General features: G+C 43.1%; 77 protein-coding genes, 2 tRNA genes, 10 pseudogenes and 2 other annotated features. Of the genes and pseudogenes, 7 read left to right on the top strand and 82 right to left on the bottom strand.

All coding sequences use genetic code 11. The annotated features are described in order from the left end of the window. Positions 1-387: 387 nt before the first annotated feature. The 53 genes and pseudogenes from JCM16418_RS23960 to JCM16418_RS18745 form a co-directional block, all read right to left on the bottom strand. The gene (locus JCM16418_RS23960) at positions 388-1995 is read right to left on the bottom strand and encodes a LysM peptidoglycan-binding domain-containing protein (protein ID WP_052020543.1); all 1608 of its coding nucleotides are present in this window, start codon (positions 1993-1995) and stop codon (positions 388-390) included. 167 nt (positions 1996-2162) lie between these two features. Further along, positions 2163-3047 (bottom strand): branched-chain-amino-acid transaminase, encoded by an 885-nt coding sequence (gene ilvE, locus JCM16418_RS19000; RefSeq protein ID WP_036652159.1) that lies wholly within the window; start codon positions 3045-3047, stop codon positions 2163-2165. Positions 3048-3050: 3 nt separating this feature from the next. After that, positions 3051-3956, bottom strand: a complete 906-nt coding sequence (gene pheA / locus JCM16418_RS18995; RefSeq protein ID WP_036652158.1) for a prephenate dehydratase — start codon at positions 3954-3956, stop codon at positions 3051-3053. Further along, positions 3953-4921, bottom strand: coding sequence for a homoserine kinase (gene thrB / locus JCM16418_RS18990; protein WP_036652155.1), 969 nt, complete (start codon positions 4919-4921; stop codon positions 3953-3955). Before thrB ends, pheA begins: the two co-directional genes overlap by 4 nt. Further along, positions 4918-5987, bottom strand: a pseudogene (gene thrC, locus JCM16418_RS18985) (threonine synthase). The gene thrB and the pseudogene thrC overlap by 4 nt, the downstream one beginning before the upstream one ends. A gap of 54 nt (positions 5988-6041) precedes the next feature. Further along, the gene (locus tag JCM16418_RS18980; RefSeq protein WP_036652153.1) at positions 6042-7328 is read right to left on the bottom strand and encodes a homoserine dehydrogenase; all 1287 of its coding nucleotides are present in this window, start codon (positions 7326-7328) and stop codon (positions 6042-6044) included. 87 nt (positions 7329-7415) lie between these two features. Beyond that, positions 7416-7853, bottom strand: coding sequence for an ACT domain-containing protein (locus tag JCM16418_RS18975; RefSeq protein WP_036652151.1), 438 nt, complete (start codon positions 7851-7853; stop codon positions 7416-7418). A 161-nt stretch (positions 7854-8014) separates the two neighbouring features. Then, positions 8015-9323: pseudogene (obgE, locus tag JCM16418_RS18970) on the bottom strand (GTPase ObgE). A gap of 149 nt (positions 9324-9472) precedes the next feature. Continuing rightward, a complete protein-coding gene (locus JCM16418_RS24415) occupies positions 9473-10075 on the bottom strand; it encodes a Spo0B domain-containing protein (RefSeq protein WP_081765505.1) in 603 nt (200 codons plus the stop codon). Between the two features lie 151 nt (positions 10076-10226). Further along, positions 10227-10538, bottom strand: a complete 312-nt coding sequence (gene rpmA, locus JCM16418_RS18960) for a 50S ribosomal protein L27 (protein WP_036652149.1) — start codon at positions 10536-10538, stop codon at positions 10227-10229. Positions 10539-10555: 17 nt separating this feature from the next. Then, the gene (locus JCM16418_RS18955; protein ID WP_036652146.1) at positions 10556-10888 is read right to left on the bottom strand and encodes a ribosomal-processing cysteine protease Prp; all 333 of its coding nucleotides are present in this window, start codon (positions 10886-10888) and stop codon (positions 10556-10558) included. Positions 10889-10903: 15 nt separating this feature from the next. Further along, entirely contained in the window at positions 10904-11215 is a 312-nt protein-coding gene (gene rplU, locus JCM16418_RS18950) for a 50S ribosomal protein L21 (RefSeq protein WP_036652144.1), read from the bottom strand. A gap of 13 nt (positions 11216-11228) precedes the next feature. Then, positions 11229-11313, bottom strand: a sequence feature (ribosomal protein L21 leader region). A gap of 58 nt (positions 11314-11371) precedes the next feature. After that, a complete protein-coding gene (locus JCM16418_RS18945) occupies positions 11372-12616 on the bottom strand; it encodes an Rne/Rng family ribonuclease (RefSeq protein WP_036652141.1) in 1245 nt (414 codons plus the stop codon). A 122-nt stretch (positions 12617-12738) separates the two neighbouring features. Next, complete coding sequence (locus JCM16418_RS18940) at positions 12739-13596, bottom strand: M50 family metallopeptidase (RefSeq protein WP_036652138.1); 858 nt, start codon at positions 13594-13596, stop codon at positions 12739-12741. After that, complete coding sequence (locus JCM16418_RS18935) at positions 13589-14419, bottom strand: M23 family metallopeptidase (protein WP_242403906.1); 831 nt, start codon at positions 14417-14419, stop codon at positions 13589-13591. The genes JCM16418_RS18940 and JCM16418_RS18935 overlap by 8 nt, the downstream gene beginning before the upstream one ends. A 156-nt stretch (positions 14420-14575) precedes the next feature. Continuing rightward, positions 14576-15262 carry an ABC transporter permease gene (locus JCM16418_RS18930; RefSeq protein ID WP_052020541.1) on the bottom strand — a complete coding sequence of 229 codons (687 nt, stop codon included), beginning with the start codon at positions 15260-15262 and terminating at the stop codon, positions 14576-14578. 13 nt (positions 15263-15275) lie between these two features. After that, positions 15276-16172, bottom strand: a complete 897-nt coding sequence (locus JCM16418_RS18925; protein ID WP_036652182.1) for a glycine betaine ABC transporter substrate-binding protein — start codon at positions 16170-16172, stop codon at positions 15276-15278. Positions 16173-16242: 70 nt separating this feature from the next. After that, positions 16243-16902, bottom strand: coding sequence for an ABC transporter permease (locus JCM16418_RS18920; RefSeq protein WP_036652133.1), 660 nt, complete (start codon positions 16900-16902; stop codon positions 16243-16245). A 1-nt stretch (position 16903) separates the two neighbouring features. After that, positions 16904-18061, bottom strand: coding sequence for an ABC transporter ATP-binding protein (locus JCM16418_RS18915; RefSeq protein WP_036652130.1), 1158 nt, complete (start codon positions 18059-18061; stop codon positions 16904-16906). A 394-nt stretch (positions 18062-18455) separates the two neighbouring features. Further along, complete coding sequence (locus JCM16418_RS18910; protein WP_036652127.1) at positions 18456-18971, bottom strand: DUF2179 domain-containing protein; 516 nt, start codon at positions 18969-18971, stop codon at positions 18456-18458. Positions 18972-19145: 174 nt separating this feature from the next. After that, complete coding sequence (minD, locus tag JCM16418_RS18905) at positions 19146-19940, bottom strand: septum site-determining protein MinD (protein ID WP_036652124.1); 795 nt, start codon at positions 19938-19940, stop codon at positions 19146-19148. 3 nt (positions 19941-19943) lie between these two features. Then, positions 19944-20606: a septum site-determining protein MinC gene (minC, locus tag JCM16418_RS18900; RefSeq protein ID WP_036652123.1), complete on the bottom strand. Its 663-nt coding sequence runs from the start codon at positions 20604-20606 to the stop codon at positions 19944-19946. A gap of 78 nt (positions 20607-20684) precedes the next feature. Further along, on the bottom strand, positions 20685-21212 hold the full coding sequence (mreD, locus tag JCM16418_RS18895; protein ID WP_036652121.1) for a rod shape-determining protein MreD: 528 nt from the start codon (positions 21210-21212) through the stop codon (positions 20685-20687). 132 nt (positions 21213-21344) lie between these two features. Beyond that, positions 21345-22070, bottom strand: coding sequence for a rod shape-determining protein MreC (mreC, locus tag JCM16418_RS18890; RefSeq protein WP_306304810.1), 726 nt, complete (start codon positions 22068-22070; stop codon positions 21345-21347). Between the two features lie 76 nt (positions 22071-22146). Continuing rightward, positions 22147-23180: pseudogene (locus JCM16418_RS18885) on the bottom strand (rod shape-determining protein). Between the two features lie 39 nt (positions 23181-23219). Then, complete coding sequence (gene radC, locus JCM16418_RS18880) at positions 23220-23891, bottom strand: RadC family protein (RefSeq protein ID WP_172679250.1); 672 nt, start codon at positions 23889-23891, stop codon at positions 23220-23222. Positions 23892-23950: 59 nt separating this feature from the next. After that, positions 23951-24553, bottom strand: a complete 603-nt coding sequence (locus tag JCM16418_RS18875; RefSeq protein WP_036652119.1) for a Maf family protein — start codon at positions 24551-24553, stop codon at positions 23951-23953. A 23-nt stretch (positions 24554-24576) separates the two neighbouring features. Beyond that, complete coding sequence (locus JCM16418_RS18870) at positions 24577-24819, bottom strand: DUF4321 domain-containing protein (RefSeq protein ID WP_036652117.1); 243 nt, start codon at positions 24817-24819, stop codon at positions 24577-24579. Positions 24820-24939: 120 nt separating this feature from the next. Continuing rightward, positions 24940-25860 carry an SPOR domain-containing protein gene (locus tag JCM16418_RS18865; RefSeq protein ID WP_052020539.1) on the bottom strand — a complete coding sequence of 307 codons (921 nt, stop codon included), beginning with the start codon at positions 25858-25860 and terminating at the stop codon, positions 24940-24942. 80 nt (positions 25861-25940) lie between these two features. Next, entirely contained in the window at positions 25941-26201 is a 261-nt protein-coding gene (locus tag JCM16418_RS18860; protein ID WP_148298863.1) for a hypothetical protein, read from the bottom strand. A 157-nt stretch (positions 26202-26358) separates the two neighbouring features. Beyond that, positions 26359-27741 carry a UDP-N-acetylmuramate--L-alanine ligase gene (gene murC / locus JCM16418_RS18855; protein ID WP_506329603.1) on the bottom strand — a complete coding sequence of 461 codons (1383 nt, stop codon included), beginning with the start codon at positions 27739-27741 and terminating at the stop codon, positions 26359-26361. A gap of 4 nt (positions 27742-27745) precedes the next feature. Then, complete coding sequence (locus JCM16418_RS18850; protein ID WP_036652108.1) at positions 27746-29122, bottom strand: bifunctional folylpolyglutamate synthase/dihydrofolate synthase; 1377 nt, start codon at positions 29120-29122, stop codon at positions 27746-27748. Between the two features lie 33 nt (positions 29123-29155). Continuing rightward, the gene (locus tag JCM16418_RS18845) at positions 29156-31822 is read right to left on the bottom strand and encodes a valine--tRNA ligase (protein ID WP_036652106.1); all 2667 of its coding nucleotides are present in this window, start codon (positions 31820-31822) and stop codon (positions 29156-29158) included. 59 nt (positions 31823-31881) lie between these two features. Beyond that, positions 31882-32164, bottom strand: a binding site (T-box leader). A gap of 159 nt (positions 32165-32323) precedes the next feature. Then, positions 32324-33553 (bottom strand): LysM peptidoglycan-binding domain-containing protein, encoded by a 1230-nt coding sequence (locus tag JCM16418_RS18840; protein ID WP_036652104.1) that lies wholly within the window; start codon positions 33551-33553, stop codon positions 32324-32326. 128 nt (positions 33554-33681) lie between these two features. Beyond that, a pseudogene (locus JCM16418_RS18835) lies at positions 33682-34580 on the bottom strand (RluA family pseudouridine synthase). Then, positions 34577-35842: pseudogene (gene hemL, locus JCM16418_RS18830) on the bottom strand (glutamate-1-semialdehyde 2,1-aminomutase); the annotation flags it as partial. The pseudogenes hemL and JCM16418_RS18835, both read right to left, overlap by 4 nt. A gap of 70 nt (positions 35843-35912) precedes the next feature. Next, complete coding sequence (gene hemB, locus JCM16418_RS18825; RefSeq protein WP_036652103.1) at positions 35913-36914, bottom strand: porphobilinogen synthase; 1002 nt, start codon at positions 36912-36914, stop codon at positions 35913-35915. Between the two features lie 97 nt (positions 36915-37011). Beyond that, positions 37012-38568, bottom strand: coding sequence for a uroporphyrinogen-III C-methyltransferase (gene cobA, locus JCM16418_RS18820; RefSeq protein ID WP_036652100.1), 1557 nt, complete (start codon positions 38566-38568; stop codon positions 37012-37014). A gap of 13 nt (positions 38569-38581) precedes the next feature. Beyond that, positions 38582-39538 carry a hydroxymethylbilane synthase gene (hemC, locus tag JCM16418_RS18815; RefSeq protein WP_036652098.1) on the bottom strand — a complete coding sequence of 319 codons (957 nt, stop codon included), beginning with the start codon at positions 39536-39538 and terminating at the stop codon, positions 38582-38584. 3 nt (positions 39539-39541) lie between these two features. Beyond that, positions 39542-40189, bottom strand: a complete 648-nt coding sequence (locus JCM16418_RS18810; RefSeq protein WP_373280733.1) for a precorrin-2 dehydrogenase/sirohydrochlorin ferrochelatase family protein — start codon at positions 40187-40189, stop codon at positions 39542-39544. Positions 40190-40194: 5 nt separating this feature from the next. Then, the gene (locus JCM16418_RS18805; protein ID WP_036652169.1) at positions 40195-41019 is read right to left on the bottom strand and encodes a cytochrome C assembly family protein; all 825 of its coding nucleotides are present in this window, start codon (positions 41017-41019) and stop codon (positions 40195-40197) included. 18 nt (positions 41020-41037) lie between these two features. Continuing rightward, positions 41038-42432 carry a glutamyl-tRNA reductase gene (hemA, locus tag JCM16418_RS18800; protein WP_036652096.1) on the bottom strand — a complete coding sequence of 465 codons (1395 nt, stop codon included), beginning with the start codon at positions 42430-42432 and terminating at the stop codon, positions 41038-41040. 215 nt (positions 42433-42647) lie between these two features. Beyond that, complete coding sequence (locus tag JCM16418_RS18795; RefSeq protein ID WP_036652094.1) at positions 42648-43172, bottom strand: hypothetical protein; 525 nt, start codon at positions 43170-43172, stop codon at positions 42648-42650. A gap of 120 nt (positions 43173-43292) precedes the next feature. Continuing rightward, positions 43293-43691: an adenosylmethionine decarboxylase gene (gene speD, locus JCM16418_RS18790; protein WP_036652092.1), complete on the bottom strand. Its 399-nt coding sequence runs from the start codon at positions 43689-43691 to the stop codon at positions 43293-43295. Between the two features lie 325 nt (positions 43692-44016). Continuing rightward, positions 44017-44604: a hypothetical protein gene (locus tag JCM16418_RS18785; RefSeq protein WP_036652091.1), complete on the bottom strand. Its 588-nt coding sequence runs from the start codon at positions 44602-44604 to the stop codon at positions 44017-44019. Positions 44605-44817: 213 nt separating this feature from the next. After that, complete coding sequence (gene yihA, locus JCM16418_RS18780; protein WP_036652088.1) at positions 44818-45456, bottom strand: ribosome biogenesis GTP-binding protein YihA/YsxC; 639 nt, start codon at positions 45454-45456, stop codon at positions 44818-44820. Positions 45457-45473: 17 nt separating this feature from the next. Beyond that, positions 45474-47809: pseudogene (gene lon, locus JCM16418_RS18775) on the bottom strand (endopeptidase La). Positions 47810-47894: 85 nt separating this feature from the next. Beyond that, a complete protein-coding gene (gene lonB / locus JCM16418_RS18770; protein WP_036652087.1) occupies positions 47895-49658 on the bottom strand; it encodes an ATP-dependent protease LonB in 1764 nt (587 codons plus the stop codon). A gap of 175 nt (positions 49659-49833) precedes the next feature. Further along, complete coding sequence (ispG, locus tag JCM16418_RS18765) at positions 49834-50931, bottom strand: flavodoxin-dependent (E)-4-hydroxy-3-methylbut-2-enyl-diphosphate synthase (RefSeq protein WP_036652085.1); 1098 nt, start codon at positions 50929-50931, stop codon at positions 49834-49836. A 133-nt stretch (positions 50932-51064) separates the two neighbouring features. Further along, positions 51065-52317, bottom strand: a pseudogene (gene clpX, locus JCM16418_RS18760) (ATP-dependent protease ATP-binding subunit ClpX). Positions 52318-52328: 11 nt separating this feature from the next. Next, on the bottom strand, positions 52329-52919 hold the full coding sequence (gene clpP, locus JCM16418_RS18755) for an ATP-dependent Clp endopeptidase proteolytic subunit ClpP (RefSeq protein WP_036652083.1): 591 nt from the start codon (positions 52917-52919) through the stop codon (positions 52329-52331). Between the two features lie 328 nt (positions 52920-53247). Beyond that, complete coding sequence (gene tig, locus JCM16418_RS18750; protein ID WP_036652081.1) at positions 53248-54588, bottom strand: trigger factor; 1341 nt, start codon at positions 54586-54588, stop codon at positions 53248-53250. A gap of 132 nt (positions 54589-54720) precedes the next feature. Then, a pseudogene (locus JCM16418_RS18745) lies at positions 54721-55565 on the bottom strand (hypothetical protein). Between the two features lie 328 nt (positions 55566-55893). Here JCM16418_RS18745 and JCM16418_RS18740 point away from each other — a divergent pair. Then, positions 55894-55967: transfer RNA gene (locus JCM16418_RS18740), tRNA-Arg, on the top strand. Between the two features lie 127 nt (positions 55968-56094). Here JCM16418_RS18740 and JCM16418_RS18735 read toward each other — a convergent pair. From JCM16418_RS18735 to JCM16418_RS18675, 14 genes are all read right to left on the bottom strand, one after another. After that, positions 56095-57339 carry a CynX/NimT family MFS transporter gene (locus tag JCM16418_RS18735; RefSeq protein WP_036652079.1) on the bottom strand — a complete coding sequence of 415 codons (1245 nt, stop codon included), beginning with the start codon at positions 57337-57339 and terminating at the stop codon, positions 56095-56097. 1 nt (position 57340) lies between these two features. Further along, on the bottom strand, positions 57341-58045 hold the full coding sequence (locus tag JCM16418_RS18730) for a FadR/GntR family transcriptional regulator (protein WP_306304809.1): 705 nt from the start codon (positions 58043-58045) through the stop codon (positions 57341-57343). A 156-nt stretch (positions 58046-58201) separates the two neighbouring features. Further along, on the bottom strand, positions 58202-59083 hold the full coding sequence (gene pstA / locus JCM16418_RS18725) for a phosphate ABC transporter permease PstA (RefSeq protein ID WP_036652074.1): 882 nt from the start codon (positions 59081-59083) through the stop codon (positions 58202-58204). Continuing rightward, the gene (pstC, locus tag JCM16418_RS18720) at positions 59083-60030 is read right to left on the bottom strand and encodes a phosphate ABC transporter permease subunit PstC (protein ID WP_036652071.1); all 948 of its coding nucleotides are present in this window, start codon (positions 60028-60030) and stop codon (positions 59083-59085) included. The genes pstA and pstC overlap by 1 nt, the downstream gene beginning before the upstream one ends. Positions 60031-60120: 90 nt before the next feature. Continuing rightward, a complete protein-coding gene (locus JCM16418_RS18715; protein ID WP_036652068.1) occupies positions 60121-60978 on the bottom strand; it encodes a phosphate ABC transporter substrate-binding protein in 858 nt (285 codons plus the stop codon). Positions 60979-61017: 39 nt separating this feature from the next. Beyond that, positions 61018-62490: a stalk domain-containing protein gene (locus JCM16418_RS18710; RefSeq protein WP_036652063.1), complete on the bottom strand. Its 1473-nt coding sequence runs from the start codon at positions 62488-62490 to the stop codon at positions 61018-61020. A 403-nt stretch (positions 62491-62893) separates the two neighbouring features. Beyond that, positions 62894-63859 carry a LacI family DNA-binding transcriptional regulator gene (locus JCM16418_RS18705; protein ID WP_036652060.1) on the bottom strand — a complete coding sequence of 322 codons (966 nt, stop codon included), beginning with the start codon at positions 63857-63859 and terminating at the stop codon, positions 62894-62896. Positions 63860-63919: 60 nt separating this feature from the next. Beyond that, positions 63920-67279: a GH36-type glycosyl hydrolase domain-containing protein gene (locus JCM16418_RS18700; protein ID WP_036652058.1), complete on the bottom strand. Its 3360-nt coding sequence runs from the start codon at positions 67277-67279 to the stop codon at positions 63920-63922. Positions 67280-67401: 122 nt separating this feature from the next. Then, positions 67402-69576 carry a beta-glucosidase BglX gene (bglX, locus tag JCM16418_RS18695; RefSeq protein ID WP_036652054.1) on the bottom strand — a complete coding sequence of 725 codons (2175 nt, stop codon included), beginning with the start codon at positions 69574-69576 and terminating at the stop codon, positions 67402-67404. Positions 69577-69745: 169 nt separating this feature from the next. Continuing rightward, on the bottom strand, positions 69746-70861 hold the full coding sequence (locus tag JCM16418_RS18690) for a type 2 periplasmic-binding domain-containing protein (RefSeq protein WP_242403903.1): 1116 nt from the start codon (positions 70859-70861) through the stop codon (positions 69746-69748). Between the two features lie 17 nt (positions 70862-70878). Beyond that, positions 70879-71340 (bottom strand): extracellular solute-binding protein, encoded by a 462-nt coding sequence (locus JCM16418_RS26075; protein WP_242403902.1) that lies wholly within the window; start codon positions 71338-71340, stop codon positions 70879-70881. A gap of 51 nt (positions 71341-71391) precedes the next feature. Beyond that, a complete protein-coding gene (locus JCM16418_RS18685; RefSeq protein ID WP_036652051.1) occupies positions 71392-72294 on the bottom strand; it encodes a carbohydrate ABC transporter permease in 903 nt (300 codons plus the stop codon). Between the two features lie 17 nt (positions 72295-72311). Beyond that, positions 72312-73271, bottom strand: coding sequence for an ABC transporter permease (locus JCM16418_RS18680; protein WP_036652048.1), 960 nt, complete (start codon positions 73269-73271; stop codon positions 72312-72314). 16 nt (positions 73272-73287) lie between these two features. Then, on the bottom strand, positions 73288-74049 hold the full coding sequence (locus JCM16418_RS18675; protein ID WP_036652046.1) for an alpha/beta hydrolase: 762 nt from the start codon (positions 74047-74049) through the stop codon (positions 73288-73290). Between the two features lie 386 nt (positions 74050-74435). Here JCM16418_RS18675 and JCM16418_RS18670 point away from each other — a divergent pair, with 386 nt between their 5' ends. After that, complete coding sequence (locus JCM16418_RS18670) at positions 74436-75350, top strand: serine hydrolase domain-containing protein (RefSeq protein ID WP_036652043.1); 915 nt, start codon at positions 74436-74438, stop codon at positions 75348-75350. Positions 75351-75514: 164 nt separating this feature from the next. Here JCM16418_RS18670 and JCM16418_RS18665 read toward each other — a convergent pair. Further along, a tRNA-Arg gene (locus JCM16418_RS18665) sits at positions 75515-75588 on the bottom strand. Positions 75589-75738: 150 nt separating this feature from the next. On the opposite strand from JCM16418_RS18665, the gene JCM16418_RS18660 reads away from it, so the two are divergent. Then, positions 75739-76032 (top strand): magnetosome magnetite crystal formation protein family, encoded by a 294-nt coding sequence (locus JCM16418_RS18660; RefSeq protein WP_036652166.1) that lies wholly within the window; start codon positions 75739-75741, stop codon positions 76030-76032. Positions 76033-76100: 68 nt separating this feature from the next. Here JCM16418_RS18660 and JCM16418_RS26455 read toward each other — a convergent pair whose 3' ends face one another. After that, positions 76101-76232 carry a hypothetical protein gene (locus JCM16418_RS26455; protein ID WP_256203071.1) on the bottom strand — a complete coding sequence of 44 codons (132 nt, stop codon included), beginning with the start codon at positions 76230-76232 and terminating at the stop codon, positions 76101-76103. A gap of 87 nt (positions 76233-76319) precedes the next feature. Further along, complete coding sequence (locus tag JCM16418_RS18655; protein WP_036652040.1) at positions 76320-76667, bottom strand: hypothetical protein; 348 nt, start codon at positions 76665-76667, stop codon at positions 76320-76322. Between the two features lie 150 nt (positions 76668-76817). Between JCM16418_RS18655 and asnB the strand changes: the two genes are divergently transcribed. After that, a complete protein-coding gene (gene asnB / locus JCM16418_RS18650; RefSeq protein ID WP_036652037.1) occupies positions 76818-78662 on the top strand; it encodes an asparagine synthase (glutamine-hydrolyzing) in 1845 nt (614 codons plus the stop codon). A gap of 111 nt (positions 78663-78773) precedes the next feature. On the opposite strand, the gene JCM16418_RS18645 is transcribed toward asnB, so the two are convergent. From JCM16418_RS18645 to JCM16418_RS18635, 3 genes are all read right to left on the bottom strand, one after another. Continuing rightward, positions 78774-80060 carry a purine/pyrimidine permease gene (locus JCM16418_RS18645; RefSeq protein WP_036652034.1) on the bottom strand — a complete coding sequence of 429 codons (1287 nt, stop codon included), beginning with the start codon at positions 80058-80060 and terminating at the stop codon, positions 78774-78776. Between the two features lie 123 nt (positions 80061-80183). Then, a complete protein-coding gene (cynS, locus tag JCM16418_RS18640; protein ID WP_036652032.1) occupies positions 80184-80633 on the bottom strand; it encodes a cyanase in 450 nt (149 codons plus the stop codon). Between the two features lie 37 nt (positions 80634-80670). Then, complete coding sequence (locus JCM16418_RS18635) at positions 80671-81252, bottom strand: beta-class carbonic anhydrase (protein WP_036652029.1); 582 nt, start codon at positions 81250-81252, stop codon at positions 80671-80673. A 147-nt stretch (positions 81253-81399) separates the two neighbouring features. Between JCM16418_RS18635 and JCM16418_RS18630 the strand changes: the two genes are divergently transcribed. Beyond that, entirely contained in the window at positions 81400-81816 is a 417-nt protein-coding gene (locus tag JCM16418_RS18630; RefSeq protein WP_242403905.1) for an Lrp/AsnC family transcriptional regulator, read from the top strand. 278 nt (positions 81817-82094) lie between these two features. Then, positions 82095-83291 (top strand): SLC45 family MFS transporter, encoded by a 1197-nt coding sequence (locus tag JCM16418_RS18625; RefSeq protein ID WP_036652024.1) that lies wholly within the window; start codon positions 82095-82097, stop codon positions 83289-83291. Positions 83292-83382: 91 nt separating this feature from the next. Here the strand turns inward: JCM16418_RS18625 and JCM16418_RS18620 are convergent. The 3 genes and pseudogenes from JCM16418_RS18620 to JCM16418_RS18610 all read right to left on the bottom strand — a co-directional run bounded on the left by JCM16418_RS18620 (position 83383) and on the right by JCM16418_RS18610 (position 85920). Then, positions 83383-84011, bottom strand: a pseudogene (locus tag JCM16418_RS18620) (XTP/dITP diphosphatase). A 1-nt stretch (position 84012) separates the two neighbouring features. Next, a pseudogene (gene rph / locus JCM16418_RS18615) lies at positions 84013-84770 on the bottom strand (ribonuclease PH). A 91-nt stretch (positions 84771-84861) separates the two neighbouring features. Continuing rightward, a complete protein-coding gene (locus JCM16418_RS18610) occupies positions 84862-85920 on the bottom strand; it encodes a GerMN domain-containing protein (RefSeq protein WP_036652021.1) in 1059 nt (352 codons plus the stop codon). Positions 85921-86140: 220 nt separating this feature from the next. On the opposite strand from JCM16418_RS18610, the gene JCM16418_RS18605 reads away from it, so the two are divergent. Further along, positions 86141-86716, top strand: coding sequence for a phosphatidylglycerophosphatase A family protein (locus JCM16418_RS18605; RefSeq protein ID WP_036652019.1), 576 nt, complete (start codon positions 86141-86143; stop codon positions 86714-86716). A 39-nt stretch (positions 86717-86755) separates the two neighbouring features. Here the strand turns inward: JCM16418_RS18605 and JCM16418_RS18600 are convergent, their stop codons facing one another. The 6 genes from JCM16418_RS18600 to JCM16418_RS25070 form a co-directional block, all read right to left on the bottom strand. Further along, on the bottom strand, positions 86756-87742 hold the full coding sequence (locus JCM16418_RS18600; protein ID WP_036652164.1) for an MBL fold metallo-hydrolase: 987 nt from the start codon (positions 87740-87742) through the stop codon (positions 86756-86758). Between the two features lie 49 nt (positions 87743-87791). Further along, positions 87792-88535, bottom strand: a complete 744-nt coding sequence (locus JCM16418_RS18595) for a class I SAM-dependent methyltransferase (protein ID WP_036652017.1) — start codon at positions 88533-88535, stop codon at positions 87792-87794. A 194-nt stretch (positions 88536-88729) separates the two neighbouring features. Beyond that, complete coding sequence (gene cysK / locus JCM16418_RS18590; RefSeq protein WP_036652014.1) at positions 88730-89665, bottom strand: cysteine synthase A; 936 nt, start codon at positions 89663-89665, stop codon at positions 88730-88732. 678 nt (positions 89666-90343) lie between these two features. Next, on the bottom strand, positions 90344-90715 hold the full coding sequence (locus JCM16418_RS18585) for a hypothetical protein (protein ID WP_506329602.1): 372 nt from the start codon (positions 90713-90715) through the stop codon (positions 90344-90346). Between the two features lie 182 nt (positions 90716-90897). Next, on the bottom strand, positions 90898-91917 hold the full coding sequence (locus JCM16418_RS18580) for an N-acetylmuramoyl-L-alanine amidase (RefSeq protein WP_052020536.1): 1020 nt from the start codon (positions 91915-91917) through the stop codon (positions 90898-90900). A 6-nt stretch (positions 91918-91923) separates the two neighbouring features. Continuing rightward, positions 91924-92073 (bottom strand): hypothetical protein, encoded by a 150-nt coding sequence (locus JCM16418_RS25070; protein WP_156327235.1) that lies wholly within the window; start codon positions 92071-92073, stop codon positions 91924-91926. Positions 92074-92183 lie beyond the last annotated feature (110 nt).

Below are 92183 nucleotides of genomic sequence, written 5' to 3'. Positions count from 1 at the left end.
ATGGACCAAATGGTCTCGCTTTAGATTTTGCAAGCAAAATCTTTACTCACTCGTTGTTCAGTTTTCAAAGATCAATTTCTCTTTCGTTGCTACCAGTTTGTCTCAGAAGCAACTTTTATAATATATCATGTCCGGCAGTTTAATGCAAGCTTTTTTTTCGAGAAGTTTTAATTTCTTTCCAATCAGCTTGTCGAGAAAAGTCGTTGTTTGAACGTTTTTTTCTTGACCGGATTTATAATATATCATAATTGAAATTCATTTGGCAAGCATTTTTTTGAAACTTATATTATAGGTCTCTTATGTAGACATTCTAGTAATTCTTCATAACATCTAAATAAAAAGCAGGCCTACATTATATATCGTAGGTCTGCCTTTCAATTCATAAATTTAGTTCTTAATCCAAGGGTTATGGCGTTTGCTTCCTGAGCTTTTTTTTCTATCTTTCTTATTTGCAGAAGTTCTTGATCTTGTGGAATTGGCTTTTTCTTTATTATTACTTAGCGTCTTTATTTCTTTTTCAGATATATCGTTTGATGCCATGATGGGCTCTGGCTTAGGATCTCTATTTGCAACAGACACAGCATTTACACTTATATCCCCTGCTGTATTTTGCTCCACATAAGACTGTTGTTCTGTTAAAGGATTATAACGCTCCCAATGAAGATGTCCATTTTCATTAACAGATTGGAATAAAACATTCGGTTGCTCATTTGACCCTTGCATTGATGAAGGATACCAACCATTTTCTGATAAAACATGTTGTTGCGGAGCATACATATTATGTGGATAGGAATACATTGGGTCCGCACCAGCATAGTAGGTAGCAGCAGGTTGTGAACACCCACATGGATTATATGAATAAGCGCCTGTATTTAACGGTTCATAGCTAACAGGAAATTGCTGATTCGGTTCGTATTGCACTGGATATTGTTGGTTTGGTTCGTACTGCACTGGATATTGTTGGTTTGGTTCATACTGCACTGGATACTGTTGGTTTGGTTCATACTGCACTGGATACTGTTGGTTTGGTTCATAGTGCACAGGGAATTGTTGATTCGGTTCGTACTGCACTGGATACTGTTGGTTCTCACCGTGGTGGCCTTCATGCGCATAAGGGCTCACCCAAGAAAGGTTTGGCTGACAATTTTCGTAATGCGAATTTTCCACGATACCAGGATAATACGTTGTTTTCTCATATTGCATGGATGATATTGTTCCAGCTACCTGTGCAGGAACTGGATATGACACGTATGGGTGTTGCGAATTTTCATGTTGCCACGGCTCCCCACATCCATAAGGAGCTTCGACAGCAGGCATCATCATGTTCGGACTTATATTCTCTGGTATTTCCATGTTTGGTTTCACATTCTCCGGCATCATCATGTTTGGACCTATATTCTCCGGCATCACCATGTTCGGTTTTATATTCTCCGGCATCACCATGTTTGGCATTGGAGGCAGATTCGGCATTACTAAGTTCGGCATCACCATGTTAGGCATTACATTTGGCAATGGAGCCAAATTGGGGATTTCCGGAAGTTGTTTCGGGAGCGCCACGTTTGGCGCTGTCATTTCTTCCTTAGGTGCAGTATTTTCTTTAGGGCCCGTATAAGTCTTGTTGCCATGTATGTTTTTGTCATAGTTCTCGTTCGAAGAAGATCCTGTGTTTGGTATGTTCACCACTTCTCCAACGAGGAGAGCATTGGGATTCTTCAGCTGAGGATTCGCTTCAATCATATCCTTAAGCGTAACTCCCCATGCTTTCGACAACTTCCAAAGACTATCTCCTTGATTAACGACATGCTTATGAATTATGTTCTCATTATTACTAGGAACCTGAGTAGCTTCCGCAGGAATTTTGACTTTCTGACCGATGGTTAGTACGTTTGGATCTGAAAATTGCGGATTAGCATCAATAAGTGTTTGCAAAGGAACGTTATACTTTTTGGATAGCTCGTATAAGGTATCTCCCTTTTTTACGATGTGTATTTTCACGCGGCATAAACCTCCTAAACTCTTCTAAGCGGAACGATTTCCCGCTCTGGTTACTACATCTTATGCAGAGGATAGGCGGATGACATCCCTATAGACAAAAAAAATCCTTCCATGACGGAACATGAAAGGATCTGTTGATGTTTTTACTAAGCGTAAAAGGTATTTGCTTACTCTTCCCAAACTTTAAAACCGTCTTCTTTAACGATTCTACGGAATTCTTCTAATAATTGAAGCGTAATAGGACCTGCATGTCCCTCTCCAATTACACGGCCATCGATTTCACGAGCAGCAATAACCTCCGCAGCAGTTCCTGTGAAAAAGACTTCATCTGCGATATATACATCATGCATACTGAATGGCTCTTCTTTAAGTTTGAAGCCAAGTTTCTCACACAACTCAATGATAGCTAGACGGGTGATACCTTCAAGTGCGCCCAAGTAGCATGGAGGCGTATATACAACCCCTTTTTTGACAAGGAAGATATTATCGCCCGACCCCTCTGTTACATAACCTTGGGCATTCATCATGATAGCCTCATCAGCTTCTGCTAAATTAGACTGAATTTTAACGAGAATGTTATTTAAGTAATTAAGTGATTTGATCTTTGGATTCAGCGCATCTGGAAGATTACGGCGCTGAGACACTGATACGACTTTTAGACCCTTCTGGTATGCTTCTTCCGAGTAAATCGCAAGTTGTTCCACAATAATTAGTACCGTAGGATTCGGACAGCGTCTTGGATCAAGGCCAAGGTTACCCACTCCACGTGACACGATGAGACGAATGTAACCATCACGCATATCGTTACGACGGATCGTTTCGGCCATAGCTTCACGTAATTCTTCACTTGATAGTGGAATAACTAGATCAATCGATTTCGCTGAATCATACAGTCGATCCAAATGTTCGTCACACTTAAAAATGTTTCCCGCATAAATACGGATACCTTCAAAGATACCATCTCCATATAAAAAACCATGATCAAAAACAGAAATTTTGGCATTTTCTTTTGTTACATATTCCCCATCAAGATAAATCCATTGCTCTGACATATATTACTGCACCTCCGAATTAATCTCATTCTGTTCAGGATCTTTGTACGTAAAGCTAGGATACGAACCCAAAATACGTACTTGGCAACCCAATGCTTCAATCTCAGCAATTGCTGCCGGTAGGAGAACGGAGTCCACGGATTCCTGCACATCAACATAAAAATAATAACTGCCTAATTTCTTCTTCGTAGGTCTTGATTCAATGCGAGACAAGTTTAGCCTTCTCCAAGCAAAAGCAGCAAGCACCTGATGCAGTGCACCTGCAAAGTCTTCGGGAAGAGTCACGAGTATACTAGTCTTCATCACATTATCTTTCTCAAGTAGCTGTGGCATAGAATCTTTGCCAATCAGTACAAATCGAGTGAAATTATTGTTATGATCCGTTACCCGCTTCGCTAGCACATCTAGTTGATGTGTTGCTGCGCCTAGTAGCGTTCCAATAGCCGCCCATCCCTTACCTGGATTGCTTTTGACAATACTGACTGCTTCTGTCGTACTACCTGCGTTCTCCATTTCCGCTTGCGGAGCGTGCTCACGAATGAACTGCTGGCACTGGGCTGAGGCCACGGGATGTGAAATGATTTTACGGATCAAACTGAAATCCAGCTCACCGGTTTCCGTCTGGAATTCCGCGCGATCACCAATGAGGTTCTGAATAGATGGATACACCCACTCTACCTGCATTGGAATATCCACTTCATTTACTAGCCAGTCCATATGCAAGCTGACCGAGCCTTCAATTGTATTCTCGATAGGGATGACACTATAATCGCTCTTCCCCTGTACCGTCGAAAGAAACACATCCGATATCAACTTGTAATACAACAGTTCAACCGGTTCATCTCCAAACAGATATAGGAGCGCCTCGTGAGAAACCGATCCTTCCGGCAGTAATGCGATTCGTTTCATGATATAACTTCTCCTTTTATCATATCCAAGAATGACTCTGGCTGCGTTCCACCGATAACCTCAACGCCCTTAATTGACGGTTTGAGCCACTTCGTAGATGCTTCAATGCCATGTGTCTTCATCGTATTCAATAAATAGTGCTCCAGTTCATGCTTCTTTGCTTCATTGCGATTAACTAAAGCTAATAGGGTAGGCCCTGCTCCGCTTAAAGCGACCCCAAGCGCGCCATGATTAACTGCATCCTGAAGAATTTCGGACATTCCTGGTACAAGTGATGCCCGGTAAGGCTGATGAAGCCGATCAGACATAGCTGTTCGAAGATATTCCAACTTCCCAGAAGACAATGCTGCTACGAGCAAAGACGATCTGCTTATATTATATACGGCATCTTGGCGGCTAATTTGGTCTGGAAGCACTCTTCTGGCTGCAGATGTGGCCAATTGAAACTCTGGTATGACTACGAGCACTTCCAAATCAGAGTGAGGTTCGATTCGAATATGTTCAGTATGTGTACCATCCCAAGTCGCTGTAATAACCCCCCCAAACAGGGAGGCACCAACGTTGTCAGGATGATCCTCTAGACGGGCTGCCATATCGAAAAGCTTCTCGTTAGAGAGTGGAGACCCGATCAGTGCATTGGCTGCTGCAAGTCCACCTACTATTGCAGAAGCACTACTACCAAGGCCACGTGTCAGGGGAATATCCGAATACATTGAAATTTCTAATTCGGGAACCGATACACCCGCTTCAACAAATACTAACTGGGCTACTTTATATATCAAATTACTCTTATCTTCAGGAATACCACTCATCTGATCCCCATGGAGATGAAAGACCGTCTTCTCCGCTTGCTTCATTTCAATCCATGCATAAAGTGAAAGCGCCATTCCTAGTGTATCAAAGCCTGGGCCCAGATTGGCCGTGCTTGCTGGAATACGCACTCGTACGCCATCCTCTAGAATCATACTTGCTCCTCTTCCAGCTTCGCAATGGCCTCCATAACGGCTTTTTCATTATCTGCCACGACCAAAGGCTGTGCATTAACTGTACTGATCGCAATGTTTGGATCCTTCAGACCGTGCCCAGTCAAAACGCATACGACCGTTTCACCGCCCTTAAAATATCCTTCACGTTTCAATTTATATACACCGGCAATTGAAGCAGCGGATGCTGGTTCTGCAAAAATACCTTCACGTGACGCAATCGTGCGATAAGCACTCAGGATTTCTTCATCTGTCACATAGTTAATTTGTCCACCAGATTCCTCAGCAGCTTCAACTGCTGTCTTCCAGCTTGCTGGGTTACCAATGCGAATAGCAGTTGCAACCGTTTCTGGCTCAACAATAGGTTCTCCACGTACGATAGCCATGGCACCTTCAGCTTCAAAACCAACCATACGCGGAAGCGATGATATTTTACCAGCAGCGTGGTATTCTTTGAATCCTTTCCAATAGGCAGTAATGTTACCCGCATTTCCTACAGGAATAGCAAGTACATCCGGTGCTTTGCCCAGTTGTTCAATCACTTCAAAAGCTGCTGTCTTCTGTCCTTCAATACGGTAAGGATTTACCGAATTAACTAGTGTAATAGGATGTTTGGCTGTAATTTCACGAACAATTTCTAGAGCCCGGTCAAAGTTACCTTCAATCGCGATAACCTTTGCACCATAAATGATAGCCTGAGCTAGCTTACCCAGTGCAATATTATTATTAGGAATGATTACAATACAATTGAGTCCAGCACGCGCAGCGTAAGCTGCTGCCGCAGCCGAGGTATTACCTGTAGATGCACACATAATCGTACGGCTGCCTTCTTCAATTGCTTTGGCTACAGCCATAACCATACCCCGGTCTTTAAATGAACCGTTGGGTTTAGCCCTTCATATTTGAAGTAAAGATCAAGTCCAAGCTCCTCGGACAGGTTCTCAGCGCGGATTAAGGGTGTATTTCCTTCCTTAAGTGTAAGAAACGGTGTATTCTCGTTCACAGGTAAATAAGATTTGTACGTCTGAATTAATCCTTCGTATGCCATTATATATAACTCCTTCTCATTATAGGCTGGTATGATTGCACTGAATAAGGGTGGTTACCCTTCTACGCGATAGACACTTTTAATGCGACGAATAACTTCCAATCCTTCAAAATGCTGAAGCACCTTATCCATACTTGCCTTGTCAGCATCATGAGTAACGATAATAATTTCTGCTTCTGGATTATGTTCATTCGGCTGTTGAACAACAGATTCCAAACTTACGCCGAACTCAGCGAATACTTGAGTAATTCGGGCAAGTACGCCAGCTTTGTCATCTACATGCAAGAGGATAAAGTTCTTATAAACAATTTGCTCATCATTTTTCAGCTTCTTAGGCTTATAGGGCACAATCGCTTTCAGCCCGTTAACACCAAGCTTCAAGTTCTTGATTACAGCGATTAAATCCGCTACTACAGAGGTTGCTGTTGGCATTTCTCCAGCTCCTGCTCCATAGAACATCGTCTCACCTACAGCTTCACCATAAACATAAACTGCATTGAATACACCATTTACAGATGCGATTGGGTGACTCTTACGTACCATCGTTGGCTGAACGCTGATGCTGAAATGATCATCCGAACGATCTGCAATGCCCAATAGCTTCATTTCATACCCAAGACGTTTGGCATAAGCTATATCTTCTTTAGTTACTTGCGAAATACCGCGCACACTGACATCTTGCAGTTCAATATTTGAACGGAAACCGATGGTACTTAAGATTGCCATTTTACGAGCAGCATCCAGTCCCTCAACATCAGAAGTCGGATCGGATTCAGCATAGCCTAGTTCCTGAGCTTCTTGTAGTACATCACTATATGAAGCGCCTTCTTGGCTCATTTTCGTCAAAATAAAGTTGGTAGTACCGTTTACAATTCCCATGATTTTTAAAATTCGATCAGATGAGAATCCTTCAATTAATGTGCGGATAATTGGAATACCACCAGCTACACTCGCTTCATAGAAAACATCGCATTGCTTTTCCTGTGCCTTCGCTAGGATTTCTGATCCATATAAAGCCATTAGATCCTTATTAGCAGTAACAATATGCTTGCCCCGTTCCAGAGCTTCAAGAATATAAGCTTTAGTCTGGTCAACTCCGCCCATAACTTCGACAATGACATCAATTTCAGGATCGCGGATAACATCCCAAGGATTCTCAGTCAACCTATTGTGATCCACAGAAATATTGCGGACTTTCTCTATGTTTTGTACGGCAATACGTTCAATGACAATGGGAGAACCTACTTGACTGCTCAAATCCTCTTGATGCCCTTCAACAATCCGTACTACCCCTGTTCCCACGGTACCCAGACCAAGCAATCCAACTTTTATCGGTTTCATATACATTCCCTCCTGTATTTCATCCATATTACCGCTGTGCTTCTCTTCGTTACATAGTTCATCTTCGGTTAGTCGTCTTGATCGCCACTACCCTTGCCCAATTAAATGAGCTCGTTTGACGCCCGCACAATCCCTCATGCCTTCAAGCATATCACCCAAATCATCATCCATACGTGACACTTCTACCGAAATTACGACATTTGCAATCCCCTGCAGAGGAATACTTTGATTAATGGTCAGTACATTTCCACCTAAGCTCGCAACGAGACTCAGCACTTTGGATAGCATACCGGCACGGTGTTCCATATCTATGGATATCGTTACAATCCGTTCCCGTTCCAGTTGGTTAATGAGATGGATGCCATCCTTGTATTTATAAAATGCACTGCGACTCAGCCCAACTTGCTCTACAGCCTCATGTACCGTCTTGATGTCTCCTGCTGCAAGCAGCTGTTTGACCTGCATTGTTTTGACCACAGCCTCAGGTAAAATATCTTCCCGGACCAAATAATAGCGTTCTTTCACGAACGTCCTCTCCTCAAAGACTGATGTATTCATATAGTGGACATTATAAAGCATATGAACGATAGGGGCAATAGATTTCAGCCTTTTCTTCATCCATCTTAATATAAAAAAGCCGTACAAGGTATATATGAATATACCTTGTACGGCTTTTCGCTGCTTTTTTAATAATAACTACTGCTCTCAACAAACTCAAACTCAAAATCAGCAATTCGTACAATCGTACCTTCTACTGCTCCGCGTTTGCGTAGTTCTTCATCAATACCCATGTACCTCATTGTACGCGCCAGTTTGAGAATGGCTTCGTGAGAATTCATCTGTATTCTCTTCAACATGCGCTCAATTTTCACACTGTGAACGATATAGGCATCATTATCACGCGTAATGGTAAACGAGTTATCCTCGTCTTTACTTAGTTTGTAAACCTTCTTCTCTTTAATTACAGGCACTTCTTCGATCACAACTTCTTGCGAAATTTTATCTAGCATATCCGCTGCACGATATAGAAGTTCCTGAACACTGACGGGTTAGAGAGGAAATTGGCATAATTTCAATGTCTGGTTTAACTTCTTTTACACGCTCGATGAATGAAACAAGATTCTCTGCCGATTCAGGCATATCCATCTTATTTGCTGCAACAATTTGTGGACGATCCGACAAATCGATATTGTATAGCTTCAATTCATCATTGATTTTGACCCAATCTTCATAAGGATCTCTATCTTCAGAGCCCGCCATATCTACGACATGAATAATAATTCGTGTACGCTCAACATGTCGAAGGAACTCATGTCCAAGACCCACACCTTCATGAGCCCCCTCAATAAGACCAGGCAAATCAGCCATAACGAAACTGCGGCCGTCTCCAGCATCTACAACACCTAGGTTAGGAGTGATCGTTGTGAAATGGTATGCTCCAATTTTAGGCTTCGCTCCCGATACAACGGACAACAACGTTGATTTACCAACACTCGGAAAGCCAACTAATCCTACATCAGCCATGACCTTAAGTTCCATAACGATGTATCTTTCTTCGCCTTCTTCACCATTCTCCGCAATTTCTGGAGCCGTGTTGTTCGCTGTTGCGAAGCGTGTATTACCACGTCCGCCGCGCCCGCCCTTCGCCACGACCAGCTGTTGACCATGATGAGTTAAATCAGCAAGCATTTCCCCCGTATCATCATCGATGAGTACAGTACCCGGTGGAATCCGCACAATTAAATCCTCCGCATTTGCACCATGCTGAGTCTTATTTCTACCCTTAATGCCCCGTTTAGCTTTAAAATGGCGCTGGTAGCGGAAGTCCATTAACGTACGAAGACCTTCATCTACTTTGAAAATAACGTCACCGCCATTTCCTCCGTCACCGCCACCTGGACCGCCTTCCGGCACATACTTCTCACGTCGGAATGCGACGAGACCGTCGCCTCCGTCGCCACCTTTTACATATACTTTAGCTTTATCTACAAACATGACTTCACCTTCCTCATAACTCACACGGCACGCGCAATTGGAACGAAGCCTGAGAGGGATGAAGCTGCTCCGCTTTCATTCTTTTGCCCTGTACCACATTATAAATTTGTTGCCTTAGTAGCTCCGGATCTCCATGAGATCCTTCCCCCTCAAATCGAACAATTAAATCCTTTCCCTCCTGATGGAGGCTTAAGGTTAATTTTCGAGATTCTCCATACGGGAACGCCACAATATTGATATGCACGAATACTCTGCATGATAGTCATGGACAAATCAGCTTCCTGCTCTGGTGTAATCCGATCCGCAAGTTGCACGTGATCTTGAACATCGACCACAAGCTCTAGATTGCTGTTAAGCGTACGAAAGGACTGCAAATAGAAGATTAAAGACGGCACACCAAGCTTCGCTATCTTACTCTCCAGTGCCATCCGTTCCTTTATTCTGTCCACACACTGCACTGCTTTATCAATCTTACCAAGCTGCACGTATCCGTACAATATTTGTAAATCATTCATCCAATCATGTCGGTGATGATTCAGGGTGCGAACTGCAGTCTCCTCAAGACTTCGAATGACTGCTTGCTGTTCATTCTCACTTGTACGGCGTGTCCAATAAAAATTAGTAAAGAGGACTGCCAAAACCCATAACATAAGGATGAAACACCATAGCAGAGATCGGGTCGAGTAAACGAAATATAAAGGAATACCTAAGGATAGGACGGCTACCGCCCATATGCTCTTCCAGGATTTCATGGCTCATCCGCTCCTGTTCCACCAATTGGATACTTACACCATTTACCAGTATACCACAACTGAACGCACCCGTTCATCGTACGTTACAAAAAAAGCCCCCGGCACTCATTGCCGGAGGCTTCTTGTTCATCTAAACCGCTCGTGAAGGCAATTAAGCTTCCACTGCAGCCGCTACTGGAGCGACGTCAATAGGGTAGATGCTTACTTTCTTGCGATCGCGGCCCCAACGTTCAAACTTCACAACGCCGTCCACTTTTGCGAACAAAGTATCATCTTTACCAATGCCTACGTTCGTACCTGGGTGAATTTTAGTTCCGCGTTGGCGAACCAAAATGCTACCACCAGTAACGGTTTGACCGTCTGCACGTTTAACGCCAAGGCGTTTAGATTGGCTATCACGTCCGTTTCTTGTGGAACCTACACCTTTTTTCGAAGCGAACAATTGAAGATTCAGCTTTAACATGTTGTCGACCTCCTTCTTTAATTAGTCGTTACTTGTATTTGAATATACTTCCCGTATGATTCTGCAATAGAATTTAACATGACAACCATCGATTCCAGCAAAAGCTGCACTTGTTTCTGAACAACAGTGTCCTCAATTAAAGGAACATCTCCGCTCAAAAAACCATCATTCATGCGACTATCCATGACAGTACCAGTTAACGCTTCAATGGAATTCACAGTTCCGACGGTGACTACTGAAACAGCAGCACACACAATGTCTTCCCCATGCTTCGCATACTTAGCGTGCCCTTTAACTACAAAACCATGAATGCTGTGATCTTCGCGACGTAAAATGCGTACGTTTATCAACTAAACCGCACCTTCTTATGCTTGGATCTTTTCAATCGTTACTTTAGTGTATGGTTGACGATGACCTTGCTTCACATGGTAGTTCTTCTTAGGTTTGTATTTGTATACAACAACCTTGCTACCTCTGCCATGTTTCTCGACTTTAGCTGTTACAGTAGCACCAGAAATCATTGGTGTACCTGCTACTAATCCATCAGCGTTAGAAACTGCTAGTACACGATCGAAAGTCACGCTTTCGCCGTCGCCTGCATTTAGTTTCTCGATGTACAATACATCGCCCTCTTGAACTTTGTATTGTTTGCCACCTGTTTCGATAATTGCGTACATTTGCTTGCACCTCCTCATGTCTCAGACTCGCCTAATCCTAGGTGACAGGACTGTAAACAGCCTGTACTTTAACCCGATCGGAGCGGTTACAGCATGTGACAAGCATTAACTACCAGACACATACTCATAGATATTAGCATAATCCATATAAGGAAGTCAATGCATAGACAAAAGGTTTATCCTACCGTTGCCCCCGCACGTTTCACATGACCTAGAAAAAAGTACTGCAGTATCATCACGAACCTTTTTACGCGTCAGCTCGAGTAAACCCAGTTTGGTCCACCCAACTACATGACACTTGGTACGATCTTTGCGCATACAAGATTCAAGCAAGGCTACAACCTCTTGGCGATGTTCTTCCTGTTCCATATCGATGAAATCAACAATAATGATACCACCAATATCTCGTAATCTGATTAATCGAGCAATTTCCTCAGCAGCATGGAGGTTTGTACGGGTCACCGTATCTTCCAGTGAATCGCCTCCAGTGTATTTGCCTGTATTCACATCTACAACGGTGAAAGCCTCCGTCTGATCCAACACAATCGAACCGCCACTTTGAAGAATGACTTTTCGAGCAAAATCCTTCTCTAGTTGCTCAATTACACCGAATGCTTTGAAAATCGGCTCCGAACCTACATAATGATGGACAGGCAAGTGTGCACCAGACGTCATTTCTTCCAAGTACACTTCTGCTTCCTTCGCTTCCTTAAGACTGTTAATCCACAATTCATCATGCTGTAGATCACATACATCACGTATTAATCGCTGTACGATACTTAGATCACGGTGCAACAGACAAGGAGCTATACTTGTTTGCGCGCGATCCTGAATGCTTCTCCACTGAGACCGGAGAAGGTTTAGATCTCCTTCGATAGCTTCAGGATGCTCTTCTTCAGATACCGTTCTCAGGATCAATCCCTCTCCCTGATTACGTATCCGCTCGCCTAGCGACTTCAGACGGTTACGTTCCTGATCCTTGTTTACCTTCTTAGATACCGCTACATAATCTGCCTCTGGCATATACACAATCCATCTACCCGGAAGAGAATAATGTGTCGTCACTCTCGGACCTTTACTTCCCAGAGGCTCTTTCATCACCTGCACAACAACTTCTTGTCCAACACGCAGTAAATCCTCAATTAAAGGCTTCTCCCTTGGTTGTCTCTCCAGATGGGGATGTAGTACATCATCAACGTATAAGAACGCATTTTTCTTCTGACCAATATCAACAAAGGCAGCTTGCATGCCTGGTAGAACGTTCACGACGCGGCCTTTATAAAAGCTTCCCACTAAGCTTTGTCCCTGGCTACGCTCTGCAGCAAACTCTACCAGTTTTCCTTCTTCAATAAGTGCCATCTGTGTCAATTTCGGTTCGCAATGAACAATCATTTGTTTCATGGCCTCACCCCTACTAGAAGACATTTCCATATCATAGTACCATGAAATCTCCTTTTGTATTTGCACCTATTGGAGCAGCATCCATCCATTACCATAAAGCACTGTATGTAATTCTTTATATTTTAAGAAAAACGATCAACGGCAAAATAGGCTGAAATTAGACGCTGCTCCGGTAAAACAGCGACAATTTTATTATGTTCATCCATTACATAAATGAAATGATACTTATCTCTTTTGAATAGACGCAAAATACTGTCCAAATGTTTCGAAGGACTAGCTACAATCGGCTGCGCTAAACTAGCTGATGAACCCGACCCTTCATACCAGTGCTCACGATTCATTAAAAAACGAATAAAACGATAAGGCATATGTCGATGATCCATCCAATTTGAATAGAAAAGAAAAACACCAATTAGAAGCAAATTAAACTGAATGCTACTCTGTCCCATAACAAGAGGCCATAGCGCATATAGAATAAGCAGGATGCTTGAGCCAATGCTTATTCGTGAAGACCACTGAAGGGTCTGGTGGTAAGGAAACCATAAGCTTGCTGCAGCCTGCATAATTTTCCCTCCATCGAGAGGGAGAATAGGTAGCAGGTTGAACAAAGCGATCATAGCATTTCCATAAATTACATAGGACAAAAAAGCACTATCTCCTAGACCACTATGACGAAAAATTAACGCAAAACCTATCAATACAACATTTTGAAGTGGACCTGCTACAGCGATCACGATCTCTTTCCAAGCCGATAACTGACCCGTGTCCTCAATTTCTACTACTCCTCCAAAGGGAAGAAGCTGAATGGATCGAATGCGAACTCCATAAAGGAGCGCTGCACTCGTATGTCCCAATTCATGGATGAGGACAATAGCAAACAGTGTAATCAGTTCGAGAAAGTGCCCTGTCAGAACTGAGGCCATCATGAGTATGACGAAAAATGGGTGAAGTGACAGCGAAGTTCCCCGGATATTAATCAATCGATATCACTTCCGCCGGATCAACATAACGATTTCCTTCCTTAATTGCAAAAAATAACGTAGGTGTTTGTCCATCAGATAATTCTGTTAACTTCCCAATTGCATCCCCAGCCTGAACCCAGTCATTCTTCTGCAATATAGATTCACCTAAATGACCATATGTGGCTGTTATGCCGTTGACATGCTGAATAGTAACGGATAAGCCTGTATCTGAGTTTCCGGTAATATCCAGAACACGACCCGTTTCTACACTCTTCACCTGAAGTGCACCATTTGAAACCTGATCAGGTTCAATTTCCACACCTTTTAGGTTAACTGCGAAGGATTGAACAATTTTTCCCTGAATTGGAGAAATAGTCGATGCTGATGTATTCACTTTTAGTGGACTTGAAGGCGTTTGTTTAAAAATAGGAATAAACGAGGGTGCTTTCCCTAGATGAGATTCATACCAAGCTTCTGCAGCCTTGAAATCCATTTCATGATTTAATGACTGCATCACATATTGTTGAACTTGGAGAGACCATGGTTGGTTCATTCGAAAAACACCCCAGATCGAGACAAATAAGAGGCTACTAAATAATAATCTCCACATAAAACCGGAGATAAAATGATTACTTCTATGGTATATACCTTTGCCGTTTACTCGTTCCTGTTTCCATATCTTCTCTGGATCAGGTTCCGCCACATTAGGTTCAATCAATCTCTCTTTAGTCCAAAGCTGAGGTGTATCTTCGGGTATTGAGTGTCTCAGTTGCCCCATACTCTCTCTCTCAAGCAGATCTCGAATGCGTTCTTCCCTACGCTGTTTAATAGCTGATTTCATATCCAATACGTCCATCCCCTTTTTGCGAGGCTTGTTTATATCATGTTATGAAAGAGGAGAGAGTTTTTAGAACAAGCCCTTTAAAGGGAGACATGTTGTCTACATTAAAAAATGGATTCCCCACGAATGGAGAATCCATAATTCACAACCCATATACTAAACCTTTTGCACTCTAGAAGTTCGAGCCGACTTACGGCTAGTCAAATCTATTTTACGCTGCAAAATCCCGAGTCCGATATCCGCCACAATAGCGAGGAGTGCAGCTGGGATAGCGCCAGCAAATATACGCAGTGAGTTGTTACTATTCAGTCCTGCATAAATTTCCCTACCCAATCCGCCCCCACCTACAAGTGGTGCTATCGTTACTACACCAATAGCGATTACAGCAGCGACTCTAAGGCCAGAAACAATGTACGGCAATGATAATGGAAACCGCACTTTCACAAGCAGTTGCAGTGGACTCATACCAATCCCTCGGCCTGACTCTAAGTAACTAGGATCAACCTGTTGCAATCCGACATATGTATTACGCACGATCGGATTAAGTGAATAGAGAAACAAACCCACCATTACCGTTTGTGTACCCAGTCCAAGCCATAACATCAGGATGACAAGCATCGCAAGGCTAGGAACAACTTGTAATATGTTCGTAATAAACAAAATGATTTTAGCTACCCACTTGCTCTTGGAGCATAATATTCCTAGCGGAATACCTACAATTACAGCAAGTCCAAGGCCGATTAAAACCATTGTAATGTGTTGGATAAAATACTCCCACAACAATCCTTTGTTCCGTTCTACATATGACCAAAAATCCATAAATGTTAATGATTTCTCTTTCATGGTTCCCCCTCCTTTAGCTCTTTATTAAGCCCTTTTTCTTGAGATATTCCAGTGCAACCTCACGTTCGCTCCGTTTCTCAATATCCACCTGATAGTTCAGTGAGATCATTGTATCTGCGTCCAAAGCTCCAATGAGGGGAGAAATCAATTTTTGTACTTCTGGATGTTTTTCTAACAGATCCTTCCGAAGTACAGGGCTTGCATCATAAGGAGGGAAGAACTGTTTATCGTCCTCTAATGTTTGTAATTTATACGCCTTAAGTCGAGAATCTGTGGAGTACGCTAAAACGATATCCACTTGTTTATCAGCTACAGCACTATAGACAAGACTCACTTCCATAGGAAAAACTTGTCCGAATTTAATCCCATAAGCCTTGGAGAATGCAGGATACCCATCTGTACTTCGCTCAAGCCATGTCGTATCTACTCCCAGCTTCATCGAACCCATATCTTTTTGTACATCCGAAATTTTCTTGTATCCTTTCGATTCTGCAAGATCTTTACGAACGGTAAATGCATAGGTATTCTCAAAGCCAAGTGGCTTTAACCATGTAAACTGAAAATAACGATCAAATCCCTCTTGTGCTTGTTTCAAAACTTTCTCCCGATCTTTTGTCTCGTCAATTGGAAAGTGATTATTAAAAATCTCGCCAGTATACAATGTAGCCATCTGCAAATCATTACGTTTCATTGCATTGATAACTAGAGAACTAGATGCTAGATCAGGAATAATATTTACCTGGATATCCGTTTGGTCTTCAATAAGAGCTTTATACATTTCGGCTAGAATTTTCGTTTCCGTATACGTTTGCGTTCCAATCGTCAGCTGATTGTTCTTTCCACAGGCTGTAGTTAGCGCTGTTAACACTAATACACAGCACATCATCAATGTAAATTTAATTTTATGCATTCGTATGGTACGCAGTTTCATCATACCCTTTCTTATGAGTCTAGGATTCCCCGTGCTTTAAAAAGCACAATCATACGACGGATGTACGCGTCTGACGGTAACGCCGAGTGAGCCATCCTTCCAGAAGGCCAAGCAGCAAATCCGCAACCAACGCGAGTAGTACAGCGCCAATTCCGCCAATGAAAATCATCTCAGGCTTGTTCACGCCCAGACCTGATACAATGAGTTGTCCCAAGCCTCCAGCTCCAATTAATGAAGCCAATGTTGCCCAACTAATAATATATACGGTTGTTATTCGAATACCCGACATGATATATGGCAGAGATAAAGGTAATTGTATTTTCAGAATGACCTGAGCAGCGCTATACCCCATCCCTTTTGCAGAATCAAGCACATTCTTGTCAACCGACTGGAAACCATCATACGTATTTCGTAAAATCGGCATGAGTGAATAGAGCAGGAGTGCAAGAATAGCTGGTTTCATCCCAATACCAAGTAGCGGAATTAATATCGCTAGAAGCGCTAGGCTAGGAACAGTCTGGAATAGATTGACGATAAAGAACACAATGCTGTTCAGCCAACCAATTCGGTTATAGACCAGCAAAATACCAAGTGGAACTGCGATAATCGTTCCTAGCACCATCGCAGAGAGAGACAAGGTTAGATGCTGCTGCAAAGCTTTTAATATATCCGGGTACCTTTCCGTAATGAAATTCCAGAAATCATTCATGCTACTGCCCCTCTCCATCAGAAGCAGACCGAGATGCATTCGGATATACATCAGCCAAGTGTTTGACTACACTACCTCTTGTAATAAGTCCAAGAAAACGGTTGTTGCTATCAACAACAGGGAGATTACCCAATTGGTGATTATCCATGATTTCAACGGCATAAGATAACGAGCTACCCGATGCTACGGAATATTGGACAGGTACCATAACATCTGCCACCGTTTTTCCTTCTTCTCCATATTGATCAAGCACTCGATAGATGGAAACCGCACCTCTTAACATTTTCTCACGATCGACAATAAGTAGGGAATCCACTCGCTTGGCTTCCATCATTTTAATTGCCTCTGCAAGTCCACGACTTGGGAAAGCAGTAACTGGATTTGTAATCATCACTTCATCCACTAACGGTATTTCATACGTGCTTTCACTTTGCAAACGCTTCTGACCGATGAAATTACTTACAAACTCATTAGCAGGGTGTCGCAAAATGCTCTCTGGTTTACCCTGTTGAACCACTTTTCCATCTTTCATCAGTACAATGGTATCTGCAATCTTGATCGCTTCATCCATATCATGAGTCACAAAAATAATCGTCTTATTCAATTCAAGCTGTAACCGAATCAGCTCATCCTGCAACTGTTCACGACTAATCGGATCCAGTGCTGAGAAGGGTTCATCCATCAGAATAATATCTTGATCCGCTGCAAGCGCACGAATAACGCCAACCCGCTGCTGTTGTCCACCACTTAGTTCGGAAGGGAAACGTGTACGGTACACCTTATGATCAAGACCAACCATATCTAGTAATTCATCAACTTTTCGATCTGTCACGTCTTTATCTAGCTTCTTTAGATTAGGAACAATAGCTACATTTTTTCCAATGTTCATATGTGGAAACAATCCAACGCTCTGAATGACATATCCAATATCACGTCGTAATTCAACTGGATTCATATCAGCAATATTTTTACCATTGATAAGAACTTTGCCTGAGGAAGGTGTATTTAAAGCATTAATCAACTTCATCGTTGTCGATTTTCCGCAACCACTTGGTCCAATCAATACTGTAATTTCACCTTTTTTAAACTCCAAATTAATATCATGCAAAGCATGAAATCCGTCGTCATAAACCTTATTTACCTTGTCCAGCACAATCATCTAATCGCCCCTTTAAGTTCCATTATCTATATTATGTGGAGCATTCGGCATATCATCCATTTGAACTCAAGGCATTTTTACTAAGTCGTTCATTATGTACCGCGCAATATTGGTAAAGAAAGATATGTCAAAAAAGCGAATATCGCCACCTGAGCACCTAAACAGAAAGGAGCTGCAAAAGGGATATTCGCCGATATCTTGCGTTCATTTTATGATTACAACCACATTGCTCTCACTAGGCTCACAGCCACTAAATAGTGCTATACCTTGCGGTCTTTTTAGAAAACGAATATGTTGCCCCTTGATGTTAACAAATGGATATTACCTTCAGCTTAGAATATTTACCCAAACCTCTTGATAATGAAACATCCCATTGTCAGTTACACCAAGGTCATTATTTTCTTGTTCCTCTAGTCCAGAATCCACCATGAAGCTGACTAGGCTCACTAACAACGATAAAAGCTCTAGGATCTACATCAATAACCGATTGATATAATTTCTTCTGATTTTTTCGCTTGGATAGTACCTCAAGAACTAAACGATCTCCATCACGGCCACTTCCTAGCCATGACGTTACCCCATAACCAATATCACGTAGCTTGTTGGCTATATCACTTTGCGGGTCATTTACAATAACCTTCATCGTTATGTATCCCAGCGCAATTCTTCCTTCAATCCATGAGCCTACAAGTACACCCAAGCCATATCCTAAAGCGTAAACCATTAAGCTTACAGGCTGATTAACATATTTAAGAACAATGCTAAGCCCTAACACATAAATCGTGATTTCAAACATACTTAAAACGGCTGCCAGATACTTTTGACCTTTGAGGGTAAAAATCATCCGTAACGTAAAAAATGTAACGTACACAATTTGAATAAAGAAAATTGAAACTAAAATTTGAAGCATGCGGGTTCCCTCCCATGGTGTCCCAATTTGTGCAGATAAAAAGCCTATCCATTAAATTAACCTTAATCTACTCTTTTCTATACATCAATGCACATAATAAAAAGATTGCTTGTTCTCTTCGCCTTAGCAAGGATACAAGCAATCTTAATTTTCACTACATTTTAGAACTGAGCATTAGCCTATTCCAAAAATTTTCTTGAAGCGTGTAAACATTCCCTTTTTCTGATCCAAATGCATCAGGGGTACGGTATCACCCAATATACGGCGAGCAATATTGCGATAAGCAATAGCAGCCTTGGAATCCGGATTCATCACGGTTGGTTCACCACTATTGGCGGCTTTAATAACATATTCATCATCAGGAACGATACCAATTAAATCAATATTAAGCACTTGCAGCACATCTTCCAAATCTAACATATCCCCGGATTTAACCATATTCGGTCTAATTCGGTTCAAGATCAGCTTGGGCGATTGAATAGAAGCACCTTCCAAAAGTCCAATAACGCGATCCGCATCGCGGACAGCAGCATTTTCCGGCGTTGTGACTACAATGGCTTTATCCGCACCTGCAATGGCGTTCTTGAATCCCTGCTCAATTCCAGCCGGACAGTCAATAATGACATACTCATACTCTTTCTTAAGCTCTAGTATGATATCTCTAACTTGTTCCGGTGAAATCGCATTCTTATCTTTGGTCTGGGCAGCTGGCAACATGTACAATTCATCGAATCGTTTGTCTTTGACCAATGCCTGATTCAATCGGCAACGGCCTTCCGCCACATCGCATAAATCATAGATGATCCGATTCTCCAGTCCCATCACTACATCTAAATTACGCAGGCCAATGTCGGTATCTACCAGACACACCTTTTTCCCGAGTAGCGCAAGCGCGGTTCCAATATTCGCAGATGTGGTTGTCTTACCCACACCACCTTTACCAGAAGTAACGACGATAGCCTCTCCCATGTCTTACACCCCTTTAAACACGTTAAAATCACGTCGTAGCCGGACGATATTAGTGATTTTGTCAATTTGCATCGCATTGTCCTGCAAATAGGCAAACTCCATACTCGTCTCACGGGTTTCCCATTCATCTGGGGGACGACTGATCTGTTCAGCAATTCTCAGCTGAGTCGGTGCAAAATGGGAAGCGGCAATAATCGCCTCTACATTTCCACTGACTCCTGCATGAGCCATTCCCCGCAGTGCACCTAAAATATAAATATCCCCGGAACAGGTTATACATCCTCCTGGGTTTACATCACCTAAAAACATTAAATCACCTTCATGATGCAAAACCTGACCGGAACGTACCATTCCACTCATTATGGTTATTCCACTGTCCTTCACAGCTGCTTCCGGATCTTCCGGAATTTCGACTGATCGAATCAGCAGATTGCCCTTTTGCTTTAAAATATCCAGCATCTCTTGTTTCTGTTCTTCCGAAATATGCCTTGTACCAAGCTTAAGATCCACATGGATAATGGGTCCCGTTAAAATATTCTGATGACTATGCTCTAATTTATAGCGTAGCTCATCTAACAGTTTCTCGAAATTGCATTCGTCGTCAAGCAGGAATACCAGGCCATCTTTGATGCCCTTAATCGTGACGTGATTAGATTTAACAGCCATATGCCTGTCCCCCTATCTCCATACATTTCGAGCCTATACGCTCAAGTTCCTGCCTGGAACCTATAAATGCGGGGTAACCTAGGCAGCCTTCTCCCGTTTAACCCGCTTACTGAGCTGCTCGAGCTCTTTTCGAAGAGGAACATAAATCAATAATCCAAATACAAAATGCACAATAAGGTCTGGAAGGATGTGATGCAATAATGACCAATTATAGGATATTTGCGTTAACGAGAACACTCGATAAATACCAAACAGCATACTATCAAATAGTAGGCTGCCTAGAATAACCACAGTCATCATCAGTGGCATTGGCGCACGTGGCGTCTGAAAGATGAATCCCATAATATAAGCCGAGAAACCCATCACAAAAGAATAGGGACCAATCATATCTCCATAATATACAACATCATGGATTAAACCGAAAACAATACCAAGAATAAGTGCGGTATGCCTGTGATGATAAACGGATACGAACAGCAACACAATAAAGACAAGATTCGGTGAAATCGTAGACTGCCATGAACCTGGAAGTAACCAAGGCATGAGCGCCCCTTCTAGAATAAATAGCAGAAACAGCAGCAATATCAGAACCTGTTTGCGTACCATACTATTCCAAAACCTCCGGTGTAAAAACGACAAATAGCTGTTTCCAGTCTTCAAATTTGGCCTTAGGTGTAATAATAGCCTCTTTCGTTTTACCGAATTTCCCAGCTTGCACCTTGTCTACTGTTCCAATGATTAACCTTGTGGGAAACGATCCCCTGCGCCAGAAGACACGATTTCGTCTTTCTCAGCTATCGGATCATCCTCGGCAATTCGTGTCATTAGCAATTTCCCTGTTGTTGGATCATAGCTAGCAACCGTCCCGAACGTTTTATTTTCCTTACCAACCGCAGTAGCAGAAATCTCGTTAGACTTTGGACTTTTAGCATCCATATTCGTAATCAATTGCACTGTGGAAGAGAAATTACTCACATTACTGATTACGCCTACTAGGCCATCTACTGAAATGACGGATTGTCCTACTTTAACGCCGTCACGTGAACCTAAATCAATAACCAATGTTCGATTAATTGTATCCGGATTTACACTGACTACCTGCGCGATATGCAGTTGATAACTATTCTTGTTCATTTGATGTTGCTTAAACTGTAGATCCTTTTCGTACTGTGCATTCTTGGCTTGTATAAAATTATAGTTAGCCTTGTCACGCGTATACTGTGCGAGTGCAATTTTGAGTTCTTCATTTTCTTTGTAGATATCCTTCATATTACCGATATCTTTAAACAAGCCCGCTACAAAGCCAGCGGGCTTATAAAACACATTTTGTACAAATCCTACCGTATCTCGCATAAACCGTTCTGGCCAAGATAAAGACGCTCTGGGATTCAAGGTAAATCCCATAAGCGCAATAAACATAACGAGTCCGATTAGAATAACAAACAATCTTTTATTACCCAGCATCTTAAACAGTTCCAACACCCTCTAACATCTCTGATTTCTCTCCCATTATCAGGGGTTGATCCACGGGAAATGCAGCTTAACGTCTAGAACGAACTGCCGAACTGCTCCGGGATTTAAACAAATGAATATTCTCCAATGCCTTACCCGTACCGATGGCTACGCAATCCAATGGGTTCTCCGCTACGATTACAGGCATACCGGTTTCTTCAGCAAGAAGTCTATCCAAGTTACGAAGAAGGCTCCGCCGCCTGTAAGTACAATACCACGGTCCATAATATCTGCAGCAAGCTCAGGAGGACATTTCTCAAGCGTCACCTTACAAGCTTCTACAATGGCATTTACCGTATCTGAGAGAGCTTCACTGATCTCATCAGAAGTGATTGTAATCGTCTTAGGTAGACCTGTAACGAGGTCACGTCCACGAATTTCACTAGTCTCTACCTGCTCTAACGGGAGAGCAGAACCGACTTCCATCTTTAATGTTTCTGAAGTCCGTTCACCAATCATTAAATTATATTGGCGTTTCACATATTGAATAATGGACTCGTCCATCTCATCTCCGGCAACTCTTACCGAACGGCTTGTTACGATACCGCCAAGCGAAATAACTGCCACTTCTGTTGTACCGCCACCGATATCAACAACCATACTTCCTGTTGGTTCCCAAACTGGTAGATCTGCACCAATAGCTGCTGCAAACGGCTCTTCAATCGTATAAGCCTCACGTGCTCCAGCTTGCTTGGTTGCATCTTCAACAGCACGCTGCTCTACAGCAGTAATGCCTGAAGGTACGCACACCATCACGTTCGGATGACGCTGAAACATAGAACGTTGCTTCTGAGCTTGACGGATAAAATATTTAATCATTGTAGCCGTTGTATCAAAATCAGCAATAACTCCATCTTTCATCGGACGGATTGCCCGGATATTACCTGGAGTACGTCCAATCATTTTCTTAGCTGACTCACCTACAGCTTCAATAGTTTTCGTATCTGTTCTAAGTGCAACAACCGAAGGTTCTCTAACGACAATACCTTTACCACGGACATAGACAAGCGTATTCGCTGTCCCCAAGTCAATCCCTAAATCTTTCGTGAAACCACCTAACATGCTGTAATCTCCCTTTCCTTGTCAATCTAAACTATTATATTACATCAAGCCTTGCTCCTTCAAACTGACGAATCCCCCATCTCCGATAATCAGATGATCCAGTACATCAATACCCACGATACTACCAGCTTCCACTAAACGAGTTGTCAGTGAAATGTCTTCTGGACTTGGAGTAGGATCACCACTTGGATGGTTATGTGCACAGACAATGGATGCACTGCTGCACTTCATAGCTGCACGAAACACCTCGCGAGGATGAACAATGGAGGCGTTCAGACTGCCGATCGAAAGCGTTTCTTGAGCAATAATGTGATTTTTAGTATTCAAAAACAAACAGACAAAATGTTCTTTTTGCAAATATCGCAACTGCTCCGTAAGAACCTCTGCTGCATCATGTGGACTCCGGATTGTAACCGGCCCGTCCATTCTTGTAGCTCCCAGCCGTTGTCCAAGTTCAATCCCTGCTTTGAGCTGTATCGCCTTGGCGCTGCCAATGCCCTTGATGGCCACGAGCTCCTCGATACTAAGATCTACAAGATTTCGTATACTGCCTACCTGCGTCAGTATTCGCTGAGCTAGATGAACGACTGACTCCTGACGTGTGCCTGTACGTAGCAAAATAGCTAATAATTCTGCATGGCTCAAAGCACTTGCCCCATATTTCATCATGCGTTCTCTAGGTCGTTCTTCATGGGGGAGGTCACGCAACATATATGTTTGCGACTCCACAGATTCCCCTTCTTTCCCTTCACTCAAATCTCATCCACTACTTAAAGAATGTCGATTCCGAACTCAGATAACATATCGGATAACATCGAAACTGGCAGTCCCACTACGTTAAAATAACAACCTTCGATTCGATCCACTAAGGTGGCTCCAAGGCCTTGAATGCCATAAGCACCGGCTTTATCGCTAGGCTCACCGCTCTTCACATAGTTTCTTATTTTGGCATCAGACAGGGTCTTCATGGTAACGGAAGTCACCTGATGGCGCACAATCGTTTTGCCGTTCATCGCGTCAATACAAGCGACTCCCGTATATACATTATGGGTTCTGCCCTGCAACGATTTCAGCATGTCTATAGCATCCTGATCATTCGCCGGCTTACCAAGCACCCGATCCTCCAACACAACAATCGTATCGCTGCCAATAATGACAGCATTTTCTTCCCTTTCTGCAAATGCAGGATAGACTGCCTCAGCTTTGCGCAAAGCCAATCCTTCTACAACTTGTGCAGGTGACCAATCCTCAGATGTACTTTCATCTGCATGGCTAGGATAAATCTCATAAGGAAGACCCAGAGAGGCAATCAGTTCCTGCCGTCTTGGTGATGTGGATGCCAAAATAACTCGGCGTGAATGGTTTGATTTCAATGAAAGGATCTCCTTTTTCCGGTCTAGAGTCTGCGATACAGCCACACGGAGACGATGATGCCGATTAAACTCAACAGACTCAGTTTCATTTGAATAGTAAAATCGTAAACTAGAATATCCAAATTGGCATGTGGCGACCATTTGATCATAGTCGAAGTGGTTAGAAAAGAAAGAGCTTGTACAGGTTCAAGAGCCTTGGCAATCCACGCTCCCGTGAGCCAGCCAAGCAACAAAAACAATAAAAGTATCCCTATGTTCTTTTTCATTCTTCTCTTCCCTCGCCATAATTTGACACCCACATCATTATACGGTTATTTCATCATCAATACAAACAGAAATCCGATATGGGGAACTATTTCCATTTCCATACCGGACCCTGATTATAATTATTTTTCCAGTGAATTCATGAGTTGCTTCTGTTCCATAATGTATTTCATCATACTAGATTGCACTTCCCAAAGGTGACCTTTCGAACTATTTTTGTTATATTCTGTCAAGGCAGAGAGTGCACTATTCATGGATTTCTCTAACGTTTCGACACGATTAGCCTCTTGGCTGCCCAGACCTGTCTGCAATAATTTAACGGATTCTGTCCACTTCTGATGGAGATTTATTAATGCGGTTGTCTCTTTGTTGCTAAGCGCACCTGGGTTGTCCTGTCCCAGCAGTGAAGCCGAGGTCTGAGTAAGAGATGCAATTAATTCATCGCTTACAGCAAAATATTGATTAAGATCATCCGATGTTCCGTTAAATCTCAAAGCCGTTGGAGCAGGGGTAGTAACTTCTCTAACATAGAGTTCCATACCCTGGGTTTTGAGCTGACCACTGAGCAGCTTAGCTTGCTCCCGGTCGGGGGAGACGCCAGCATAAACACGATTTTCTTGGTCATTATCTCTACCAGCCGCTATACCATACTGTTGAAGTTCCTTTACCGCTTGTTCAGCCCTGTCCGCACTACTGAACACTCCATACTGTAGCATGTAATAAGACTGAGGCTGAATACTTACCGAAACCGGTGCTGCAAGCCCGGATGCATCAGGATTACTAGGCTCGTTACCCTCTTTATTTATACTTACAGTCTGCTGATTGGTATGAACGGGAATCTGCGTATCTGCTCCGGTTTTAAAGAATGAAAGAATTACAAAGCCAAACAACGCACCTGTAACAACAGCACCCGTAACTGTACCGGCTACCTTCCACCAGGAAGAGGGACTGCGTGGACGATAAGAATTCCCATGCTCTTCTACTCCGTCCAGTAACTCGGGACCTTCAAATTTATCTTCCCATTCCATTCGTCCTGAATCCATAGGGGTTATATCATAAGGACCGGCCTCATCAAAATGATTATAACCCGGTTCAATTTCATCATCTGAAGAGGGTGTATTTATTAGGATGCTGTCCCATTGTTCGTCACGAGAAAAAGGATCTTCCCATCCTTGTACTGGCTGGTAATCACGTTCAATTTGTCAGATTTCCTTGGATAAATATCATTTTTTATCTTTGTTCGCTGCGTCCGCTCTAACCGGGGGACATCCTGACGTTCTTCAAATGGAGATTGTATCCAGGTTGAATCCAGATCCTCTCCATCTACTTCTACTTCTCTCTTCTCGAGCTGCTGCCGCTGTCTCTCATCAAACCTAAATGTCATTCTCGACTTGTTCAACGCATCCACCTCACCCTTGTCCTTATCTACTATGATATATATGATAGATTCACAGTGGTTATGATTCGGATATGGACAAATAAAAAAACAGCCGCACTCCCATGTTGAGAAGAGTACAGCTGCTTTTTTGATGAAAGAATTATTATTGATGATCCTTGTTTAAGTTCTTTGCAAGTTCTGCGCCAACTTTCCAGATATCCCCCGCACCCATAGTGAGCACTACCACTCCAGGTTCAAGTCTTTCTCTGAGATCATTCAGCACATCTTCCTTGGTAGGTAAATATCTTGCACTTGCGTTGCTATTTTGTACAATCAAGTCCACGAGTTTAGAGGAGTGAACGCCCTCAATCTGTTTCTCCCCCGCTGGAGAGTAGATGTCCGTAATAATAACTTCATCTGCTTCACTAAAGGCACGGCTAAAGGCATCTAGCAAAAAGAATGTACGCGAATAGCGTTGAGGCTGGAACACAGCAACGATCCTTTTTCCTGTTGCTTTGGCCGCACTAATTGTTGCTTCAATCTCCGTTGGATGATGAGCATAATCATCGATCACCAGAATATCATTCACCTCTCCAAGCACTTGGAAACGGCGTTTTGCCCCATTAAACCGAACAATACCTTTAACAATCTCCTCGAATGGCACTCCAGCTTGTAAGCAGGAGATAACAGTAGCCATCGCGTTGTAGACATTATGACGCCCAGGAACAGATAGTTCCACTATACCCAGCGTTTGTCCTTTATGTTTCATCGTGAACGATACACAGCGATCTCCTAGAACAAGGTGGTCTGCTACATAATCCCAATCTCCCGTAATACCGTAAGTAATAACATTGCTCTGAACTTTAGGTAGAATTGACTGAATGTTGGAATCATCTCCGCAAACTACAGCCGTTCCTTCAGGTCTAATCTGATTCAGAAACTGAATGTAAGCTCCCTTCAGATTCTCAAAATCACCATCGTAATTTTCCAAGTGATCTGCTTCAAGGTTCGTTACAATGCCCATCCATGGATGGTATTGTAGGAACGAGCCATCGCTTTCATCCGCTTCAGCTACAACAAAATCACCTTTGCCCGCTTTAGCATTCGTTCCCATATTCATAATCTCGCCGCCGATAATATACGTAGGGTCAACACCACACTCCTCCATCACTAAAGCAATCATCGAGGAAGTCGTTGTCTTTCCATGTGCACCTGCGACAGCAATACCTTTACGTTCGTTAAGTAATCTAGCAAGCATTTGCGAACGGTGAAGAACTGGAATATTTAACTGTTCCGCCTCGACCCGCTCTACGTTGTCCTTAGATAGCGCTGTAGAATATACTACGATATCCGCACCATGTACCTGCGCTGCTGTATGCCCGATATAAATCTTAGCGCCCTTAGCAGTCAATTTTTCAATTAATTCCTGGGAAGCCACATCTGAACCCGTGACGGTATATCCCATCTCTAATAAAACACGTGCGATGGCGCTCATCCCGTAGCCACCAATACCTATAAAATGAACATGTTCCGAAGTATTCAACAGTTATTCACCAACCTTTTTCAGAATCGGTTTGACCAAGTAATGCAGCCCGCACATCTGCAATCAGGTACAGCGTGCCGGAGACTACAGCGAGATCATCCGCTTCTGTCTGTGACTTTAATAGTTCCAGCGCGTTGTTCCAATTCGGTTCCACCATTATTTGCAAACCTGGTTTGCCGTGAGAATGCTTCAGCCGCTCCACAATTTCTTGGAGCGCACTAGCGTCCATTTTTTTACGGAAGTCCGGCTCGGTCAGGATAAGCGTATCCACTATTGGAAGTATATGCTCCAAATAGGACTCATGATGCTTATTAGACAGCATTCCCATCATCAAATTTAAATGTTTATATTCATAATGCAGACTTAAGCTCTTACTTAACATCTGCGCGCCCTCTGGATTATGAGCTCCGTCTAGTATAATGCGGGGTGAAGTCGATATTTCTTCCATTCGTCCCGCCCAGAACGTTTCACGAAACCCTTTGAGCATGTCCTCTTTATCCATCACAAAAGCCATGTATTGTCTGAGTACTTCAAGCGCCATCATCGCACCAGCAGCATTGTCGATCTGATGCTCGCCCTTCATAGCAATCTCTATATCCATCTCGCGGAAAGGTCCTTTGAAATGGAAAGATTGATATGATTCTACATCACCGGTACGTTCATATGTAAACTGTTCGCCGGCTAAATACAAGGTAGTCCGACACTCCGCAGCTTTTTCACGGATCACCTGAATCACTTCCGGTTGGGTCACACAACTAACCACTGGAACGCCAGATTTAATAATTCCTGCCTTCTCCGTGGCGATTTGTGTAAGGGTATCCCCGAGCACATCCGTATGATCCATACCCACATTTGTAATGACCGAAAGAACCGGATGCACGATATTCGTTACATCCATCCTTCCCCCCATACCAGTCTCCCATACAACAATATCAGGTACACATTCTTCGGCAAAATAAAGGATAGCAAGTGCCGTGGACACTTCAAACATGGTTGGCGAACCAAGGTCTGTTGCGGCAATTTCCTTTACCAAAGGATGCAATCGATTGGATAGTTCAAGGAGCATTTCTTCCGGAATATCCTCATTATTGTACTGAAAACGATTCGTGAATTTCGTGATATACGGCGAAGTAAAGGTTCCAACTGTATACCCGCTTTGCATCAAAACCTGAGTCAGAAATGCACAAGTCGAGCCTTTACCATTGGTACCCGCTACATGAACAAACTTAAGACGACGATGTGGATGGCCTAGTTTCTCCATTAATGCTTCAATCCGGTCTAGTCCTGGACGTATGCCGAAAGGAATCAATCCATTAATCCAATCAGCAGCTTCTCTGTACGTGTGAAGAGGAGCTGTTGTAGCAGCTCCTACTCGTTCTCCCATGCTCATTCACCTTCTGATGTATATTATGTGTCCTTAACCCTTCAGCTCTTCGATACGAGCAAACACTTTACTGCGTTTATCGGAGTAATCAGCCAATTTCGCCTTTTCTTCATCGATTACTTTCGCAGGCGCTTTAGCCACAAAGCCTTGATTACCCAGCTTCTTCTCAATTCGCTCCACTTCATTGTTGAGATTCTGGATTTCTTTCTCTAAGCGAATGATCTCCTGACCAATGTCAATCAATCCAGCCAGTGGCAAGAACAACTCTGCACCCGTGACTACAGCAGTCATTGCTTTGTCTGGAGTTGGTAGATCGGTGCCTACCTCGAAACTAGAAGTGTTACAGAAACGCTGAACATATATTTCATTACGCTTCACAATTTGAAGAACCTGTTCATCACCAGCTTGAATCATCAGTTCGATCTTCTTGCTCATCGGTACATTCACTTCTGCACGGATATTCCGAACTGCGCGGATAACATCCATAAGAAGTGCCATTTCACGAGCAGCTTCAGCGTTCTCAAACTCAGCGTTATATTCAGGCCAAGCCGCAAGGGTAATCGTATCACCCTCATGCGGTAGATGCTGCCAAATCTCCTCGGAGATAAAAGGCATAAATGGATGAATTAGACGCATTGTACGATCCAGAACATAAGCCAGAACAGACTTCGTATTTTTCTTCGCTTGTTCATTCTCACCGTAAAGGGAGAGTTTAGCGAACTCAATATACCAGTCACAAAGGTCATCCCATATGAAATTGTATAACAGTCTACCTGTTTCTCCAAATTCATAGCTATCCATGAGACGTGTAATGTCACGTGATGTTTCATTTAGACGATGCAAAATCCAGCGGTCCGCTGTACCAAGATCACCACTGATATCGATATCAGCAAACGTAAAGCCTTCTAGATTCATTAGAGCAAAGCGCGAAGCATTCCAAATTTTATTAGCAAAATTACGGGCCTGCTCCACTCGTTCCCATCGGAAACGCAAATCTTGGCCTGGCGTACTGCTCGTAGAGATCATATAGCGCATAGCATCTGCACCATACTTCTCAATCACGTCTAGTGGATCTACGCCATTACCAAGAGATTTGGACATCTTACGTCCTTCAGGGTCACGAACTAAGCCATGCATCAGCACGTCTTTAAATGGTATTTCGTCGGTAAATTCAAGTGCTGTAAAAATCATACGAGCTACCCAGAAGTAGATAATATCGTAACCTGTGACAAGCACGCTAGTTGGATAGAATCGTTTCAAATCCTCCGTATCATCTGGCCATCCAAGTGTCGAGAAAGGCCATAAGGCAGAACTGAACCAAGTATCCAGTACATCATTATCTTGACGAATCTCAGTACTACCGCATTTCGAACATACCGTTACATCTTCTTTGGATACATGCAGCTCTCCACATGAATCGCAATAATACGCTGGAATCCGATGTCCCCACCACAACTGGCGTGAAATGCACCAATCGCGTACGTTTTCAATCCAGTTTAAATAGATTTTCTCAAAACGATCAGGTACAAAATTAACCCCTTTACCGTTTTTCTGTGCTTCAATAGCTTTTTCAGCTAGAGGTTGCATTTTAACGAACCATTGCGTAGACAAGTATGGCTCTACAACAGCGCCTGTACGCTCGCTATGACCTACCTGATGCACGTGATCCTCTATCTTGATCAGAACTCCTAGTTCTTTCAAATCCTGTACGATTTGTTTGCGGCAATCCGCACGGTCCATACCTTCATATTTTCCTGCCAGATCGTTCATGGTGCCAGTCTCATCCATCACATTCATTTGTGGAAGGTTATGACGCTGACCAACTTCAAAGTCATTCGGATCATGGGCTGGCGTAATCTTAACGGCACCACTACCAAATTCCTTCTCAACATACTCATCAGCGATAATAGGAATTTCGCGGCCAACGATAGGAAGAACCAGCATCTTGCCAATCATATCCTTGTATCGTTCATCCTTAGGATGAACCGCCACTGCTGTATCACCAAGCATCGTCTCTGGACGAGTGGTTGCAACAGTAATATGACCGCTTCCATCTTGAAGGGGGTAAGAAAGATGGTAGAGATGACCCTGTACTTCCTTATACTCAACCTCAATATCAGACAACGCTGTACGAGCTTCAGGGTCCCAGTTGATGATGTATTTACCACGGTAAATCAGGCCTTTATTATACAGCTTGATAAAAACCTCTTTAACCGCACTGTTCAGTCCTTCATCCAACGTAAAACGTTCTCTAGAATAATCGAGAGAAAGGCCCATGCTTGCCCACTGTTCACGAATGGTGTTCGCGTATTGATCTTTCCAATCCCATACCTTCTCTAGAAACTTCTCACGGCCCAAATCATATCGAGAAACTCCTTGCTCACGCAGTTTTTGCTCGACCTTAGTTTGAGTTGCAATACCTGCATGGTCTGAACCTGGCAGCCACAATGCATCATAACCCTGCATACGCTTTGTACGAATCAGGATATCTTGCAACGTAAAATCCAAAGCATGTCCGATATGAAGCATACCGGTTACGTTCGGAGGTGGTATTACAATGGTATACGGCTTCGCATCAGGGCGCTGTCCAGCCTTAAAAAACTGACCATCCATCCAGTATTTATACCACTTCTGTTCAGCTGCTTTTGGATCATACGTTGTTGGCATTTCTGCCGTTGTTTTATTCTCTTGTTCAGTCATAATTAGCATACCTCCATTACATGATCAGCATTGCCAAAAACACAAAAAACCTTTCGCCCTCAAAGGACGAAAGGTTATTCTCTCGCGGTACCACCTTTGTTTCGCGAATCGGTTAACTATACCTAATAACCCTGCAACAGGGAAATAGGCCGCACGACCTCACGCGACACTCATACAGATAACGGCTGCAACCGGTCATATTCTAAACCTTATCAACATAAGGTGCTCAAACAGACAACTCCGGGGTGACTTCGGCCAGCTGTATCCTGCGGAATCTCTCAGCGTAACAATTCCGCTCTCTGAAGGGCAATACCGCCTACTCTTCCCGTTCACAGTTATTCTCAAAATATATATTACATCATAACTTGCTTGATTCGGTTAGTCAACTTACCCTCTTTCCTTATGTATGTGCTATATCTAAAAAGAACCTGACGTTTCTATACGCCAGGTTCCAAGATCGAACTTCCTTTTGAACTACAGATCAAATGGAACTGCCGATTTTTATGGAATATAAAGAATTTGTCCTTCTTCAATGGTTTGTTCCGAAAGACGATTATATAGCAGAAGCTCACGAGTGCTCAGTTGATATCTGTCGGCAATCGTCTCAATCGTTTCCTCACGTTGCACGATACATAGCCGCATTTTACGGAAAGGAGTCTTCTCCGTTAGACCAAGAAAACGATTCTTCCATTTCACGTCTTCCTCCGAGGCTTCACGTTCGCGCTCTCGTTCTAACTCCACTGCTTGCAGCTCTTCTTGGGCAGCTTGGTCCTCCAGTTCCTTTATCGAACGGCTTGATGACAGGAGTGACGAAATACCAATGGCATCCTTTTCACTTTTGGCATCTTCCCGTTTACTACCTAGAGCAATACGAGGTTCACGTTCTTCTGGATGTTCCTCTGCTTGCAGTACATCTGGTTCGTTAAATGCATTAAAAGGTTGGGCGGGTTCGGCAATAGGATCACGACCATCCGTCCCAAAATGATTGACCCCGGTTAAGGAAATATGATGTTCCTCTTCAGGCTCAGCAGGAACAGCCGTGTGCTCAGGATGAAGAAGCTCCGTCTCATCCTCATGTTCAAAATGCCAAGTATCGCTTACATTCACTCCGCCTTTACGATCGAAGGATTCCTTGTCCGTATGTACAGCGGATATCCCTGACTCTGCGGAAACGTCCACTGCAGGAGAAAGGATCGGTTCGGCGAAATCTTGCCTTGGTTCAACCGGTGCCTTTTGATCACGCTCTACAGATAAGATAAAGCTGTCTTCAGGATCTGTTAAACTTGTTGTAGACAGATCTTCAAGCGGACTCGGAGAATGAACCACCGTAAATTCATCATCAACCCAGACTGCCTGTTCGCTAGCAATAGATTCGATGCCACGTAAAGACAGTACTCCGGTAATGTTCAGGCTTCGCTCAGACAGAAGATCAACATCAAAATTTTCAATCTCGACTGCAATTTCATCCAGCGAAGTCACGCGGTTTAGCGGAACTGTAATTTCGACCGGAATCCAATGTTCCAATCGTAATGTACCGTCCTCCTCTCCATCGCCTCTGTACAATCCGGTTAGTAATAGATGACCACGGAGCGCAGCTTGTTCGTCCTTGCTAATCACTTGAATATGCGGAAGCAGTTCAATTTCCTCAAGCTCAGCAATGCCTGCAGCATCCTCAGAAAGTTGAATACGTTCATAGATATCAAAACGCAAACCGTAGGACTGGTCAAACACAGGTAATGTCCTCCTTTCGGCATATTTCTAACCATGAGCGTGCTCATGGCATGAGCCCAAAATCATTACTCATTTGATGTATATGCTTTAAAAAGGAGTGCATGCCAGTTTTACCATTATCGTTTCATTTACGAGTTTAAAAGTTGTTCTAGTTCAATCATATCGTTAGGCCATGGGTCCACAACATCTATCATTTCACCTGTAAAAGGATGTTCAAAAGACAATTGTTCTCCATGTAGTGCCTGCCGAGAAATAAGGGCATCATAGCTCCATACAGTGTATCTCCAAGCAAAGGATATCCTGCATGACTGAGATGTACACGAATTTGATGAGTGCGACCTGTTTCTAGCTTCAAGCGAAGCAAACTAGCATGCTTATATATTTCCCTATCGATAATATGAGTAACAGCCGTTTGACCTGCAGCGGAAACCCGTCTCCGCTGATTGTGATGACGATCTTTACCAATCGGCTGATCCATGACTGTTAGCTCAGGCGGTATCCGTCCTTCTACAAAAGCCACATACCTACGATCAATTTCTTTAGCACGCATAGCTTCGTCTAAACGTAGCTGCGCCCATTCATTCTTCGCATACAGCACAGGACCGGACGTGTACAAATCAAGTCTGTGTATGTGGCGAACAGCCATCTGTTCCCCTTGGCTCTCATAGTATGCAGCTACCGCATGATCTAACGTAATTTCACCATTGCGACCGTCAGGATGAATATTCATTCCTGCTGGCTTATGAACGACAAGACAAAAATCATCCTCATATAACACGTTAAGCTCATACCATATTGGATCAATGCCTGCGGGACGAACAGGAAAAAGCGCCAGCCTAAGCCGGTCGCCTCTCCATTCGATCCCTTTATCTGTTTGCAGCTTTCGCAGTAGCTTCTCTGGTAAGCCTAGAACATTCAATAAAAAGTCCTCAACCGCACCCTCGCGGTCAGGAGCCCCCGCTATCTTCTTCCCGGGAACAAGTTCAAGCCACTGTCCACGACGTGTCCAATCCTTTGGCCGACTCACAGATTCTTCAAGGCGTTGTAGTTAGCTGCAATCGTAGCATCAATATCCTCAATGCTGTGAGCAGCCGATACAAACATGCCTTCGAATTGGGAAGGGGCTACGCTAACACCTTCTTCAATCATATTGCCGAAGTAGCGAACAAAACGCTGAAGATCACTTGTCTTAGCCGTATCATAATTGACGACAGGTCCCTCTGTGAAGAAAGGACATACCATTGAACCTACACGGTTAATCGTTACTGGAACGCCTAACTCTTTAGCATTTTTCTCCAATCCGGCTTGAAGACGTGCAGCGCGACTCTCAAGTTGTGCGTATACTTCTGGAGTCAACAATTGAAGTGTTGTATAACCTGCAATCATCGCAAGCGGATTTCCGCTAAGCGTTCCTGCCTGATAGATCGGACCCGAAGGAGCGACTTGCTCCATAATCTCTCTTTTACCGCCATACGCTCCAACGGGAAGTCCACCACCAATTACTTTTCCAAGGCAAGTCAGATCTGGTGTGATCCCGAACAAACCTTGAGCACAGTGAATATCTACACGGAAACCCGTCATTACTTCATCAAAAATGAGCAAGCTACCATATTGGGTCGTTAGATCACGAAGTCCTTGCAAAAATCCGGGCTGAGGTGGAACAACTCCCATATTTCCGGCGATAGGCTCTACGATTACACAAGCAAGCTCTTCTCCAAAGTGTTCAAAGGCAACTTTTACAGATTCCAAGTCGTTATAAGGTACCGTAATGGTATTCGCTGCAACTCCTTCAGGAACCCCCGGACTATCGGGCAATCCCAATGTCGCTACACCGGAACCTGCTTTAATGAGCAAGCTATCCGCATGTCCATGGTATGAGCCTTCAAATTTCAAAATCTTACTACGTCCCGTATAGCCTCGCGCAAGACGGATGGCGCTCATTGTCGCTTCGGTGCCTGAGTTAACCATACGAACGATATCCATGGATGGCACGCGTTCACATACGAGCTTCGCCATTTCCGTTTCAATAAGTGTCGGTGCACCAAAGCTAGTTCCTTTGGATGCTGTTTCCTGAATCGCTGCGATTACCTCTGGATGTGCATGTCCCATAATCAAAGGACCCCATGAACCGATGTAATCGATAAATTCATTACTATCAATATCATAAATGCGAGAGCCCACACCGCGTTCAACATAAATGGGTGTTAGTCCTACTGATTTAAAAGCACGAACAGGGCTGTTCACCCCACCTGGAATATAGTGCTTCGCTTCATCGAAAGCCGCACGTGATTTCTGTTCTGTAGGTCGTTTAGAGTGTTGCTCATATTTATTTCACTCCGCTTCTGTGGGGTTAGTTGGATTAACGCTCCTGCAACCAGCGAGCTGCGTCTTTAGCAAAATACGTAATAATAATGTCAGCTCCCGCACGCTTCATGCCAGTCAGCATTTCTTGTACGATCGCTTTTTCATTAATCCATCCCTGCATTGCAGCTGCCTTAACCATCGAATATTCACCGCTGACATTGTACGCTACGAGCGGTAGATCAAACTGATCTTTAATGGTCCGCATAATATCCATGTAAGCCAACGCTGGCTTGACCATCAGCATATCAGCTCCTTCGAGCACATCGGATTCTGCTTCGCGTAAAGCTTCGCGTGCATTGGCAGGGTCCATTTGATAGGTTTTACGATCTCCAAATTGAGGTGCAGAATCTGCCGCTTCACGGAAAGGTCCGTAAAATGCTGAAGCGTATTTCACCGCATAAGACATGATAGGCACATGTTCAAAGCCTGCATCATCAAGTCCGATACGGATGGCTTGTACAAATCCGTCCATCATATTGGATGGCGCAATGATATCAGCACCCGCTTTTGCCTGAGAAACAGCTGTCTGGACAAGCAGTTCGAGCGAAGCATCGTTGATAACATCGCCATGCATCTGGCCGTCTCTCTCAAATGTGTGCACCATTCCACAGTGCCCATGATCGGTAAACTCGCATAAGCAAGTATCAGCAATCACAAGTAGATCAGGGTACCATTGCTTAATCAAGCGGGTAGCCTCCTGCACGATACCATCTTCTGCAAAAGCGGAGGATCCGATGCTATCTTTTGTTTCAGGAATCCCGAATAAAAGAACGGCAGGGATACCTAAAGCTACAATCTCATCTACTTCTGGCTTCAACGTATCAAGTGAGAAATGATATACGCCGGGCATCGAAGAAATCTCATTGTGTACTCCCTCACCATAAGCTACAAAAATCGGTTGTACCAAATCATTTACATGTAGAACCGTTTCACGAACCATATTGCGAATACCTACCGATTGGCGCAAACGCCGATGCCGTACTAGTGGAAAACTCATGATTCATAACCTCCCAGGTTGTTCATTCATCTAATTGCTGTTGATGCTATGAAAACAATGAAATCTTATAATTTAAAAAATATCGAATAATGTCCTGTTAATGATTAGACAAAGCAACCCCAGTATTCCATTGGCACAGGGCTTGTACCATACTTTCGATCGTGGCTTCCTCAGCGACAATGCCGACTCTCAGTCCAGCCTTGCGCGCAGTCTCAGCCGTCACTTCACCAATACATACAATCTCTGAATTCGCGAGAAGTTGAAGCGGTTCTTCCGCACCCATTCGTTTTAGAATAGTAAGCAGATTCATCACAGTCGATGAACTGGTGAAGGTCACGGCATGAATACCGCCTTCTTCAAGCAACGTCATTAGATCCTGATCATCTTCACCTGTGACGACCGTTTGATACGTATCGGCCTCTGTAACGTGAAGTCCCATTTCTCGTAGTTTCTGAGGTAACCATGTGCGTGCTAGATCTCCTCGAGGAAGCAATACATGCTGACCGGGAAGAAGCTTCTCGCCTAGCGTCTCAATAAGCCCTTCGGCCTGAAAACGCCCAGGTAACTCGACGGGAATGATCCCGCGTTCCTGAAGGGCATGCGCAGTCGCTGGCCCTACAGCAGCAATCTGTGCTTGGTAGAGAGAACGTACATCTTGCCCCTGTTCTTGTAAATGGCGGAAGAAATACTCCACGCCGTTTACACTGGTGAAGAATACCCACTCATACGTATTGAGGTGGGACAGTGCTTTCGTAATTCCCTTGGCAGCATCCGAACCTGCAGGTGGCATAATCGTTTCGATGACTGGGAACTCGTAAGGCTCTCCGCCCAGCTCGTCAATTCGATCCGCAAGATCACTAGCCTGTGAACGTGCACGCGTCACCAAAATTCTCCGCCCAAATAAAGGTAAGTATTCGGCCCACTTTAACAATTCACGCTGCAGCACGACCTCACCGACAACGATCACTGCGGGCGGTTGGAAACCAGCATCTTTGACCTTCTGCTCGATATCAGCAAGTGTACCTATCAATGTCTCTTGCTCAGCACGTGTTCCCCATCGTACAAGCGCCACCGGTGTATCAGATCGACGGCCGTGCCGTAGGAGCTGTTCACTGATATATCCAATATTAGATACGCCCATCATAAAGATCAGCGTACCCGTTGCGTTCGTAACTTTGTCCCACTGAATCATATGATCTAGCTTATCGGGACTCTCGTGCCCCGTAATGATGGAGAGGGATGAGGCATGCTCCCGATGGGTCACCGGGATACCCGCATATGCAGGAACTCCGATGGCGGAAGTAATACCCGGCACCATTTCATAAGGAATGCCATTCTTTTTCAGTAGACCAGCTTCCTCACCTACACGACCAAATATTGTAGGATCGCCACCTTTTAATCTAACAACGATATTACCCTGAAGAGCCAAATCGACAAGCAACTGATTAATATCTTCTTGCTTCATCGTATGCCTGTCAGGCAGTTTGCCTACATATATTTTCTCCGCACCAGGTTTCATAGCTTTCAATAACTGCGGTCCCGCCAAACGGTCGTATACTACCACATCCGCTTTACGAAGACATTCCAGTCCCTTTACCGTTATTAATTTAGCGTGTCCTGGACCCGCACCCACCAGATAAACTTTCCCCGCCATCTGCCTCTTCCCCTTACTCTAGGACTTGTTCTAGAATTTTCTCCGCTCCTTGCTCAATTAACTTGGCTGCCACTTCTTCGCCAAGTTTTACTGGATCACTGCCCACAAGCGTCTCCTTGAGGATGATATCCCCATCAGGCGACCCTACCATTCCTGTTAATTCTATAATGTTCTGGCCTTCATGAGAATGTCCTACTGGAGCTTTAATCAGCACGGCATGCGCACCAATAGGTACCTGACATCCCCCGTTTAGCACAGCTAGAAATCTTCTTTCTGCTGCCACAGTTTCCGCGGTATCCGTATCATTGTAAAGAGCCAGAAGTTTACGAAGCTCTTCATCATCTTCACGGCATTCAATTCCAAGTGCGCCTTGCCCTACAGCAGGTAAACAAGTTTCCACGGGAATATAAGAGCTAATCCGATCTTCCCAACCCATACGATAGAGTCCAGCTGCAGCAAGTAATATTGCATCGAACTCGCCTGTCTCTAGTTTCTTCAGACGGGAATCGATATTTCCACGCACAGGCTCTAATTGAAGATCAGGACGATAAGCCTTCAATTGACTAGAACGTCGCAAGCTGCTAGTGCCGACCTTAGCCCCTTGCGGTAAATCTTCCACACGGTTGCCTTCTCTTGAAATAAGACAATCACGGGCATCTACACGGCGTGGTACTGCACCGTTCATTAATCCTTCAGGAAGAACCGAAGGCATGTCTTTCATGCTATGTACTGCCATATCAATTTCGCCTTCGATCAAGGCCTGTTCAATCTCCTTAACAAACAGCCCTTTACCTCCGACTTTGGATAACGTTACATCCAGAATACGATCACCTTTAGTCACAATTTTCTTCACTTCAAACGTAAAATTAATTGCATTCTGGGCACAAAGCTGTTCTAGTTGCTTAATGACCTGACCCGTCTGAGTTAAAGCGAGTACACTCTGTCTGCTACCTACGATAATTTTCCGCATGTATTATTCCTCCTGATTGTTCGCAATCCAGCTATGAATTCGCTCGGTATCCCACTCTTGAAATGTTCCATTTCGCAGCTGATCCAGTACATCCAAGCGCTGTAATCTCTTTAATAATCTTTGCCGAATATCCGGCTGGGTAACCTGTTCCTTAATCGTCTTGCGAATTCTCCACAAAAACTCCAGATAGAGCTCATATTCCTCTCCGAACTCGTCTTCAAGTCTACTACAAATTTCCGCAGCTACTAGGGGTCCCGCTCCTGACGTCGAAACAGTAAGGGTCAATCTCCCCCTGCGCAGAACACTCGGACTTATAAAGTTACCAGCATCCGAATCATTGACCACATTCACAAGAATCCCTTGGCTATGTGCTTCATGACAAATAGCTTCATTCACTACTTGTCGATCCGTTGCAGCATATGCCAGAAATCCACCATATAAATCTCCATGGCTATAATCACGTTGTATCCATTCGATCTGAGCCTCATGGTGAAGTTCTTCCAAACCTTCTGTAAGCTTAGGACTGATTACTCTTACACATGCCGATGATTTAAGGAGGCTATGCACTTTACGTTCAGCGACGTTGCCGCCACCTATGACGATGCATAAACGATCTTCACAATTCAGCATAACTGGCAAATAGTCCGCCAAGCACTTCACTCTCCTGTCCAGCGGTGAAAATCAGACCAAGCATTCAGCATAAATATAATGATAATAAAAACGTAACCGATCAAAATCCATTTCGCCATCACCGTTCCGGAACGTTGCTGCAGCCTCTTTTGGATCAAATAAAAATAGTAAATACCTAATCCCACTAATGTGGAGAGCACCTTCAGATCTAGCAGTAAATCCATACGTCCCTCAGAGATAACTGACAAGGTCGCAACGATAAATGATACAGTTAACAGCGGTGTACCGATGAAAACTAGAATATATGAATATTTATCCATCCACTCAAGACTTGGTAGACGACGCACAGTATCTGTCCACTTTTTACCTTTGAGCCTGTGATGAAGAAAAAGATACATAACTGCGAACACAGCAGCAATGGTTAGGACAGCAAAACTTAAATTAGCAAGGGTAATATGAAGTATAAGCAAACCATGTACTGCCTTCCAATGATAGAGAGGATTATTGCCTGCAGTAAACCATAATCTATTCAATACAAGTACACTAAACCCGATCATTGTGAGTAAAAGCACAGCAAAATCGACTCGCTGTAAGTAACTTATAATCACGGAGGCAGCTACGATACTAAAAGCAAATAATAATAAGAAGTCAAAGGGGGTAAAGATCGGTAGTGCGCTTTCCTGCCATGCTCGAACCACAAGAACGGACGCCTGTAGCACTCCAACGACAACAAGAAGCCCTGTTCCCATCCGCTTCGCGCTCGAATTGCGACGTATGCAATCCGAGATAAAAAACAGAAGGCTCAGGGCGTAGATATAAATGCCAGCATCATAAACATCGGTGAGTGATATCAATTCATCTCACCAGCCTTACAGGCTTGCTGGAGACAGCGAAACCCTATACGTAGATGACTTGTTCCCAGAAGTTTGATCACTGTTACCCGCCTGTGTGGGTTTCGATGTTTCCCGGGTATTGTGATCCGGGTCAGGCTCATTCATTTCATCTTCCAAAGCAAATATTTTAGTGAAAAAGTCGAGCGCCTCAGCACCCTGCTGTCCGCCTGTCATTTCCTTGATCCGATGAATTGGATCATGCATCATTTGATTCACAATGCTCTTGGTCAATCGTCGTATTACCTTACGTTGATGCTCGTCCAATTCGGGAAGCTTATTAAAGAGGCTTGAAAGTGTCTCTTCATGAATGGCAACGGACTTGTCCTGAAGCGCGCGAATAGCAGGGCGGACACCTAATGTCTTAAGCCACTGATAGAATGTATCCATTTCTTCCTGGATCATCACTTCAATTTTGGCTGCTTCCGAACGGCGCATCTCCAGATTACTTTCGACAATGCCTTCTAAATCATCAATATCATACAAGAACACGTTTTGGAGTTCAGCAATAGTAGGATCGATATCCCGCGGAACCGCAATATCTATAATAAACATAGGACGTGCTTGGCGCTTCTTCATACTGTGGCCGACTTGCTCTGGAGAAAGTACATATTCTTTAGCTCCCGTTGAACTGATCAGAATATCTACTTCATTCAAACGTTCAATCGCTTGCTCCATCGTACATGGTGTACCGTTGAACTTACTAGCGAGTTCCTCTGCACGGGAAAGCGTCCGATTCGCGACAATGACTTCTTCCGCTCCATTAGCATATAAATGCTTAACCGTCAGCTCGCTCATTTTACCAGCACCAAGGATGAGAACCTTTTTATTTGTAAACATACCAAAAATCCGTTTGCCCAGCTCCACGGCTGCGTAGCTGACCGAAACAGCACTTTCTCCAATGGACGTCTCGGAATGGGCACGTTTACCTAGCGTAACAGCCTGTTTGAACAGCATATTAAACCAAGTTCCCGTGGCTTTTTCTTGTTGTGCCTGTAGAAAAGCTTGGCGAACCTGCCCCAAAATTTGCGTCTCACCAATGACCATAGAATCCAGTCCACAAGTTACACGAAATAAATGCGAAATAGCCTGTTCATCTTCATATATATACAGATGTTTTGTAAATTCCTCTCGAGGAATATCAAACCATTGTTCGATAAAACTACGGATAAAATAACCGCACATATGCAGTCGATCCACAACCACATAGATTTCTGTCCGGTTGCAAGTAGCTACAATCGTACCTTCCATCACGCTCTTTGTAAGTAAAAGCTGACTTAATGCTTCCGGCAAATCCTTTTCCGCAAACGTAAATCGCTCCCTTACTTCTACAGGCGCCGTGCGATAATTTAATCCGACAACGACGATGTGCATTACGTATTCACCTGCCTTGTATCTATTCAAAAAAAAAGATCCGTTGAAGGATATTTTTTTGTCTACATTCAATTACAATGTCATAATTATACCACAGAAAGACAAATTCCCTTATCTATTTTATGAAATGTTTATGAAATCGAGTGCTTTACTCGGAGACTGTACAAGTGTTCATAGTTTGTCTTAAATACTACAGACTTATACGGTTCATTTGTCTATTTATTCTTAACGATAAGTGAAAGCTCCTTGTTAATCCGCTCCAAATCATCATCTTGAGAAGAAATCACATGACCGCTGGCACTCATCAGCTGCTGGTAGACAGGCAGCACGCCCCCAAATTTTTCACTGTATTGTCGAATGATTTTTCGATCCTGTTCAGACAATGGTCGATCCCCACCAATTTGCCATTCCGATATGAGGTTAACCAAATCAGCAATAGCGGAGAGCTGATTAAGTGAACTCGCCCCAAATACACTAGCGAGCCGCTGATGACTGTAAGCGGCAGAATATGCAGCTAGCTTTAGTCCATTCAACTGATCTGTATGCGTACTGTTAGTAGCATCAAGTAGCGAGGTGCTTAGTATCTGCATTTGAAAATGAGCGACCTCAAATAACATTTGTCCCGCATCTGCGCGGTCACTCTGTGGCCTCATCAATCGGTACCCTTCAAATACAATAAACCCAATAAGGACAATCATTAAACCTAAAAATATAAAATCTTTTCCCCTTCTTCTTCTCATCGGTACACGCTCCTCCATACAAGCTCTACTACTTATTATATGGGCGTGTAAAAAACAAATGACCATGGAAGATGTCCCATGGTCATAATCTTTCGTTATATCAACTGCAGAGCCGTTTCATTAAACGAGTTCAGCCTGTTTCATTTCTGGTGTTTCCACCGTCATTTCACCCAAACCACGAACAAGTTTCTTGGCATAAGTTTTTTCAGGTTTCAGTACGGATACCAGGTAATCGATAGCCAACTGAGGATCAACCGTCTCCCCGCAAGTGTAGCAGTCAATGGCTGCAAACCCTCTCTCAGGGTACGTATGAATCGAGAGGTGACTTTCTGAGAGTAATACAAGTACCGTAGCGCCTTGCGGCTCAAACTGCTTGGATTGTACTGACATCACTGTAGCTCCGCATGCTTCTGCAGCATCAACCATTTGTGCTTGCAAAAATTCCGCATTATTCAGCTTGTCAAAATCGACTCCCCAAGTATCAACAGCAACATGTCTTCCGAAAGTTGAATATTCCATCTTTCGGTTTCCCCCTTCCTAGGAATAAAATGTTTGAAAATTTCATCCGCTAGGACCTACGTCATTCACTTCTCGAGGGAATAATCTCTCGCAACATTAATGTCCTGAGTGAATCCTGGTTCCTAATATTCTTTTCAACGAGATTAAAAATAACATCTATACGAGGTAAAAGCAATAGTTTTTTAAAAATATTCCAAATATTCTTACTTCGCGTTTGCTCCTTGTAAAATGAAGTTGAAAATGAAATTTATAACAACATGATCATGAAAATTCATTAAAAAAGGATCCTCATAAATAAGGATCCTTTAGTGTATTGTATTCAAGTTTATGCCTCAAGTGCGAACCATTTAACAGTGCTCAAATGAAGTTTATGATCAATCATAGCAATTTGCTCTTTCGTCATCGCCTTGTTCCGTTCATCAAGCCAGAAATTAATATCCTGATACAATCTAGATATTTCCTGTTCTACTTCGTTGGACTGAAAAACACGTTGCAGTCCTTCAGAGCTCTGATTTCTTTCGTAGGTCAGCTTCGTACCCAAAGGCGAAATTTCAGCGATCTTCTGAACAGAGCCTTTCTCATATTCATACATCATTGTGAATCCTTCATAAATACGATTTACGATGCCATTACCTTTGCAAGCGATAAAAAGCTTTCGTACTAGATTAGTTAAGCGAGGGTTTACCAAGCGGCATGACAACTCACAGACATACAACCCATCCTTACTTTCCAGAGGGAAATGAACCTCCTCACCGCCTTCGTCTTCCAGCACAATTTCTTGTCCTCCGCTATCAAGCACCTTAACAAAAGGGTGTACATGACAACAATCCGCCGAATGCATAAACTGGTTCATTTGTAATTCTGTCATTTGTAAAGTGGCTTTTACATATTCTGTGGCTAACCGCTGAGCCATAAAAATCTCCTCAATTCTTTTAACGATCCTAGCTATATTATACAGCACAATGTAAGTAGATTTCCTGCCAACTATACAATGAATTTTCACCGTATTCCATAAAAAATCGGATTAAAAGCTAATATAGATGAAAATTCATATATGTTGCTCACTTTCCTATAGGAAAATGTCTGATTCCCTACGTTATATGACGAAAAGTTTACTCACATAGAGTTATTCTTCTGTGCCTAGCTCTTCAATTAGTTGCTCATCTTCATTAGATTGATCTCGTTTACTGTGATTCAAAATAACAGACCATAATTCATCTTTACCCATTCCTGTCTCAGATGAATACATGATAAACGTATCTTCTCCACGTAGAAGTAAACTTGTCTTCATCTGTTTAGCATGTTTCGCCCAGCGGCTACGAGGGATCTTGTCCGCTTTTGTTGCCACCACACAGATTGGAATTTCATAATGCTTAAGCCACTCATACATCATCTCATCATCTTTAGATGGTGGATGACGTAAGTCAACAACAAGCAAAACAAGTTTAAGAGTTTCTCTCTCAAGCAAATAACGCTCAATCATTTTACCCCAAGCTTCGCGCTGAGTCTTGGAGACCTTAGCATATCCATAGCCTGGAAAATCCACGAAATACAGTTGTTCATTAATACGGTAATAGTTCAAACACTGTGTCTTACCTGGAGTTGAACTTGTTCTAGCCAAATTCTTGCGGTTGATTAACTTATTAATGAGCGACGATTTACCGACATTGGAACGCCCTGCCAGAGCAATCTCTGGCAAGGCGTCGTCAGGATATTGATCAGGGCCTACGGCGCTGATGACGAATTCTGATTGTGTTACCTTCATGATTTATATAATCCTCTCTAATGCACTTCAGTCTGCTCCACCAGCGCATGCTTAAGTACCTGGTCCATATGGGATACCGGAACAAACTCCACATCTTCCTTCACACTGTCAGGAATATCTCTTAGATCCCGCTCGTTGTCTTTTGGAAGGAGTATTTTTTTATAACCCGCACGGTGCGCAGCAAGTGACTTCTCTTTGAGACCACCAATCGGAAGGACTCTTCCTCGTAGCGTGATCTCACCCGTCATGGCAACGTGCTTGGATACATGTTTCTTCGATAAAGCAGAAATCAGTGCCGTTGCAATGGTAATACCCGCTGAAGGGCCATCTTTAGGAATAGCACCCTCTGGAATATGAATATGAATATCGTTCTTTTCATGGAAATCGGAATCTATTCCAAGATCCACCGATTTCGAACGGGTATAACTAAACGCAGCTTGAGCGGATTCCTTCATGACATCACCCAGTTGTCCTGTAAGGATTAGTTTACCTGTCCCCGGCACAACAGTGACCTCAATCATTAATGTCTCTCCGCCAACCTCTGTCCAGGCAAGACCTGTTACAGTGCCGATTTGATCTTCAAGATCTGCAACACTATGACGGAATTTAGCTGAACCAAGGTATTCTTTGATATCCTCAGGACCAATTTCAATAGTCTCTTGTTCCTCAGAAACAATACGTCTTGCGGTTTTGCGGCAGAGAGCAGCAACCTGTTGCTCTAGATTACGCACACCAGACTCACGAGTATATTCACGAATAACTTTGAATAATGCCTCTTCTCCGATATGAAGCTGTTCCTCCTGCAAGCCATGCTCCCGCTTCTGCTTCGGTAGCAGATAGCGCTTAGCAATTTGCAGTTTTTCAAGCTCCGTATATCCCGGAATATTTAGCACTTCCATCCGATCCAGAAGCGGACGCGGAATATTATGAATCGCATTGGCTGTCGTCACGAACATAACCTGCGACAGATCAAAGGGAACCTCAATAAAATGATCACTAAATGTATTGTTCTGTTCCGGATCAAGAACTTCAAGCAGTGCAGATGAAGGATCACCACGGAAATCAGAAGCCATTTTATCAATTTCATCTAGCAAAAATACCGGATTCGCCGCTCCTGCCGTCTTCATACCTTGAATAATACGTCCAGGCATAGCACCGACATATGTTCTGCGGTGACCCCGAATTTCAGCTTCATCCCTCACGCCGCCTAAAGAAATTCGAACAAATTTACGATTCAATGAACGAGCAATAGAGCGAGCAAGTGACGTCTTACCGACACCTGGAGGACCCACAAGACAAAGAATAGGCCCCTTCATCTTCTTGACAAGTTTCTGAACTGCCAAATATTCCAGTACACGTTCCTTCGGTTTATCTAGCTGTAATGATCCTCATTTAGAATTTCTTCCGCTTTCTTGATATCCAGATCATCCTCGGTCCGATTGCTCCAAGGGAGCGCAAGAAGCCAATCTAGGTAATTTCGGATGACACCGCCTTCTGCTGAACTTGCAGGCATTTTCTCAAGACGATCAATTTCCTTCTCGATTTTCTCCTGAACTTTCTCAGGAAACTCCTGCTTGCTCATGCTCTCACGAAGTTCTTCAACTTCGCCAGCCCGGCCTTCCTTCTCCCCAAGTTCTTTCTGGATCGCCTTCATCTGTTCACGAAGATAGTACTCTTTCTGAGTCTTCTCCATTTGCTTCTTCACACGCTGGTTAATCTTACGCTCTAGCTCCAGCACTTCACGTTCATTATTCAGAATGTCGAGCAGCTTCTCTAAACGCTTGCCCACATCTATCGTCTCTAAAATCTCTTGTTTATCTTTTATTTTCAAAGATAAATGACTTGTAATCACGTCCGCCAGACGTCCTGGCTCTTCAATATCAGACACCGCAGCCAGTGTCTCGGGTGTAACCTTCTTGGATAAATTAATATAGTGCTCGAACTGGCTCAGTACCGTACGCATCAGAGCATCAACTTCCGGATCATCGCTTTCCTTTTCAGGCAGCTCGCGTGCAACAACCTCGTAGTACTCTTCATTATCCGTATACTGAATAATCTCAGCACGCTCCATACCCTCAACCAGTACACGAATCGTACCGTTTGGAAGCTTAAGCATCTGTCTGACATTCGCTACTGTACCAATCCGGAATATATCTTCTTGCGTCGGCTCCTCTATATTCACTTCGGACTGTGAACAGAGAAGAATCAAATTATCTTCCACCATCGCTTTTTCCAGAGCCTTAACGGATTTCTCACGGCCTACATCGAGATGCAGCACCATGCTCGGGTAGACTAGAAGTCCTCTCAAAGGCAATAAAGGAAAACGACGACCTTTAGATTTACTAAGCCCCATCGCTTTCGCACCTCCAGCACTTCTCAGGTTATGACATTCGTTTTTCATTTTAGCAAATGTTCACAAAAAACACCAATCCTATAGACTATCCGCATGTTCCCGCATCCGTGACCTGACCAGGACGAGCCGGTTTGGCATGTAGGAATGAACTTGGAACGGAAGGAAAAACATCAGCCCCGGGTATAAGCCCCGCCGAAAGATCAATCTCAAGCGGCTGTTCAGACGGCACTGGACACCATGCTTCTCCAAAAATATGATTAAAGACCTCCTGAACCCATTCAACTGGGATGACTCGTAGTCCGTTGAGATCTTCAAACAATGTCTGCCAGTTTTCTTTGGGGATGAGCACGGTTGTCGCTCCTGCCTGAAAGGCAGCTTCCACTTTAGCAATAACACCGCCAATAGGTTTAACCTTACCGTGTATACTAATTTCTCCTGTCATCGCTGTGAGGTTATCTACGGGTATACCCTTAATTGCCGATACAATTGCCGTAGCCATAGCGATTCCTGCAGACGGCCCGTCAATAGGAGTGCCTCCAGGGAAATTAATATGCAGATCATAGTCTGCCGGATTTACATCTAATGAACGGAGCACGGTAAGTACATTTTCTACTGAACCTTTAGCCATACTCTTCCGACGTATGGTTCTAGAACCGCCGTTCATTTCCTCTTCTTCCACGACACCAGTTATATTATATTTCCCTTGCCCTTTATCAACGGGTACCGCCGTAACTTCAATCTCAAGTAATGCACCCATATTAGGTCCGTACACTGCTAAACCGTTTACCAATCCTACCTGAGGATATTCTGGTACTTTCCTGTCAGGACGTGGCTGAAGCTGGCTGCTGCTAGCCACCCATTCCACATCAGAAGCTGCAAGCGTATCGCGTTTCTCTGTTAAAGCAAGTCCAGCAGCAAGCTGGATAATGTTGACGGCTTCGCGTCCATTCGTAGCATATTGTTTAACAACGTCAACGGCTCCTGGACAAGGAGTAAGTCCGATTTTCTGGATAGCATCTTCGGCGATACGACCAATTTCCTCTGGCAACAATGGACGGAAATAGATCTCCATGCACCGTGACCGAAGCGCAGCAGGAATTTCCTGAGGTGAGCGTGTTGTTGCTCCAACGAGCCTGAAGTCCGCTGGCAAACCATTTTGAAAAATATCATGCACATATGCCGGCGTATTATTGTCTTCTGAATTATAGTAAGCACTTTCCAGCAGTACTTTACGATCTTCTAGTACTTTTAACAATTTATTCATTTGGATCGGATGCAATTCACCAATTTCATCTAAAAATAAGATTCCACCATGAGCCTTTGTCACAGCACCCGGCTTGGGTTGTGGAATACCCGCAACTCCCATAGATCCAGCCCCTTGATATATAGGGTCATGAACGGAGCCAATTAACGGATCTGCAATACCGCGTTCATCAAAACGAGCAGTAGTCGCATCAATTTCTGTGAATTTGGCATCCACTTTAAAAGGCGATGATGGATTCTTCTTCGCTTCTCCCATCACTACTCGTGCCGCCGCCGTCTTACCAACCCCCGGTGGGCCATAGATAATAACATGTTGTGGGTTACCACTACACAGAGCAGCCTTTAGTGCCCTTAGTCCGTCCTTCTGTCCAACAATATCCTGAAGCGTCTGTGGACGCGTCTTCTCCGATAGCGGCTTTGTAAGTGAAACAGAACGAAGTTTACGAAGCTTATCCATCTCCTTGCGCGATTCGCGATCTACAGCTGTACGGTTTGTCTTTTGCCCACGCAGCAAGTTCCAAAAATATATACCGATGACCACGGCAAAGAAAAAGTTAACCATCATCATAATTGATCCCAAGTTCATTGAAAACCCTCCCATTTCTCATCAGAAGCCTTGTTAGCCTATTACATGGTAGTATAGCCTTTTCCTACTTCAATAAACGCAAAATGGAATGATTTTTAAACTTAGGCATGAACAAAAATAGCCGCAGACCCCTTAAATTCGGGGACTACAGCTATTTATAGATAACAATAATGGATTAGTGCTTGCGTCCAGGAATTTCTCCAGTCGCTTCATACACTTCAACAATATGGTCAATTTCTTTCTTTAATTCTTCCACCATGTCCGCCTCTGGTACTTTGCGGATCATTTCTCCGTAGCGGAATAGCAATCCTTCACCACGTCCACCAGCAATCCCGATATCAGCCTCACGAGCTTCACCTGGACCATTAACGGCACAGCCTAGCACAGATACTTTAATCGGAACTTTCAAATTAGAGATATACTCTTCCACTTCATTCGCTATTGAAAACAAGTCAATATCCAAACGACCACAAGTTGGACAAGAAACAAGTGTTGGCGCATTGGAAATTAAGCCGTAAATCTTCAGTAGCTCACGCGCTACTTTGATTTCTTCAACAGGATCAGCGCTTAGTGAAATACGTAACGTGCTTCCTATTCCTAAAGACAGTAACGCTCCGATACCTGCGGAACTTTTGATCGTACCAGAGAACAACGTACCGGATTCAGTTATACCCAAGTGAAGTGGGTATGGAATCACTTCCGCTGCCTTCGTATATGCTTCAATAGCCATAGGCACGTCAGATGCTTTGAGCGAAACAATAATGTCATGGAAATCGAGCTCTTCTAGAATACCAATATGATAAAGTGCACTTTCCACCATAGCCTCAGGCGTTGGGTAACCGTATTTATCTAGCAAGTGCTGTTCGAGCGAACCTGCATTGACACCAATCCGAATTGGAATACCGCGCTCTTTACATGCTTTAACAACGGCTTCTACCTTATCACGACTACCGATGTTACCTGGATTAATACGTACCTTGTCGATCCCATTCTCAATGGCCTTTAGTGCTAATTGATAATTAAAATGAATATCCGCAACTAACGGAATGTGGATTTGTTTCTTAATTTCCTTGATAGCTTCGGCAGCCTCCAAGTTATTCACCGTTACTCGGACCACCTGACATCCAGCTTCTTCTAATCGTAAAATTTCTGCAACGGTAGCTTCTACGTTAGCGGTCTTTGTCGTACACATGCTTTGAATGATAACATCATTGCTTCCGCCAATCGTTAGGTTACCAACTTTGACAGGTCTAGTGTCTTGTCTCAAAAACATGATTTATTCTCTCCCATAACGCCAAGACTCCACCCCACCCGGCAGTCAAGCTTAGGCCAAAGGGCGGAAGTGGAGAACCGGCAATGAATTTCGAAAGCACATGTTATTCGGAAACTTGCCTTACCGAATATACTTAGGCACTTTCTTCTTGTTTATTATCTTTCTTCACCGTTAATTCAGGCACAATTCTGTCCTGAACAACTTGCTCAGTAATGATGCAGTCTTTGATATCATCACGAGAAGGAACTTCATACATCACATCGAGCATAATTCCTTCGATAATGGCACGAAGACCACGAGCACCCGTGTTACGTTTAATCGCTTCACGAGCAATCGCCTCTAGTGCCTCCGCTTCGAATTTCAACGCAACGTTGTCCATTTCAAGCAGTTTCACATACTGCTTGGTCAAGGCGTTCTTAGGCTCAGATAAGATACGCACAAGCGTCTTCTCATCAAGCGGCTCCAATGTTGAAATTACAGGAAGACGGCCAACAAATTCAGGAATTAGACCAAATTTGAGTAGATCCTCTGGTAATACCATTGACAGGTATTCACCAGGTTTTAGGTCTTTTTGATCTCCACTGGCGTTAAAACCAATTACCTTCTTACCAATCCGACGCTTGATCATTTGCTCTAGGCCGTCAAATGCACCACCGCAAATAAACAAAATGTTCGTTGTATCGATTTGGATAAACTCTTGATGAGGATGCTTACGTCCGCCTTGCGGTGGTACGGAAGCAACTGTACCTTCAAGAATTTTCAAAAGGGCTTGTTGAACACCTTCACCAGACACATCACGTGTAATGGATGGATTCTCTGATTTACGGGCAACTTTATCGATTTCATCGATATAAATAATACCGCGTTCTGCTTTTTCAACATCATAATCAGCGGCTTGGATCAGCTTAAGCAGATGTTCTCAACATCCTCACCCACATAACCAGCTTCTGTTAAAGATGTAGCATCTGCAATCGCAAATGGTACATTAAGAATCTTAGCCATCGTTTGAGCTAGCAAAGTTTTACCTGAACCTGTAGGTCCAAGAAGAAGGATATTACTCTTCTGAAGCTCTACATCTTCAATTTTGCTGCCTGTGTTAATACGCTTATAATGGTTATACACCGCTACAGATAGCGATTTCTTTGCTTGTTCCTGACCAATAACGTATTGATCAAGAATGTCGCAAATATCTTTAGGCTTCGGAATATCTTTTAAATCAATTTCTTCTTCATGTCCGAGTTCTTCCTCTACAATCTCCGTGCAGAGTTCAATACACTCGTCACATATATAAACACCTGGTCCGGCAACAAGCTTGCGAACCTGTTCCTGTGATTTACCGCAGAACGAGCACTTCAACTGCCCTTTTTCGTCGTTAAATTTAAACATCTAACCACCCCTTAAGATTTAATCGGTGAAGTGAGAACTTGGTCGATAATGCCGTATGCTTTCGCTTCCTCCGCACTCATGAAAAAGTCACGATCGGTGTCGCGCTCAATTTTTTCAAGGGGCTGACCAGTACGTTCCACATATATTTGATTAAGCTTTTCTCTTGTTTTAATAATCCAACTTGCGTGGATTTGAATATCAGCAGCTTGACCTTGAACACCACCGAGAGGTTGGTGGATCATAACTTCACTATTCGTTAAAGCATACCGTTTACCTGGAGCACCCGCTGTCAATAGCAAGGAACCCATACTCGCAGCCATCCCCACACAAATTGTGGACACATCTGGTTTAATAAACTGCATTGTATCAAATATACCCATCCCTGCCGTTACAGAACCACCTGGAGAGTTAATATACAAATGAATGTCTTTCTCTGGATCTTCTGCTGCTAAAAACAGCAACTGAGCTATAACAAGATTGGCCACATCATCATCAATCGCACTGCTGAGGAAGATGATACGATCCTTCAACAATCTTGAGTATATATCATAAGACCTCTCGCCTCTATTGGTTTGCTCTACAACCATAGGAATCAGACTCATGTGTCAACCTCTTTTCTATATAAAAGATGTACAACCCAACAATTGGTGACCAGACGGGTTACAGAATTATTTTATCATGTTCTCGTCATGATGTCATTTTTCACTTATTAGAGTGTATGAGCTACCTTCAAAAATTAACCCGCAAGCACTGTCTGTTCTAATATGTATGCAGGAAAAATCTCCAATTCATATTCCATTTAGGAATTAAATGGATAATAATAGTTAAAAATAAGGCACGCAATTAATTATACGTGCCTTATCTGTCTATTATTTCTTTAGCATCATTTCTGAATGCTTATTATTTTGGAGAATATTCCTTCTTACTGTATTACTTATCTTCCTTGTTGTCTTCAGCAGCTTCTTCAGTGCTTTCAGCAACTTCTACTTCTTTACTGTTTTCAAGCAACAATTCGATGGTTTTGCGCAAAGATACTTCTTCACGTAAGCTTCCAATCGATCCGTTAGAAGTCAAAAGATTACGGATTTCTTCAACAGAACGTTTGTAGGAATCAGCCATTGTTTCGAGTTCTTTGTTGATGTCTTCTTCAGTAACTTCGATGTTCTCTTCTTTAGCAATTTGCTCAAGAACCAAGTTATTGCGAACACGCTTCTGAGCATCATCCTTCATTTGCTCTTGAAGTTCGCCAGTCGTTTGACCAGAGAAGCTCAGGAACATTTCAAGATTCATACCTTGGTTACGAAGACGATTGTCGAAATCACGCATCATGTTTTCAATTTCACTGTCAACCATGGCTTGTGGAATTTCAACTTCAGCATTTTCGGACACTTTGTCAACGACTTTGCCTTCTTTAACGCCCTTAGCTTCTTGCTCTTTGCGAACTAGAAGTTCTTTTTTCAAGTCTTCTTTGTATTCAGCAAGAGTTTCGAACTCACTAACGTCTTTAGCAAACTCATCATCAAGTTCAGGAAGTTGCTTACGTTTGATTTCATGCACTTTCACTTTGAACACTGCAAGTTTACCAGCAAGCTCTTCTGCATGATAGCTCTCAGGGAATGTTACTTCAACATCCTTGAAATCACCTGTGGAAAGACCAATCACTTGCTCTTCGAAACCTGGAATAAATGTGTTACTTCCTAGTTCCAAAGAATAACGCTCAGCTTGTCCACCTTCAAAAGGTACACCGTCTACGGATCCGTCGAAGTCGATAACTGCGATATCTCCAGAAGCAGCTGCTCCTTCTTCGATAACAGCAAGTTCAGCGTGACGCTCTTGCAGACGCTTCAGTTCCTCAGTAAGCTCATCTTCGCTAACTTCAACTTTAGCAACTTCTACTTCGACGCCTTTGTAATCACCCAAAGTAACTTCTGGTTTAACGGTTACTTTAGCTTTGAATTTAAAAGTTTCGCCTTTTGCGAATTGCTCAATATCAACTTCCGGACGATCTACCGGGAAGATATCTGTTTCATTAACAGCTTCTGTGTAAACTTCAGGTAGCAAGATATCAATTGCATCTTGATACAAACTTTCCACACCGTAACGAGCTTCAAAAATTGGACGTGGAACTTTACCTTTACGGAATCCAGGTACGTTTGCTTTTTTAACAACTTTATTGTAAGCCTTATCAAGTGCAGAAGCTACACGATCTGCTTCTACTTCTACTTCAAGAACGCCAAGGTTCTTCTCTATTTTTTCCCAAGTTGCTTTCATTTTATGCTTTCCCCTCCAAAAATATCTTCACTTATTAACGCGCATAGAATAACCATTATAGTATAAACAACATTAGATTGTTTTTCAAGGGCAACCCTTGGCAGGACTTAAGGGAAACGTTTCCCAATTCTGCTATTCATGCATACCCGCTGCAACGAATTGTTTCATTGTCCGATATGCCTGTTCAAAACGAAATCTCATCGTATCTGTAATTCCATACATAGCGCGGGATTCTTCTTCATTCCGGCTACCCGTCAGACTCTCTGTAACCATCTGATGAAGCGCTGCTGCCCATATATCGATCGTCGCATCATCTTCATCCAGAATCGATAAATAGTCATGGGTTCCGAAAATGGCCATAATAAATTGCGACCACAATTCTTGGGCAAAATAATACAACGTGGGTTCCTGGACTTCTGTCTGACCAGCAACACGTTCTGTTATTTTGGTCATCTGGATTGGAAAATCTTCAGGCAATAAGGGCACGGAGTCGATTTCAATGCTTACATGTTCCTGTCCGCGCGTGAGATTGACGATGCTCCCATCCCTCTTTTCCGCAAGGTTTGAAGAGTTCTGAACTGCAGCAAAGGATGAAGCTCATTATGCTGTAACCATTCAGCCAGAGCCTGATCTATAGCAGAGCCTTCCATATATGAAAGTTGCTCTAATGCAAGCATTGTTTGCTCTGTTAAAGGTTCATCCATCACGGTCTTAAGTAATCGGTCTGCATATTCAGGATCTTTCGTTAGTTTGGACTGTGCATTACGACGTTTCATATCTTCTTCGTCCGGTTCATGATCTCCGTGCAAGTCCATTTCTTCATCGTTATTACTTCCCGCTATATACTGGGGAAAGGCTGCTTCCATCCATTCCAGAAGAGCCCTCCATTCTTCATAATGCCGTTCGTCCTGTCCTTGGCATTGAAGTAAAAAACGAAGGAGTTTCATTGCTTCCCCGTACCGTTCATTTTCCAGCATAACCGTCAGCTGAATTTGGTAGAAGTCCAAAGTCTTTGGAAATAATATAATGTTGTCTGTGGCGGGGGAATTAGAATTGTTAATAGAGGAACCCTCCTTTCTTCCGGTTTACTTGATTAATTATTGATTATAGCATACCTCTTTCTCATTGAAAAAAAACATCGGCTGACCAACCTGCTTTCCTATCATGTCTGAGAAGACAGAGAATTCTTCAATCTTAATTTCAAAAATAAATCTTGAATCTCCTTGCTATAAATGCATTACTCTAAAATTTCAGTTGATTATATTTTGGTGATATGATATGATATTTCTTGCTTGAATTTTTTATGTCCCAGTAGCTCAGCTGGATAGAGCAACGGCCTTCTAAGCCGTCGGTCGGGGGTTCGAATCCCTCCTGGGACGTCATATGTATGAGAAAAGAGGTCTCCAGCTGGAGATCTCTTTCTTTGTATATTCATTCAGTTACAATGGATACGAATTAAGCTATATTCTTATAGAATTAAAATGAGTAATAACAAGAAGACTTCCGTCAGCTGACGGAAGTCTTCTTGTTATTTTCTTCTCCAATAAATCGATTACTACCGGCTCCTAAACCAGCCAGCATATAAATAACGGATGCAACAATGAGTAGAACGATTGCACTAGTCCAGCTATTCGTAAGATCATGCACAAAACCGAATAGCAGTGGACCTGCTGCTGCCAACAGATATCCAATAGACTGGGCCATTCCCGAAAGTTCTGCCGATTGGTTCACTGAGCGAGAGCGAAGAACGAAGAACATCGTTACAAGCCCAAAAGCTGCGCCTGTCCCGATACCAATTGGGATAACTGCAAGCGGAACCAGCGAACGCGAACCCGTTAACAGCACCCCTAGGCCTAGGATAAAGCAGGCAAACGTTGCTAGAATTAGACCTCGCTGATTCTTAAAACGTGCTGCCAATATAGGCACAACGAACGTAACTGGAACACTAAAAAATTGCATAAGTGAAAGCATCCATCCCGCTGTGGATGAGCTCATTCCACGCTGTGTCAAAATTTCAGGCAGCCAAGCTACGACGGAATAGAAAATAAAAGATTGTAATCCCATAACAATAGTAACCTGCCAAGCTAGCTTGGAACGCCATACGTTGCTTTTGGCAGATATTTGTACGTTAGGAGCTTCATGCTGAATCGAACGAAGCTGTGGCAACCAAATCATGAGCGCTACAAAGGATAATATCCCCCACATGACCAGCGATCCCCTCCAGCCCGTAGAAGAGTACTGAGCCAGTGGAAAGCTAATACCGGAAGCCAAGGCAGCAAATATGTTCATGGATACCGAGTACGTTCCCATCATGACTCCAACTTTATTAGGAAAATCCCGCTTAATGAGGCTGGGTAAGAGCACATTGCTGAGTGCTATACCAAGACCTAATAGAATGGTTCCTGCAAAAAGCGAAGTAATTGAAGGTAAATAACGAAGCACTATTCCTGCGGTCACCGCGAATACGCCCACAAAGAGCGTACGCTCTATCCCCCATTTCCGAGCAATTTTGGGGGCTACTGGGGATAAAAGTGCAAAAGCTAACAAAGGAAACGTCGTCAGTAGTCCTACGAGCGTGTGAGACATCCCTGTGTCATTTCGAATGATTTCAATTAAAGGACCTACGGATGTAATAGGCGCCCGCAGCGTCATAGCGATCATGATGATACCAATAAAAAGAAGGACTACTTGCAGCCTAGACTTACCCGGCTTTTGTTGATTATTCTCTGAGATGTCAGTCGTTTGTCGCATGTTATTCTTTATTTCCTCCTTGAGATGCTTGTAGTAGCGCATCCTGAGATGCTTGAATATATGTTCGGACTGCCTCAGCAGCAGCTGCCTCATCCTGATTTATGATAGCTTCGATCATCGTCTCACTCATCTGGCTATGAACGATGGCCACACACATATGCTCGTTTACCATTGAAACGGAGTTACGCACAGCCTCTGTCATGGAGTTATACAAATCACTCAAGATACTGTTGTGTGCGGCTGCAATCACTTGCTTATGAAAATGTACATCCGCTGCTACGAATGCTTCCACGTCACCAGACTCCTCCGCTACTCTACGTGCATCCAGAGAGGCTTGAAGGGCTATGACGTCGTCAGTCGTACGCCGTAGTGATGCAAGACGAGCGGCCTCCTGCTCCAGAGCAGCGCGAACCTCCAGTGTCTCACTCAGCTTACTGCGCTGAAGACGACGCAGTAGAACGGGGCTTAGGCTACTAGAAGAGCAAACGTAGGTACCATCCCCTTGACGCGTTCTTAGCATACCCCCATGAATGAGTGCTCTGATCGCCTCGCGAACCGTGTTTCTGCTAACCCCAAGCTTATCAACTAACTCCGGTTCCGGTGGAATTCGCTCTCCCACTGGCCAAACACCATTCTCTATCAAGGATTCGATCTGAGCTGTAACCTGCTCAACCAACGTAAATCGGTTCGGTTGTTGTAGTTCCAAAGCGATACCTCCAAACATAGGATGTTTGATTTATTGTATCATAAAAATTTAAATATAGGCTTATAAAAAGCAAAATAAGGCTGGTTTCCCAGCCTTATCTTATGCTTACAATTTAAATCTATCAAATGGTCTATTTTCTTGTATATCCCGAAATGATTATCTCTTAAGTTTACGGTTCGTAATCCACAGTGGAATTCGAAATAGAAGGTTAATCAGTAGCACAACTAAAACCAACACCGCTGCTGATTTGTCTGCAATCTGTCTAGCATCTTCCACGATCGCTTCCGATTGAACATACCATAGATGTACAGCAAGCGTTTCACCTGGAGATAATAAATTGAAGTCCCACATTTCTCCGGATGTACTGAGTCCTGCCGTAAGCAAAATAACTGCAGATTCACCGAATGCACGGCCTGCTACAAGGCAAATCCCTGTAATGATCCCTTGCATCGCCATGGGCAGCACGACGGTACGGATACACTGAAATTTAGTCATACCGAGCGCATAAGAAGCATTACGCATATCGTTAGGAACGGAACGTACAGCTTCTTCCGTTACTCTCGCCAGCATCGGGAGATTTAGGAATGCTAAACTTACAGCACCACCTAGAATCGTAAGTCCTACCTGAAAGTATTCAGCGAAAATAGCTAATCCGAGCATACCGAAAACAATAGAAGGTACCGAGGATAAGCTCTCCACACAAATACGAAGAATCTCAGTGAATTTATTATTCGGGGCGTATTCCGCCATATAAATCCCTGCACCAACCCCAATAGGAATCGAAATAATTAGAGATAAGAACAAGATATAGAATGAATTAAATAAAACAGGGCCGATCCCACCGCCTATGTCCATATCCTCAGGTAGCTTAGTCAGGAATTCCAGTGATAGTCCCGGTAAACCTTTGCTTAGAATGGAATAAAGTAACCAGAAGATGAGCAGTAATACAAGAACCCCAAGAGCGTAAAATCCAAATGTGGCAGACTTGTTATAGAGAATCGATCTTTTCATTTTGCGGCTGCGTGTCATTTCGTTCATTAAGTGTTCCTCCCTTTTCTACCCAGAAAACGAATGAACAAGATAAGGATGAATGAAATGACGAGGAGCAAGAATGCCATCATATGCAGCGCATAATTCCAGGTCGAATCAAATTCAACATTAGAAATTTGCATGACGATATTACTCGTCAATACGGATGTTGGTGAGAAGAAGCTTTTCGCCAGCTGAGCCGTATTTCCGATGACCATCACAACCGCCATCGTCTCGCCGATTGCGCGGGTCATGCCCATAATAATAGCTGCAATAATCCCTCTTCCCGCAGCTGGCAGTATCACTCTCATGATAACCTGCAAACGAGTAGATCCCATAGCGTAAGCCGCCTCACGGTACTTTTTCGGCACAGATACGATAGCCTCATCACTGATCCGGCTGATTGTCGGTAGAACCATTAAAGCCAGTACCAAAGCTGCTGCCAGAATCCCGTCTCCAAGATTCTCCCCACTTACTTTACGTAGAAAAGGAATGAGCACGGTCAAACCAATATATCCATATACAATGGAAGGAATCCCTACAAGAAGATCTAAAACAGGGCGAATCAAATTTTTGAACCATTTTGGAGCAATTTCGGCAATAAGTACAGCCATACCCACAGATATAGGCACTGCCATAACTAAAGTAAGCAGGGTAAGCGAAATTGTATTAATAATAAAAGCTGCCGCTCCGAAGTGCTCCTCTTCTGGATTCCAGTTAAAAGATAGGAAGAATTCAGATAAGGAAATGTGACCAAACGTAAGAAATGCTGTTTTACCAATAAAGAAAATAACCAATCCTAGTACGAAGCAAAGCGCTAATATACTGAATAAAAAGTAATATTTAAATAATCGATTCGTTAAACGGACACGGACAGAGCGTGTAAATTTGAATTTATTAGATGGTTTCCGTAAAGCCCTATCTTCAGGCACGATTTGCTGAACAGGCGTGTTCATCGTTTTCCTCCCATACAGCAGCCAGCCTCTAATTACACGAGGCTGGCTGCCGAATCACAACATAATGGATGTTACATTAGATATAATCTCTTATTTCATTGCCGATACTGGAATGAATTTTAATTTCTTCAGGGAACCTTGTTGGAATTTACTGCTTTGAATGTAGTCAATAAATGCCTTCGTTGCACCGGTTGGTTGACCTTTAGTCATGAAATATCCATAAGCCCAGATCTTATAAGAACCATTGATTACGTTATTCGTAGTTGGTGCTACACCGTTAAAGTTAATTGCTTTCAGATCGCTGTTTACATAAACCAAGTCGATATATCCGATAGAGTTAGGAGTCGTTGCAACAGCCGTTTTCATGTCGCCGCTTGATCCTACTTCCTTATAGTTCTTTTCTTTCTTCGTGATGTCTCCACCAGCTAGTGCTTTAGCTTGATAGTTAACACGAGTACCTGAACCAAATGCACGTGTAATAACGACGATGTCAGCGTTGTCTCCGCCAACTTCTTTCCAGTTCGTGATTTTACCAGAGAAGATACCTTTTAGCTGATCCGTGCTCAGGTTATTTACGCTTACGTTCTTGTTCGTAACTGTTGCAAAAGGAATTACCGCAACTTTGTTAGCTACTTGACCGTCGAAAGCTTTAAATCCAGGAACGTCAATGCTTGCATCCCAGTCACATGCTCCGATATCAGCGATACCTTTCTTAACTGCTTGAGGTCCAGTTACAGAACCTTTACCAGATGCTGCAATTCTAACTTTAGGATTGATTTTTTGGAATTCTTTAGCCGCTTGTAGAGTAAGTGGAAGCAAAGCTGTAGAACCGTTAACTGTGATTTTACCGGATACCTTATCGGAAGCTGCAGAAGCAGTTCCTAGGATTGAGGAAGCCACCATCAAAGATGTTACAGCTACCAGGGACATTCTTTTGAAAAATTTCATGTATTTATTCTCCTCTCGGTCTAAGCCGATTTAATTAGTTTATAGGGAAAGTTGTAGGGATTTACCGCCATTTTGAATCAGAACAATCTTACCGTCTACGATCGCTACCAATTGGGATCCATCTACCGAAAGCGACAATTCACTAATGTCAGCATCTGTGCTGTATACTTCGGTCTTGCTTCCACTTGCAGATACCGTATACACTTTTGTTTTGCCATCAGCTGCAATACCAGCTACTGCAAGTTGACCATTGGCATTGGTTGCTGTAACGGTTACATCGATATCGTTAATGACATCTTGTGTTTTACCGTCTACATTAACGGCTTTGAGTACGTTTTTAGCATTGCTGTTGTCTGGATCTGCACTTAGGTATAATAGTTTGCCGTCAGCTTGCAAGATTGGGAACAACTTGTTGTCATTGCTTGTTGTAAGTTGAACTGGCTTAGCGTCTTTAGTACCTACAGCTAAGGAGTAGAATTGCTCACCTGCACCTGAATAGTCAATGCTGAGGGAATCTTCTGTACTATCCTTGTCATTCTTAGCCACACCCGTGATATTTACGATGTAGACAATTTTTTTGCCATCCGCCGATACACGCACGTCTGATTTATTCTCCACTTTGTCAGCCAAAACTTCGGTAATTTTGCCTGTGTCCAATGTTATGTAAGAAATCTTCTCTTGTTTGTCACCTTGTACAAAGTAAATGCTCTTGCCGTCAGCCGACCAGTTCAAATCTGTCTTCACTGTCGTGTCTTGGCCCAGTAACTGTGTTTGTCCACCTGTTAAACTGATCAAAGACAATTGGCCCTTGTCATCTGCATAAGCGCCCCATTGACCATTTGGTGAAATCGCCATATCTGCTGCGTTACTATCAGAAGCAAGCAGTTGGCTGCTATAGTTTGACTTCAGTTTATAAACTTGTGGTACTTCGCCATCTTCGAGGACTGCAATAACATTGCCTTCTGAATCAAAGCGTGGGGATGCGAATGAACCCGCGATTCGTTTAACCGTTAGGATTTCTTTCGAACTACCAGACTGGCTAACAATTTCTCCACCCAGTGCGTTGACTACTGGCTCAAGTTCAACATACGTTCTGTTGTCTTGTAACAGTGGAGCAACCGCGAATGCAAGTGCCTCGTTATCTAGCTTGTATGTTTTCGATCCTGATTGTAAAACAAGCGTATGCAGAGCTGATGCGTCGGAGAGTGTTGTAATCCCTTTAGCGGATGTAGCTTTTGCGCCAATCACCTTAACAAGATCACCCAAAGCGACGAGAGTTGTATTCTTAACCTGAACGGAATTTACTGCAACCGTCTCACCGTTTACTTTAAAAGAAACACTAGAAACTTTTAATTTAACTGGTGCTTTAGCAACTGGTGCTTTGCTTGTTACTTTTGCTGGAGCTTTTGTTGCTGGCTTCGTGGTTGCTGCTGCTTCTGCCGTTCCTGCTGCTAATACGGAAGTTACTAATGCGGATGCCACTAGAACATTAAATACTTTATTACTCTTCAATAGGCTCACCCTTTTCTTATCGCATAAGTGCTATAGGACTATTTTCATATATCAATGTTAAATCCGTTCCAATGGAATGTTATGGGAATATTAAATATTTATTGTTTCTATTTGTAAAAATATGGATTACTTTAGTTGGAAATGGCGCTTATATAAGGAAAATGTCTATTAATCTATGTAAATGTATACAATTCTTTGTTAACGGAATGTAATGGAGGCTAGGAAATCCTGAATGAATCGGATTTAGCATATGGGGAATTGCAGATGCGCTATTATATTAATGTTGCTCAGCTAGATATGGAATAAGCATCTCAAACATACGATTTAAGAGCATAATAAAGAGACTCCCCTTACAAGATTATGCTGATCTTGTAAGGGGAGTCGTCTCTTTGGAATTATTCTCTTATATCTTACCAACCGATTCACCTTTAACTAACGACACATAGATTCGTTCATGTTCAATATGATCGCCTGCTATAATTTTGATCAGTTGTTCAGAGGCAAGTGCACCCCATTTACGTTTGGAATAATCAATGGTTGCTAGCCGAGGCTGCATATAACGGGTAAGTTCGATATTATCAAAACCAATTAGATGGATATGCTCGCCAATCTTGAACTCGGTTTCCGTAATGCGATTGTAAAGACCGATAGCCATCTCATCATTTAGACAGAATACGGCAACCGGTTCCTTGTATTCCTCCATGATTTGCTCTGCTGCATGTTCTCCGCCGCTTTTCTTGAAGTTCCCAGCAATTTTAATCCATTCGACATCATCATGCCGATCCGCTACCATCTGAACGGCTTTCATCCGTTGATTGGAATCAAATGAGCCTTCAGGCCCCGTGACGACGTAGATCTTCTTATGCCCCTGCTCAAGTAGATACTCTATAGCCAACGTGGCTCCCGCCTTATTGTCCAATAAGACCTGATTGATATTGGGATGTTCTAATTCACGATCAAGTACTACAATTTTATGGTTGCGCCTCGCATATTCTAGCAGTTCCTCACTTGGAAATGTATGGTCCAATATAACGGCTCCATCCATCATTCGCTCTGGTAGCATTCGATGAGCTTGTTTACCGCTACAGACTACTAAATCATAACCTCGGGCATTGCAAACTTCCTTCATCCCATCCAGAAGATCCCCATATACATCGCCTTTAAAATCGGTTAAGAACATACCTAATATCTTAGACTCTTTCTTCTTCAATGTTCTTGCAGCCGCATTAGGGACATAGTTCAGTTCTCTGGCAATCTCCAAAATTCTAGAGCTTGTTTCACCCGTTACTTTACTGCTACCGTTGAGGGCATAAGATACCGTTGAAATGGAAACCCCGGCTTTCTTGGCGATATCCTTAATACTTACCATATGTCCTCGCTCCTCCATAATGCTATTGAAACTGGCGATCTGTAAAAGATCGCCTTTTACTTACATGTAAATCTCAACGATGTTTCGCGCCTGCTTCATCTCACGATCAAAATCATTCTTGGAAATGAGCGCCCCTCCCTGACGGTAAGGGTTTGATAGATTTTCTGAAGTCAAAGGTGTTCCGTTCATTAGGATACGGCTAATACTAGTGCCTGTGATGTGATAAACAAACGTAACTTGGACTCCTGCAAATTCAAAGTCGAAATGCAGTCCGTCTAATGTAATGGGTAGTACAGGATCTATCACAAGGTTGCCTTGTTCCTGACGTATGCCAAGGGCACTTGAGATCAGCTGATTCATATAAATCCCAGGTCCGCTGGAATAAATTTTCCAGCCCCCTTTCACCTGAACCTTACCGCTACGAAGATCATCGAACCTTGCTTGTGCCTCGTATCGGGTATTGAATTTACCATCGGAGCTACTGAAATAAGCATTACTCTGGCGAAGCTCAGCATTCGGAACAACATCAGTGATTCCAACAGGATTAATGATTTCAAGCCCACTCCATACATCATCTGTATTACCCAGTTTCGCCATAGCTTCTATATAACGGATATGTGCATGCACATATTGCAGACCAACCTCGCGTCCGAAGTTTGATGCCTGTTCTGCTCTCTTAAAGTGCTTACTTACCCCACCGGCATATTGTGCAGGTCGATTCATTAGACGCACACCGTCAGGAGATAAAAATTTATCCTTAATCAGACGATTGTGAGATTGAGCTTGCTCTAGATCAAGCAGTTCTGCAATAATACTTCTTGTCATCGGGAGTAACCGATATTGAATGCCGGTCTCCGTATCCGTTGGATGTAACATTAACTTAGCCTGAGCCGGATCCTCCATGTAAATGAATCCCGGAATAATTCCCGTTTGTAACATATACCGATTGTAGTCACTCTCAATGCCTAATGACAGCTCCCGCAGTTCAGCAGCAAGCGCCTGATCGGCCGGAAGTAGTGCTTTAGACAACTGATTTAATGTCTGATATGTCAGCGCAACCGTCCAACTGCTGACCATATACTTCTTCAGCTGTGCATTTGCCGGTTGAAGCGTATCATCCCAATCCCCATCCCCATAGGATGATAGATGGGTATCATGAAGGAAATGGCTACGGATATAGCCTATTTCTTTTTTCGCATGTTCAAGGATCGCTACCTTTTGCTCAGTGAACTGGAATTCGCCCTTCTTGGTATAAGGAACCTTTTCCTCCAAAATGCTGTAATCTTGGGTAGCGTTCAAATAATCACTCAACACTTTAAGCGGCCATACGATAATATCGCCATGACTTTCTTCCTGTTGTATGGCAAAATATTCATCGAACATGAACCACTGTGGCCAATTTCCATCATCTTCGTACTGATGAGAATAAACCATTTTGAGAATATCCCGCACCTGCTCGAATTTTTGTGTTGCCATGAAATATTCAACGGGGCCTTGGCACACATCCCGTGTTCCCCAGGCCGCACCGCCATATTGCTCAAGACCGTGTGGAACAGAATAATGAACAAGCATGTTATGCGTGTACCACCAAGCCAGAGCATTCACCTTAAAGAGATCCTCTGATTCCTCATCAGCAGAGCGTGAGAGATGGAAGCCATTCATAACATTTTTATAAAATTCGCGGAATTTCGCAATCTCTTCCTGAGCGTTACGAGCTGACGCTGGAAGATCTTCTCCTTCGAGCAATCCTTGCATTGTGAGTGTCCATTCAGAACTTTCTCCAAGCTGCAAAGTTACAAGCGAAGCATCACCGGCATGGACTCCATCCGCAAGCACGGTTTCATCGCCAACCGTAACATCGGCTCCATCCACCCACATACGGTATTTAAGATTCGGATATACATCCGAACTAATCGCATTCTGATCCCCGGTGAATACCAGCTTGCCTTCTTCCTGTGTCATGTGTACTGGAAGCTCGTACTCATTTACATTCATCGTAACTTGATTCGTTACTAGATATCTATAAGATTGGCCACTCTCCGAACGCACGTTTAGGCGTACTTCAGGTGTATCCAAAGTTGTAAAGTTCGTGATAATCAACATATCTTCTTCCATTTTATAATACCATCGAACATAGTTAAACCCGATTTCAAATAAAGAAGGCATGGTAAGCAGATGAAACTTGCCTTCCCGTTCCACATAAATACGCTGACCTGCTGTCTTAGGCACATTTAGCGCGTTCCGTGCATTACTCATCATCTTATTAAAGTTCGTGTTACCGACCACAACATGTGAATTAAAAATACCATACATATAAGAAGTAGTCGTCATCACCTTGGCGCCCAGTTTAACATTGTTACCACTCATGAGAATATGTCCGTGCGGACGTTCTACAAGCAATTCTTTGTCTTTAAGTACGATATGTTCATACGTATCTGTAAAGAAAGCTAGCAATTGACCATCTTTGCGCTCTTCTTGGTGCATCGAAGAACCTGGAAAGCGCAGGCTCACCTCTTCTTCAGTCATAGAGAGTGTCTGCAAGGGCTCACCAATTGTATTTTTCAGATGGATCGGAGCCAGCTTGTGCAACTCTTCTTGATATTCTTCGGTCTTATAAGCATCCCATGCGCTTTGAATTTCATCGGCATATTCCAGCTTCGTAACCGCTACCGCATGATCCTCTTTGACTAAACCATAGAACACAAAGCTAGCTTCGCCATTTAATGAGATAAGTTCAGATTGAAGTGCAGTATAAGCGAATTCGTATTGATACACTTCATTAGCAAGATGAGCCTTACTCAAACGTTCTGGCATATTTGTTTCTTTGTAAGACAAACCGAAGAACTGGAATCCGTCCGTCGAATAGCCAACGGAACGGGTTAATGAACCCTGCTGCATGTAAGGGAATGCCCCTCCTTGCGGCTGATTTTGACGGGAACAGATGACATAACCCTTCGCCTCGTCTTCAAATACGGTATGGTCGATATATTGCGACAGATATGCTTCGTTGCTACGCACCGCACCAATATCCGCATTGCCGATATCCTGTCCGTAGATGACATCGATCTTCACATCTTCTCCACGAGTCACGACGTCCCAGAACCACACTCCCTGCTTCGTCAGCGCGAGAGTCACTCTGTATTCGATATTTCCGGCCAAACCTTCCCAAACCACTCGCCTTTTACCGGTACTAACTGTACTGCCTGATTGTATACCAAGCATCGGGAAAAACTGTATGCCAGATTCTCCGTGAGTCCGCAAATAGAGGTTATTCATCGATCCATCGATAGGGCTTGTCATAAGCTGATTGATCATTGTCCGTCCGTTTACAGCTTGATACAAATCTCCGCTCTCCCAAAAGGTAAAACATAGATCGCCAGCTTGAACGTTAAACTTAGATTTCGTAATCGTTGTTGTCATGGGTATGTTCTTTCCTCCTATCCCGGAAGCAACCAGCTAACTTAGCCGACCGCTTCTCAAGGCAGTTGTTCTGAATTTGTATGATAAGATGTGCCGTTCTTCGGCATCATTGAACTGTTCCGTTATGCCAGTTGGCTCGAAGCTAGCTTAAACTTCTGCTCCAGTGTATCTCTGCTGTTTGACCCGACAAATACATGAAACGTTCCCGGATCACTTGTAAATCCGAGATCGGAATGATGATATCGAAGCTGCTCCTCTGTTAAGGTAAAGGTCGCAATACCATGTTCTCCCGGAGCAAGCTTAAGTTTCTTATATCCCTTCAGTTCTCGCAGTGGGCGAACCACTTCGCCAGACACGTCGCGAATATACAACTGTACTGTTTCCACTCCAGCTCTTGTCCCTGTATTCAAGACTTTGACGCTGACTGTTAACGGCTGATTCGGAGTCATCTCAAGACTTGAGAGTGTTAGATCGCTATATTCAAAGGTCGTGTACGATAGACCGTATCCAAACGGAAGCAACGGTTCATTCGGGCTGTCTATATACTTCGAAACATAACGTTCCTCGGTTTTTAGCGGATCTAACGGACGTCCCGTATTGAATCGATTGTAATAAACAGGTACCTGTCCTACGGATTGTGGGAACGACATGGTGAGTTTTGCTGACGGATTTACGCGACCAACTAGAATATCGGCCACGGCTGCTCCACCTTCACTTCCAGGGAACCAAGCTTCCAGAACCGCATCAGCTTCATTGAATACACCCTGTAAATCAAGCGGACGGCCGTTGAAAATAACAGCAGCTATCGGTTTCCCTAATTTTTGCAAATGTTTAACAAGTTCAAGCTGTGCCTCAGGCAGACGAATATCCGTCCGTGAACCGCCTTCACCACTCATGCTGGAATCTTCTCCAAGAGCCAGAACAATGATATCTGCTGTTTGCGCTGCTTCTAGTGCCTCTTCCAATTGTTCCTGCGTGATGCTATGGATATCGCATCCATTAGCCACGCGCAGCTTTCCACTTTGCAGACGTTCTTCTAATGCAGTACCAAGTTTAACAGCATCTTCCTTCACGCCTTCACAGGACCACCAACCCAGAATATCATCGCTTTGTGCAAACGGACCGATCAAGGCCACGTTGGACTCGTGCTGTAGTGGAAGAACACCGTTATTTTTAAGCAGAACACAAGATTTGGTAGCCAATTCATAGGAAACTTTACGATGCTCTTTACAGAATACAAGTTCACGTTCACGTTCAGGATCTGCCCCGCGCAGTGGATTTTCAAAGAGACCCAGCTTGTTTTTGAGACGCAGAATCCGAAGAACAGCTTCATCAATTAGCGTCTTATCCACGCGACCACTTTGCAGAAGCTCTGGCAAGTTCTGCACATAACATGGTGTCATCATTTCGATGTCCACACCCGCACGGATCGCGCGGTAAGCTGCTTCACAATCATCTTCAGCTGCTCCGTGTGCGATCATTTCCCGAATGGATGCCCAATCAGATATCAGCACACCGTCAAAACCCCATTCATCGCGTAAAATTCCACGCATGAGCTTCTCATTCCCCGTAGCTGGAATACCGTCGACGGTATTAAAAGAAGTCATGACCATTTCGCAGCCTTCATCCAGCGCTGCCTTGTATGCCGGTAAATAATATTCACGCAAATTTCGTTCGGACATATCGACCGTATTATAATCACGCCCGCCCTCAGGCGCTCCATATGCAGCAAAATGTTTGACGCATGCAGCAAGCCGCTCTGTATCCTCCTGCAGATTCCCTTGGTATCCCCGAACGAATGCCCGCGAAAAGAGGCTGTTCAGATATGGATCTTCCCCCGTCGTCTCCATCACTCTTCCCCACCTTGGATCACGGACCAGGTCAACCATTGGCGCAAATGTAACATGTAAGCCTGATACTGCAGATTCTCTGGCAGAGATTTCTGCGCTCTTCTCAGCAAGCTCCGGCTCCCATGAACTTCCGATGGCTAGAGGGATTGGGAAAATAGTCTTAAATCCGTGTACCACATCTGCCATAAACAGCAAAGGAATACCCAGACGATTCTTGCTCATGTAAGCCTTCTGTACGTCTATAATGGCTTGAGCTCCCGAGAGACCGAGCACTGAACCACTGGCTGTAACCATTTGTTCAGAAATGCCCATCTCTTCCATTGGACCTGTTATTTGCCCTTCACTTTCTGTCCCTTCATGGAAATGAGCGGTAAGCTGTAGCAGTTGAGCAATTTTCTCTTCAAGTGTCATTTGATTCAACAGATCGATTAACTGATGGTTCTCCATTTCATTCCCTCCGCTCCTGTATTTAAAAGAGAATATTTAGGTTTGGCTCATTCCCTCACGCTTTAAGTGAAGAACCCGGCTGCATCGGAATATCCTGCGCACCGGGTTCAAGGGATTAGGGCCGCTATTAAAAGTCTCCGGCCAAATCAATTTGCAGCTACATACTCCATTACTTTTGGTTGTTCAATTCATCCAGAGCCGGTTGAACTAGAGATTGCTTACTTTGCACCCATTTCTTCCAGTTCGCTTCCAGATCTCCACTTTGCAGAATTAGGTTTGCATACTCATTCTGGAATTCGAAAGATGCTTGGCTCTTAGCTTTGGAATCATATAACTGTACATCCCAGTCATACTCAGCCAGCTTACCGCCTTCTTTACCTAGCTTCGCTTTGTCTTGGAAATGCTTAACTGCAGTATCACGATATTCTTTTTTAATCGCCGGGTTAATCATGCTGAAATCATCACCAAGAACATACAGTCCCTCAAAACGGGATGGGTATTTGTCCTCCAACGTTGTTCCTTCAGGAAGTAGGCTTATAAGCTCTTTATTTTCACCGTATTTCCAGTCTTTTCCTTCAAAGCCCATGTTCAGAATCAGTTGTCCTTCTTTGCTTGTTGAATAGTCCATCAGGTCCATCACACGCTCGAATTTTTCTTTGCTAATATTTGGCGAGAAAATGACGGAAGACCAGAAGTTCGCTTGCTCAAGGTTACGATATTTGCCATCGTCACCTAGAACAATAGCCGTATGAACGAGATCATCACTGTTTACGTCAAGGTTCTTCTTCATTGCCGTATTCATATCTTGTCTGTACGATGCTAGACCACCAAGGCTAGTGACTGCAGCTACGCCTTTGACTTTGAAGTTATTACTGCCTTCATTGTTTTTCCATGTGTAGAACTCAGGGTTTAGGAGACCTTCTTTATAAGCTTTTTGCATCATCTTCAAACCAGTAAGAGTCTCAGGATCAGCTGGGCCCCAATGGAATTTGCCGTCTTCACCTTTGTAGAAAGCAGATTCTACACGTGAATGTTCACTGTTTGGCATGATAATGTTCGTAAGAGCGTCATCCGCGTTGTAGGAAAGAGGAATAAGCTTCGAACCGAGCTTACCAGGGTCTTTCTCTTTAACAAGTTCCGCATATTTCATGAGTTCGTCTGTAGTGTATACATCCTTAAGTTCGAATCCCACAGCTTTTGCCCAGTCCTTACGTAAGGCGATAACACCAATTTGGTTAACTAACGGATCAGCTGGTTTATTCTCAAAGTACACAGGTCTTGGCAAAATGTACGTGCCGCCTGTCAATTCCTCAAGTTTGTCACCAAGCCTGTCTGCTTATAAGCTGCAGCTATGTTCGGCCAACGTTCCTTCCAATCATCTGGGAATTTATATAAAAGTCCTTGATCAACATAGTTCATAAAATCGCCATGCACATAGTTCCAGCTCGCTACATCAGGTAGGTCATCGGAGTTAATCCATAGGCGAAGCTTCTCTGCCCAAGAATCCCACTGAATAAAGTTGTAATCCCATTCAATATTGAACTTGTCCATCCAGAACTTATGGAACTCATTGTTCAGTTGGCCATCTTTCAGTTCAATGGTTTGAGCGACAGAAACTTTGAGTTTGTCCGTGTATTTGCCATCCTTGTCTTTCTCATTGCCGCCTGATGCATCTTCTTTCGAGCATGCAGTCACTGTTAGCATTGCTAGAGACAGCGCCACGGCCAGAAGAGGTTTTACCAATTGTTTTTTGTTCGTTTTCATGTTTTACCCCCGTGATTGATTAAGATTTTTGTATAAAAATCTATTCGTTAATCAGGTCTTGATAGCCCCTGTTAACACCCCTTTAGCGAAGTGCTTTTGCAGCATTGGGAAGAAGCACATGATCGGCAGCATAGATACGAAGACCGATGCCATTTTCATTCCCGTAGAGAAGCCTTGCTTACCAATCGAGTCTACGCTTGCGGCGTTGGAAACATTGGTTGTTGATTCGACAATGATTGTCCGTAGAACGTTTTGCAGCGGCAGCATATCCGATTTCCGGAGGAAAATCATGGCATCATACCATCCATTCCAGAATGCGACACCGTAAAATAGTGTAATTGTCGCCATAATGGGTGCTGCTAGTGGAAGAACAACAGAAAGAAGAATTTTCCACTCTCCAGCACCGTCTAGTCTTGCGGATTCCATCAAGGATTCCGGTAAGCCTTGGAAGTAGTTCATCATTAGAATCATGTTAAAAGCACTAAAGCTGCCGACCAGAATGACGGACCACAATGAGCCAGTCAAATGCATCGACTTCATCACTAGATAAAGCGGTACGATACCGCCATTGAATATCATGGTGAACAGAACCAGGAAGAAAATAGGTTTCTTACCTGGGAATTTATTGCGGCTCAACCCGTAAGCCATCGTACTTGTTAGAAACAAGCTAAGCGGCAGTCCTACAAGCAGAATTTTTAGCGTATTCCAGAACCCTGTCAAAATCCTACCATCCGCAAACAATGCCTTATAAGCATCCAAAGTCGGGTGCTTCGGAAATAACATCATCGGGTTATCTGCATATTCCTTTTGTGTTGCGAACGAGATCATAATGACATTCCAGAACGGTAGCAAAATCATTAATGATAGGACAATCAAGACGACCAGTAGGAAGTAGTCCAAGAAAGTCATTTTTCCTACGCGGTATTTATGCTGTTTTACTGCTTTGGTACTCATTAATTAGCACTCCTTTCCTAACGGAATAAACCGTCTCCGCCCATCAATTTTGCCACTCGATCAGCAGCAAGCAGCAAGATCATATTCACAATTGACCGGAACAAGCTGACAGCCGTCGAGAATGAGAAATCCGTCGAAGATTGAAAAGTAATTCGGTAAATGTACACATCCAGCACTTGGGAAGCATTTTGCGTAGCAGCATTAGCCAAGTTGAAAATTTGGTCAAATCCGGCTGACATCAGACCGCCCACATTAAGGATGAACATGATCGTAACCGTAGGAAGAATGTTGGGTAGCGTGATTTTAAACATTTGCTGTAATCGAGACGCTCCGTCCATTTGCGCTGACTCATATTGATCTTGGTCAATTCCCGAAATGGCGGCCAAAAAGATAATCGCTCCCCACCCGGTAGATTTCCAGATATCCGTCATAATGAGCATCGGCAGGAACATTTTTTCAGAGCCAAGAAAGTTAATGGTCGGCAGTCCAAAAAGCGATAACGCACTGTTAAGCAATCCATCAAAGGAAAGTACGTTGATGACAATCCCTGAAACGATAATCCATGATAAGAACTGTGGAAACGTAAATACGGTTTGGAACAATTTCTTCGTTTTGCGCATCCGAAGCTCATTAAGCAGCAAAGCCATAATGATCGGAAATGGGAATGTAATAACGAGTTTAATGATGTTGATATATAACGTTTTCCACACAGCCTGTGCAAAGGTCGGATCCCGGAAAACATATTTGAAATTTTCAAATCCAACCCAAGGGCTGCCCCATATTCCATCGTTGGCTCTGTAATGCTTAAATGCAAGGGACAAACCGCCCATCGGCAAGTAAGCAAATAGGATTAACCAAATCAAGCCCGGAACAAGAAGCGTGTACGTCATTCGGTGCTTCCATATCTCCTTATACCAGGATGCGGAATTCGAACGTCCCTTCAGTTTTTTGTTAGGCCCTAACGCTACGGGTTTCAATTTGCATCACCTCACTCTACTTGTTCTTTTCTTCAAACAGGAAGTCAAAAGCAGTTTTCAAATGCTGCTCCCAAAAATGCCAGTCATGCGTCCCTGTACCTTCCACATACTTGAAATCAAATGAAGTCTTCTGCATATAATCCGAAAACTCACGATTCATCCGGATGAAAGGATCCTCTGTTCCACAGCAACACAGTACCGACGGGAGTATGTCGCCCTCCTCCATTCTTTTTGCAGCAAGTGTGTATAAATCCTGATCTGGCTTTACGTTCAGACCCGTTCCAAATGCTGCCTGCATTTCTTTGACCATCCCCTGTTCCATATTCGGATCACGAAGACGCTGCTGAACATCGGTTACACCTGATAACGATACTACCTTGGCATAGCGTTCAGGATACGTAAGCGCACATTTTAAGGCTCCGTATCCACCCATAGAGAGTCCAGCAACAAAAGTCCTGTCCGGTGCGGATTTCAGCCGGAAAAGACGATTACACAATGCCGGAAGCTCCTCGGTAATGTAATCGAAATAATCTAAACCGTACTCCATGTTCGTGTAATAGCTACGATTTACTTCTGGCATAATGACCGTGCATCCGTATTTCTGAGCATAAAGTTCAATCGTCGTTAGACGAGACCAAGTACTTGCATTATCACCAGCACCGTGAAGCAGATAAAGTGTGCTATCTGATGGAATTCCGGAATCACATGGAGAAACTACATGGATACTTGTTGTCATTCTTAAGGTTGGAGATCCAGTTTCAATTGTTATATGCGCCATATGTATCCCCCTTTATAACCGATTGTTCTCTACGTATGCAGTATGAAAGAAAGCTGGGAGTGTCACATACGCATCGTTTTTTTAAATTGTTTTGAAAGTGCTCTGAAAGCGGTTTATCGAATCGTTTCGAACAAATCATACGACCTATCATGACTTCTTGTCAACTTCAAATTTCACAAATACTCATAAAATGAGGTCGCTGATTCAATTGTAAAATTTAGGTTTATATATCTATGATCCTTTATAGAATATGGGAAAATTAAGCATTTGGATGTGATGTTTGTTTGTTGACATGATGTTCTATTTGTTTTACCATAAACCTAACAAGAAACGTGATTTGGTGAAACGTTTCTATAACGTATCGATGCGGAAAGAAGGAACATCATATGTCAGATAAATTGCATGGTTTTGTTAACCGAATCACGAAGCAAGGACTAAACGTCCTTTCCGTCCGAGTATTACAACAAGGTAACGTGTTTGGGACATGGAATTTGACTACAGATGTGCGTCGTGTGCAGCACTCGATCAGTAAATCCTTCACCTGTATGGCCGTTGGACTTGCAATTTCAGAAGGGAAACTATCGCTAAACACTAAAATTAAAGATGTTTTTCCGCAATATGTGCAGGTTGTTCAAGCAGATGATTCATCGCTTCAAGCTGGTGAAATTACGCTGTACAACCTACTTCGCATGTCCTCCGGTCATGATTCTCCACCGCTTTGGGCTGAAGAGAGAGCTTCGTTAGAAGAAAAAGACTGGGTTAAGTATTATATGTCTCTACCTCTGGATAGACCTTCTGGTGAGACTTTTACGTATAGCAGTGGCGATACATTTATCATTTCAGCCATAGTACAAGCTTGCACCGGGCAAACCGTAAAGGATTATTTGACTACACGGTTATTTGATCCGCTCGGGATTGAATTCGTGGAATGGGAAACCTCTCCGCTTGGTGTAACACTTGGATGTGCTGGGCTTGTGATCAGTACGGAAGAACTGAGTCGTTTTGGACAATTTCTTCTTCAAAAGGGCCAATGGAAGGGGCAGCAGCTTGTCCCAGAAGAGTGGATTGAGTTTACAACGAATAAGCAAATAGAAACGAATCAAGGAAATGGAGATTGGGGTCAGGGTTACGGATGCCAATTTTGGATGTGCAAACATGAATCCTATCGAGCAGACGGGGCATATGGTCAATTCTGTGTCATCATACCTGAGAAGGAAGCTGTAATCGCAATAAACAGTGAGGAAGATAATATGCAGGGAATACTGGATGCTGTTTGGTCTGAGATTCTGCCAATACTGTAGTAGAAGATATTGATTATTAATACATAGCTATCAATTTGTAAAAAACATCATAGTTAGATACTAAAAAGACGGTAGAGCCTCCAGTTTGGGATTGGCGCTACCGTCTTTTTGGTCTCTTTTGTTGACGACAAAACAAAAAGCTCTCCGAAGAGAGCTTTACTTTACGTCCCAGGAGGGATTCGAACCCCCGACCGACGCCTTAGAAGGGCGTTGCTCTATCCAGCTGAGCTACTGAGACATGTATGTATCAAAAAAGTCTGCGTTGTTTATTATACAGCATGTTAATCAATTTTCATAGTAAAATTTATAAATTGAATCAAACCTCCTAATCAAGGGTAATAATGAATCATATTATGGTAGACATAATGATGTAGAGGGGTTCTGAATGATGCGACAGCTATTATCGTCTTTGTCCTATTTTAGTATTTTCTTCGCGCCGTTTATTTTTCCGATTATCGTTTGGATTGTTGCTAGAGATGCCTATGTGGCTAAGCATTCCAAAAGGGCTCTGCTCTCTCATCTGTTCCCTTTCCTTGCGGCCATCCCTTTATTGTATCTAACGATCATTGCAAATCATGCAGGTTCCATATTTGGTTACGTGATTCTATTCGCTGTCATTTACTTCGGGTCGTTTGTTTATAACATCGTCAAGGGAATTCAAGTCCTCCGTGACGACGTATAATTAGTATACTTACATATGTATCACCAAAACCTCCGTCACTACGGAGGTTTTAATGTGTCTGGAAGGAATTATTTATTCCCAAAACGTCTCGGACTATTAGGTACAGCTTGGTTCTTCGCATTCTTACTCATGACTTCTTCTGCAAATTCACTCTGATGGGCATACTTATTACCTTTGTTCTTCTTAAATGTAGATGCCATTTCTGCTCACCTCCCCTAAGAATGGTCTTAGTATGGGTAAGCAGTGGAATGCCTATGTCCTTTAATAATTGGATGTTCTTACTTTACTTATTCTGAGAACCGCGCCTTCAAATCTGCCTCAATGTTTCCGAAGGACAGCAGTTCTCGCTTGAATTTATGTCGTTCCTGCTCCGCAGTCATCATATCTGTAGCTTCGAATGCCCCGTTGGTCACATCTACAAATGCTGCATGCATACCATTGTCATACCAATCCAGAACAGTATCGGCTTCGTTACGAATGATCTTGACCATGTCATAATCTCCATCTTGGCCTTCCGTTACATAGACAAGCAAGGCCGTATCCCCGAGAGATCCCGGAAGAACACCGACCTCAGCACATGGAGCTCCATTATGCTCAGTCATTCTGCGTATTTTGGCATCTTTGATGTAATACATCCTTAATATCCTCCTTTTATGACACCGTCCTCCCCTGTAGTTTTCCTTAAAGGACAGACATTTTATGCCTAAGTTCGGCATATATCTGTATCAGTTTGGCATAAAAAGGACAAACGGATGGACAAACGACAATGAGAGGGATGAACCATCATGTGTGGAATTACCGGTTTTATACAGTGGAGCGGCGATTTAACCCAAGATTCGCAGATTCTTGTTCGAATGACAGAGAGCTTGTCGCAACGCGGTCCTGATGCCGCTGGGACGTGGATTTCCAATCCATGTGCTTTCGGCCACCGGCGGCTCAGTGTTATAGATCCGGAGAACGGCGCGCAGCCTATGATCGCTCATGATGAAGATGATGTATATGCGATTGTATATAATGGGGAATTATATAATGCAGCCGAATTAAAACATGAATTAGAAATACGAGGCCATCGATTTCGTACTCACTGCGATACGGAAGTATTGCTTGAGTCTTATATTGAATGGGGTCCGGGATGTGTAGATCGGCTAAATGGCATATTTGCTTTTGCTGTTTGGGACAGTGTTCAGCAGCAGGTGTTTTTTGCGCGCGATCGTCTGGGCGTGAAGCCGCTATTTTACAGCGATATTAGTGGTACATTTATTTTTGGATCGGAACCTAAAGCTTTACTCCAGCATCCCAAGGTCGAGCCCACTGTGGGTCCAGAGGGATTAGCAGAAGTATTTATCATTGGACCTGCGCGAACGCCGGGGCAAGGTGTATATCGAAGCATGAAAGAGCTGCGACCAGGTCATGCTATGATTTATAGCCGCAGCGGCCTGCGCACGTATGCTTATTGGAAGCTCGATAGCCATGTGCATGAAGATGATGTGGACGCTACCGCGCAGCATCTACGCGTTCTTTTGCAAGACACGGTGGAGCGTCAGTTAGTATCCGATGTGCCTGTTTGCTCTCTGCTCTCCGGTGGGCTTGATTCAAGCGCATTGTCCGCTCTTGCTGTGGAGTACTACAAGCGTACGGGGCAAGGCCAGATGCACACGTATTCCGTGGACTATCTTGGAAATGATGAGCACTTCAAATCCCATGCCTTTCAGCCGGGTGCAGACGCGCCATGGATTAAACGCATGGTCGAGGAGCTCGGCACCGAGCATCATTACATTGAGTTTGATACGCCTGAGCTAGTCGAAGCGCTAAACGCCTCAACATTAGCCCGTGACTTACCTGGAATGGCAGACGTGGATGCTTCTCTATATTTATTTTGCCGGGAAATCAAAAAAGGAGCCACTGTTGCAGTATCCGGCGAAGCTGCTGACGAAATCTTCGGCGGTTATCCATGGTTTCATCGCGAAGAGATGCTAAATGCCGGCACCTTCCCGTGGTCTGTCGCTCCTGATATGCGTGCGAGTCTATTATCACCTGAAATCTCTGAATGGATTCGCCCCCTCGATTATCTCGGGGATCGTTATGCTGAAGCGGTTCGTGAAGTTCCTAAGCTTCGCGGTGAGACCGGCAAACAGGCCCAAATGAGAGTCATGTCATACTTAAATATCACGCGCTTCATGCCAACTCTGCTCGATCGCAAAGACCGGATGAGTATGGGCGTTGGCCTCGAAGTACGTGTTCCCTTTTGCGATCATAGACTCGTGCAGTATGTATGGAACATTCCATGGGAAATTAAAACGACAGGTAACCGCGAGAAGGGGATTCTTCGTAAGGCGCTTGAAGGGGCACTGCCTGAAGACGTTCTTTATCGCAAAAAGAGTCCTTATCCCAAAACGCATAATCCCAGCTTCCTGAACGCCGTAAGACAGCAGCTACTCAATATTCTGGATGATCCATCCTCCCCCATCTTGCCGCTCATTAACGCGTCTAAAATTCGTGAAATTGCCGCCTCACCTGAGGCCTCATCCAATCTTCCATGGTTCGGACAGCTCATGTCGGGTCCGCAATTATTCGCTTATCTATCCCAAGTTAACAACTGGCTGAAAACGTATCATGTTTCGATTAAGTAAGAAATAATAAAAAGGCTACAGATAAGCCCACAGCGCTATAATTATGCGCTGCGGGGCTTGTTGGAGTACTTCGAATATGTCCTCTTATACCATTTAAAAGTGTCATCAACATTAGTCTTTCCAAAGCTGTTCCAGAAGAATAACAATCATAGTACCTACTAGTAAACCATTGCTTACAACATATTGTAAAGAGGCAGGTATTCCGCTAAATGCACTTTCTGGAAGGAACATAATTCCCATTCCGAATAATAAACCGATGCCTAATATCGTTAATCGCCGTTGATCTAGTTCTTCACGCAGCATCGTTTGAAATGAAATCCCTATAATTTGAACAAATGTGGCTAAAAGTGCAGCATTGGCAATAGGGCCAGGGATCAAGGCTATAAAATTAACGATGGAGGGAAACAGGGAGATTCCTGCTAATATAAGACTCGCTATAAGAAACGAATTCACTTTTTTTTGTCCAGTTAGTCGAATAAATCCTGCGGATGCAGGTAAGGGCACGACTCCAATCGTAGAGAACATCGACGAAATGAGATGAGAAATCCCCCCGATCCACACACTACGGTTTAGTGTTTTTTTCTCATACTCTTCAGATCTTGGAGCTACTTGTTGTACAGCGGAAATAGCAGCAATCGTATTTGCAATTAACAAAAATGTAAATAAAATGGAAGTTAAAATTATACCTAGGTCAAACCTAGGCGCACCCCAAGCAAATATTTCTGGTAATTGAACGATGACCCTAGTGGCAGGTAAAGGTGATAATCCCCTGAATACAGCATATAAGATCCATCCACATATGATCCCAAGTAATACTGCGTAGCTCTTTAACCACCCTTTTCCTTGAATAGAAAGAAAGGTAATGAAGGCGAACACAAAGAGAGCTATCGTAGCGGTGATATAATCCGGTTGAGAACCATCGCCTTGTACGCCTATCATGCCTTTCATAAACACTCCACTGAGCTGAAGAGCTAAGATTAGTAAAAAAGTACCCGTAACCAAAGGCGTAAATATACGTAAAATTCGATGTACAAGTCCTGTCATTCCAAGAACAAAGAGTAATAGACCTGCGACAATCATTCCCCCTTCTAAAAGCTGTAAGACAGCTATTGCACGCTGCCCTTGATGCATAGCAACTTGTCCCAAAATGACAAAAATGCTTACCCAAGAACCAGCTGGACCATCTGCAATCGGATAGCGATGCCCTAGCCATGCTTGTAGGCATGAACTTACACCCACAACAAGAAAAGTTCGCTGCATTAACGTTGAAATTTCCGCTGTCGAAAGTTGAAAGATACCTCCAATAATAATAGGTAATGCTATTGCATTAGCTAATAGAAATACAAACCACTGTAGAATACTAAAACTACTATTTATGTATCTGTTAATTAGGTTCATCTCCCTTGCGCAAAAAATGATAATGAAAATCCATCCATTTTATCATTTGATTAAAAAGGATGGATTCATTAATTGTATACGAAATTTAAAATATAAAGTATTTATAAGAAGATTATTAGTTCATTACCACGTACGGAAAGGTAAAAATTTTCCGTTAAGTGTAATAACGATACGCGGGTCGCCACCTTTAGGATCATCTTGGGTTTCCACGCCTAGGTTGAAGTTAATGGCACTCATAACCCCTTCTCCAACTTTCTCCAAAATCATTTCTCTTATTGTTGGTGCATATTGGAGCATCATTTCATAAAGTCGATATAAGATCGGATCGGTAGGAGGCATTTTCATGATTTCCCCTCGAAGTGGAACTACAGTTAATGCTTGAACTACTTCTTCATCAAGCTCAAGTAGTTTACCTACTTTTTCGGCTTCTGACCGTGTCATTGTAGCTTGTCCCAATAGCGCGGTTACAACCCACGTCTCTGAGCTTTCACTTACCTTTGAAATTTCTTCCCAAGTTAAGCCCTTTGCAATTTTAGCATCTATAATTTTTTGCGTAGCGTCTTGTCTATTCATATTGTATAACTTCCCTTCAATTAGAAAATATAATAAATTAATGTTGCATCTCATTTAATGCTTTATATCCGTCAACTACCAACTCCAATTTACCTGTGTGAGGATCAATAACTAGACCATGTACAGGAACATCTTTAGGAATAAGTGGATGATTTCTTACTAAATCAACGTTTGCTTGTGTTAAATCTTCGACATTATGGAATCCGAATAGCCATTTCTCAAGATCAACACCAGCATATTCAATAGCTGATAAAATTTCTGGTGTAGTCACTCCACGATCTAACATCTTTTGAATAGTTCCTTTGGGATTGGATTGACTTGCACCACATCTATGGTGTCCAATCAGAAATATTTCGTCTGCGTTAAGATCATATACAGATGCTACGACACTTTGCATAACACTATCGAAAGGAGAAGCGATTTTACCGCCTGCATTTCGAATCACTTTTGCATCGCCATCGTGTATATCCAAAGCTTTTGGAAGTAGCTCAATCAGACGAGCATCCATACAAGAAACAACAACCATACGTTTTTTAGGCATTTTTGTCGCTTCGTTTGGAAGATATTTCTTATCTTGTACAAATTGTTCATTGTACTCTAAAATTTCTTGTAACAACATGTCTTTAACCTCCTGTTAATCTTGATGTATTTCCTCTATGCTATAAGTGGTGTGAAGAGGATAGATTAAGTATAGGAAATCAGGAGAAGAAGGAGAATAAGTTGACGTAACACTTTCTAACGTTCTGCTTTCACGATGAAAGGATGAATTAAAATCATTGATCAAACCGATATAGAGATCCTAAATATATTAGGACAGAACTCCAGAATACAATGGAAGGAACTCGGTCAACGCATTCATATGACGGGTCAAGCTGTCGGAAATCGGATTCGACGCTTAGAGGATTTAGGGATTATTGAGCAATATACAATTGCAATAAATCGGATTAAATTAGGAAAGACCGTGACTGCATTTATTACATTGTTCGTTCAAACAGCAAATCATCTGGAATTTCAGAGTCTTTTTCAAGAAGAAGCTATTTCTGAAGTCCATCGTATCAGCGGGGATGGTTGTTATTTGTTAAAAACACATTTTGCTTCCAATGAAGATTTAGATAACTTTCTTGGACGACTGCTAAAATACGGGAATTATCGTGTAAACCTATCTATAGGGAAGTTGAAATAAGTTTTTTTGCTATCAGAGGATCATTATTTTTCTTCTAATCGTTAGAGAGCCTTACTACAATTTGTAGTAAGGCTTTTTATAATCTGCTGGCTAGGTAGCGAGAAATATCTTTCTAATGTAAACAACGAACAGCAATACAGAGAAAGTATGAAAAGCAAAACTTCACGGATGGTTATATCCTTACGAATAGTAGAAAGATATTTTACAATAAAGTGAATATTCGGTCATTGTATTATTGTATAATGGTGGAAAATTACTTGCGAAGGGGCTAGCAGTGGATGAAGAAAACCTGGTTGTTAAGTTTTGGGTTTTTCAGTGTGAGTATCACTTGGGCGCTGTACAACGCATTTGTTCCATTCTTTCTCGATCCCTACCTAAAAAGCACCGCCTTAATCGGATTTATGATGACCATTGATAATTATTTTGCCTTATTTCTACAACCATGGATTGGCAATCGAAGCGACAGAACCGTATCCAGATTCGGGAGGCGTATGCCCTATCTGTTGATTGGTATGCCCCTTGCCGCTCTATTCGTTATTCTCATTCCATTTCATACGAGCTTCCTAACCCTAATCTTGTTCATGATGCTGATGAACCTTGCCATGAGTATCTACCGCTCGCCAACCATAGCGTTAATGCCTGATATTACACCCGAAAGAAAACGGACACAGGCCAATGGAATTATCAATTTCATGGGCGGTCTAGGCGGAATCATAGCTTTTGGAGGAGGAGCGATTCTCTATAAAGAGAATCAAGCTTTCCCTTTTATCGCAGCGGCTATCATCACACTTATATCCATGTTGATTCTGTATCGGTACATCAAAGAGAAACGTGATACAGTAGTATCAGATACGACAGGCTCACAGCGAATTAAACTTCGGGGTGAACTTGACCGTACAACGATCTTACTACTTACTGCAATATTCTTCTGGTTTGTTGCCTATCAAGGGGTCGAATCATTGTTCACCTTATACGGAAAGCATTATTTAGGTCTAACCGAAAGTGTATCCGCTTTCTCACTAACGTTCTTCTCCTTATTCTTCGTCATGTTTGCAATTCCAAGTGGCTGGATTGGCAATCGGTTTGGCAAGAAAAAAGTTATTGTTGCAGGTGTGAGCGGCTTATTTCTCGTATTTGCCATCATTCCTCTTATTAAAACCGTAATGTTACTAAGAATTCTACTGGCTTTAGGCGGTATATTCTGGGCCTGCATTAACATTAACTCTTATCCATTCATTGTATCTACAGGTAGTGAACGCAGCATAGGCACTCGTACAGGACTGTATTATTTAGTCTCTTCGCTAGCAGCCATTACTTCACCACCGTTACTAGGTCTAGTTATTGATGCAATAGGCTATGGTTCACTATTTGTTGTGGCTTCCAGCAGTCTTTTGATCGCATTCGGAATTTTGCTATTTGTAAAGAATGACGGTAAGCAGGCTATTGTAGGTTCGGACACGGTATCAATGAACTAGATGAAATACCTCATAGATTTAAAGTGACATTAGCAATTCGTAACGCAAAAAAAAGACGCAGAAACAGATCATCTGTTTCTGCGTCTTTCATTTATTCTACAGATTTCAGCCTATCCAGAAGATTGCGCAATGCGGCTCCACGGTGGCTAATCGCTTGCTTTTGTCCTAGTGTGAGTTCAGCCATCGTCTTCTCATACTCCGGTATGTAGAAGAGTGGATCATATCCGAAGCCTCCTCCTCCAGCTGCCTCGGCTGTGATCCAGCCTTCGGCCGCGCCAGACGTTTCGATCGACTCGCCTGTGGCAGGGTTGTACAGTACTAATGAACATACGAATCTTGCTGGACTAAGGAGAGGTTGGTCCGTGTCTTCGCCTAGCTTCAGCTCTTCGAGCGTTCGCAGCAATTTTCGGTTATTCTCCTCATCGGTAGCATGTTCACCCGCATACCTGGCAGAGTATACACCTGGCTTACCATCCAAAGCATCGACACATAGACCTGAATCATCGGCAAGCACAGGTATTCCAAGTGCATCGCCACGGTCTTCGCTTTCTTCATTGCATTCTCGGCAAAGGTAACCCCATCTTCGACGACTTCTGGCAGTTCAGGGTAGTCGAACATGCTCTTCACCTGTTTACCCAGTGCAGCAAAAGCATGCTCGAATTCCTTCACCTTCCCTTTATTCTGCGTAGCAACAATAATGATGTCCGTATCGAGATTCATATTAAACCTCTTTGGCTGTCTGACCTGAGCCGATCATCAGTCCAATAGGACCCAGCACTTCCTGCTGCTTAAGAATAATATCACGGATACCCGCTTCGCCTATTTGGAGCAGTTCATCCAGCTCTTGACGGGTGAATGGACTTTCTTCACCTGTTCCTTGAAGCTCTACATAAGCTCCACTTCCGGTCATCACTAGGTTCATATCCACCTTGGCTTTGGAATCTTCTTCGTAATTCAAGTCCAGCAGCGTTTGACCGCCAACTACGCCTACACTGACCGAAGCGAGATAATCCGTAATTGGGAATACAGGCAGCTTATGTTGTTGTGCAATTTTATGAATAGCGATGGCTAGCGCCACGAAAGAACCCGTAATTGAAGTCGTCCGCGTGCTCCATCCGCTTGGATCACGTCACAATCAAGCGTAATCGTACGCTCGCCTAGCGCATGAAGATTTACAACGGAGCGAAGCGCTCTGCCGATGAGCCGCTGAATTTCCATCGTCCGGCCAGTGAGTTTACCCCGAGCTGCTTCCCGTTGATTCCGAGAATGCGTTGCCCTTGGCAGCATAGAATATTCCGCAGTAACCCACCCTTTTCCCTGTCCTTTCAAAAATGGCGGTACCTTCTCTTCCACCGTTGCTGTACACAGCACCTTGGTATCGCCCATCTCAATGTACACGGAGCCTTCCGCATATTTGTTTACATCTACTGTTAAATTCATTGGCCTAAGCTGATTGCTGCTGCGTCCGTTTGATCTCATGTTTTTCTGCCTCCTACATCTATATAGCATCCTGTTTAAGCAACCTTCATTTTAACAAAATGTAGGAATAAAAGCACCCATCAGAAGCATCTTATAGCGGAATTTGATTAATATATTGTGGTCTGGATACAGGCTGACTGTAGTCCTGGTTGTCGTATCCTACCACTTTAGATTCCCCATTAAGTTGAATTTTCACCTTGGGATTTCCAGCATTCTCCGCTACAGTCAGTACAACAGACTGTAGGAACTCTAATGGGACCTTCTCATCCTTGGCGAACATATCGTCCTTAAGGGAAACGGTCACCGTTCCGTCCTTCGCCTTCTTCACATCCTTTAAAGCAGTCACGTCTGACATGACCCGTTCCAGACCATCATTCTCTTGTGGCCCTCGAATCAGTTCGTTTAGCGCTGCTTTAACGGAATCTTGGCCTGTTTTTACAAGACGTGTAACTGGAACGTAATACTGAGTCTCTGCGGGGGACATAGCCGAGAAATATACGGTAACTGGACTAGAGTCCATTAGACTGGCTCCATCCCCTTGTTGGAGATTGATTCCGATGCTACGGGTAAGAGATTCATCCAGCGGTGTACCGTTGACTGGCATTTCTGAGAGCTTCTGGCCATCTACCCAGAGTTGAACTTTCTCCACATTAGGATTGCCTGTTAAAGTCCACGTAATGGCTTCCAAAATTTTGCGTTCCTGTGGTGCTTTATATTTTTCAAAATCCTTATTGAATTCGACTACTGCCATTTTCTTATCCTTTTGCACCGTTACATTCTTCACTTCCGTACCTGCTGGGAGTACTCCCGCAAAACCTTCAGGTAGGTAATCTGCATATTTACCATCAGCGACCAAACTCTCCAATGCTCCCTGCAAATGCGCTGTTCCCGTTGTAGCTGGAATACCTAATGACACGGGGGCGAGCATGCCGTGATCATTCGTTAGGTATACCGTAGTGGGAACCCCAGTCTGCTCCATCTGTTTCATAACCCCTTGCGAGGCATTAAGCATTTGTTGCTCTACTTGAGATGGCGGCGGATCTACTTCCTTTGAAGAATTAGTGCTGACTAAATTACAGCCGGACAGCATGACAGGAACAGCCAGCAATCCGGCAGCGGTAAAGCCGCGAATTTTTTTATACTTTGTCATATGCATTGTTCCTCCTAACCATTTTGTACAGATTGTACTAATATGTATACGAGCTCCTTGTCAAAAAAATAACAGCAGGTCTATATTAAATATTTGCTGAGGTCATCAAATGATTTTTTACAATGAAACATACACTACTCTAACTGGACAAATCCCTAGCGGACATTTACAATCTATCCAGAACGATAAGCCACATTCATAGACGAACGGAGTGAAGAAGATGAGTGAGCCGCAGAAAGCCAAGATACCCTACAGTCTGAACAGCAAGTCCGTGTCCGATGCCACCAGACTATGGCTTGATCAAAGAGGCATACAATTACATGAAATTGCTGAGCTGGTCATGCTCTTGCAGAAGAAATATTACCCTGATCTAACGATGGATGAATGTCTGCATAATGTGGAGAAAGTGTTAGGCAAGCGCGAAGTACAAAATGCGGTGCTCACCGGCATTCAGTTAGATATCCTAGCAGAAGAAGGCAAGCTTCTCTCTCCCTTGCAAGAAATGCTCGCTAATGATGAGAGTCTGTATGGTGTCGATGAGATTCTCGCCTTCTCTATAGTGAATGTGTATGGCAGCATTGGATTTACGAACTATGGTTATGTCGATAAGCTAAAACCCGGCGTTTTGGAGCGTCTCAATGATAAAAATACAGGTCAAGTTCATACGTTTTTGGATGATATTGTGGGCGCGATTGCCGCTGCTGCAAGCAGCCGGATCGCCCATCGGAAACAAGCTGAGCGAGAACAGCAAGTGACTCCGATCGATGAAATTATCTCTGACGTTCCAACAGAATAGACAAAAAAGAGACTGCTCTTGATGAGCAGTCTCTTTTTTTTATAATAACCTATATGCTGCCTTACCCTTATCATTATAAAAGAGTTCTACATGTCCACGCCGCACCAGCTCCGTCGTATGTGCAAGTGCTTCACACATGGCAAACCGCAATTGATGTATGCCAAGCCTATTTCCAAATAACGCCGTGCATATCTCAAAGCCAGTTGCCGGAGCGCCCTGTAGCATCGCTTGAACTCGTTCCAGCCTTTCTTTGTGATGCTCCAGAAGTGCATCCAGCCGCTCCATATAATGAGTGAACGGATTACGATGTCCCGCAAAAGCTCGGCTGACCTCATACTGCTTCAACCGTTCTAATCCCTGCATAAATGAATATAACGGCTGCGGATCGCTCCCCGGTGTAAGACTTACATTCGGCGATATTTGCGGAAGCACGGCATCGCCGCAGAGGATGACGCCACTCTGTGGATGATAAAGCGATATGTGACCAGCTGCATGTCCCCAAGTTTCGATAGGAAGCCATGATCGACCTCCTATTTCAATAGGGATTCCGTCCTTCAGAAGCGTAATTTTAGGCGAAGGAGATACCTGCGTCAGGAAACTATCCAAATGAGCCTTTAGTTGACTAACCCATTCTTCCGGCATACCATGAACCCGAAAAAGCTCAGGAAGATCCTCAGCCATGGTGGAGTGTGGCCCCCACATCAGTTGCCTTTCTTGCTCTGCCCGCTCTGATATCCACACTTCACAGCCCGATTGTTCTTGAAACCAACCGGATAATCCCACATGGTCAGGGTGATGATGTGTAAGCACGATTGCCAACACATCAGTAAAAGTGAACCCGAGCTGGTCCATGACCAGCGCCCATTCTGCCTCTGTCTCTTCATTCCGGGGCCCTGGGTCGATAATAGTCACGCCGCCGCCATCTTCTTCATGTAGAATATAACTATTTACCCAGCGCAGTGGATACGCCATGGATATTTTAACTTGAGTTAATCCATCTTCTTTATGTTTCGTAATTTCAGGCATGTTCACAATCAGATTAACCTTCCTTCTGTTCTATTACTAAGAGCAAGGATTAGTTAGGACGATGTCCAATAAAAATCATACGTTTAGATGATTCTTCCTCGTAGTTATCCTGATCCTCATATCCTCCATATACGTCGTCGATCACTAAATCAGCAGCCTGCAGCATGTGCTGAAGCTCTTCATAGGTATACAGTTTCACTCGTTCTTTATAATGGCGGGCTTTCCCTTCACCATTCACAGCAGTAATCTCAATATCTTTCTTCACAAAACCATCCTCGATCTTACGGTGCTCCTGTATTTGTTGACCCTCGTCCTCACGTGTGGATTCCGGTACCAAATGAGTTCTCACATAAGGACTATTCATGAAATCGATAATAAATCGTCCACCTGGCTTCAGCACTCGATATATCTCATGCAGTACTTTCATTTGCTCCTCATCCTCACGGAAATAACCGAAGGAGGTGAACAAATTAAGCACGGCATCGAAGCCCCCAGGGAGCGGTAGCTTGCGCATATCAGATTGCTTCCAATTTACTTGCTGCTTCACATCAAGTTTATGCGCTTCTCGGAGTAATACTTCGGATAAATCCACACCTGTCACTTTATACCCTGCGGCTGCAAGCGCAAGGGAGTGACGGCCTGTCCCGCAGCATAGATCGAGTACACATGCCCCTTGAGGTAGATTTAGCCATGAAGTCATCCGCTTAACCTCACGGTTTGCATTATCAATACTGCGATGCTTATATACTAGCAAATAGTCTTCTCCGAAACTTTCTTCGTACCAATCTTTCATCGTGATGTCCCCCTAATGATGTTATATGATGAGTGGTAAATTGAACAGATGAAATATATGCTTTCAACTTATTCTTATCTATAGTATTTAAAATCAAACCATCATTCTGAACCATTCTGTAGTGGTAGCTTAAATATCAAAGATGGATGAAGCTATGAAGAAGCCCCACCCACCTTTGTTATCTTGTACTTCAGTTATTCTTCAGGAAATAAATCTGTCGAGAGGTATCTCTCACCTGTATCCGGTAGAAGTACAACAATATTCTTATGTATATTCTCTAATCTACGGGCCAATTGAACGGCTACATATGCCGCTGCACCTGATGAGATACCCACGAGGAGCCCCTCGGATCTGGCTAGAAAACGCGCTGTTTCAATAGCATCCTCATTCTTCACTTGGATGATCTCATCCACTACAGAGCGATTAAAGTTATCTGGAACAAAACCTGCGCCAATACCTTGTATCTTATGTATCCCCTTATTTCCACCAGATAGTACCGGAGAATCAAAAGGTTCTACAGCTACTATTTTAATAGCAGGATTCTTAAGCTTGAGAGCTTCACCAACTCCAGAGATGGTGCCACCCGTACCAACACCGCCGACAAATATATCTACTTTACCTTCGGTATCTCTCCAAATTTCCTCTGCCGTTGTTGTCTTATGTATGTTTGGATTAGCTGGATTCTTAAATTGCTGGGGTATGTATGAATTAGGGAGTGATGCTGCAATCTCCACAGCTTTTTGAATAGCTCCTGCCATTCCTTCGGAGGCTGGTGTCAGGACTAATTCGGCTCCATATGCTAATAATAGCTTCCGTCGTTCCATACTAAAACTTTCGGGGAAGGTAATAATCAAGCGATATCCTAGAGCGGCTGCAGCAAAAGCAAGTCCGATCCCCGTATTTCCACTCGTCGGCTCGACAAGCACGGAATTCTGATTAATAAGTCCTCTTTGCTCCGCATCTGTAATCATCGCAAACCCTATTCGGTCTTTAACACTACCTGCGGGATTAAAGTACTCTAATTTAGCAACAATGGTGGCATCTATCTGATGTTTTCGTGCAAAATTCGTAAGCTCTAGCATAGGCGTATTTCCAATGAGGTGTGTAAGATTCTTTGCGATTCTAGACAAAGCCATCCCTCCAAGGTTTTAATTCCAACCTTTATAGTTGGTTTTATAAACCCACATTAACACTCAAGGTATATAATTACAATCAGTATTTGAGGTTCAAGCGTATACTTGACTATGGATGGTATGAAATTGTTCTATATCTTGAATAAGCTCACTCTTTGAAATGCTTATCGCATATTCAAATTCCAGCTTATTATGAGAGTCGAGGTCCGGAAATAGGCTCGGCTATTTAAAAAAGGAAACGGGTACTTCCCTCGGAAGCTATACTATACAAGTTAAGATTAGAGTAGCGAAGCAATTGCTCCAAACTACTCATTTATCCGTCAATACCATCGCAAGTAGGAGTGGGCTATACTAACTATTCCTACTTCTCTCAAACAGGATGTAGACTGTACACCTATGGAATATCGAAAAATTAATCGTTTATTGAGCCAATAAAGAAAACAGTAGGAACTGGATTACTTTATCTGTGTACACCTTTATATCCTTCTCGCGCTTTAAGAAGGCTTAGCTTCACTTTTGTAATATTGAAAGCACACCTATATTTTTTATCGATTAAAATCCTAAGGGGTTTTACCATTTTCATTATACTAGGTGCTCTTAAAATTCGTGAACTGGCTTTTTCTAAATAATTTATCGTGAAATTAATTTATATGTTATTCAAGAGACTTATCCATTTTAATTAACGTACTCTAATGTTATCACATCTATGATCTTGTCAGTCCAGTCTGTTTGGATTTTTAAGATTTCCTTGCCTTTCAGGGATTCATAACTATTACAAATAGTCCACTCATAACAATCAACCTTTTGATTACTATTAAATATTAATTGATTAATTTCCCCTTTATTTCTTAGAATTTTAGTATCCTCCGCAGAATATGGTGGATACCAGTAACCTTTAATAAGTTGATTATCTGTGAAATAAAATGTGGCATATGGCCCTTCATTCCCTGTATACGAAATATATCTTTTATTTTCATTTATTTTATTGGTAGTGGTAGGTGAACCCATAATTTTTACAACTTGTTCTTCCGTAAACCCTAAGTAAATATTGTTGAAACTTAGAGAAGATCTACCTCCTTCAATGTTGGCTCCTCCTTATTACTACAACCAGCAAGAAATAATATGAAAATTAGGAATATCTTCAACTTCATCATAGTCTCACCTCAAGTTTGCAATAATTAAAAAATGAAAGCAACATCAACATGTTGCTTTCTTGTGATAAATAAACATTAATTTCCATATCTTACATACTCGGCATACCAAGACTGAACATACCTCATATATAAAGTCCAGTCCCAATACTGTCCAGGATCTGTGTGTGTTTGATCCGGATATTCACTATGTCCTTTAATATGCGCTCTATCAACAGGAATTCCATAACTGTAGCACAATTCCGCTGCTAATTTTGCTGAAGAATTATACATAGATGTTGTGAGCCATGCAGGTTCACTAATTTTTCCTTCGTGCTCAATGCCTATGGTATAAGAATTAGCGGATCTAGCATGATAAGCAATATCTTTATCTTTTACCATATGAGTTATCTCTCCGTCGCTAGATCTTACATAATAATGTGCGGCACTAGGTCCTGTATGTTGCTGCTGTGCCCAACTTATTGATCCAAGATATGTTCCCTCCATCATATGAATAACTAAACTTGTTATACTCCCTCTACCTCTATTAGCAGTTTCAAAATTAGTTGAATGTGCCGGTTTCCATATTTTAGTAACAACTGGTAAACCTGCTAATGGTGAAATAAGTATTCTGTCTTCTATGGTAACTCTATTATCATTCCTATTAATTAACTCTAGTGTTCCAATTACAACCTCCAAATAAGAATTATTTAATTCTTCATTAGGTGACTGAAAATATTTTTTAATAGCATTTGACCAATCACTTACTGTTGGAGATTCACTTAATTGTGGATTAAGCTCCATCTGGTACTGAGCAATTACAGCAGCCGCGCCATTAATATTACTCTCTGCGTCTGTCTTCAATTTATCGATCTCTATTCCCGTTATTTGTGATGCTAGTTCAAGGGTTGTCTTTGTAGAATTTGATACCAAGTTCATCATACCGAAACCATTGTCAGCATTAGGTTTTCCATCATAATTATTTAACCGTGATTCATTCCATCCAATAGATAATAGTAGATCAACTGGTACCTTATACTGCTTAGCTGCTGCTTCAAAAGACTTTAATAATTCAGATGAAACAACATAGGCCGATATCTTATCTGACTCCGCTTCCATAATTAACTAGTTTATACCAGCATTTGCAGGAGAAAGATTCGTAATATTTCCTTCTGACTTTGATATTTCTGGAGAAGCATAAGCAGTCAGACCTGAAAGTGTAGTTGAAAGAGCAATACTCCCTGTAAATAATACTTTATATATTTCTTTTTTCATTAGAATCAATCCTTCTTTAATTATTTTAGAATACATACTTTTTTTAACAACTTATACTCCCATCAAAAATAATAGTATCCTCCTTTATAATTTAAACTTCAATATTAAAA

It is taken from the genome of Paenibacillus pini JCM 16418 (assembly GCF_000576305.1).
Classification (GTDB): Bacteria; Bacillota; Bacilli; order Paenibacillales; family Paenibacillaceae; genus Paenibacillus_AQ; species Paenibacillus_AQ pini.
Note: the sequence above shows the minus strand (reverse complement) of the source record. Positions and strands in the feature narration are given on the sequence as shown.

Excerpts from the sequence above, each read along its gene's own strand:
- JCM16418_RS18870 (WP_036652117.1), bottom strand. The coding sequence starts at position 24,819 with ATGAAAAAGAACATAGGGATACTTTTATTGTTTTTGTTGCTTGGCTGG.
- radC (WP_172679250.1), bottom strand. The coding sequence starts at position 23,891 with ATGTTGCGTGACCTCCCCCATGAAGAACGACCTAGAGAACGCATGATG.
- minD (WP_036652124.1), bottom strand. The coding sequence starts at position 19,940 with ATGGGAGAGGCTATCGTCGTTACTTCTGGTAAAGGTGGTGTGGGTAAG.
- JCM16418_RS18845 (WP_036652106.1), bottom strand. The coding sequence starts at position 31,822 with ATGACTGAACAAGAGAATAAAACAACGGCAGAAATGCCAACAACGTAT.
- JCM16418_RS18935 (WP_242403906.1), bottom strand. The coding sequence starts at position 14,419 with ATGAAATCAGCTATTAAACAGCGTAGGGAAGAACGCATTCGAGATCTG.
- JCM16418_RS18920 (WP_036652133.1), bottom strand. The coding sequence starts at position 16,902 with ATGAATGATTTCTGGAATTTCATTACGGAAAGGTACCCGGATATATTA.
- JCM16418_RS18605 (WP_036652019.1), top strand. The coding sequence starts at position 86,141 with ATGAGTGAGCCGCAGAAAGCCAAGATACCCTACAGTCTGAACAGCAAG.
- JCM16418_RS18600 (WP_036652164.1), bottom strand. The coding sequence starts at position 87,742 with ATGCCTGAAATTACGAAACATAAAGAAGATGGATTAACTCAAGTTAAA.
- JCM16418_RS18785 (WP_036652091.1), bottom strand. The coding sequence starts at position 44,604 with ATGGCTCAGCGGTTAGCCACAGAATATGTAAAAGCCACTTTACAAATG.
- JCM16418_RS18925 (WP_036652182.1), bottom strand. The coding sequence starts at position 16,172 with ATGCATAAAATTAAATTTACATTGATGATGTGCTGTGTATTAGTGTTA.
- JCM16418_RS18580 (WP_052020536.1), bottom strand. The coding sequence starts at position 91,917 with ATGGAAGCGGAGTCAGATAAGATATCGGCCTATGTTGTTTCATCTGAA.
- JCM16418_RS25070 (WP_156327235.1), bottom strand. The coding sequence starts at position 92,073 with ATGAAAAAAGAAATATATAAAGTATTATTTACAGGGAGTATTGCTCTT.
- JCM16418_RS18860 (WP_148298863.1), bottom strand. The coding sequence starts at position 26,201 with ATGACATTTAGGTTTGATGAGAGACAGCGGCAGCAGCTCGAGAAGAGA.
- JCM16418_RS18635 (WP_036652029.1), bottom strand. The coding sequence starts at position 81,252 with ATGTTGTTACAAGAAATTTTAGAGTACAATGAACAATTTGTACAAGAT.
- pstC (WP_036652071.1), bottom strand. The coding sequence starts at position 60,030 with ATGAACACGCCTGTTCAGCAAATCGTGCCTGAAGATAGGGCTTTACGG.
- lonB (WP_036652087.1), bottom strand. The coding sequence starts at position 49,658 with ATGAACTTGGGATCAATTATGATGATGGTTAACTTTTTCTTTGCCGTG.
- JCM16418_RS18850 (WP_036652108.1), bottom strand. The coding sequence starts at position 29,122 with ATGGGAGAACGAGTAGGAGCTGCTACAACAGCTCCTCTTCACACGTAC.
- JCM16418_RS26455 (WP_256203071.1), bottom strand. The coding sequence starts at position 76,232 with ATGGCATCTACATTTAAGAAGAACAAAGGTAATAAGTATGCCCATCAG.
- JCM16418_RS18670 (WP_036652043.1), top strand. The coding sequence starts at position 74,436 with ATGTCAGATAAATTGCATGGTTTTGTTAACCGAATCACGAAGCAAGGA.
- JCM16418_RS18735 (WP_036652079.1), bottom strand. The coding sequence starts at position 57,339 with ATGCGACAAACGACTGACATCTCAGAGAATAATCAACAAAAGCCGGGT.
- cobA (WP_036652100.1), bottom strand. The coding sequence starts at position 38,568 with ATGGCGGGGAAAGTTTATCTGGTGGGTGCGGGTCCAGGACACGCTAAA.
- JCM16418_RS18715 (WP_036652068.1), bottom strand. The coding sequence starts at position 60,978 with ATGAAATTTTTCAAAAGAATGTCCCTGGTAGCTGTAACATCTTTGATG.
- clpP (WP_036652083.1), bottom strand. The coding sequence starts at position 52,919 with ATGAGTCTGATTCCTATGGTTGTAGAGCAAACCAATAGAGGCGAGAGG.
- minC (WP_036652123.1), bottom strand. The coding sequence starts at position 20,606 with ATGGCTGTTAAATCTAATCACGTCACGATTAAGGGCATCAAAGATGGC.
- hemB (WP_036652103.1), bottom strand. The coding sequence starts at position 36,914 with ATGAGTTTTCCACTAGTACGGCATCGGCGTTTGCGCCAATCGGTAGGT.
- JCM16418_RS18915 (WP_036652130.1), bottom strand. The coding sequence starts at position 18,061 with ATGATTGTGCTGGACAAGGTAAATAAGGTTTATGACGACGGATTTCAT.
- ispG (WP_036652085.1), bottom strand. The coding sequence starts at position 50,931 with ATGTTTTTGAGACAAGACACTAGACCTGTCAAAGTTGGTAACCTAACG.
- thrB (WP_036652155.1), bottom strand. The coding sequence starts at position 4,921 with ATGATTCTAGAGGATGGCGTACGAGTGCGTATTCCAGCAAGCACGGCC.
- JCM16418_RS18685 (WP_036652051.1), bottom strand. The coding sequence starts at position 72,294 with ATGAGTACCAAAGCAGTAAAACAGCATAAATACCGCGTAGGAAAAATG.
- JCM16418_RS18930 (WP_052020541.1), bottom strand. The coding sequence starts at position 15,262 with ATGAAAGAGAAATCATTAACATTTATGGATTTTTGGTCATATGTAGAA.
- rplU (WP_036652144.1), bottom strand. The coding sequence starts at position 11,215 with ATGTACGCAATTATCGAAACAGGTGGCAAACAATACAAAGTTCAAGAG.
- JCM16418_RS18705 (WP_036652060.1), bottom strand. The coding sequence starts at position 63,859 with ATGGTAAGTATTAAGGATATCGCCAAGAAAGCCGGGGTTTCCATTTCA.
- pheA (WP_036652158.1), bottom strand. The coding sequence starts at position 3,956 with ATGAAACGAATCGCATTACTGCCGGAAGGATCGGTTTCTCACGAGGCG.
- JCM16418_RS26075 (WP_242403902.1), bottom strand. The coding sequence starts at position 71,340 with ATGAAAACGAACAAAAAACAATTGGTAAAACCTCTTCTGGCCGTGGCG.
- rpmA (WP_036652149.1), bottom strand. The coding sequence starts at position 10,538 with ATGTTAAAGCTGAATCTTCAATTGTTCGCTTCGAAAAAAGGTGTAGGT.
- JCM16418_RS18625 (WP_036652024.1), top strand. The coding sequence starts at position 82,095 with ATGAAGAAAACCTGGTTGTTAAGTTTTGGGTTTTTCAGTGTGAGTATC.
- JCM16418_RS18700 (WP_036652058.1), bottom strand. The coding sequence starts at position 67,279 with ATGACAACAACGATTACGAAATCTAAGTTTAACGTTCAAGCTGGCGAT.
- JCM16418_RS18645 (WP_036652034.1), bottom strand. The coding sequence starts at position 80,060 with ATGAACCTAATTAACAGATACATAAATAGTAGTTTTAGTATTCTACAG.
- speD (WP_036652092.1), bottom strand. The coding sequence starts at position 43,691 with ATGGAATATTCAACTTTCGGAAGACATGTTGCTGTTGATACTTGGGGA.
- mreD (WP_036652121.1), bottom strand. The coding sequence starts at position 21,212 with ATGGTACGCAAACAGGTTCTGATATTGCTGCTGTTTCTGCTATTTATT.
- JCM16418_RS18655 (WP_036652040.1), bottom strand. The coding sequence starts at position 76,667 with ATGTATTACATCAAAGATGCCAAAATACGCAGAATGACTGAGCATAAT.
- JCM16418_RS18865 (WP_052020539.1), bottom strand. The coding sequence starts at position 25,860 with ATGGATTCAGGACGAATGGAATGGGAAGATAAATTTGAAGGTCCCGAG.
- JCM16418_RS18945 (WP_036652141.1), bottom strand. The coding sequence starts at position 12,616 with ATGAAACAAATGATTGTTCATTGCGAACCGAAATTGACACAGATGGCA.
- JCM16418_RS18910 (WP_036652127.1), bottom strand. The coding sequence starts at position 18,971 with ATGCTTCAAATTTTAGTTTCAATTTTCTTTATTCAAATTGTGTACGTT.
- ilvE (WP_036652159.1), bottom strand. The coding sequence starts at position 3,047 with ATGTCAGAGCAATGGATTTATCTTGATGGGGAATATGTAACAAAAGAA.
- cynS (WP_036652032.1), bottom strand. The coding sequence starts at position 80,633 with ATGAATAGACAAGACGCTACGCAAAAAATTATAGATGCTAAAATTGCA.
- bglX (WP_036652054.1), bottom strand. The coding sequence starts at position 69,576 with ATGGAGAACCATCAGTTAATCGATCTGTTGAATCAAATGACACTTGAA.
- hemA (WP_036652096.1), bottom strand. The coding sequence starts at position 42,432 with ATGCACATCGTCGTTGTCGGATTAAATTATCGCACGGCGCCTGTAGAA.
- asnB (WP_036652037.1), top strand. The coding sequence starts at position 76,818 with ATGTGTGGAATTACCGGTTTTATACAGTGGAGCGGCGATTTAACCCAA.
- JCM16418_RS18610 (WP_036652021.1), bottom strand. The coding sequence starts at position 85,920 with ATGACAAAGTATAAAAAAATTCGCGGCTTTACCGCTGCCGGATTGCTG.
- tig (WP_036652081.1), bottom strand. The coding sequence starts at position 54,588 with ATGAAAGCAACTTGGGAAAAAATAGAGAAGAACCTTGGCGTTCTTGAA.
- pstA (WP_036652074.1), bottom strand. The coding sequence starts at position 59,083 with ATGAACGAAATGACACGCAGCCGCAAAATGAAAAGATCGATTCTCTAT.
- hemC (WP_036652098.1), bottom strand. The coding sequence starts at position 39,538 with ATGCGGAAAATTATCGTAGGTAGCAGACAGAGTGTACTCGCTTTAACT.
- JCM16418_RS18980 (WP_036652153.1), bottom strand. The coding sequence starts at position 7,328 with ATGAAACCGATAAAAGTTGGATTGCTTGGTCTGGGTACCGTGGGAACA.
- JCM16418_RS18660 (WP_036652166.1), top strand. The coding sequence starts at position 75,739 with ATGCGACAGCTATTATCGTCTTTGTCCTATTTTAGTATTTTCTTCGCG.
- mreC (WP_306304810.1), bottom strand. The coding sequence starts at position 22,070 with ATGCTGGGTAATAAAAGATTGTTTGTTATTCTAATCGGACTCGTTATG.
- yihA (WP_036652088.1), bottom strand. The coding sequence starts at position 45,456 with ATGAAGGTAACACAATCAGAATTCGTCATCAGCGCCGTAGGCCCTGAT.
- JCM16418_RS18595 (WP_036652017.1), bottom strand. The coding sequence starts at position 88,535 with ATGAAAGATTGGTACGAAGAAAGTTTCGGAGAAGACTATTTGCTAGTA.
- JCM16418_RS18675 (WP_036652046.1), bottom strand. The coding sequence starts at position 74,049 with ATGGCGCATATAACAATTGAAACTGGATCTCCAACCTTAAGAATGACA.
- JCM16418_RS24415 (WP_081765505.1), bottom strand. The coding sequence starts at position 10,075 with ATGAAATCCTGGAAGAGCATATGGGCGGTAGCCGTCCTATCCTTAGGT.
- JCM16418_RS18795 (WP_036652094.1), bottom strand. The coding sequence starts at position 43,172 with ATGAGAAGAAGAAGGGGAAAAGATTTTATATTTTTAGGTTTAATGATT.